Source organism: Leifsonia shinshuensis (assembly GCF_031456835.1).
Taxonomy (GTDB): domain Bacteria; phylum Actinomycetota; class Actinomycetes; order Actinomycetales; family Microbacteriaceae; genus Leifsonia; species Leifsonia shinshuensis_C.
This window is the reverse complement of the sequence record NZ_JAVDVK010000001.1, coordinates 1912203-2023347: the sequence shown is the minus strand read 5'-3', so window position 1 is coordinate 2023347 and position 111145 is coordinate 1912203. Positions and strand designations below refer to the sequence as shown.

Sequence of the window (111145 nt, the reverse complement as noted above, 5' to 3'; positions counted from 1 at the left end):
CGCGCTCCCACCGCCGAGGCGGGCGGTTACGCCTGGTTCCCGAGCTCGGGGAACCCGATCGGGAACCCGCGCGCGGAGGTCGCCAATGCGGCAGTGGACTCCGTGCTCGCCTGGTACGACGCCCTTCCACGCTTTCGCTCCGTCGGCGTGATGGGGTTCTCCCAAGGCGGGGCCATGGCCCTCCAGCTCATGCGGAGGCGCCCCGCCGAGTTCGGCTTCGGTGTCCAGCTCGGCGGATTCGTCGTCGCCGACGCCCAGCCCGGCGATCGGCAGCTTGCCCTCACTCGCCCTCCGGTGTTCTGGGGACGCGGCGCGCACGACTCGGTCATCCCGCGGTCGGCGATCCTGCGCACGGCGGAGTTCAGCGCGACGCATCTCTCGGTCGACGAGAGGGTCTACGGCGACCTCGGGCACGACGTGGCGGGGGAGGAGGTGCGGGACCTCAGCGCATTCGTGGCGGACATGGTCCTTCGCGCCGGTGCCACCCGGAACGGCTAGCGCGCTGGGCGCTGCGGCACCCGCGGCCGGATGCCGTCCAGCACGATGCGCACGGCTCCGTGAAGCTGCGCGTCGTCCCGGTAGAGCCCCCCGGTGACGGCGAAGATCACCCGCATCACATCGTCGGCATCGACATCGAGGCGCACCTCACCCGCGTGGCGGGCTCGCTCGACCAGCGGGTCGGCGATCCCGTAGATGGCATCCCGAGTCGGTACGTAGACGACCGAACTCTCGGTCAGAACGGTGACGATGGGGTGCTTGGTCCGCATGAAGTCGACGAACTTCAGCAACCACATCTCCAGCGCCCTCCAGGGGTCCGGTTCCTCGATCGACTCCCCGAATCGCACGAGTTCGTCGACGGCCGCCAGGTAGACCGCCTCCATCAGGGCGATCCGGGTGGGGAAGTTCCGATAGAGCGTCGCCACGCCGACGCCTGCGCGGCGGGCGATCTCCTCCATGCCGACGCCGGCACCCAGCTCGGCGTAGGCGAGGACGGCGGCGTCCAGCACCGCGTCGAAGTTGCGTCTGGCGTCAGCGCGCTGGGGGCGCCTCTCCTCGAGCAGCGCGGACAGGCTCACGCGACTCCTCTCCCGAAAATGTGATAGACAATCTATCGGATAACTGAGAGGCTAACTCTCAGTATGACGCCCATAGTACCGGGCAGACGGGAGCATCATGACATCCTCGACCGCAACCACCGTGAGCATCGGAGGCGATCTCAGTGTCGGCCGCGTCGGCTTCGGCGCGATGCAGCTGACCGGCGCACAGGTGTGGGGCGATTACCCCGACCGCGAGCAAGGCATCGCCCTCCTTCGCGCGGTCGTCGACGCAGGGGTCACCTTCATCGATACGGCGGACGTGTACGGCCCGCACTCCAACGAGCTCCTCATCCGGGAGGCGCTCCACCCGTACCCGGAGGGGCTGGTCATCGCCACCAAGGGCGGATTCGTCCGCGGAGGCTACGACTACTCCACGCTCGACGCGGTGGGCAACCCGAACTACCTCCGGCAGTCCGCCCACATGAGCGCCCGACGGCTCGGCGTCGACAGCATCGACCTCTACTACCTGCACAGCGGTCAGGCCACGGATGCACCGTTCGAGGAGCAGGTCGCCACGCTCGCCGCGCTCAAAGAGGAGGGTCTCATCCGGCACATCGGTCTCTCGAACGTCACGGCCGCCCAGTTCGAACTCGCCCGGAGCATCACCCCGATCGACGCAGTGACCGCGCTCTACAACGTCGGCAATCGCCGTGGGGTCGACCTGCTGCGGGCGGCGGAGGCGGCCGGCGCGGTGTTCTCGCCGTGGCACCCCGTGTCCATCCAGGACGGTGGCGACCCCGAGCGCATCGCCGCCGGTCTCGCGCCGATCGCGCACAATCATGACGCGTCGGTGCACCAGACCGCCCTGGCCTGGCTTCTCCACCGCGCCGACAACATGCTGCCGATTCCCGGCACCACCAGCGTCGACCACCTCGCGAGCAACCTCGGGGCCGCTGCGATCCGCCTCACCGACGACGAGGTGACCGCGATCACTGCACTCGTGCCGGAAGCGGCGTGAGCGAGGCAGCCCTCGTGCAGAGTTCCCGGCGGAGGTATTCGTTTCCGGCGTTGATCCGGACGCGCTAGTCGGCTGCGAGCAGGAGCGCCGACGGCCTGGGCGAGAAGGTGGTGTCCAGCACGAGGGTCGCCGCTCCGACCGCCGCGACGTCGACCGCGATATCGGACTGCACCAGCCGCACGGGATGCGGCGGGACGAGTGCGGGATCCGACCAGACGGCCTCCGGCAGCTCGGCGAGCAGGGAGGTGGCGATCGGGTTCCAGAACGGACCGCCGAAGATGACCTCGTCGATGTCGAGCAGGTTGACGACGACGACGATCGCCCGCGCCAGGGACCTCGCGGTGTCGACCATGATCGCCCGGGCGCGCGGGTCGCCGGCCGCGTCCAGCGCGGCCAGCCGGTGGAACGCGGCGCTGACGTCGCCCATGTCGTCGGGGTCGCCCGCTTCGTCGGCCGTCAGCAGCCCGTCGAGAACCGCGCGCTCCACGAGCGCCCGGGGGACGGTGATGTAGCCGACGCACCCCCGCCGACCGCAGGTGCACACCGCACCGTGGGGGTCGACGGTGATGTGCCCGGCGTCCCCCGCGTTCGATCCGATCCCGCGCACCACCTCGCCCGACACGGCGATGCCCGTGCCCAGGCCGGTGCCGTAGTACATGAACGCGAAGTCCCGGCTGCTCCCCGGCTCTGCGAACCAGAGTTCGGCGACGACAGCCGCCGTGGTGTCCTTCTCGAGCAGGACGGGGAGCCCGGTGGCCTCTCCCAGCGCCCGGCGGAGCGGCACCAAGTGCCAGTTGGGCATCATGGGCGGGTTGAGCACGATGCCGTTCTCGACGTCCACGGGGCCTGGCGACGCGATGCCGATGCCGAGGATGCGCGACCGGTCGACCAGCGACCGCTCGATCAGTCCCTCGATGGCCTCGGCCATCTCGGAGATGACCGCAGCGGGCTCGCCGGCGGTGGGGGTCCCTGTGCGGGAGTGGTCGCGGACCGACCCGGAGAGGTCGACGAGGACGTACGTGATCGCCGCCGGGTCGATGTGCACCCCGACCGCGAACCCGCCGGACGGGTTGAGCCGGAGCACCGCGGCGGGCTTGCCCGGGCCGCCCACCCGCGTCCCGTGCTCCTCGACGAGTCCCGCGTCGAGCAATCGCCGGCAGACGTTGGTGACGGTCATGCCGCTGAGCGCGGTCAGGCCGGCCAGCTCGGAGCGGGTGATGCCTTCGGGGCGGCGGCGGATGGCGTCGAGCACGACCGCCTGGTTGTACTCGCCCACCGCTGGCAGGTTGGTTCCGGTCGGATCCACGCTCCCCCTTCCCGTCGGCAACGCAGCTACAGCCTAGCCATCGCCGTCCGGGCCACGAGAGGCGTTGCCAGAGGGCGCGGACGCGCCGCCTTTGCGCAGCGCGTGCGCGGCGGATGTGCTTGCGCCCTATTAGGAAATATGATTTGCTAATCCAACCCGCCGCCGGCACACCCCCGCCGCGCGGTCGTGTTCTCTCCATTCCACAGAAGGCAGCACCGACTGTGCCTTCCCGTCAAAGTCGACCGCCTCGCACCGAAGCGAGGCATTCGGAAGGAAAACATGAGCAACAGAAGCACACGCATCCGCCTGGCGACCGTCGCGGCGGCTGCGACGATCACCGTCGCCGCCCTGGCGGGGTGCTCGTCCACCCCGGCCTCCGGCAACGGTTCCGGCTCGGCCTCCTGCGAGCCGTCCAAGGGCAAGGTGACACTGCAGTACTGGAACACCGTGAACGGGATGGACCAGGTGGTGGACGTCTGGAACAAGTCCCACCCGAACATCCAGGTCCAGGTCAAGAACATCTCGAACGACCAGTACGGCACGCTGGGCAACGCCCTCAAGGCGGGCAAGGCGCCCGAGCTGTCCCAGGTCGGCTACGACGAGCTGCCCGACCTGCGCACCCAGGACGCTTTCGTCGACGCCTCCGCCTGCAAGGCGGCCGTCGCGGCGAAGTCGAAGTTCGTGCCGTGGACGTGGTCGCAGACCAGCTTCGGCGGGACCGGCGTGTTCGCCTACCCGCAGGACACCGGCCCCATGGCGATGTACGTGCGCACGGACATCTTCGCCAAGTACGGCCTGGACATCCCGAAGACGTGGGACGAGTACGCGGCCGACGCGCAAAAACTGCACGCCGCCGACCCGAACCTGACCATCACCTACTTCGACCCGAACAACGCCGAGTGGTTCAACGGGCTGCTGTGGCAGAACGGCGCCGACATGTACTCCTACTCCGGCGGCAAATGGCACGTCACCGTCGACAACGACAAGGGCAAGCAGGTCGCCGACTACTGGCAGAAGCTCATCAGCCAGAAGCTCGTCCGCACCGACCTCGCCAGCGGATCCACTCCGGCCAACGCGGCCTTCGAGCAGGGCCAGCTCGCGACCTACCTCGGCGCGGCGTGGGGTTACAGCGGATTCCGTGACAACAACCCCGACCTGGCGGGCAAGTGGAGCATCGTGCAGTTGCCGACCTGGGGCTCCAACCCGGCCTCCGGCGACTGGGGCGGCTCGTCCGTCGCGTTCATGAAGGGCAACAAGCACCTCTACGAGTCGGTCGAGTTCAACACCTGGCTGAACACGGACCCCGAGGCGCTGGCTCTGGAGAACAAGCTCGGCGGACTCTACCCGGCGGCGCTCGCCGGGTCGAAGCTCCCCGCGCTGTCGCAGGGCGTGCCGTACTACAACAACGAGAAGATCTTCGACGTGTTCGCCGAGTCGTCGAAGAACATCGACACCAGCTTCACGTGGGGGCCCACCCAGAAGACCGTGAACCTGGCGCTGCAGGATGCGATGGCCAAGGCGACCGCGGGCAACGGCACCCTCTCCGATGCCCTCGGAGCCGCCCAGGCGACGGCCCTGAAGTCGATGAAGGATCTGGACATCAGCGCTGTGGCGGGCAAGTAGATCCCGTCATGACAGAAATCGCAACCCGCGCCCCACGCGTGGTCGCAACTGCCGAGGGTCGTCGCCGTCGTAACGGCGGCGGCCCTCGCGGCGGCGTCATCTTCGCGTTCATCGTGCCGTTCCTCCTGCCGTTCCTGCTCTTCTACGTCGTGCCGGTCTGCTACGCGATCTGGCAGAGCTTTCTCGTCGTTCGCCGCTCGGCGGGGCAGTACGGAGTGCCGTACACCGCCTTCGGCGGCTTCACGCAGTACGTCCAGGTGTTCCAGAACGCCGACTTCTGGACCAGCGTCGGGCGCGTGGCGCTCTTCGGCATCGTCCAGGTGCCTGTCATGCTCTTCGTGGCCCTCGTCATGGCGCTGCTGCTCGACACACCTCTGCTGAAGCTCAAGGCGTTCTTCCGCATCACGGCCTTCATGCCCTACGCCGTGCCCGGAGTCATCGCGGCCATCATGTGGTCGTTCCTGTACTCGCCCCAGTTCTCGCCGATCGTCGACGCCCTGAAGGCGATCGGGCTGCAGCCCGACTTCCTCGGGCCGTCCGGGGTGCTGTGGTCCACCGCCAACATCTCCACCTGGCTCTGGACCGGCTACAACATGCTGATCCTGTTCTCGGCGCTCCAAGCGATCCCGCAGGAGCTGTACGAGGCGGCGAAGCTGGACGGCGCGTCCAACTGGGTCATCGCCTGGCAGATCAAGCTGCCGATGATCACGCCGTCGATCATCCTCACCACCGTGTTCTCGATCATCGGGACCCTGCAGCTCTACGCCGAGCCGGCGGTGCTGCGCCAGATCTCGTCGAACATCTCCAGCACCTACACGCCGAACATGCTCGCCTACGCGGTCGCGTCCGGCAACAACTACCAGCAGGCGGCCGCCATCTCGGTCGTGATCGCCGTCATCACCTTCGTGCTGAGCTTCGCGTTCATGCGACTGACGTCGAGGAAGGCCGGCCTATGAGCACCAGCGCACCCATCCGCGAGAGCCGCGTCAGCCGCACGGCGGCGATGGCCCTCATGTTCATCCTGGCCATCTACTTCATCCTGCCGATCTACGTCCTGATCGTCGCAGCGACGAAACCGCAGGGCGACCTGGCGTCGACCTTCGGTCTCGCCTTCTCGCACTTCGACCTGTTCCAGAACCTTGGAGCGCTGTTCGGGCGCAACGGCGGCATCTACGGCCAGTGGGCGATCAATAGCGTCATCTATTCGGTGTTCGGCGCCGTGGTCGGAACCCTCATCTCCGCCCTCTGCGGGTACGCGCTGGCGAAGTTCCGGTTCCGCGGCCGCGAGGTGCTCTTCTCGGTCATCCTCGGCGGCGTGCTGGTCCCCAGCACGGCCCTCGCGCTGCCGCTCTTCCTTCTGTTCTCGGCGACCGGGTTGGTGAACACCTACCTCGCCGTCTTCCTGCCGAGCATCGTCAGCCCGTTCGGGGTCTACCTCGCCCGGGTGTTCACCGCGGCGGCGGTGCCGGAGGAGCTGCTCGAGTCGGCCCGGCTGGACGGCGCGGGGGAGTTCCGCACCTTTTTCTCCGTCGCGTTCCGGCTGATGGTCCCGTCGCTCGTGACGATCTTCCTGTTCCAGTTCGTGGGTATCTGGAACAACTTCTTCCTCCCGATGGTCATGCTGCAGAAGGAGTCGCTGTTCCCGATCACCCTCGGGCTCTACGAATGGAACGGCCAGACCGCGAAGGTCTCGCTGCTGCAGGGATCCGTCATCTCCGGATCGCTGGTGTCCATCATCCCGGTGATCATCCTGTTCCTGGTGCTGCAGCGCTACTGGCGCAGCGGGATCGCCGCCGGCGCCCTCAAATGACCGGCTGAACCCTCCTGCATCCCATCACGCCCGCGACCCCCGACCATAGAAGGTATTCCCCCTCCATGCCCTCCTCCGCTGTCTTCGTTCCGCACTTCCATTGGGACCGCGAGTGGTACGAGCCCTTCCAGGTGTTCCGGCACCGACTGGTGGGGGCGTTCGACCTCATCCTCGACGTGCTGGAGTCGGATCCAGGTTTCCGGTTCACCGTCGACGGGCAGATGGCCGCGGTGGAGGACTACCTGCAGATGCGGCCGGAGAATCGGGATCGGGTTGCCGCGCTGGTCGCCTCCGGGCAGCTCGCGGTGGGGCCATGGCTCATCCTGCTGGACGAATTCCTCTGCTCCGGTGAGACGATCGTCCGGAACCTGCAGTCCGGATGGGCCTCGGCGCGCGAGTTGGGTGGGAGCATGCCGGTGGGCTATCTGCCGGACATGTTCGGGCATGTCGCCCAGATGCCGCAGATCCTCGTCCGTGCGGGGATCGAGGACGCCGCTCTGTGGCGCGGGGTGCCCGGCTCCGTCGAAGGCCACGCCTTCTGGTGGGAGGCGCCGGACGGCTCGCGGGTGCGCACAGAGTACCTGTTCGACGGCTACGACAACGGACTCGACGTGCTCCTGGTCCCCGATCAGATCGGACGAGCGCTCGACGACTACACCCGCCAGACGCTGACGCGTTGGGGCGACGATCCGGTGCTCGCGATGGCCGGCACCGACCACAACGCGCCGCACCCCGACCTCGGACGGTGGCTGCAGGCGGCGTCGACCGACGAGCGGCCTATCCGCATCGCGACGTTGCAGGAATATCTGAGGGCTCACATCCAGGACGAGGTCTCGGCCGTGGTGCGCGGTGAGCTGCGCAGCCACGCCCGCGGCAACATCCTGCCCGGCGTGCTCTCGGTTCGGCTGGGACTCAAGCAGCGGATGGCGACCGCCGAGCGCACTGTGAGAGAGGCCGAGCGGGCGCTCGCCCTCTTCGCTCCGGACCGGGACGAGTCGCCGTTCCTCGCCCTCGCCTGGCGCAAGATCATCGAGTCGACCGCGCACGACTCCGTCGTCGGCTCCGGCACCGACGAGACGGTGGAGCAGGTGGATGCTCGGCTCGCGGAGGCGCAGCACGCCGCCCGTGCCGTCCGGGACGGGGCTCTGGCCGCCGGTGCAGCCGTCGTGCCGTCGGACGCCCATCTGGTGGTCAACACCCTCGCCGTGCCGCGGACTGCCTTGATCGAGGTCGACGCGGCCGCGCCCGTCGACGGGTCCGCCCTCGTGGCCGTGACCGCGGACCGGCGCGTTCGGCCGGTGCAGATGACCTCTGAGGCGCCGACAGTGCTCAGCGATGAGGTCGTGGAGGCGCCGCAGCTCGAGCGGGTGCTGCGGCGGATCCACCGCCGCGAGCTGTTCGGCCGACTCATCGACCGCTACGAACTCACGCCGGGCTCCCTCGTCTTCCACCTCGCGGAGGTTCCGGCGACGGCCGAGTTCGATCTGCTCCGGCTCCGCACGGAGGTCGCACAGGCGGCTGTCGAGCACCCGGGCGTCTGGCGGGTCCTGACGCTGGAGGAGGCGCGGGTGACCGCGGTCGTCCCCGTCGATGTCGCCGCCTCGGGTGCGACCGCGTTCCGACTCGTTCCCGGCGATGCCGTCGCGGAGCCCCACGTCGAGTCGGTCACTGCGACCCCGCGCCGTCTCACCAACGGCCTCGTCGCGGTCGAGGTCGCCGGCGACGGACTGCTGACCGTGACGGGCGCGGACGGCACCGTGCTGCGCGGTGTCGGCCGGCTCGTCGATGGGGGAGACCGCGGCGACAGCTACAACTACGCCCCGCCTGCGTCGGGCGTCGTCATCTCCGAACCGAGCAGCGTTGCGATCGAGCTCGTCGAGTCGGGGCCGTTGCGGGCGCGGCTGCTCATCACCCGCGTGTACGACTGGCCCGTCTCACTGTCCGGGGATCGGGATGTGCGGTCGGAGGAGACGGTACCGACCCCGGTCGAGACCGTCGTCGAGCTGCGCCAGGCCGAGCCGTTCGTCCGTGTCTCGGTGTCCTTCCTGAACCGGTCGGCCGACCACCGCCTCCGGCTGCACGTCCCGCTCCCGGAACCGGTGGCCGTGTCCGCGTCCTCCGGCCAGTTCGCCGTGACCGAGCGTGGGCTCGAGGCCGAGGGGGGTTGGGGCGAGTTCCCGCTTCCCACGTTCCCGGCGAGCGAGTTCGTCTCGGCCGGCGCGGCCACCGTGCTCGTGGATCACGCCACCGAGTACGAGGTCGTCGAGGGCGGCTCCGAGCTCGCGATCACCCTGCTGCGGGCGATCGGGTCGATCAGTGTGAACATCCACCCGCTGCGTGACGAGCCGGCGGCGACGGAGATCGCCGCGCCCGGCGCGCAGGACCTGGGGGTCCGGGTCGAGAACCGCCTTGCGATCGTGCCGTCGGCCGCCGGGTGGCGGGGCGCGAACGCCGTCGCTCTGGCGGAGGAGTTCCGCAACGACGTCCTGGTCGCCCGGGGAACCGCTCCGGTCGGCGGCGCGCTTCCGGAGGCGATGAGCGGCCTCGCCGTCCACGGCCGCGACACGCTGGTGTCGAGCGTCCGCCGCGTGACGCTCGACGGCCGGCCGGGGGTCGAGGTCCGGCTCGTCGCGATGTCGGACGACGGTGCGACCCCGACCCTGACCGGCGAGTTCACGGAGGCCGCCCAGGTCGACCTGCTCGGCCGGACGATCGCGGTCGAACAGGCCGACGGCGCCTGCGACCTGACGCTCGGTCCCTGGGAGATCCGCACCCTCGTGCTGCGCTGACCCGCACGGCATCCTTCCGGGGTGAGCAGTCGCGCGGTCAGTGGGCAGGGGAGTCGAAGCGGAGCCGGATGGTTCGCGCCTCGGGCCGGAGGGCGAAGTCGGGCCACACGTCCGGCCCGCACGCGCGCGAGCCGAGCCCGTGCTGTGCGGCGTCGATGAACAGGTACGAGGTCCGGGATGCCGGCAGTTCGTGGGGATGAGCGGCGTCGGCGACCTGCTGCGGGGTGTGCCGCGTGATCGTGAATCCCGGGCGGCGGCCACGGAGATCAGGCAGCGCGGTCAACCTGACCGGACCGAACAAGAGTTCCCGGAGGTCGGAGCGATGGCCGGACTCCTGCGGCCGGGCGTAATCGACCGTCAGGTCTTCGAGACTGGAGGTGAACCGGCCGACACGCGCGGCGCGACGGCTGTCCGGGTACGACTCCAGCGGGCCCGTCCCGAACCACTCGACCTCCGGGAGGCTTCCCCCGTCGTCCGGCAGGTCGAACCGCACGCCGATCCTCGGCCACACGCTCGGCCAGCCGGGGGAGGGCTCGACCTCCACCCGCAACTCCAGCCGGCCGTCGTCGAGGAGCGTCCAGACGGATTCGACCAGGACGGAGTGCAGGCTTGCCGCCGGCGCGACCCGCGTCAACGTCCGCAGCGCGCCGGGCGCCTCCTGGACGCTCACGAGTCGGTGCGTGAGTCGGTCGAGTCCGAGCCCGTGCCATTCCGCGGCGTTCGAGAGCCCCGGCGCGCTGTCCTGATGCTCCGGCTCGTTGACGGTGCTCTCCCCGCGGTCGTTGTCGGTCGGTGCGCGGAAAAGCTCCAGCCGTGGACCGGCGACGGCACGACCGGCGAGCCGGACGAGCCGGCCGCCTTCGAACTCGCCGATTCCCAGAGCGACCGTGCCGCCCGCGTCATGCCAGTCGGCCGGGCGGGGCCGACTGGCCTCCGGTCGCGCAGCGGTCAGGTCGTGCTGTGCGCGGGCGAGCACGTGGCCGGCCGGCGCCCAGGCGGTGTCACGCGCGAGCGCCGCCTGCACTGACAGCCACGTCTCGCCCTCGGCGGCGATGTGCTCTCCGGGCAGCGGCATCGTCGTCGTGCCGCCGGCGGGGATGGCATCGAGCGCGAACACGCCGCCCGCGACTCGCGTGCCATCGTGCTCGATCTGCCAGCTGAACTCCAGGTCGGCCGTGTCGGCGAACCGCCTCCGGTTCTCCATTGCGACGGTCCCGCCGTCGAACCGGAACCGGATCGGTTGGACCACCGCGGCGAACTCGTGAAGCCCAGGCGTGGGCCGGCCGTCGGAGAGCACCATGCCGTCCATGACGAAGTTGCCGTCGTGGATCACCTCACCGAAATCGCCGCCATACCCGTAGAACGGCACCCCTTCGGCCGTCCGGGTCAGGATGCCGTGATCGCGCCATTCCCAGACGAAGCCGCCGTGCAACCGGGGAAGCCGGTCGACCACGGCCTCGTACTGATCGAGGGCGCCGGGGCCGTTGCCCATCGCGTGCGCGTACTCGCACAGAAGGAACGGCTTGGTGCGCTGCCGGGCGCCCTGCGCGGGCGTGCACTCCAGCAGCGGAGCAGACGAACCGTCTGTTCCGATCGCCTCCGTTTCGGGGACCGAGGCGTACATGCGGGAGTACACATCGGTGTACTCCCCGGTGTGATCGCCTTCGTAGTGCACCGGGCGGTGCGGGTCGCGGGCGTGGACCGAGGCGGACATCGCCGCGAGGTTCGCACCGGTCCCGGCCTCGTTGCCGAGCGACCACATCACGATGCTCGGATGGTTCTTGTCCCGTTCGACGGTGCGCTCGATCCGGTCGAGGTAGGCATCACGCCAGGCGGGGTCGTCGCTCGGATTGCGCGCCCAGCCGCCGGCTTCGAACCCGTGCGTCTCCAGATCGCACTCCAGCACCACCCAGAATCCCAGCTCGTCGGCGATGTCGAGCAGCCGGGGGTGCGGCGGGTAGTGGCTGGTGCGGATGGCGTTCACATTGAACCGCTTCATCATGGCGAGGTCGGCGCGGGCATGGTCCTCATCGAACACGCGGCCGCGCTCCGGGTGGGTCTCGTGCCGGTTCATCCCGTGGAACACGATGCGCCGTCCGTTGACCAGGAAGCGGTCGCCGACGATCTCGACCGTCCGGAACCCGGTCCGAACAGTCACGGTCTCGCCGGCGGCGTGCACCGTCACGGTGTACAGCCGCGGCGTCTCCGCCGTCCACGGCTCGGCGTCGCCCACCGGGAACCGGCCGACGTCCGCCGGTGACCGCCAGGTGCGCTCGACGTTCAGTTCGGGGATGCGCAGGGTGACGGGATAGGCGTCCGAGGATGCGGTGATCTCCGGATCGATCCAGCCGGCTCCGTTCTCCCATCCGGTGCGCAGCCAGACGTCGTCCACGCCGTCGTCCGGCCGGGCGAGCAGGGTGACGTCGCGGAAGATGCCGGGCAGCCACCACTGGTCCTGGTCCTCGAGGTAGCTTCCGGGGGACCACTGGTGCACGCGGACCACGATCAGGTTCCCCCCGGGGCGCACCAGCGCGGTCACGTCGAACTCCTGCACGAGCCGGCTCCCTGTCGCGACGCCGACCTCGTCGCCGTTCAGCCAGACCCGGTACATCGACTCGACGCCATCGAACCGGAGGAGCGTCCGGCCCTCCCGCGGCCACGCCTCCGGCACGGTGAACGTGCGCCGGTAGTCGCCGGTGGGGTTCTCATCCGGGACGTGAGGTGGATCGACGGGGAACGGGTACCGGATGTTCGTGTAGGCGGGTGAGCCGAAGCGACCGTTCTTTCCGAGCACCCAGTGCGAGGGGACGGGCATCGGTGCCCAGGAGGTGTCGTCGAACCCGGGGGACGCCATGTCGTCGGTGACATTGGCCGTCGGGGACAACCGGAACCGCCATATCCCGTTGAGCGAGAGCTCCGGTGCGTCGGTGGTGACCCGCGATCGTGCGGGCACCCGGGCGCCGTGACCGGACGCGGTCTCCGACAGGTAACGCGGGACGGGCATGCGCGGTCCTCCTCTGGCATTCGGCATCTCCGGCGTCTAAACTAATACACCTGAACCATTTTGGGGAGCGATCGTGGACGAGAGCGGATCTGCGGCCCGGAAACGGGGGCCGTACTCGAAGAGCGCCGCCCGGCGGCGGCAGATCGTGCTGGAGGCGTTCCGGCAGTTCTCGGTGCACGGCTATCGCACCAGCTCTCTGCGCGATATCGCTGCTGCCGCGGGTGTGAGTCTCAGCTCGATCCAGCACCATTTCGCCGACAAGGAGGGCCTGCTCCTCGCGGTGCTCGACTACCGCGACGAGCTCGGGGCCGATCCGGTCGGCGGTGTTGAGCGGTTCGACGAGCGGGTCGTCGCGCGGGCGCGGGAGAACCTCAAGACTCCCGGGATCATCGCCTTGTTCACGGTCCTCTCGGCCGAAGCCGTCGCCGAGGATCACCCAGCCCACGGCTACTTCGCGGAGCGCCAGGAGCGCCTCCGCAGGGAGTTCACCGGGGAGTTCGAGCAGCTCTCCGCAGCGGGCCGCCTGCGAGACGGTGTCCACCCGGCCGACGCGGCACGTCTGCTTCTGTCGCTCTGGGAGGGCGTTCAGCTGCAATGGCTCTACGCGCCTGACCGCGTCGACCCGGCATCCGACCTCACCGCGTTCTTCGAGACGGTTCTTCGCACTGATTTGTCAGTTTGATAGAACAAAGTATAGATTCGAGACGGCGCCAGAACCCCCGGACGAAGGAGTCAGCCTGCATGACCGAGCTCGAAAGGCACGACCTGATCACGATCGGTCGTATCGGCGTGGACCTCTACCCGCTGCAAGACGGTGTGGGACTCGAAGACGTCGAGACCTTCGGCAAGTACCTCGGGGGGAGTGCGACCAACGTCGCCATCGCCGCGGCACGTCACGGCCTGCGTTCTGCGGTCATCACGGCGACCGGCGACGACCCCTTCGGGCGCTACGCCCGGCGTGAGCTGCGACGGCTGGGAGTCGACGACCGCTTTGTCGGCACGGACCCCACGCTTAAGACGCCGATCACCTTCTGCGAGATCTTCCCTCCCGACCACTTCCCGCTCTACTTCTACCGGGATCCGATCGCCCCCGACCTCGCGATCACGGCCGAGCAGCTCGACCTCGACGCCATCGCACGGGCGCGCATCTTCTGGGCGACCGTCACCGGTCTCTCGCGCGAGCCGAGCCGCACAGCTCACCTCGCCGCCTGGGAGGCGCGGGGACGGGCGCCGCTCACCGTTCTCGACCTGGATTACCGGCCGATGTTCTGGGATTCGGCCGAGGCGGCGTCGACGCAGGTCAGGCGGGCACTCGAGCATGTCACGGTGGCCGTCGGAAACCGCGAGGAATGCGAGGTCGCGGTCGGCGAGGCGGACCCCGTGCGCGCGGCCGACGCACTCCTGGAGCGCGGCGTCGAGCTGGCAGTCGTGAAGCAGGGCCCGCGAGGGGTGCTCGCCAAGACCCGCACCGAGACGGTCGAGGTCCCTCCCTACGCCGTCCAGGTCGTCAACGGCCTGGGCGCGGGCGACGGCTTCGGCGGCGCGCTCTGCTACGGGCTCCTGCAGGACTGGTCGCTGGAGCGCGTCATCCGCTTCGCCAACATCGCCGGCGCCATCGTCGCGACCCGGCGGGAATGCTCGACCGCGATGCCCACGACCACGGAGGTCGAAGATGTGCTGAAGGGACTCGAGCATGTCGACGGCTGAAGCCTTCGCCCGCCTCCGCGAGCTCCGGCTCAGCGACCCGGGCGCCATCCGGACCGCTCTGGACGCGCGGGCACGGAGACCGCTGGTCCGGGGGGACGGGAGGCTGTTCATCGTCGCGGCCGACCACCCCGCCCGCGGAGCACTCGGCGTCCGGAACGACGGCATGGCGATGGCCGACCGGTACGACCTGCTGGAGCGCCTCACCCTGGCACTTTCGCGTCCGGGGGTGGACGGCGTGCTCGGAACCCCGGACATCGTCGAGGACCTCGCACTGCTCGGTGCGCTCGACGGCAAGGTCGTGGTCGGGTCGATGAACCGCGGCGGGCTGCGCGGCTCTGTCTTCGAGATGGATGATCGCTACACCGGCTACGACGTGCCCTCCGCGGTGCGTGACGGCCTCGATGCGACCAAGCTGCTGCTGCGGGTGAACCTGGAGGACCAGGCGACGGTCCGCACCCTGGAGAGGACGGCGGACGCCGTGACGGCCGCGTCCAGCGCTCGCCTGCCGATCATGCTGGAGCCGTTCATCAGCCGGTGGCAAGACGGCCGCATCGTCAACGACTTGACGGCGGACGCCGTGATCACCTCGATCGCCATCGCTTCCGGGCTGGGGGCGTCGTCGGCGTATACCTGGCTCAAGCTCCCGGTCGTCCCGGAGATGGAGCGGGTCATGAAGTCGACGACCCTGCCGACGCTTCTGCTCGGAGGCGACACCGACGCCGCGCCGGAACAGACGTTCGAGGCCTGGGGCGCAGCACTCGAGCTCCCGGGCGTGCACGGACTCGTCGTCGGCCGTACCCTCCTCTATCCTCCGGACGGCGACGTCGCCGCGGCGGTCGACATCGCCGCCGGGCTCGTCCACGGACACTGACACCGCAATGACCATCGAAGGAACGCCATGACCTCCAACACCCTGCCCGTCGTGCCGCACTGGATCGGCGGCGCCGCGTACCCGTCTGCCAGCGGCCGCACCGCCCCGGTGTTCGATCCCGCACTCGGCGTCGAGACCAAGCGTGTTGCGCTGGCAGACGCCAGCGAGATCGAGGCCGCGATCGCTTCCGCGAAGGCCGCGTTCCCGGCATGGTCGGGGATGTCTCTCGCGAAGCGGCAGACGATCCTGTTCCGGTTCCGGGAGCTGCTGGACGCGCGCAAGGGCGAGCTGGCCGAGATCATCACCAGCGAGCACGGCAAGGTCCTGTCCGACGCGCTGGGCGAGATAAGCCGCGGCCAGGAGGTGGTCGAGTTCGCGACGGGCCTCGCCCACCATCTCAAGGGCGAGTTCTCGGAGGAGGTGTCCACCGGGGTCGATGTGTACTCCACCCGCCAGCCGCTCGGCGTCGTAGGGATCATCTCGCCGTTCAACTTCCCGGCGATGGTTCCGGCCTGGTTCTTCCCCATCGCGATCGCCGCGGGCAACACTGTCGTGCTGAAGCCGTCGGAGAAGGACCCGTCGGCCGCGATCTGGCTGGCGGAGCTGTGGAAGGAGGCCGGCCTGCCCGACGGCGTCTTCACCGTTCTCAACGGCGACAAGGAAGCGGTGGACGGTCTCCTCACCCATCCCGATGTCGCAGCGATCTCCTTCGTCGGCTCGACACCGATCGCCCGCTACGTCTACGAGACCGGCACCCGGCACGGCAAGCGCGTGCAGGCGCTCGGCGGGGCCAAGAACCACATGCTGGTGCTGCCGGACGCCGACCTCGACCTGACGGCCGACTCCGCCATCAACGCCGGGTTCGGATCGGCGGGCGAGCGGTGCATGGCGATCTCCGTCGTGGTCGCCGTCGAGCCGGTCGCGGACGCACTCATCGCGAAGATCGCCGAGCGGATGGCGGCCCTGCGCATCGGCGACGGCCGTCGCGGCTGCGACATGGGTCCGCTGGTCACGAAGCAGCACCGCGACAAGGTCGCCGGCTACATCGACATCGCCGAAGCCGACGGGGCCACGGTCGTGGTCGACGGCCGCACGGTGAACCCGGACGGCGACCCGAACGGCTTCTGGCTCGGCCCGACCCTCCTGGACCGCGTGCCGACCTCGTCCCGGGCGTACACCGAAGAGATCTTCGGCCCGGTGCTCGCGGTCGTCCGCGTCCCCTCTTTCGAGGCGGGCGTCGACCTGATCAACGCCGGCACGTTCGGAAACGGCACCGCCATCTTCACCAACGACGGCGGCGCCGCCCGGCGGTTCCAGAAGGAGGTCCGGGTCGGGATGATCGGCATCAACGTGCCCATCCCGGTCCCTGTCGCGACGTTCTCTTTCGGCGGATGGAAGGACTCGCTGTTCGGCGACACCAAGGCGCACGGCAGCGAAGGCGTGAAGTTCTTCACGCAGCTCAAGGCGATCACCAGCCGCTGGCTCGACCCGTCGCACGGCGGGATCAACCTCGGCTTCCCGAAGAACGACTGAGGCGGGAGCGGCACGACGATGGCGCTGAGCAACGAGTGGTTCTTCCCGCGGGAGAGCCTGGCGGACGGCCCGTGGGAGTCGGTGGTCGACTCCACCCTCCCCGGCTGGCAGCACACCGGCCTGCGCGTGGCGGAGCTCGCGGGGGGCTCGGTGGCGCTCGCGGCGGGCGACGTCGAACGCATCGTGGTGCCGCTCGCCGGGTCGTTCTCGGTGGATCACGAGGGCCGCAGCACACAGCTGGCCGGGAGGTCGAACGTGTTCGACGGCCCGACGGACGTGCTCTACGTCGGCGCGGGGAACGGCCTCTCCATCAGCGGCACCGGCCGCGTCGCGGTCGCCGAAGCGCCGACCGGAATCCGCAAGCCGTCCGTCCACATCCCGCGCGATGCGGTGCCCGTCGAACTGCGCGGCGCGGGGGCGGCCACCCGGCAGGTCCACAACTTCGGCACGCCGGCGGCTCTCGACGCCGCGTCGCTCATCGTGTGCGAGGTGATCACCCCCGCGGGCAACTGGTCGTCGCATCCCGCCCACAAGCACGACGAGCACGTGGACGGTCGTGAGTCGCAGCTCGAGGAGATCTACTACTTCGAGGCGGCGCCCGCCCGAGGTCTGAGCGCCCCGGCCGGCCACGACGCATTCGGCACCTTCGCGACCTACGGTTCCCCTGCGGGCGCCATCGAGACGAACGCCCTGGTGCGCACCGGCGACATCGCGCTCGTGCCGTTCGGATACCACGGGCCGGCCGTCGCGCCGCCCGAGTACGACCTCTACTATCTCAACGTCATGGCGGGCCCGGGTGAGGAGCGCGTCTGGTTGGTCAGCGACGACCCGCGCCAGGCCTGGCTGCGCGACACCTGGGCGACGAAGCAGCAGGACGGACGCCTCCCGTACCTGCCCGCCGCCCCGAACCACGGAGGAGACACGCGATGACCACCCTCAGGATGACCGTCGGCCAGGCGCTCGTCGAGTTCCTGGCGAACCAGTGGACGGTCGACGGCGATGTGCGCGAGCGGACGGTGCCCGGAATGCTCGGTATCTTCGGGCACGGCAACGTCGCCGGCCTCGGCCAGGCGCTGGCGCAGGCGAACGCTGTGGACCCGCGGCTGATGCCCTACTACCAGGCGCGCAACGAGCAGGCCATGGTGCACCAGGCCGTCGGTTACGCGCGCATCCACCGTCGGCGAGCGACGCTTGCGTCGACGGCGTCGGTCGGCCCTGGCGCGGCGAACATGCTCACGGGCGCGGCGCTCGCGACGGCCAACCGTCTCCCGGCCCTGCTGCTGCCGTCCGACACCTTCGCCACCCGTGTCGCCGACCCGGTGCTGCAGCAGCTGGAGCACCCGCACGACCCCGGGATGCAGGTCACCGACGCGTTCCGCCCGGTGTCCCGGTTCTTCGATCGGGTGCAGCGGCCGGAGCAGTTGTTCTCCATCGCGCTCGCCGCGATGCGGGTGCTGACCGACCCGGCCGAGACCGGCGCGGTCACCATCGCGCTTCCGGAGGATGTGCAGGCCGAGGCCCTGGACGTGCCGGCGGAGTTCCTGCAGCCCCGAGAGTGGCGCATCCGGCGTCCGCTGCCGGAGCGCTGGGCCCTCGAGGCGGCGGCGGGCGCGATCCGCGAGGCGAAGCGTCCGTTCATCGTCGCGGGCGGCGGCGTGCTCTACGCCGGCGCCGAGGGCGCACTCCGCGCGTTCGTCGAGGAGACCGGCATCCCGGTGGGAACCACCCAGGCCGGCGGCGGATCCCTCGACTGGGACCACCCGCAGTACCTCGGCGGCGTCGGCGCGACCGGCACGTCGGCCGCCAACCGCCTCGCCGCCGAGGCCGACCTCGTCATCGGCATCGGAACCCGGTACAGCGACTTCACGACAGCCAGCCGCACGGCGTTCCAGGATGCGGACGTCGCCTTCGTGAACATCAACGTCGCCGGCGTCGACGCCTTCAAGCATGGCACGCAGGTCCCCGTGATCGCCGACGCGCGGGAGGCCCTCGACGCTCTGCGCGCAGCGCTCGCCGGAACCGTGGTCGACTCCGGATACCGCGACCGCGTCGTGGACGAGAAGCGGGAGTGGGATGCTGTCGCGGACCGCGCGCTCGCCCCCACGGGGGCCGAGCTGCCCGGCCAGCCGGAGATCATCGGCGCGGTCCAGCGCGCGACGGACCCGCGCGACGTGGTCGTGCAGGCGGCGGGTTCGCTCCCGGGCGACCTCCACAAGCTGTGGCGCGTGCGCGACCCGCTGGGCTACCACGTCGAGTACGCCTTCTCGACGATGGGGTACGAGATCGCCGGCGGCCTCGGCGTGAAGCGCGGGCTGGAGGCTGCCGGCGACGACCGCGACGTGATCGTGATGGTCGGTGACGGCTCCTACCTCATGCTGCACTCCGAGCTGGCCACGGCGATCGCGGAAGGCCTCAAGATCGTGGTGGTCTTGGTCCAGAACCAGGGCTTCGCGTCGATCGGGCATCTCTCCGAGACCGTCGGGTCGCAACGCTACGGAACGCGCTACCGCTATCGCGACGCGGGCGCCGCGAACTTCGAGACCGGAGCCTTCGTACCGGTCGACCTGGCCGCAAACGCCCGCAGCTACGGCGTCGACGTGATCGAGATCGCGCCGGGCGAGGATGCGATCGCCCGACTGTCCGACGCCGTCGCGTCCGCCAAGGCGTCCGACCGGACGACACTGATCCACATCGAGTCGGATCCCTTCGTGTACGCCCCCGACGGCGGAGGGTGGTGGGACGTGCCGGTCGCCGAGGTCTCACGGCTGGAGAGCACGCAGGCGGCCCGCGCCGAATACGAGCGCCTTGCGCGGTCGAGGCGGCCGCTGCTGGGCCGGGAGGACAACCGATGAACGTGACCGTTGCCGGAGCCCCGGTGAGCTTCGGCGTCTTCGAGATGACCCCGGACGGGGCGGCGACGCTCTCGGCTGATGACATCCTGGACATCCTGGCCGAGACCGGATACGCCGGCGTCGACCTCGGCCCCCTCGGATTCCTCGGTCGTGGTCGCGTGCTCCGCGACCGCCTCGCGAGCCGAGGCCTCGAACTGGCCGGCGGCTGGGTCGAGCTCCCCTTCACGGACGACGAGGCCTTCCGGGCGTCGCTCCTCGACCTCGACGCGGCGCTCGCCGTCTTCTCCGAGGCCGCGGAGGCGGCACCGCGTCGGCTGCCGAAGCCCACCCTCGCCGACAGCGGGTCGCCGGAGCGCCGGCGTGCTCCGGGCTCCGGCATCGGCGCACTGGACCCGTCCGGGTGGGAGCGGCTCGCGGCCAATGCGGCCATCGCCGCCGACCGGGTAAGGGCGGCCGGGTTCGAGCCGACCTTCCACCACCACGCGGGCACCTTCGTCGAATCGCCGGAGGAGATCGGCGTCTTCCTCGAGCGCGTCGATGTGGGGCTCACGCTGGACACCGGACACCTCCTCATCGGCGGAGGCGACCCCGTCGCTGCGCTGACGGCCTGGGCCGGCCGGATCAACCACCTCCATCTGAAGGACGTCGACCGGTCCGAGCTGCACGCCGTCCTGTCCGCGGGCGGCGGGATGCGCGAAGTCTGGTCGTCCGGGGCGTTCGTCGCCTTCGGAAGCGGGGACATCGACCTGGCCGCTGTGCTCGCCGCCGTCGAGGCGATCGGGTTCGACGGCTGGATCGTCGTCGAGCAGGATGTCCTGCCGGCGCCGGACGTCTCGCTGCCCGACTTCAGGCGTTCGCGCGCAGCCGACCAGAAGATCAATCGCGACGCACTGCGCCCGTGGTGCTGAGAGAAGGAGCCCCCGTGAACGATTCGCCGATCCGGTTCGGACTGATCGGCACCGGCCGCATCGGTCAGGTGCACGCCCGCAGCATCGCCGAGAACCCACGCACCGCGCTCTCCCGGGTCGCGGATCCCTTCGTGGAGGGAGCCCGCTCGGTCGCCGCCCGCTTCGGCGGCACGCCGACCGACAGCGCCGACGAGCTGCTGGCGGCGGGGGACCTCGACGCGGTCCTGATCGCCTCGCCCACGCCGACGCACGTCCCGCTGATCTCCGCTGCACTCGACGCGGGCCTGCCCGTGCTCTGCGAGAAGCCGATCGACCTCGACCTGGCCGCGGTGGATGCTCTGAGGGGCAGAGTCGCCGCCTCGCCGGTGCCGGTGGCGATCGGCTTCAACCGGCGGTTCGACCCCGCGTTCGCCGACGTCCGTGCGCGCGTCCGGGCCGGCGAGATCGGTGAGCTGGAGCAACTCACGATCACCAGTCGCGACCCGGCCGCGCCGCCCGCGGACTATGTGGGCGTCTCCGGCGGCATCTTCCGGGACATGACCATCCACGACTTCGATATGGCGCGGTTCTTCCTGCCCGACATCGTCGAGGTGCAGGCGTCCGGTTCGACGCTCTTCGACGAGGGGGCTCGACAGCACGGCGACTTCGACACGGCCGTGGTCGTCCTCCGCTCCCGGAGTGGCGCCCTGGTCACCATCGTCAACTCCCGGCACAGTGCCGTGGGGTACGACCAGCGCATGGAGGCGTTCGGTTCGCGGGGGGTGCTGAACGTGGCCAATGCGCCGACCTCGCTCGTCAGCGTGTCCACGGCTGCGGCCGTCGAGGCCCGGCCGCCCTATCAGGACTTCTTCCTCGACCGCTATCGGGAAGCCTACGCCGCCGAGTTGGAGGCGTTCGTCTCGACCGTGCGCGGGGAGCCATCGGAAAGTCCGACCTTCGAGGACGGCCGCGCGGCGCTCGTCCTGGCAGAGGCGGCGCAGCGGTCCGCTGAGACCGGCCGGTCGGTGCCTGTCGACCTCGACTGAGGGGAGCCGGGAGCCGAGTTCAGCGGTCGACGAGGGTGATCTCGAACGAGTACAAATCCGGACGGTAGCAGTGCCGGCCGAACTCGACGACACGGCCGGTGGTGTCGATGGCGGTGCGCGACATGGTCAGCACCGCAGCATCCTTGCCGATGCCGAGCAGCTCGCTCTCGTACGGGGTCGCTTCGCGTGCGCTGATCCGCTGCCGCGCGATGCGCATGTTCACGCCGCGGTGGCGCAGGAGGTCGTAGAGGCCGTGCTCTTCGAGATCCTCCCGGCTGATGTCGGTGGAGTCGGTGGGGAGGGTGTTGTCGAGGACGGCAAGCGGTACGTGACGGGCCAGGCGGAGCCGCACCAGGTGGAGCACAGGCGCGCCGGGCTCGAGAGCGAGCTGTTCCGCCTCCTCCGCCGTCGCGGGCCGCACCTCGTGGTGCAGCACCCGGGTCTCGGGGGACTGGCCGAGCAGTGAGAGGTCTTCGTACAGGCTCGTCAGGCCGAGATCACGGGTCACGCCGCTCTGCACCACCTGCGTTCCGACGCCGCGGCGCCGGATGAGCAGGCCCTTGTCGACGAGTTCCTGGATGGCGCGGCGCACGGTCGGTCTCGACAGTCCGAGGCGCTGGCCCAGCGCGATCTCGTTCTCGAGACGGGCTCCCGGCGGCAGCGACTCGTCGCGGATCGCCTGCTCGAGCGCTGTGGCCAGCTGATGGTACAGCGGGACGGGACTGTTCTTGTTCAGTGCCGTGAGAAGCTCGGCAGGGATGGTGCCCTCGTCCCGGCTCCCCGCCATGCCCGCACCTCCGAGTTTGTACGGACAATGTTACACGGCCCGGAATCCGTGAGCCGCGACCCGGCGGCTTCGTCGGCGATCAGCAGGACGTGCGGATGCGCCTGGAGCACCGACGCAGGGCAGTCGACCGAGATCGGTCCCTCCACTGCTGCCGTGATCGCGTCCGCCTTCCGCTCGCCGATTGCCACGAGGACGATGCGCCGGGCGCGCATGATCGTCCCAAGCCCCTGGGTGAGCGCGTGGGTCGGCACGTCTGCGAGCGACGGGAAGAACCGGGCGTTGTCGAGCCGGGTGCGCTCGCTGAGCTCGACGACGCGCGTGCGCGTGCCGAACGCCGAACCGGGCTCGTTGAACCCGATGTGTCCGTTCGAGCCGATTCCGAGCACCTGGATGTCGACGCCGGACTCCTCGAGTGCCCGCTCGTACTCGTCGGCGGCCGCAGCGAGGTCCGCGGCCGCACCGTCGGGAACGCGCACAACGGCCCGGCGCATGCGCAGCGGGGTCGTGACCGTCCGGTCGATGACGGAGCGGTAGCTCTGGGGGTCGGCGGGGTCGAGGCCGACGTACTCGTCCAGGGCGAAACCCCGCGCGCGCGACAGGTCGAGCTCTCCGCGCTGCACCCGGTCGGCGAGTGTCGAGTAGGCGCCGAGCGGCGAGTCCCCGGTGGCGAGTCCGAGCACGGCGTCCGGCCGCTCGGCGACGACCGCGGCGATCTCGTCCGCGGCGGCCTCGCCGACGTCGGCGGGAGTCGGCAGGACGAGCGTCCGGATCACCGGGCCGCCGCAGCGAGCCCGGGGGTCGCCGGCGTCCGGCCGAAGAGCTCAGTGAGCTGCGGGTGCGCCTCCGTGTAGCCCTGAAGCAGCCGGCGGGCCGTCGGGACGCTCTCCACGAGCGGGTGCAGGGCGAACGCGAGGAGCGCCTCCGACGGGGACCCGGTGAGCGCCGCGGCGATCGCGTGACGCTCGACCTCCTTCACCTGCGCCATCAGACCGAGCTGGTGGAGGCTCGGCGCCGGCACCGACAGCGGATGGGCGCCGTTCGCGTCGACGAGGGTGGGCACCTCGATGACGGCGTCGGCGGGGAGGCCGGCGATCGTGTTGCCGTTGCGGACGTTGAGGATCATCGTCGCCTGCTCGTTCCGGGCGATGGCGTTCATCACGCCGAGTGCGACGCCCGCATAGCCCTGGTCGGCGGGGTCGGAGTCCGCCTCGTGATGGTGCGCCGGCTCGTCCTGGGTGCCACCGGTGGCCTCGGCCATGTACGACGCACTGCGGCGGTCGACGGTGCGCCGCCACAGCCCGGCCTTGTCGTCGGTGTCGCGGGACAGCGTCCAGAACTCGGACTGCGTGCGGGCGAGGAAATCGCCGCGCGTCGTGCCCGCGTCGATGATGGCTCGGACGGCGTCGCGGTTGAAGTAGTAGTAGTAGAGGTACTCGTTGGGGATGACGCCGAGATCGCGGATCCACTCGGTGCCGAAGACCTGGCCCTCCTCGAGCTCGCCGAGCAGCCGGTCGTCCGCGATGAACTCGGGGAGGATGTCGCGGCCGTCGAAGTAGACACCGCGCATCCAGCCGAGGTGGTTGAGCCCGACGTAGTCCATGTGGATGCGGCTCTGGTCCACGTCGAGCGCCGCCGCCACCCGCCGTCCGAGCCCGGACGGGGTGTCGCAGATGCCGACCACGCGGTCGCCGAGGACGCCCTGCATCGCCTCGGTGATGATGCCGGCCGGGTTCGTGAAGTTCATGACGAAGGCGTTCGGCGCCAGCCGCGCGATGGTCTCCGCGACCGAGACCATGACCGGCACCGTCCGGAGCGCGTAGGCGATGCCGCCAGGCCCGGTCGTCTCCTGGCCGAGGACACCGAGGTCGAGCGCGACGTGCTCATCGCAGCGACGCCCCTCCAGGCCACCGACGCGGATCGCGGAGAAGACGAAGTCGCAGCCGGCGATCGATTCCTCGAGCGACGTGGTCGTGGTCAGCCGCGGCGCATCGGGAGTGCCGGCGGCGAGCTGCCGCAGGAGCGCCGCCATCGTCGTGAGCTTCTCGGCGTCCACGTCGTAGAGGCTCACCTCGTCGACACGGGGGCTGCCCATGTCGCGCAGCAGGGCCTGCCAGACGTACGGCGTGCGGAACCCACCACCGCCGAGGATGCTCAACTTCATGCGATCACGACCTCTCCGCCGCTCGCGCGGCACATTTCGATTGCTTCTGCCGGGGCGCCGTCGGTCGTGACGAGCACGTCGACGTCGGAGAGCTCGCACACGCGGAGCGCGCCCGTGCCCGGGAACTTGGCTTCGCTGGCGAGCAGGACGACCTTGTCGCTCGACGCGATCATCGCCTGCTTGAGCGGAGTCTCCACCGCCATGTCGTCCACGATCGCTCCGCCTGCGCGCACACCCGTGCAACTGAGGAACATCACGTCCGCGCTGATCTGCTGCAGCGACGCCGCGGTGATGGATCCGACGAGGGTGCGCATATTGCGGCGGAGCACGCCGCCGAGAAGGACGACGCGCACACTGCTGTCATTGCGGAGCTCGTCGAAGACGGCGAGGTTCGACGTGACGACCGTGATGTCGCGGCCGCGCAGCATCCGGGCGAGGAACGGAGTGGTCGTCCCGATGTCGAGCAGCACCACGCTGCCGTCCTGCACGTAGGGGAGAGCGGCCTTCGCCACGCGGACCTTCAGGTCGATGTCGGCGCTGTCGTCGTACGGCGTCTCGGGCGACTCGGGGCCTTCTTGGACCGTCATGCCCGAGCGCAGCACCGCGCCACCATAGCTGCGCGTGAGCTCGCCGTTTCGATCGAGGATCTCGAGATCCCTCCGGATCGTCGATGCGCTGACGCCGAGCGTCTCGGCCAATTCGGGGACGCTGGCGGCCCCGCTGGCGCGCAACTCGTTGAGGATGCGCTGGCGGCGTTCATTCACGATCATGGTGGACACGATAGCGAAATCTGCTCGAAATACGCAAAGGTGCGCAAAGTTGATCAAACCTGCGCAACGGTGTTACGGTGTCCCGCAACCGTCCGGAGAAGTACGAAGGAGTGAACCGTGCATCACCGTTTGTCCCCACCCGGGGTCCTGCTCTTCACCGGGGACGTGTTCTGCGATCTGATCTTCGCGGGTGCGGACGTGCCGGTCCTCGGTCAGGAGACGTACGCGGATCGCTTCGGCATCGTCGCCGGCGGCGCCGCGATCCGGGCGGTGGCTGCAGCGCGACTCGGTGCGGACTCCCGGCTGGTGTCCACGATGGGCGACGACGTCATCGGATCGCACATCCGCACGACGCTCCGGTCGGAGGCGAACCTCGACCTGGACGAGCTGGTGACCATCTCGGGGTACCAGACCCCGATCAGCGTCGCGATCTCCGGACCCCACGACCGAGGCTTCATCACCTATGTGGAGGAGCACCCCGCCGCGATCCCGCAGCGACGCGACGACGTCGCCGCGGTGCACCTCGACGTCGCGGACGCCGCCCAGCCGTGGGCGACTGAGCTTCGCTCCCGCGGAGCCGTGATGGTCGGAGGCGTCGGCTGGGACGCGAGCGGCGAATGGTCCACCGACCTGCTGGCCGAGCTGGACAAGGTCGACGTTTTCGTCCCGAACCACGACGAGGCGATGGCATACACCCGCACCTCCGACCCGGTGGCAGCGGCCCGGGCGCTTGCAGAGCACGTGGGTCTCGCGGTCGTCACGCGCGGGGCGGGCGGCGTCCTCGCCGTCGACTCCGCGAACGGCGACGAGGCCGAGGTCCCGGGGATCCCGGTCGCGGCCGTCGACCCGACGGGCGCCGGTGACGTGTTCACCGCCGCCCTGATGACCTCCTTCGGCGAGGACTGGACTCTCTCCGAACGGCTCCGGTTCGCCACGGCCGCAGCTGCCTACTCCGTAACGGGGCTGGGCGGCAGCGCGAGCGCCCCGACCGCCCACGAGCTCGTCGGTTTCGTCGAGCGACGAGCCGCGGACTCCGATTGGGGCTTCCTCCACGACTGGACCCGGCGCGCGCCGCTCCAGCAGACCACGGCAACAGAAAGGTAATCCATGAAGAAGCAGTTCACCGCCCTAGCGGTCGGCGCGCTCGCCGCGGCGACCGCGGTCCTCCTCGCGGGATGCGCGCCGGGGTCGTCGCCGGGCGGGTCCGGCGAGTCCAAGACCGCGGCGTCCAAGAGCGTCGAGTCCGGGAAGTACACGCTGACCGTCTGGGATCAGAACAACACCGGTGACATCGACACCGCTCAGAAGAAGCTCAACGCGGCGTTCGAGAAGAAGTACCCGAACATCACGATCAAGCGCAACAGCCAGTCGTTCTCGGACCTGAAGACGACGCTGAAGCTGGCCCTCTCTGGCAACAACCCGCCGGACGTGGTGCAGGCCAACCAGGGCTACCCCGACATGGGCGCGTTCGTCTCCGGCGGCATGCTCACCCCGCTCGACGACTACTCGACGCTGTACGGCTGGAAAGACTACTTCCCGTCGAATCTGCTGGCCCTCAACACATTCAGCTCCGACGGCAAGCACTGGCAGACCGGCAACCTCTACGGGGTCTCGAACACCGGTGAGTTCGTCGGGGTCTACTACAACAAGAAGATCCTGAGCAGCCTGGGCGTCGACGCGCCGAAGACGCTCGACGACCTCACCGCCGACATGGCCAAGGCGAAGGCCGCGGGCATCCAGCCGATGGCATACGGCGACCTCGAGAAGGTGCGCGGCATCCAGCTCTACGGTGTGGTGCAGGCCGCCACGGCCGGCGCGACGGCCGTGCAGGACCTCGTCTCGGCCAAGTCGGGCGCGTGGACGGACAAAGCCAACGTCGATGCCGCCGCCACCATCCAGGACTGGTCGAAGAAGGGCTACCTGCCCGCCGACGCCAACGGCATCTCGCAGGACGCGGCCGTCGCCGACTTCGGCAAGGGCAAGGCCGCGTTCATCATCGACGGGACGTGGGACATGTCGACGATCGGACAGGCTCTCGGCCAGACGAACGCCGGGATGGCGGCGCTCACCCCGGCGGGCGCCTCCGCGCCGGTGACCCAGGGCGGCGAGGGGCTCGCCTGGGCGATCACGTCGAAGTCCGCGCACCCCAACGCAGCAGCGGCCTACATCGACTTCATCTCGGGCAAGTCCAGCGCTCAGACGATGATCGACGCGAACAGCCTGCCGACCGTCCTGCCCGCGGACCACAAGGCGCAGGATGGCTCGCTGCAGGCCAGCGTCTACGACCAGTACACCTCGCTCACCGCGGGCAAGAGCATCGTGCCGTACCTCGACTACACCACGCCGACGTTCTACAACACGCTGACGGCGGCGATGCAGGACCTCACCGCCCAGAAGAGCACTCCGCAGCAGTTCACCCAGACGCTGCAGACCGACTACTCGGGCTTCGTGTCCGGAAACAAGTGATGGCTCAGACCCTCACCGCGACTGCCACCGACGCCACGCGCACCCGCGCGCGGCGCCGGTGGCAGCCCGCCGCCTACCTGTACATCGCACCGGCCGTGCTGGTGCTGGCCGCGTTCATCGTCGTGCCGCTCGTCCAGACGTTCCAGTACTCGTTCTACGACTGGAACGGTATCGGCGCCTCGACGTGGGCGGGGCTGAAGAACTACGCCGCCGTCTTCACCGACGTGCAGCTGCGCGACTCCTTCCTGCACGTGTCCGTCCTCCTCCTCTTCTATGCGGCGCTGCCGGCCGTCCTCGGACTCGGCCTGACGATCGTGCTCTCGCACGCCAACCGGCTGCGCGGGATGGGCTTCTTCCGCACCGTGCTGTTCCTTCCCCAGGTGATCGCTTCGGTCGTCGTCGGCACGATCTGGGTGTCGATATACGCACCTCACGGGCTGCTGAACCAGGTGCTCGGGATGGTCGGCCTGGGCGATCTGGCGCGCGCGTGGCTCGGCGACTACACCTTCGCCCTCGCGGCGATCGGCTTCATCGGCACCTGGGTGAACACCGGGCTCTGCCTCGTCCTCTTCCTCGGCGGCGTGCAGAACATCGAGCCGTCCGTCTTCGAGGCTGCGCGCATCGACGGCGCAGGACCGCTGCGCGAGTTCTTCGGCGTGACGCTCCCGGCCCTGCGAGGGCAGATCGCCATCGCTCTCACGCTGACCGTCACCGCGACTCTGAAGACTTTCGACATCGTGTACATCACCACCCAGGGCGGCCCCGGCACGAGCACCAGCGTTCCGGCGTTCGAGGCCTTCAACCGTGCGTTCAACACCGGGCAGGTGGGCTCTGCCGCGGCCGTCGCGATAGCCCTGACTGTCCTGATCATGGTGATCTCGTGGCTGATCACCCGTTTGCAGCCGAAGGAGACCGCATGAGAATCGGCAGGGTCGAGAAGACGATCGATTACGTGATCCTCAGCGTCTTCGCGGTGTTCGCGCTGCTTCCTCTGGTCGGTGTGCTGTTCTCGTCGGTGATCCCGCCGGCCGAAAACACCGGTGGTTTCCAGCTCCCGCACGCTCTGCGCCTGCAGAACTACACCGACGCGTGGACAGAGGGCCATTTCTCGTCGTACATGCTCTCGAGCATTCTGGTCGCCGTCGCGGTCGTCGTGATCACCTTCGTGCTGGCGACTCTCGCGGGCTACGCGTTCGCGCGCATGACCTTCCCCGGCTCGGGCATCTTGTTCTTCGTCCTGCTCGTGGGGCTCATGCTCCCGGAGGAGGCGTTCATCATCCCGCTGTACTTCAACCTCCGCTCGGCGGGCCTCACCGACACCTATTGGGCCCTGATCCTGCCGCAGACGGCGCAATCGCTCGGCTTCGCAGCGTTCTGGATGCGCAACCATTTCCGGTCGTTCCCCGGCGAGATCATCGAGGCGGCCCGGCTGGACGGCGCAAGCGACCGGCGGCTGCTGTGGCGTGTGCTCGTGCCGGCATCATGGCCGTCGATCGGGACGATGGCCGTCCTGGTCGGCATGTGGACCTGGAACGAGTTCCTGATCCCGCTCGTCATGATCACGCAGGATCAGCTGCGCACCGCACCGTTGGGCCTCGCCTTCTTCCAGGGCCAGCACATGACGAACTACTCGCTGCTCTCAGCGGCCGGCATCCTGATCGCGCTGCCGATCGTCATCCTCTACCTCGTCCTGCAACGACGGCTGATCAGCGGTATCGCCGGCGGCGTCGGCACCCGCTGAGCGCCCGGCTGACGAGCAGCGCCTGATCGCCTCGCTGTGCCACTGCGGCACGAGCCATTCCGGGCTCACAGCGTGAGCTGGAAGTATGCGCTGTTCGGATCGTCCGTGTAGTCGGCGAAGGGGCCGCGGCGGCGGAATCCGTGCTTGGCGTAGAGCGCACGAGCGGGGGCGAAGTACTCCTGGGTGCCCGTCTCGAGATTGAGCTCGCGGATGCCCCGGGTGCGGCACTCTCCGAGGATGGCCGCCAGCAGTGCGCTCGCCACACCCCGGCTTCGCGCTGCGCCGCTCGTGCGCATGGACTTCACCTCGCCCATCGTCGCATCGTGCTGCTTCAGGGCGCCGACGCCGAGCAATCGGCCCGTCTCGCCATCACGGGCGGACCAGAAGGTGATACTCGGGTGCGTGAGCGCCTCGGGATCCAGCGCATGCACACTCTCCGCCGGCGAGGTCGCGAACATGTCGCGCAGATGCTCCTCGAGCAGCGCGAGCACGTCAGCCGCCTTCGGGTCGTCGACCGCGATAATCACGCCTTCGACACTAGTGCCGACGGGGCGCCAGCTGATCGATCATCCTCCCCGACGACTCTTGCGCCGCTCCACGATGTCGACAACCCGGTAGCCTCTTCGGATGACCTTCGATGCGTACGACACGGGCGCCGGCGGCGACGGGATCCGCGGCGATGGTGTCGCGTGAGCGTGCACCTCATCGGCGGCGGCGCGACCACGGCTGCGGACGCCTCGCTCTACGCACCGTTCGTTGCCGAAGCGGCACGGCGAGCCCGCCATACGGGCCGTTCGCGGCCGCGCGTCGCCGTGATCTCGTTGCATCCGGAGGCTGAGGAGAAGGCGGAAGCGCTCGGCGAACTCCTGCGCGAGGCCGGAACGGGATCTGCGCTCGAGGCGCACCTGACCGCGGGATTGCCTGGCGAGGCGATCGGGCCCGGCGCGATCGCCGACGTCGACGGCATCGCGGTGGGGGGTGGCGTCGTCGAGGATGTGCGTGCCGGGCTCGAGCCGGTGTTCGGTGAGCTGCGCCGGCTGGTCGCAGCCGGTGTCCCCTACCTCGGGGTCTCGGCCGGCGCGATGATCGCGGCGGGGAGTTCGCTCGGAGGCGGCTCGCGCATCGGCGGAGTGGCCGTCTCACCGGAGGATCCCGGTGATCCGGGCTATGAGCTGGAGATCGCGGCCGGCATCGGCCTCGTCGATGCAGCCATCGAGGTGCATGTCGCCCAGCGCGGCATGCTCTCCCGACTGGTCGCCGCCGTCGAATCCGGGCTGGTCGCGGGCGGGTTCGGCATCGACGAGCGCACGGCCCTGATCGTGGGGGATGGCACGCTCCGGGTGGAGGGCGAAGGCCGCGTCTGGCGGGCGCAGCGCGCCGAGGGCGGCGTGCAGGTCGGCACGATCGGCACGATCGGCACGTGAGGTGTCAGCGTCCGCGCCCCGTTCGATCTAGCTGAGCCTCGACAACGGTCACGTCCTGTCCGAGGCTTTGCTAGTGGAGTTGCAGCTGAGCATGGGCATGCTGGAAGTGCGCGACGTGGAGGCGTCCGTTCGCTTCCACCGCGCGCTGGGCCTGGTCATCGCCGACCCGCCGGCCGGGCGGCCGGTGGTCGTGCACCGCATGCCCAGTGGCGTGAGCCTTCTGCTCACCACACGGTTCGCATCCGTGTATGACCCGGCGTGGTCCCGCCCCAGCGCTGGCTACCAGCAGATGCTCGAGTTCTACGTGGGGGATGACCTGGCGGTGGAGGCCAAGTGGCGGGGACTCACCGCGGCTGGATATCCCGGTCGAGGTCGTCTGGGGTCTGCGAGCAGCGACCTACCCCGGTGAGCTCGTCCCTGGCTGCTGATCGCGGGGCCGCATACAGCCGCTTGCGGAGCTCATGCGCTGGGGCACATCGCTGCGGGGCGATAGCCGGATGCGGTCGGAGCGGTTAACGTTTGGGGCACGCCGCTTACCGCGCTCCGCGTACAGCGGTCCATCGAAAGGCTCCTCGGTGTACATCCCCGAAGCGGTCATTCCCGCGGTGCTCCGCGCCGCCCGGGTGAACCGCCCGTACCTCACCTCCGAAGGGGCGGCGCAGGAGGTTCGGAAGCAGGTCCTCAGTCCTGCTTCGCACCGTCCGCCCAAGCGGCTGCGCCCGGACGTTACCGTCTCCGTGCGTCGCGAGGGCCGAACGCCGATGTACACCGTCACTCCGACCGGATCTACGCCCGAGGGACAGGTCATCTACGTGCACGGAGGCGGGTGGGTGCACGAGATCAGTCCCTTTCATTGGACCCTGATCGCGCAGATCGCCGCCGAGGCGAACACGACGGTGACCGTCCCGATCTACGAACTGCTTCCACACGGCGACGCCACCTCGACGAACGAATTCATGGTCAGGCTGTTCGAGGAGGTGAACAACAGGGAGAACGGGGTGCGCCTGGCCGGAGACTCCGCCGGCGGCCAGATCGCCCTCGCCGCGGCGCTCACCCTCCGCGACCGCGGACACGCGCACATCCGCACCGTGCTGATCTCCCCGGTACTCGACCTGACCATGTCGAACCCGGACATCCCCCACGTGCAGCCGAACGACCCGTGGCTCGGTGTCGACGGCATCCGCGCTGTCGCGGAACAGTGGGCCGGCGACCTCCCGGTCACGGATCCGAGGGTCAGCCCGATCATGGGCGACCTCCACGGGCTGGGACCGATGCTGCTGCTCACCGGCAGCCACGACATCCTGAACCCGGACGCCCGTCTGCTGGCCTCGAAGGCGCGCGCCGCCGGCGTCGACGTGACCCTGTTGGAGCGCCGCGGCGCGGTCCACGTCTTCCCGCTCCTGCCCAGTCGCGCCGGCTCCGCAGCGCGGGACCGTATCGTCAGTGCGCTGCGCGCCTGACGGAGGCCGTGCGCCCTAGAGCGCGTCGTCGCGACGGTCGTCGTGCGACTTGTCGGCGCTGTCCTTGAGGTGCGCCTTCACGTCGGCGACCGTGTCCTTGACACTGCCCTCGGCTTGCTCCGCCTTGCCTTTCACTACGCGCGACTCGTCGTCGGTGACCTTGCCGATGACCTCGTCGACCTTGCCCTTCAGCTTGTCGCCCTTCGCGTCCACCTTGTCATCGATGCCCATGATGTCCTCCTTGTGCATCCGTGCTGCTTGGTGATTGCCGGTCACCGTACGCGGATTCGGACGAGTGGGTACCCGATGGGATCTCCAGAATTCTGGCGATCGGGTTCCAGCCGGTGAACGGCCGCGCTCTTTGCGCGCCTGACCTAGCGCCGCCCGCGGTGCGGCAGCAAAGCCCACAGCGCCGCCGCCGTGCCGAGACCGTACGCGAGGTGCGCGGTCAGGTCCTTGCCGAGCGTCTTGGCGTCGTACTCCGTAATGGGCTTGTACAGGTGCATCGGGGGCAGGATGACGTAGCTGAAGGCCCACATCCCGGCCCCGAAAAGCAGCCCGTAGCCGACGCAAGGCCTGCGGAGGGATGCCGCGAGCAGCCCGTAGCCGACGGCCGCCGAGACCGAGTAGCCCCAGTGCATGATGTTGTTCGTCTGGCGAGCGGCCGAGTCGGGGAGTTCGCGCTCGAAAAGGCCGTCCACGACGCGGCGGCCGACCTGTGCCGGTGCTGGCGCGTTGTCCCAGCCCCTGACGTCGGCCGAGAACTCCCACTCGCCGAAGGCCTCGGTGCCCTGATCCCGCCGGTAGCGCCGGTACATCACGAGGTCCATGGCAAGGGTCCCGATCACACCGGCCGCAGCGCCCCGGAACACGGCGCCCAGCGGGGTGAGCTGTCGTCGCGGCGCCGTCCGCACGCGCGTGGATGCGGCCCGCCGGCGATCGATGCCCGCCTGCTTCATGACAGGACCCCTTCCCTCGCCCGATGACGGTCGCAGCCTACGCCGGTCGCCGCCCGCGCGGAACGTCGAACGTGCCGAAGGCCGGGTCGGCGGGCGGTTCTTCCTCGGCCCACGGCCGCATGCCAGGATGGTGCTTCCGGGGGATGGGGGGACGCCGATGGTGGCGGAATCGAAGGATGCGCGGACGCGCGACGCGGAAGCGGCCGAATGGGAGACGGCACCGGTTTCCGTGCGCCTGCTCGGACGGGCGCGCACGCTCGTGCTGTGGGCGTTGGGAGCCGCGATCCTCTACTCATCGCTCCGCGCGTCCAAGGGGAGCTGCCCGGGCGGCTTCGACAGCGACGGCGGCTTCGTCGACGCGAGCGGTCAACCGACGTCGGTCGCGCCGCAGTGCGTGCAACTGGAGCTCCAGCCCGCACCGGTCGTCTACCTGGCGATCGGGCTGGCCGTGATCATCGCGCTGACCCGCGCCGCCCGCGCGGCGGACATCGACGCGGCGCTGCGCATCATGAAGCGCGCCGCCGTCGTCATAGTGGCGATCGCGGTGGTGTCGATGCTGATCGCGATCCTGTGGTTCCAGGGCATGCCGATGCCGACCACCACCAGCACGGTGGTCTACCCGTTCCCGTTCGGCGGCGGCACGATGACCGTCACGCCCATGGAGCCCGGGCCCACCTCCGGCTGAGCAAGCGTTTCGTCGAGCACCTCAGGCGTACTGCGGCCGCCCGCCGACCCGGTAGGTGAGGGACACGATGCCGGTCGGGAACACGCGGGTGTCGGTGAGCTCGAGGGCGAAGTCGAGGCCGTGCTGGGGCAGCCAGCGCTCGCCGTCGCCGACGATCACCGGGAACTGGACCAGGTTCAGCTCGTCGACCAGCTCGTTCTCGAGGAGCCATCGCGCGAGCGCCGCGCTCCCCACCACCAGCAGTTCGCCGCCGGCCTGGGCCTTCAGCTCGCGGACGCGGACCGCGACATCCCCCGAGAGGACGGTCGTGCCCTGCCAGGTCGGCCCGTCCAGCGTGTTGGAGACCACGTACTTCTGCCGCGAGCTGATCGCCTCGCCGAAACCGCCGTCGTCGCTGCGGGCGCCCCAGTAGGTCTCGAAGAGACCGTAGGTCTTGCGTCCGAGCAGGAAGGCGTCCGGGCGCCGCCACGTGTCGAGGATGTACTGGACCGCTTCGCCGTCGTTGAGCGGAAGGGCCCAGCCGCCACGCGTGAACCCGGGGTCCATCTCCTCGTTGTTGCCGCCGTTCGCCTGGGCGACGCCGTCGAGGGTGACCTGGAGACTGATGGTGAGCTTCATGATGTGTTCCTCTCTCTCACCCCCTTCTACGAACGGCTCACGTCGATTTCGACAGCACCGACGCACGGAATAAATGAGTATTCGTCAGATAACACTTCTCGGGCGGCCCCCGCAGTCCTAGCCTGCTCGTAGGGCGGCATACCGCCGCCGACGGAGGTGCGAGATGTCGAACGACGGTGGCAAGCAGAGTCGCGACGCGGCGGCCGGTTTCGGCGACGCGACCGAAAGGGGCTTCGGCGCGATCGGGGACGCCCTCGACGCCCTGAACGGGAAGAAGGGCGCCGCCGACCCGCGCGACGACGACGATGGCGGCGGCGATGTCAACATCACGGTCAACCGGTGAGCGCGCGACCGCGGTCGTCGCGGTAGGGGTGGCGATCGCACTCCTCGTGACCGGGTGCGGTGGCGGCTCGAGGCTGAGCCTCCTGGCGAGGGGCGCTTCGGAAGCGTCGAGCGAGCTGCGGCCGCTCAGCGAGGACCTCCTGCACGCGGCGCAGAAGGGCGCCGTGAAGACGCCGAGTGCGCTCGAGGATGCGGCCGCCGGCATCCCCGCCTCCGGCCTCTCCGACGCCGAGCGCGCCGCAGCGGCACGGGTGGAGCGGTGGCTGAAGGTCATCGCGTTCTGGAACGGCGCGGTGAAGTGGTCCACGGGCTGGGAGACCGGGCTGGGCGACGAAGCCACCGGGCTGGTCGGCGCCGCCCTGATCGCCGACGCGAAACCGGCGTTCCGGCAGCAGGTGGACGATCTGACGGAGCGACTCCTCCGCAACCTCACGTGCCAGACAGCGAGGAAGTACATCGACGCTGCGGCGCAGGAGGCGGAGGGGGAGTCCGGACTGCTCTACGACCCGGCCGTCCCCTCGGACCGGCCGGCCATCGAGGACTTCGCCCGCGGCGTGCTCTACGCCGACTGGGACGATCAGGGCGTGGAGGCGGCCATCGACCTGGCAGCCCTGACCGTCTCCATCGTCGGCACGGTCCAGACATGGGAGAAGACCCTGCGCAGCATCATCGACTCGCCCGACGGCACCATCCGGCAGGCGAACATCTTCTACCTGCGCAGCTGTGTGGCGAAAGTGTGACCGGCGGGCGGCTCACCCCTCCGCCCGCGACTCCGATCGCACCGCCGCGAACCCGTCCCGGATCGCGGCGACCAGTTGGCGCACGGCCGCTGAGGGGCGGCGGGATGCGTCGTCCGCGGGCGTCGCCACGAGGATGGAGCGGACGAACGACGGGTCGTTGATCGGCCGCAGGACGATCCCGGGATGCGCGGCCGTGGTGGCGAGGCTCGGGATGAGGCCGACGACCATCCGCGCGGCGGTCATGCCGAGGAGCACCTGGAACTCGTCCGTCCGGATGGCGACGTCGAGGGCGTGACCTTCCGCCGCGAACGCGTCGACGACGATGCGGTCCATCGGGTCGTCCGCGGTCGTCGCGAAGACCCAGCGCTCGTCGCGCAGCGACAGGAGCGCCGGCAGGTCGACGGGCGCCGGTGACGCGAGCCGGTGGCCCACCGGCAGGGCGAGCATCAGCGGATCGCGGTGCACCTCGGTCGTCACCACGTTCGGGCGGAACGGCAGCTCGTAGCCGGGCACGGTGTAGACGAGCGCGGCGTCCAGCGCCCCGCGGTTGATCTGGTCGACGAGCGCCGGGACCTCCTCGAGGAGCGCGTCGATCTCGATGCCCAGGTCGGCGATGCGGGAGGCGACGAACGGGAGGATGCTCGCCGCCGCGGTCGCGAACGTCCCGAACCGGAGCCGCACCCGGCCCAGCTGGCTGAACTCGCGCGCATCCCGGATCGCCCGCTCGCTCAGGGTGAGGATCTCCTGCGCCCGTTCGAGGAGGAGCACGCCGACGGGTGTGAGCCTGCTGCCCCGGGGGGAGCGCGCGAGCACGGGCGAGCCGACCAGCCGCTCCAGGTTCTTCAGGTGATAGTCCACCGTGGGCTGGCCCCACCCGAGCCGGCGCGCGGCGGCGGTCACGGAACCTTCCGCGTGGACGGCCCTGAGTGCCTCGAACTGCCGCAGATCGGCCATGGCTGCCCCGTCCCTATGTCGGCGATGCACCCGACGGATGCTGAGTCACATACAGTGTATGTGGGCCGGGCGAAGTTCCGGGTATTCCGGCCGGGCATCCCGACCCTCACCATGGAGAAATGGCCCCCACTCGCTCCACCGCGGTCGACGGCGCACGTCCGCTCCCTGCTGCAGACCTCCGGCAATGGGAGACGCCGTACGCCGACGCTCTCGACCGTCACGCCGCACGCGAGCCGCTCGCACTGATGGTGCCGGGGCACGGAGGCGACGAGCTGGGGCTCAGCGCGCGGCTCGCCGAATACTTCGGGACGCGTCCGTTGCAGCTCGACGTGCCGATGCTGATCGACGACATCGACCTCGGCGAGGACTCGCCGCTCAGCCGATCCCTCGACCTCGCGGCGGAGGCGTGGGGCGCGCGGCGCACGTGGTTCCTCACCGGCGGCGCGTCCCAGGCCAACCGGGTCGCCGCTCTGGCGGTGCGGGGACTCGGCGAGAACATCCTGACGCAGCGCAGCGCGCACTCCAGCTTCAGCGACGGCATCCTCTCCGCGGGGCTGGTGCCCTCCTTCGTCCTCCCCTCCATCGACACCGTCCACGGCGTGGCGCACGGCGTCTCGCCCGCCGCCCTCGACGACGCGCTCGCCGCGGCGGCGGCCGGCGGACGCCCGGCCGACGCCGTCTACATCGTCTCGCCGAGCTACTTCGGCGCCGTCGCCGACGTCGCGGGCCTCGCGCGCGTCGCCCACGCCCACGGCGCGCCGCTGATCGTCGACGGCGCGTGGGGACCGCACCTCGGATTCCACCCCGACCTCCCGGAGTCGCCGGCCCGGCTCGGCGCGGACCTCGTGGTCTCCAGCACCCACAAGCTGGGAGGCTCGCTCACCCAGTCGGCCATGCTGCATCTCGGCCATGGCGCGTTCGCGGACGCCCTGGAACCGCTCATCGAACGCGCCGTCTCGATCACCGCCTCCACCTCGACGTCCTCGCTGCTGCAGGCATCGCTGGACATCGCCCGGCACTCCCTCGCGACCGGCGGCGAGCTGATCGGCCGGTCGATCGCCGTGGCCGACGCGTTCCGGGATGCGCTGCGCGACGACCCGCGGTTCGGCGTGCTCAGCGACGGGTTCGGCGCGTTCGACGACATCGTCGCGGTCGATCCGCTGCGTGTCGCGATCGACGTGTCGGGCACCGGGGTCAGCGGCCACTGGCTGCGTCAGCGCCTTCTCGACGCCGACGGGATCTTCTTCGAGATGTCGACCGCGACCTCCCTCGTCGCGCTCATCGGCGCGGGCAAGACGCCGGACCTCGTCCGGGCGCACCGGGCGCTCGTGGCGGCCGTCGACTCCGAGGAGGCGCGGGCCGAGCGGTCGCAGGCGGCCGTCCACGGGTTCCCCGCCCTGCCCGAAGCCGGCACGCTGCGGATGTCGCCCCGCGACGCCTTCTTCGCCGAGACCGAGCTCGTGCCCGCGGCCGAGGCCGTCGGCCGCGTGTCGGCCGACACCCTCGCGGCCTATCCGCCGGGCATCCCGAACCTCATCCCCGGCGAGGAGATCACGGCGCAGACCGTCGCCTTCCTCCAGGCGGTCGCCGCCTCCCCGTCCGGGTACGTGCGCGGGGCGGCCGACAATGGAGTGGAGCGGTTCCGGGTGACACGCCAGGACTGACCCGCCAGGACTGACCCGCCGGCCGACAGCGACCCCGACCCCCGAAACCAATCAAAGGAGACTGGTATGCCCACCATCGCCCAGCAGTTGCTGCGCAGGAAGCCGACGACGCCCCCGGGCGTCGGCGACGTGCACCTGAAGCGCAGCATCGGCCTGTTCTCGCTCACCATGATCGGCGTGGGAGGGACGCTCGGCACCGGGATCTTCTTCATCCTGTCCCAGGCCGTCCCCGTCGCGGGACCGGCGGTGATCTGGTCGTTCGTCATCGGCGGCATCGTCGCCGGGCTCACCGCGCTCTGCTACGCCGAGATGGCGGGGGCCGTCCCGGCGTCGGGTTCCACCTACTCGTACGCCTACGCGACGCTCGGCGAGGGTACGGCGATGGCGGTCGGCGCCTGCCTGCTGCTGGAGTACGGCGTCTCGACGGCGGCGGTCGCGGTCGGATGGTCGCAGTACGTGAACCAGCTGCTCCAGAACCTTTTCGGCTGGCAGCTCCCGGTGCAGCTCTCGCAGGCGCCCGAGCAGGGCGGCATCGTCAACATCCCCGCGGTGGTCGTCATCGTGCTGTGCTCGCTGCTGCTCCTGCGCGGGGCGCGCGAGTCGACCACGGTCAACAGCATCATGGTCGTCATCAAGGTCGCCGTCGTGCTGTTCTTCTGCGCCGTCGCTTTCACCGGATGGAACGCCGACCACTTCCACAACTTCGCTCCGGCCGGGTTCGCGGGCATCGTCGGCGGCGCCGGGATCATCTTCTTCTCGTTCGTCGGACTCGACGCCGTGTCGACAGCCGGGGAGGAGGCCAAGAACGCCAAGCGGAACCTGCCGCTCGCGATCATCTTCGCCCTCGTGATCATCGTCGTGCTCTACGTGCTCACCTGCCTCGCGGCGCTGGGCGCGCAGGCTCCGGAGAAGTTCGAGAACCAGGATGCGGGCCTCGCCGCCATCCTGCAGAACATCATCGGCTCGGCGTGGCCGGGGACCATCGTGGCGATCGGCGCGATCATCTCGATCTTCTCGGTGACGCTGGTCGTGCTGTACGGGCAGACGCGCATCCTCTTCGCCATGTCGCGCGACGGGATGATCCCGCCGGTGTTCGCCAAGGTGAACCCGCGCTCCATGACGCCGGTGCAGAACACGGTCATCGTCATGATCGCCACGAGCATCCTCGCCGCCGTCATCCCGATCGACTTCCTCGCCGAGATGACGAGCATCGGGACGCTGGTGGCCTTCCTCGTCGTGTCGCTCGGCGTCATCATCCTCCGCGTTCGCGAGCCGGAGCTGGAGCGCGGCTTCCGCCTTCCGCTCGGCTGGACCATCCCCATCCTGTCGATCGCGGGCTGCATCGCGATCATCACGCAGCTGAGGCTCATCACGATCATCGTGTTCCTGATCTGGACGGCGGCGTTCCTGGCCTTCTACTGGTTCTACGGGCGCACCCACTCCAAGCTCCAGGTCGGGCAGCCGGCGGTGGATGCGGAGGTGCCGTACACGAGCAACTTCGCGCAGCCGAGCAAGAGCGAGATCCGCGAGGCCGCCGCACGCCGCCGGGCGGGACGGAAATGAGCATCGTCGTCGGGGTGGACCCCGCGCACCGTTCGGCCTCGGCGCTGCACCTGGCCGCCCTGCTCGCCCGATCCTCCGGCACCGAACTGGTCGTCGCCGCGATCGTCCCGCCCGGGTGGCCGACGACGGCGGGGAGCGCAGACGCGGAGTGGCGCAGCTACACCACAGACACGGCGGAGGGCGCGCTCGACCACGCGGCAGCCGTGCTCGGCAGTTCCGTCGCCGCGGAGTACCTCCGGTACGAGGCGCCCTCGGCCCGGCGCGGCCTGATCGGGCTCGCGGAGGAGCGGGATGCGGCGCTGATCGTCGTCGGCTCGGCGGCGGAGGCGCAGCCGGGACGCATCGCCCTCGGCGCGGAGAGCGACACGCTCCTCCACGCCTCGCCGGTGCCCGTGGCGATCGCGCCGCGGGGATACCGCACGGAGGAGGGCTCGCGCGTCAGCCGCGTGACCGCCGCCTACCGGGGCACCGGGGCGTCGGCCGGTCTCGTGCTCGGCGCGGCCGAGGTGTCGGCGACGCTGGGCGCCGAGCTGCGCATCGCATCCTTCGCCGTCGTGCCGCCCGATTCCGGGACCTCCGGCGCCGGGCTCGACGCCGAGGAAGCCATCGCGGACACCTGGGCCGCCGACATCGAGAAGCACGCCGCGTCGCTGGTGCGTCGCGTGGCGCAGCTGGAGGACGCCCCCACCATCTCGGGCGTCGCCATCGGCCGCGGCGAGACCTGGGAGTCGGCTCTGGCGGCCGTCGAGTGGAGACCGGACGAGGTGCTCGTCGTCGGTTCGAGCACTCTCGGCCCAATCGCGCGCGTGTTCCTCGGCTCGCACGCCACCAAGATCGTCCGCCACTCGCCCGTGCCGGTCGTCGTCGTCCCGCACGGCGTCACCGTCCGCGAGCGGTAATGCCCGATCGCGGCACCGGCGCACCAGAACCAGGCATCGCCTGACCCGACACGAACAGAAGGACCCCGCATGGCGCATCCCATCCTCGACCTCTTCCCGGCTGGGGCGGCCGTCGACCCCGACGGCACCCTGGTGGTCGCCGGCTGCCGTGTCGACGACCTCGCGCGAGACTTCGGGACGCCGGCGATCGTCGTCGACGAGGGCTCCCTCCGGGCGCGGGCGCGGGAGTACCGCACCGCTCTCACCGATCGCTGGCCGAACGCACGCGTGGTGTTCGCGTCGAAGGCGTTCCCGGCGACCGCCGTGCAGCGGGTGATGGTGGAGGAGGGGCTCGGGCTGGATGTCGCGGGCGGCGGCGAGCTGCTCAGCGCGCTGCGCGCGGGCGTCGACCCGGCGCTCGTGGTGATGCACGGCAATGCCAAGACGACCGAGGAGCTGCGGATCGCGGTGGAGGCGGGGATCGGCCTCGTCGTCGTGGACAACGCGGACGACGTCGACCGGTTGGAGCAGCTGGTCCCGGCCGGGAGCAGGCAGGGCGTACTCGTCCGCGTCATCCCGGGGGTGGCGTCGTCCACGCACCCGCACGTGCAGACCGGGCAGGTGGGGTCGAAGTTCGGGCTGACCGCCGCCGCTGCGCGCATCCTGATCACCCGGATCGAGGCCAGCCCGGTTCTCGACATGCGCGGCGTGCACGCGCACGTCGGGTCGCAGATCATGGACCCGGCAGAGCTCGCCGCGGCCGTCGCACCGCTCGCGGCGCTCGGCACGTTCCCGGTCTACGACCTGGGCGGCGGCCTCGGCGCCCGGTACACATACGACGACCGGCCCGCGTCCGTGGACGAGTACGTGGATGCCCTGCTCGCGGCGGCGCGGGAGCACCTGCCCGCCGAGGCCGAGCTCATCATCGAGCCCGGCCGGAGCATGGTGAACGGCTCCGCGTTCACCCTCTACACGGTCACGACCGTGAAGCGGGACGCCCGCAACTTCGTCGCCGTCGACGGCGGCATGGGCGACAACCTCGAGGCGGCGATGTACGACCAGCGCTATGAGGCCGTGCTCGCCGGCCGGATGCACGACGAGGATTCCGAGGACGTCGTGGTGGTCGGGCGGCACTGCGAGTCGGGCGACGTTCTCGTCGATCCGCTGCGCCTGCCCGCGGCGCGCGTCGGGGACCTGCTCGCCGTTCCCGCGACCGGTGCGTACACGCACACCATGGCGAACAACTACAACGGCTACCGGCGCCCACCCGTCGTGTTCGTGCGTGACGGCGAGGCGAGGGCCGTCATCCGGCGCGAGACCTGGGGCGACCTCTTCGCCCGCGACCTGTGAGCCGGGTCGGGGCGTCGGTCAGAGCTCGTCGGCCGGACCGCTGAGCGCGGGAGGCGCCTCCCGGAAGAACCGCGTGCGCCACAAAAGGTAGCCGGCGCCGATCGCCACCCAGACCGCGCCGACGATCATCGCACTCGGCTCCAGGCTGAACCACAGCGCGACGTTGATCGCGACGCCGAGCGCGGGCAGCACGACGAAGCCGATCGTCTTCCGCCAGCCGCGCGCCTCGACGAACCGCACGTAGGTGAAGATCACCGAGAGGTTCACGAAGATGAACGCGACGAAGGCGCCGAAGTTGATCAGGGATGCGGCGCGGCTGAGGTCGAGGAACAGCGCCGAGCAGCCCAGCGCGGCGATCAGCAGCACGTTGCCCGCCGGTACGCCGGCGCGGTTCAGCCGGCCGAAGAAGCGCTGCGGAAGTGCTCCGTCGCGCCCCATCGCGTAGAGGAGGCGCGCCGCGCTGAGCTGCTGCGTGATGCCGCAGCCGAGCACCGCGACCATGTAGCCGCCGATGAACAGGGCCTGGAAGGCGGCCCCGCCGATGTACTTCGCGATCTCCGGTGAGGCGCCGACGATGTTGCCGACGGCCGAGACGTCCGGGAAGAGGACCTGCATGACGTAGGTGACGCTGACGAAGAACAGCCCGGCGACGCCGACGATGATGAGGATCGCGCGCGGGATGTCGCGGCGCGGGTGCTCCGCCTCCTCGGCGAGCGTGCTGACGGCGTCGAAGCCGAGAAACGACAGCGCGAGGATGGCCGCACCCGACGCGATGGCGCCCGCGTCGATCCCGGGCGCGAAGAACGGCGCGACCGAGAAGGCGGACCCGTTGGCGCCCTCCGCGATGTTCTTGATCGTGAGCGCCACGAACGCGACCGCGACGACCACCTGGATGACGACCAGGATGACGTTCACCTTGGCCGCGATGCGGACGCCGGTGAGGTTGAGCGCCGTGCAGACGACGATGGTGGACAGGATCCACACCCACGACGGCACGTCCGGGAAGGCTGCCGTCATGTAGATCGCCGACAGCAGGGCGTTGATCATCGGCAGCAGGAGGTAGTCGAGCGTGGCCGCCCATCCCACGAGGAAGCCGAGGTGCGGGTTGATCGCCTCCCGCGTGTACGTGTACGCCGAGCCGGCGCGCGGGTAGAACCGCACCATCTTGGCGTAACTGAGCGCCGTGATGAGCACGGCCACGAGCACGAGGAGATACGACAGCGGAACATGGCCGTTGGTGATGTCGGCGACGATGCCGAAGGTGTCGAACACCGCGAGCGGCGCCATGTAGGCGAGCCCCAGGAAGACGATGTGGCGCAGCGTGAGACTGCGGCGGAGGCCGGTGGCCTGCAGGTCTTCGGGCGTCTCGGCGGAGCGGGCGGGGGCGATGGAGGGGTCGAGCTCGGACATGCGGGTGGGTCCTTTCGCGACGGTGGGAGAGGGAGGCGCGGCCGGTCAGTGGGCTGCAGCGGCGGAGTGGGCGAGTGCGCCGTGCTGTTCGGGCAGGGGCGCGTCGCGTTCGGCGTCGTGGACGATCGCACCGCCGACGACGGTGAGCTCGGCGCGCTGCTCGAGCAGCGCCGCCGGGTCGGATTCGTGCTCGTAGAGGTCGGCCGACCACGCGACCAGGTCGGCCCGCGCGCCGACACGGAGGACGCCGAGGTCGTCCTCCGCGTGCCACGCCCAGGCGCCCTCGCGCGTGTAGCCGCGCAGGGCGTCGTCGAGCCCGATGCGCTCGTCGGGGGTCCAGGCGTCGCTGCCGTCGAGGCCGGCGCGCGTGAGCGCCGAGTACAGGCCGACGAGCGGATCCATCTCGCCGACCTGCCAGTCACTGGACAGCGCGACGTGGGCGCCGGAGGCCATGAGCGACCGGATGCGCCAGGCGCGGTCCCAGCGCTGCTCGCCGATGTTGTCCATCCACGTGCCGGCGACGAGGTCGGGGGAGCAGTGCCGCGGCTGCATCGCGGCCGTGACGCCGAGGGAGCCGAATCGCGGCAGATCGGCCGGGTCGAGGCACTCGACGTGCACGATCCCGTGCCGCCGGTCGCGGGTGCCGTTGGTGCGCGCCGCCGCCTCGATCGCGTCGAGGGCGAGGCGGATGCCGCCGTCTCCCGTCGCGTGCGTGTGGGTCTGGAAGCCGAGCCGGTCGAGCTCCGTGACGATGCGGGTCAGCTCGCCGACCGGCGCGGACGGATGCCCGCGGTGGCCGGGCCGGTTGGCGTAGTCGTCGAGCATCCACGCGGTGTGCGGCTCGATCACGTCGTCCGCGTACAGCTTCACCGGGCCGAAGCGCAGCAGGTCGCTGGTGGTGGCGCCGTCGACGGCGTCCCGGAGGTCGCGGCGGAAGGCGCCGTCCGCGTCGATCGGGTGGAAGAGCGCCGCGATGACCCGCGACGACAGCAGGCCCGCATCCCTCGCACGGTCGAGCAGGCCGATCTCGGCGAGCGGCACCTGAGGCTCGACGACCGTGGTGATTCCGCTGGCGGTCGCGAGCGCCAGGCTCCCGAGCAGCTTCCGGTAGCGGCGCTCGGGCGAGTACATCGGGATGTCGCGCTGCAGGCCGGCGAGTCCGGCCCGGGTCATCGCGCTGGTGTAGAAGTCGGTGACCCAGCCGGTCGGCTCGCCGCGCTCGTCCCGCTCGGGGCGGCCCCAGGGGATGTCGCCACCGGCCGCGATCCCGAGCGCGCGGAGCGCGGCGTCATTGAGCCAGACGGAGTGCTGGTCGTAGGTGGTCACGAAGATGGGGCGGTCGCTGAGGCCCGCGAGGTCGGCCGCGTTGGGACGGCGGCCGGGCACGATCGAGTACACCGCGTTCTCGGCGCAGATCCAGTCGAGGTCGGGGCGGCGCTCGGCGAGGTCGTGGATGCGGCGCCGCACCTCGTCCAGCGTCTCTGCGCCTTCCAGGCTGACCGCGTCGGGGTCGAAGCCGAGCAGCAGGTGGTTGTGGCTGTCGATGATCCCAGGGGTGACGAGCGCCCCGGTGAGGTCGCGTGTCTCGCGTGCAGCGGGCGCGTCGGCCGCGGATCCGACGTAGGTGATGCGGCCGTCCGTCACACCGACCGCCTCGGCCCACGGCCGCGCGTCGTCGAACGTGCGGACGCGGGCTCCGGTGAGGAGGAGATCGGTGGTCTGCGGTGCGGTCACGGTGGTTCCCATCGACGGTGATGAATTCTTTGACACAAGCGTCAAAGAATTCCTGAAGTGTGGCACGGGCCGTCGAGGGGTGTCAAGCGTGCGGCGCTGCGGACGCCGGTAGGGTCGAGGCATGGCCCGACCCCGCAAGCAGGAGGAGCGGCGCGCCGACCTCATCGAGGCCGCCCTCAGCGCTGTGGGCGAGCGCGGGCTCCGGTCCCTCTCGCTCGCCGATGTCGCCGCGAAGGCCGGCCTGACGCGCGGCGCGATCCTGTACTACTACGACGACCTCGACCAGCTGCTGGTGGAGGCGCACCGCGCCGGTCTCGAGCGCTTCTGCGACCACCGGGACGCTGTTGTCGCCGCGATCCCGGAGCCGCAGCTCCAGCTGGCCGCCGCCATCCGCGAGGGCCTCCCGAGCGGACCCGACGACGCGCTCATGCGCCTGCTGTACGAGTTCGACGTGCTGGCGGGCACCTCGACGCTGCACGACGAGCTGGTCGAGCAGATGTACCGGCGCCAGCTCGCCACCTACACGGGCATCCTCGAACGCGGGATGGCGGCGGGGGTCTTCGCGCCCGTTCTCCCGGTCGAGACGCTGGCCATGAACCTGGTCGCTCTGGAGGACGCCTACGGCCTCCACATCGTCGCGGGCAACTCGCTCATCACCGTGGCGAGCGCGGAGACCGCGATGCGCGCCGCGGCCGACGGGCTCGGCGCCTCGACGGCGCTCTGAGTCGGTCCGGTCAGCCGAGCGTGCGGTCCGCCGAGGCGAGGAGCACGCCGACGAGCTCGATCAGTTCCTCCCGGGCCGTCTCCGGCGGCTCGTCCGGCAGGCTGCCCCGGCGGGGCGGATCGCCCGACTCGAGGCCGGCGATCACGTCCACGGCGAGCTTCCAGCGCAGGGCGATCGCCGCATCCACCCCTCGCCGGATCTCAGCGGGGGAGACGGCGGGGACCTGCTCGCGGAAGCCGTCGACGTAGGCCTGGATCGCTTCGTCGAGCACGGACGTGATCACGTGAACCGATGCGTCGCCCCGGCGCGGAGAGAACAGCAGCGAGGCGAGATCGGCGCCCACCGTGCCCGGCCCGACGGACTCCCAGTCGATGAGCACGGTCGCGGAGGCGGTGCGGAACACGTTCGCGCCGACGGCGTCGTGGTGGCACAGGGTGTGCGGAAGGGACTCGAGCACCGCGCGCACCCGCGACTGCGCGAGGATCAGCCGCTCGATGTCGGAGAGCCGGTCCCCGAACCGGGCGACGGCTTCGGGATGCGCGCGCCGCACGGTGGCGAGTCCGCGCTCGACCGCCTCCGGTTGGCCGTGCCGGTCGATCCATCCCCGGAACAACCAGGGCTCGTCGGCCGGGTGACCGTGCCAGTGGCCGTTCATGCTGCCGAGGTCACGTGCGGCGGTGAGGACCGCCTCCGCATCCAACGGTCGGGGGCCTTCGTGCCGCACATCCTCGATCCAGAGTGTGATCGCGCCGTCGGCCTCGAGCAGTGTGCCGGAGGCGCTGGGGGCGTGGATGTGATCGGGCATGTCGTCGAAGAGGCCCGAGCGATAGGCGTCCAGCTCGCGGACACCGTTGCCGTACAGGTACGGCGCGGCGAGGTGCGGACCCTCGGTGCGCTTCTCGATCAGCGACCATGTCCGGCGCTCGCCGTCGACGACCGCTTCGCCGTCGAGGCGGCTCAGCTCGCGGTGCGCGAAGAAGGCGTCGTAGTCGAGCGGGGTCTCCCGGATCGGGCCCAGCGCGACCACGTCGCCCCCGAGCATCGCGACAACGGCGGCCTCCCGGCTGTCTGGCTGTGCGCGACCCATCCCTCCATCCTGCCGCAGCGGTTCGGTTGTCAGCGCCAGCGGACGACCGCGCGATCGCGTGACAGCCTCCCGACCTCGGCGAAGCCGAGCGCCATGAAGGCCGGCAGCACGCCCGAGAAACGGTTCGTCGTCGCGCCCGTGGCGGTGGGATCGATCGGGTAGGCCTCGAGGGATGCGTCGACCCGCCTCGCCTCGGCCATCGCGCCTTCGATCAAGGCCGTCATGACGCCCGCACTGCGCGCGCGCCGCGCGATGTAGAAGCAGGGGAGGGACAGCGGCTCGTCTTCCGAGAACTCGTAGGTGGTGAATCTGCCGGTGAGGTAGGCCAGCCCCGATCTCGGCGTGAGCCGCGCCCAGCCCACCGGTTCGTCGCCGCTCAGCGCCACGAGCCCGGCGGAGGCCGCATCCACCTGAGCGTGCAGAGCCGCGCGGTTGGTGTCGCGGTCGCGGCGGTGGTACTCGGATCCGATCAGCCAGTACTGGCACCAGCACCCGTTGGAAGCGCCCGCGCGCCCGAACAGCGTGCGGACCTCCGACCACCGCCCGGCGGCCGGGACGACCTCGACGGTGGTGCCCACGGCGACCATTGTCTGCCCGCGTCCGGTCGAAGGCGAGCAGGGCGTCGAGGGGCGCTCGCCCTTGCCGCGTCGGCGCTGGGCCGCGTAGGGTGCCGCGTGTTCGGCTCGGGCCCGGGCCGGGGAAGGCAGGCACTCATGTCCACCAAAGCCGAAGCGACCTCGCTCGAGAGTCTCGACGACGCGCTCAAACGGGTGATCTCCGAGAACCCTCCGCCCAGCTCGGCGCCGCGGGACTACGCGATCACGCGATCGTGGGTCGAAGTGGGCGGCGTCGTCGGTGCCCCGCAGTATCGCGTCGAGGTCGACATCTCGGATCGCTGACGCCCGGCGCGGTCACGCCCGGGGCCGGTAGCGGAGCAGCACGACGCCGCTGGATCCGATCCGGCACTCGTCGATCAGCTCGAGGTCGATGCGCGCACCGGTGGGGAGCCCGGGCTTGCCGCCGCCGACCGAAACCGGATGCACGTACAGCTGGACCTCATCCACCAGCCCGGCGGCCAACGCCTGGGCGGCGAGGTCGGCGCCCCCGATGATCAGGTCCCGGTCGGTGGCGGCCTTGAGCTCCCTCACCTGGGCGGGGTCGAAGTCGCGCTCGATCCGGGTGTCTGCGGTCGGCGCCCCCGTGAGGGTCCGCGAGTAGACGACCTTGGCCGGCGCCCGCCACGCGGCGGCGAAACCGGCGAACTCCGGCGAGTGCTCCGCGAGCGCCGGGTCGGTCTCCCACACGGACATGGCCTCGTACAGGCGCCGGCCGTACAGGAGGGTGCCGGCGGACCGCATCAGCTCGGTGTGCGTCGCGAACACGTCGTCGTGCACGGGCATCCAGTCGAACGCGCCGCTCGCGTCCTCGATGTAGCCGTCCACGCTGACGTTGGTCGGATAGATGAGTGCGCCCATGCGATTCCCCCCGGATACCGTCAGGCCGCCGGCGTCCGTCGCCGGGCAACGACGAGTGCGGCGATGAGGACGAGCGCGCCGACCGCGGCGACCACGAGTCCGATCCAGAGGCCGGTGTAGTCCGGCACGAAGGCGCGCTGGGTGTACTGCTTGTACACGCCCACCGGGAGCGTGACCAGCGTGCTCGAGACGTTCGTCTGCTCGGCGGCTGTCTTCATGACGAGGCCGAAGACCACCCCGAGGAGCGTCGTCGTTGTGCCGATCGCGAGCAGTGCGACCACGAGGTTACGGCGGTCGTCACGTCCGGGCTGCGTCACAGTCATGAGGCGACTGTAGCGACAGACGGCCCCCGCTCTCTATGCGCGCACCCCCGGCACGCGATAAGACGGGCGCATGCCCAGGACGCGGAAGGCAGGTCCGGGGCGGGTGCCCATCGTCGGCCAGCTCCGCTCCTACAACCGTGCGTGGCTGCGGGGCGACCTGATCGCCGGCGTCACGGTCGCGGCGCTCATCGTGCCGAAGAACCTCGGGTACGCGGGCATCGCCGGCGTCCCGCTGCAGAACGGCCTGTACGCGGCGGCGGCCGGCGCGATCGTCTACGCGATCTTCGGGACCAGCAGGCAGATCTCGATGGGGCCGAGTTCGGGGCTGGCGGCGGTCGCCGCGAGTGCCGTGCTGGCGGCATCCATCAGCGGGGTGCAGGAGGTCGCGTCGTTCGTCGCCGGGATCACGCTCGCCTCCGGCATCCTGTTCCTCCTGCTCGCGATCTTCCGGCTGGGGTGGATCGCCCAGTTCCTCTCGCGCGCGGTGGTCACCGGTTTCCTCTTCGGCGCCGCCATCGACGTCGTCATCGGCGAGCTGCCCCGCCTGACCGGCACCGAGGCGGAGGGTGCGAACCCGATCCAGGAGTTCTGGTCGTGGCTGGGGACGCTGGGGGATGCGCACCGCACCACGGTCCTCGTCGCCATCGTGTCGCTGGTGGTCGTCTTCGGTCTGCGCGCCATCGCGCCGCGGGTGCCCGGGGCGCTGGTGCTCGTCGTGGGCGGCCTCGTCGCGGCCGCGGTCTTCGACCTCGGGGCGAAGGGCGTCGCCCTCGTCGGCGACGTGCCGCGGGGGCTGCCCGTGCCGAAGGTCCCTGACCTCGCGCAGCTGTGGGACCACGCGGGGACCGTCGCGGTCGCCGCGGTCGCGCTGGTGCTGATCGGCTTCTCGCAGACGGCGGGCGACGCCCGCACGTTCGCCGCGAAGCATCGCTACCAGATCGACATCAACCAGGAGTCGGTGGCCCAGTCCCTGGCGAACATCACGGCGGGGTTCTTCCAGGGGATGCCGGTCTCGACCAGCCTCTCGGCGAGCTCGCTCAACGACCGGTCCGGAGCGCGCAGCGGCCTCGCCTCCCTGACGTCCGGCGTCACCGTCCTGCTGACGCTGCTGTTCCTCGCGCCGCTCTTCTCGAACCTGCCGAAGGCCGTGCTCGGGGCGCTGATCATCGAGGCCGTGGTCATGGGCATGATGGACTTCCCCGAGATGCGGCGGCTCTTCCGGGTGAAGAAGACCGACTTCTGGATCGCGATCATCGCACTCCTCGGCACGCTCGTGTTCGGGGTGCTCGCAGGCGTCGTCATCGGCATCGGGCTCTCGCTGCTGTGGCTGGTGGCCGTCGCCACCCACCCGGACATGCCCATCCTCGGACGGGAGCGCGGCACGCAGGTGTTCCGCGAGGCGGACGAGCATCCCGACGACGAGGTGGTGCCGGATGTGGCGGTGCTCCGGTTCGACGGCGGCCTGTTCTTCGCGACGGCGGACGCGCTCGAGGACCGCCTCCGCGACATCATCCAGTCCAACCCCGACCTCACCGGCATCGTGCTGGACTGCGAAGGCATCGACTTCATCGACTCCCAGGGCGCATCCGCGCTCGACGACATCGTCACCCTGGTTCAGGATGCGGGAGTCGAGCTCCGGCTGACCCGCGTGAAGCCCGGGCCGCGGGCGGTGCTCGAACGGGACGGGGTGCTCGCCCGGATCGGCGCCGACCACATCCACGGCAACATCCACCGCGCGGTGGTGGCCGAGCAGGAGGATGCACGCCGACGAGACGGGAGAGGCTGACCGTCGCGGCTCCCGCCTGCGTGGCGACTGACTGAGATTGACATTCCGGTCAGCCGTCTCCCATCCCCACCCTCTACGGTCAGACCCATCGATGACGTGGAGGAGACCGTGGGCGACGATCGCAGCCTTGGCCTGGTGCTCAGCGGCGGAGGGGCCTTCGGCGCCGCGCATGTGGGCGTGCTGCAGGTGCTCGCGGAGCGGGGACTGCATCCGGGGATCGTGACCGGGACGAGCTCCGGCGCGCTGGTCGGCGCCGCCTACGCCGCCGGGTTCGAGCCCGAGGCGATCGAGGCCGGAGCGCTGGCGTTCCGCTGGAACGCGATCGCGCGCTGGTCGCTGACGCCGCGCTGGGGGATGCTCGACACGCACGCCGTCTCGCACAGTGTGCGCCGCGTCCTCGGAGCCGACCCGTTGATCGAGACCCTGCCGCGCACCTCCGGCGCGGTCGCCACCGACCTCCGCACGCGCCGCGCGGTCACGATCGACCGGGGGCCGCTGAGCGTCGCCCTCCGCTCGACGATCGCCATCCCGGGGCTTTTGCCGCCCGTGGTCCACGGCGGCATGCGGCTCGCCGACGGCGGGATGATCGACAACGTCCCCGTCAACGCCGCCCGTGCACTCGGCGCGTCGCGCGTTATCGTGGTCCGGCTCCACGCCAAGTGGGAGAACGTGCGGATGATGCGGACCGTGAACCGGACGGCCGACCTGCTCGCCGACCCGTCCGTGGTCCTCGTCCAGCCGGAGATGCAGGGCATGGCCCAGTGGATGATGACCGACATCAGTCGCCTCATCGCGGAGGGCCGCCGCGTGGCCGAACTCGCGCTGGACGCGGCCGCCTCCCGCAGCGCGGCGCTGGACCACCAATCGTCGTAGCGATCCCGCCCGCCCCGGCGCCGGTCACGGCTGACGCGGGAGGTCGATCCGTCCCAACTGGAGCATGATCGCGAAGCGGTCCGGCACGCCCCAGTGCTCCACGATGCGCCCATCCCTGATGCGGGCGACGTCGATGACCGTGAAGTGGACGGTCCGTCCGGTCGGCGGTCCGAAGAACGGCCCGGTGTTGGTGCCCGTCCCTTCGGCGCGCACCCACACGATGTCGTCGCGCTCGGCCCAGTCGCCGATCGTGAACCGCAGGTCGGGGAAGGCCGCGTGCACCTCCGTCATCCCCTTTTTCACCTTGGCGATGGCTTCCGCTCCCTGGCCGGCCAGCCCGAGCTGGTGCTCGACGATGTCGGGCGAGCAGAGCTCGTCGACGACCTCCGTGCGCCCGAGAGCGAAGCCCTCGTGGAGCATCCGCTCGAGGACGTGCAGCGACGTGTGGTCCTGATCGGTGGAAAGCATGATGCGACCCCTTCGTGCACTGCTACTGCGGTGACTGCAGTGTTACTGCAGTGAGTGCATGACTAGTATCGATCTCGTGCACGCCGACGTCAAGACCGCATCCTCGTATCGCCAGGAGCTCGCGCTCCAGACGCGCGTGCGGATCGCGGCGGCCGCTCAGGGCCTGTTCGCGCGCGACGGCTACTCGGTGACGAGCATGGAGGCCATCGCCAAGGAGGCCGGGGTCGGGACGCGCACCGTCTACGCCTCGTTCGGCGCCAAGCGCGAGATCCTCAACGCGATCTGCGAGCGCTGGCTGGAGCGCGCGCGTGCGCGTGAGCTCGCCGAGGAGATCCTCGAGTTGCCGGATGCGGGGCAGCGCGTCGCCGGGGCGGCCCGCTGGTTGACGGTCCTCTACTCCACCGACTTCGATGTGGTGCGCATCCTGGACGCAGCCATGGACGAGGATGCGGAGACGCAGACCCTGCTGCGCTCGAAGCTCCGCGGCCGCAACCGGGTGATGGACCGCCTGATCGCGTCGGTCGAGGATGAGCTGGTCATCCCGCTCGCCGAGGCGCAGGCGATCTACCGGGCGTTCGCCGCCACCGGCGTCTACCTGGAGCTGGTGGTCACTGCCGGTTGGACGCCGGAGCGGTTCGAGAGCTGGCTCGCGGACACCCTCCTCGGCCAGCTGCTCCGCCCCTGACCTCTTGCCGGCGCCCACTGGGGTGTGGTCGTCTGGCGTGAGGCACTCCGAAGGCGGTGGATCCCATGGGACGCGTGATCTGCGACATGTCCGTCTCACTCGACGGCTACGTGACGGGCCCGAACGACAGCCGGGAGAATCCTTTCGGCGACGGCGCGGAGGATCTGCACGCCTAGCTGCGTCCGGAGGCGGACGACGACGACCGGGCGGTGCTGCAGTCCGCCATCGAGAAGGCCGGGGCGGTGGTCATGGGCCGGCGGTCGTTCGAGAAGAACGAGGGCGACGGCGGATGGGGCGACGGCGGTCCGCTGGGCGACATCCCGTGCTTCGTGGTCACGCATGAGCCGCCGACGCGGTCGTACCCTCCCGTCTTCACGTCCGTCGCGGACGGCGTGGCCGCCGCGATCGACCTTGCGCAGCAGGAGGCCGGTGACAAGGACGTGCACCTGTTCGGTGCGACCGTCATGCAGCAGGCGCTGCCGCTCGGGCTGGTCGACGAGCTGCACCTCCACGTGATGCCGCTCCTCATCGGCGGCGGCACCCGCCTCTTCGGCGCCCTCCCGTCGGCGATCGCGCTCGAGCGCACCGGCGCGACGATCACGCCGCTCGCCACGCACCTGGACTACCGCGTGCTGAACGCGGCGCGCTGAGTCCGGCGGGCGAATCGCACCGCGCGGGGCGTGAACTCACGCGCGGTCGTGCAGTGTGACGTGGTAGCCGTCGGGATCGGCGAACGTGAAGGTCCTGCCGAAGGGGCCGTCGATGGGAGCCGCGACGATCGTGTGCCCGTCCGCCGCGAGCGCGTCGTGGATCGCCTGGACGTCGGTGGCGTGGAGCCAGATCGCGGCGCCGAGGCCGGGCTGGGCGACAGCGTCGAGGTCGGTCCCGGGTACGAGGTCGCGCAGCGCGAACGCGATCGGGGTCGTATCGAAGACGACGGCGTGCGGCGGACCCGCCGGCGAACGGACGAGGCCGAGATGGCGCTCGTAGAACGCCTGGGACCTCTCGAGGTCGCGGGTCTGAAGGGAGAGGAAATCGGGGCCGGTGGCAGGCATGGAATGCTCCTTCGATGTGTGTCAGTTATCTGACACGGCTCAACCTATGTCAGAATACTGACATGAGTCAAGACCGCGCCGGCATCGACCTCGAGACCTCCCTCGGATACCTCCTCAAGGTCGCGTCCAGCGAGCTGCGGACGGCGATGGAGGCGGCGTTGCGCCCGCTCGGCATGACGATCACGCATTACTCCTGCCTCGAGCTGCTGGCCCAGCGTCCCGGCCTGTCGAATTCGGAACTCGCGCGGGGGGCCTTCGTGACCCGGCAGTCGATGAACGTGCTGCTCCAGGCCCTGGAGCGCGACGGCTCCGTGATGCGCGCCACCGAGGCGCCGGTCGGCAAGGCGCTGCCGACGCGGCTCACCCCGCGCGGCCGGCGCGCGCTTGCGAAGGCGACGGCCGCGGTGCGGGAGGTGGAGGTGCGGATGCTCAGCGGACTGAGCGACGCGGAGCAGGCGGCGGCATCCACCCTCCTGCGCCGGATGATCGCGTCGCTGCGGTCCGAGGGAGAGGACGCTGCGGAAGCCTGACGCGGCCGGCGGCCTCCCTGGCAGGATGCAGGTATGGAAGACGCCACGTTCGAGGAGCTCGTCGCGATCGGCGAGCAGGCCGACGTCACGGGCTGGGACTTCTCCTGGCTCGACGGGCGGGCCACCGAGGAGCGACCAGCCTGGGGATACGCGGGGCAGCTGGCCGGACGCCTGCGTCACGCCCGGTCCTGGCTCGACGTGCAGACCGGTGGGGGCGAGGTCGTCGGCCGTGCGGAGGTCTTCCCGCCCACGGCGGTGGTCACCGAGTCGTGGCCGCCCAACGTCGTCAAGGCGACCCGTCTGCTGCACCCGCGCGGCGTGGTCGTGGTGCACGACCCGGACGAGCCGCCGCTGCCGTTCGCGGACGGGGCGTTCGACCTCGTCACCAGCCGGCATCCCGCGACGATCTGGTGGGACGAGCTGGCCCGTGTGCTGGCGCCGGGTGGCACCTACTTCGCGCAGCATGTCGGCCCGGCCAGCGCGTTCGAGCTGATCGAGTTCTTCATGGGGCCGCTGCCGGAGGCGCGCCGCGGACGCCACCACGACGACGAGGCCGACGCCGCCCGGCGGGCCGGTCTCGACGTGGTCGACCTCCGCACGGCACGCACCCGGATCGAGATCTACGACATCGCCGCCGTGGTCTACCTGCTGCGCAAGGTGATCTGGTGGGTGCCGGGATTCACGGTCGACGCGTATCGGGACCGGCTGCGCGACCTGGATGCGGTCATCCGGCGGGAGGGGAAGTTCGTCACCTACTCGTCGCGCCACCTGATCGAGGCGCGCAAGCCGTCATCCCCGGAGGAGGCCGAGCCGCACGGCCGTCCGGACGGCGTCGATGCGTGAGGTGGCGCCGAGCTTGGCGTAGATGTTGGTGGTGTGCCGCTTGACGGTGCCCTCGGCGATGTGGAGGCGGGCGCTGATCTCCCGGTTGGTGTAGGCCTGCGCGATCATCGTGATGACCTGCAGCTCGCGATCCGTGAGGATCCCGGTGGACTCCGTCCCGGCCGTGAGGGCCCCGCCGGCGGTCTCCGGCGACGGCACGTGCAGCCTGCGCCAGATGCCGAGGTGCTCCTCGGCGTCCGCGACCGCGATCCGCTCGAGGAGCACATCCACGTAGCCCAGTGCCGCAGGGACCACCTCGTCCATGATGGATGCGTTCAGCGCGCGAGCGACTTCCACCGCGTCGCCGTCGTGCTGGAGCTCGGTGAGGGCGATGTCGAACAGCAGCGTGGCCGCGGTCAGGCTGTCGACGGGGTGGATGTTCTGCCCGGCACGCGCGCGCCCCACGCGCTCGCCACCCGCCGGACGTGCCGCATCCACGGCGGTCCCGCTCAGACGGTCGCGGGTGCGCTGCAGGATCACCCCGACCTGCGCCCGCAGCTGCTCGACGAGCACCGGATCCGCGGCCAGGGCATTGCCCTGCGCCCGGAGCCGCCGCACGAGTTCGTCCGCGATCGCCGACTCCGCGTCCGGCCGGCCGTTCGACGGTTCGGGGGAGTGCGCGCTGGGGACCACGCCTCCCATCATGGCTGCCGCGACGCTTCCGCGCCGACCCCGGCAATGTGACTTTCGCTACATTCCGGTCGGTTCCGGCCGCCGCTAGGCTCACCCTGTGCGCCGAACGGGGGACCCGCGGCGCCCGGGTGGCAGGTATCCGGGGGGAGCCTGCCGCCCACGTCCTTCCTCCAGTGCACTCAGGACGGTTTCGTCGCGATCCCGTCGAGCCACAGCGTCTCCGACTCGTCGCGGTGGACGCCGTCCGTGCCCACGTGCTTGGTGCTGATCGTCGGGCCCTTCTGGATGACGTGCACCAGCGCCATGCCGTGACCGCGACCGAGGTCGTAGTCGTCCTTCAGCCACGCGAGGATGTCGCCGGCCTTGACGCCCGGGGCGTCGAGGCCTTTCTCGTGGGCGATGTCCACGAGCTGCCGGGGCGTGAGCCCGGTCTTCTTCTCGATGGTGTCCAGGTACGCCTGGAATGACATTCGATCCCCTCCCTCCGGCGCCCACGGTAGCGTGGCCCAGCAGATGCCCGCCAGCATCAGGCGGGGATGAACGGCGACGCCCCCGAGGGCAACTGACTGCTGCCTAGCCGCATCCGACCCGGCCGTCGTACCGTCAGGCCACGCGGGGCGAACAACCGTTCCGTGGAGCGATCGGAGCCGTCATGACTTTCTGGGATTTCCTCGTCTGGTCCTTCTGGTTCTACCTGGTGGTCGTGTGCATCTCGATCTTCATCCGGGTGATCATCGACATCTTCCGGGATCCCGAGCTGAACGGCTGGGCGAAGGCACTGTGGGTGCTGTTCATCGTGATCGTGCCGTTCCTGGGCGCGTTCGTCTACCTGATCGCGCGCGGCGGGCGCATGGCCCAGCGCAGCGCGGCCGGGGCGATGGAGGCGCAGGTCGAGTCGGCGAACTACATCCGGAACGTGGCGGGCAGCAGCTCGCCGGCCTCCGAGATCGAGTCCGCCAAACGGCTGCTGGACAGCGGCGCGATCACCGCCGCCGAGTTCGACACCCTGAAGACGAAGGCGCTCGCCGGGACCGCGTGAGCGGGCGCGCATCCTGAGAGCCTCCGCAGGCGTCATTCACCCGGATGACGCCTGCGGTTCATCCGTGCGTCTCCGGGCGCCCGGAACCTGCTGTGGCACGCGGCCGTCGACGACCGCCACTCCAGGAGGATCCCATGCGCACCCGCACCCGCAAGACGTCCCTCATCGCGGCCGGGGTCATCGCCGCGACCCTGTTCGGCACCGCCGCGGCGGTCGCCGTCCCCGTCCTCCAGGGGGACTGGCCGTACGCCGGTCAGAGCCACGGTGAGGATGCGAAGACCTACACCCTCGCGGCCGTCGGCGACATCGCCTGCGAGCCGGACGACGACGACAACGCGGCCACCCCGGCCGCCCTCAAGTGCGGCAGCCCGAGTCTCGGCGGCTACGACGCCGAGTTCGCGACCGCCAAGCAGACGGACGCGATGAAGCCGGATGCGGTGGCGCTGCTCGGTGACGAGCAGTACGAGGTCGGCAAGCTGAGCGACTTCGAGGGATCGTTCGAGCAGGCGTGGGGAGGGCTCAAGTTCCTGGAGCGTCCGGCGCCCGGCAACCACGAGTACTACGCCTACACGAAGAAGGGCGACAACGAGGCCGGCCAGAACGGCGACGGCTACTTCGCCTACTTCAACGGGCACGACCAGTCCGGCACGCCGAACACGGCGGGTCAGGCGGGCGACGACAGCAGCACCAACCAGGGCTGGTACTCCTACGACCTCGGCAACTGGCACATCGTCTCCCTCAACGTCGAGTGCAACTCGCCGGCGTTCGGCAACGACTGCTCCACGACCGACGGCGGTCTGCTCGCCCAGGAGACCCGCTGGCTCGCCGACGATCTCGCGCACAACCAGAAGCAGTGCACCATCGCCTACTGGCACCAGCCGACGATCTCGGCGACCACCGCATCCACCCCGACCGTCCCTGCCTCCGCGCCCGGAGCCGGCGGACAGGAGGGCCAGGTCGCGGACGCCTGGTGGAAGCTGCTCTACGCGAACCACGCCACTCTCATCCTGAACGGCCACGAGCACGCGTACGCGCGGTTCCAGCCGCTGAACCCGGCCGGCCAGGTCGACACGAAGCACGGCATCCCCGAGTTCATCGTCGGGACCGGCGGCGAGGCGCTGGACACGCTGGCGAAGAACCTGGACGGAAGCTTCGCCAACCCGAACGTGGTCACGGGCTACGACCAGGGCTACGGCACGATTAAGCTGACGCTCGGACAGCACGGCTACTCGTTCTCGTACGCGCCGGCCCTGCAGGGTGCCGGACTGCCCGCTTCGGCGCTCGACTACTCCGACTCGGGCTCGGGCTCCTGCAACCGCTGAGGCGCGCGGCCGGCCGTGTCGGCCGCGCGGGCGATACTGGACGGGTGACCTCCACGTTCGTCATCCGCCCCGCATCCCCCGACGAGTTCCCCGCGATCGGCGAACTCACCCACTCGGCTTACACGCACGACTACGACGACCTGCCCGCGAACTATCGCGAGGAGCTCAAGCACCCGGAGGCGCTGGCCGACGAGTACGAGTTCTTCGTGGCCGAGGATGCGCGCACCGGCGCGCTGCTCGGCACGATCGCCCTGCTCAGGCAGGGGATCGACGACGGCGGCCGGATCGGCCCGGACGAGCTGTACTTCCGCCTGCTCGCCACCCACCCGGAGGCGCGCGGCCGGGGGATCGGGATCGCGCTCACCGAGTTCGCGATGGAGCAGGCGGCCGCTCGCGGCCAGCATGCGGTCGTCATGAACAGCGGGCCGGACATGCTCGGCGCCCACGCCCTGTACCGCAAGCTGGGCTTCAGCCGCCGCTCCGAGCGCGAGGGCACGATTGCGCTTCCGGACGGCCGGACGCTGCAACTGCTGACGTTCGTTCGCGAACTCGCGGGCTGAACGGGGCCGTGGACCACCGGCCGGAGCGCCGCTCCGCGACCCTCGAAACCGGCCGATTTCATTTAGCTCGCGTTTCTCTATAACCTGCACTCGTGCCGGAAACCTGGTCGTTCTACCACGGGTTCGCCGAGAGCACGAGTGCCGACGGCTGAACCCGGGGGGAATGTGCAGACTATCTACGAAAGCGCCCGCATCATCGGGCGCGAGAACATCCACTTCGGCGACCCCGTGCTGATCGACGACTTCGTGCTCGTCGTGGCCCGGGAGCCGATCACGCTCGGCAATTACGTGCACCTGGCGTGCTTCTCGTCCATCACGGGAGGCCAGGAGGTGCGGCTCGGCGACTTCGTCGCGCTGTCCCAGGGTGCGCGCATCCTGACCGGCACCGACGACTTCACCGGCCCCGGCTTCGGCAACTCGACGCTCGACGAGGCGTACCGCAACACCACGCGCGCACCCGTCACCGTCGGGCGCTTCTGCGTCATCGGGGCGAACGCCGTCGTCCTCCCGGGCGTCACCATCGGCGAGGGCGCGACCGTCGGCGCCAACACCGTCGTGACGCGCGACCTGGAGCCGTGGGGCGTCTACCTCGGCAACCGGAGGCTGCGCGACCGCGACCGCGAGGGCGTCCTGGCCGGCCACCGCGCCTTCGAGGAGGGACGGAAGCCGTGAACACGCCCCTCCCGTTCGAGCGTCCCGTCTACGTGAGCCGGCCCGCGCTCCCGCCGCTCACCGACTACATCCGCCGGCTCGAGAGCATCTGGGCCTCGAACATCCTCACCAACATGGGCCCGATGCACGAGATGCTCGAGCTCGCGGTGGGGGAGCGGATCGGGTCCGGCCGCGTCTCGCTCTGGAACAACGGCATGAGCGCGCTCATCGCCGCCGTCAGCTCGCTCCAGCTGGAGCGCCGCAAGATCGCGGTGACGCCGTTCACCTTCCCCGCGACGGTGCACGCGATCTCGCTGCTCGGCCTGGAGCCGGTCTTCGTCGACATCGACGACACGCTCACCCTCGACCCGGTGAAGCTCGAAGAGGCGGTCGACTCCGAGGTGGGCGCCGTGATGGGCACCCACGTCTACGGACGGTTCTGCGACACCGCCGCGATCGACGCGATCGCCCGCCGCAACGACCTCCGGGTCATCTACGACGGCGCGCACATCTTCGGCCGCTCGGCGCCCGTGATCGGCGGCGAGCCGCACCGCCTCGGCGACATCACGATGCTCAGCTTCCACGCCACCAAGCTGTTCCACTCGGTGGAGGGCGGCGCCCTGATCACGGCGGACCAGGATGTCGACCGCAGGCTCCGGCTCATCCGCAACTTCGGCATCGTCAACGAGAACGACGTCAAGGGCCTGGGCCTCAACGGCAAGATGTCCGAGGTGCACGCCGCGATGGGCCTCTCCATGCTCGACCTGATCGACGCGGAGATCGACCAGCGGCTCGCCGTCGCGAACCGGTACCTGGAGGCGCTCGAAGGAATCCCGGGCATCCGCGTCGTCTCCGGAGCGGACGGCATCGTCCAGTACTTCGTGCTGCGGGTCGACGCCGAGGAGTTCGGCAGCACGCGCGACGACCTGCACACCACGCTCCGGTCGCTCAACGTGATCAGCCGCAAGTACTTCTCGCCGCTGTGCAGCGACTTCGAGCCGTACAACGAGCTCCCGAGCGCGAAGCACCTGCCGGTCGCGCGGAAGGCGGCGCAGGAGGTCATCGCCCTCCCGCTGTACGGCGGCCTGAGCCTGGAGGACGCGGACCGGATCGCGGACATCGTCCGCTGGCATCAGAAAGGCGGAGTGCTGTGACGGCTCCCGTGGCGACCGTTCTGCTGGTCACCCACAACCACCTGCAGTTCATCGACCGGGCCATCGCCTCGATCGAGTCCCAGGACTGCCCGCACCCGTTCGAGGTCGTCGTCGCCGACGACGACTCCAGCGACGGCACGCGGGAGCGGCTGCTCGCCTGGGCGGAGAGCAGCGACCTCGACATCACGGTGCTGGACGAGGCGCCGCGTCTCGGCATCACGCTGAACTACGCGCGCGGCTTCTCGTCCGCGCGCGGCGAGTTCATCGCGGTGCTGGAGGGCGACGACGAGTGGATCTCCGTCGACAAGCTGCGCCTCCAGATCGACCACCTGCTCGAGCACCCGGAGCACTCGATGGTCGCCTGCCGCGTGCTGCTGCACGACGAGTCGACCGGCGCCGCCAGCATCGCCCCCGCCATCGGTTTCTCGCGGATGTCCACCTCGGTGAATGCGCGCCGGCTCGCGGAGGTCAACTGGTTCGCGACCTTCTCGGCGTGCATGTACCGCGCCGATGCGCTCGAGCGGCTCTCGCCGGAGGTGTTCGAGATCACCTCGTACGACTGGATGGTGAACCTGTCCGTTCTCGCCTTCGGGGACGCCGGGTTCATCCCCCAGGTGCTCACCCTCTACCGCCAGCACTCGGGCGGGGAGTGGTCGAAGGCCTCGCGGCGGGAGCGCGACGAGCGCATCCGCCGCCTGCTGCCGCGCTACATCGAGCTGTCGACGCCGGAGGTGCAGGTCGAGCTCACGCGGCTGCTGCACGACCTGGAGGCCCGTGCCGTGCAGCTCGCGGACGTGCTCGACGGCCCGGCCGGGCCGCTGCCCTCCGAGGTGGCGCTGCCCATCCCGCGGATGATCGGCCCGGCGCCGCGCGTCTCGGTGGTGATGACCTCCTACAACCACGAGCGGTGGATCGAGGAGGCCATCTCGAGCGTGCTCGACCAGACGGTCACCGACCTGGAGCTGATCGTCGTCGACGACGCGTCCAAGGACGGCTCGATGGAGGTCGTCGCGCGCTTCGCCGACCCGCGGATGCGCGTCTACCGCTTCGACACCAACCAGGGCGCCGCGTCCGCGCTGAACTTCGCGATCCAGCAGGCCCGCGCCGAGTTCGTCGCCGTGATCAACTCCGACGACGCGTGGGAGCTGCACAAGCTGCAGCGGCAGCTGGACGCCTTCGAGGCCAACCCCGACGTAGGTGCCGTGTTCACGAGCGCCCGCTTCGTCGGCGAGGACGGCGAGCTGCTGGCGCCCGAGCGCATCCCGCACTGGCACAACGTCTTCCGGCAGCGCAACCGGTCGCAGGCGCAGTGGCTGCGCTACTTCTTCGAGAACGGGAACGCGCTCTGCCACCCCAGCGTGCTCATCCGGCGGCAGTTCTACATCGAGCACGGGCTCTACGACAACCGGATGCGCCAGCTGCCGGACTTCGACCGCTGGATCACCCTGGTCAAGCACTGGCCCATCCACGTGCTCGGCGACGAGGACCTGGTGCGCTTCCGGCTGCTCGAGGCGGAGCAGAACGCGAGCGCGAACAGCCGGGCGAACGTCATCCGCGGCTTCAACGAGCACATCGCGGTGGACGAGCGCTTCTTCGACGGCTGCAGCGACCAGCTGCTCATCGAGGCGTTCGGCGACGTGATGGTGAACCCGCACTTCACCTTCCCGGACGAGCGGGCCTGCGAGATCGCGCTGCTCTGGTGCAACCTGCCCTGCGCCATGTCCGAGCCGAACCGGGTGCACGGGCTGCGCTGCCTGCGGATGCTGCTGGGCGACGAGAACACCGAGTTGCTGATGCGCTCCCGCTACGGGTTCACCGAGCTGAGCCTCCACGCGCTGGCGGGCACCGAGGTCCACGAGATGTCCGATGCGACGCGTCAGTGGCTCTCGCAGCTGGAGCACGGCGAGACGTGGCGCGGTGCGGTCATGACCACCCCGAGCGGCGAGCTGGCACGCCACGTGTGGGCGCGGATGCGCGAGGTCCCGGTGCGCTCGTGGCCCCAGCGCGCGGTGCGGCAGCTGCGGCAGGTGGTGGGCCGGTGACGTCGCCGACGGGCGTCGTCGTCCTCGACGACATCTTCCCCGACCTGGCCACCGGGTTCCGCGTCGCGGAGTTCAACTGGCTGATGCGGCGGAACGCCGTTTCGCGCGTGCTGACGACCCAGCCGCTGCTGCACCAGCTCCCGCCCTACGCGGCGCGGTATCCGGAGTTCGTGGACCGGATCGGGCACTACTCGAAGGAGGAGCTCGCGGGCGCCTCCCTCGCCTGGATGACGTTCCTCAACAACGCCGCCTACTACCTCGACGACCTGGAGGAGACGGGGACGCCGTTCGTCGTCACGCTCTACCCGGGCGGCGGGCTGTACCTCGGCGACCCGGAAGCGGAGCGCAAGCTGGATCGGGTGCTCGGCTCCCCGCTGCTGCGGCACGTCATCACGACGCAGCCGCTGGTGACCGAGCACGTGCGGGAGCGGGCTCCGGAGGTGCCGGTCACGGAGATCCTGGGCGTCGTCGTCAGCCCGCTCTACCTCGGCCCCGGGGCGGGCTTCCGCACCGACTACTACGCGCCCGGATCCCCGGACGGCACGCCGGCCCTGCGCCTGGCGTTCGCCGCGCACAAGTACACCGAGGGCGGCAGGGACAAGGGGTACGACCTCTTCCTCGACACGGTCCGCGGTCTGCGCGACGCCGGAGTCCCGCTGGACGCCCACGTGATCGGCGGCTTCTCGGAGGGCGACCTCGACGTGTCGGATCTCGCGGACGTCCTCACCTTCCACGGCGTCCTCGAGACTGCGGAGCTGCGCAGCGCGTACAGCACGATGGACCTCATCGTCTCGCCGAACCGGCCCGGCGTGCTGGCGTCGCACGCCTTCGACGGGTTCCCCCTCGGCTCGGTGGTGGAGGCAGCGCTCTGCGGGGCCGGCATCGTCGCGACGGACGCGCTCGACCAGAACCGGATGTTCATGGACGGGCGCAACATCCTCATCGTCCAGCCGGACGCCGACGACATCGTGCACCGCATCCTGGAGCTGATGGAGGCGCCGGGCGGCATCGCACGGCTCGCCCAGGCCGGTCTCTCGGTGGCACGCCGCCACTACGGCGTCGACAGCCAGCTGTGGGGCCGCCTCCGGGTGATGGAGGCCGCGCTCGCAGCCGAGGCGGCGGCCGAGCCGGCAGCCGAGCCGGTCGCCTGACCGGCGTCAGCCCTCGAGGGAGTGCGGCCCGAGGTACGCCTCGACGGTCGACTCGGCGTCGCCGACCGCGAGCAGCTCGCCGTGGTTCAGCCACGCGACGGAGTCGCACATGTCCTGCACCTGGTCCATCGAGTGGCTGACCAGGATCACGGTCTTGCCGACTGCCTTGAACTCGGCGAACTTCTGCCGGCACTTCTCCTGGAACTCGGCGTCGCCGACGGCGAGCACCTCGTCCACCACCAGGATGTCCGGGTCGACGTTGATCGCGATGGCGAAGCCGAGCCGCACGTACATGCCGGTCGAGTAGTTCTTCACCGGCTGGTCGATGAACTCGGAGACGCCGGAGAACTCGACGATCTCGTCGAACTTCCGGGTGATCTCCTTCCTCGACATGCCGAGGATCGACCCGTTCAGGAAGACGTTCTCGCGGCCGGACAGCTCCTGGTGGAAGCCGCTGCCCACCTCCAGCAGCGCGGCCATCCGTCCGTTCATGGTGATGCGGCCCTGCTCGGGGTAGTAGATCTTGGCAAGGCACTTGAGCAGGGTCGACTTGCCCGATCCGTTGCTCCCGATCAGGCCGAACGTGGAGCCGGCGGGCACGTCGAACGAGACGTCCTTGAGCGCCTGGAAGTCCTCGTGCAGCGAGATGCGACCGCGCATGATGGCCGACTTGATGGACTGATTCCGCTCGTGGTACAGCCGGAACTTCTTGCTCACGTGCTCGACGGAGACGGCGATCTCGCTCATACGGCCTCGGCCAGCCCCTTCTCGTTGCGGCGGAACACCCAGAGCCCGACGGCGAAGGCGATCGCCGCCGAGATCACGCAGTACCAGACGTCGTCGGCCCGCGGCCACCGGTTGTCGTAGAGGAGGTTGCGGAACACCTCGACGAAGCGCTCCAGGGGGTTCAGGCGGTAGATGTCCAGGATGGTGATGCTCGTGCCGAACAGCCCGCCCACCTCCTTCGACTGGGCGACGATGAGCGAGACGGGGTAGATGATCGGCGTCAGGTACATCCACAGCTGCAGGATGATCCCCATGAAGTACTGGGTGTCGCGGAAGTAGACGTTCGCCACCGAGAGCATCAGCGCGAGCCCGGTCGCGAAGACGGCGAGGACGAGCATGATCACCAGCACGAACGGCAGCCAGGGCAGCACCCAGGCGCCGCAGATCATCAGCACGACGACCAGGACGCCCATCTCGAACAACCAGTTGAACCCGACCGAGCCGACGGTCGACAGGGGCAGGACGATCCGCGAGAAGTACACCTTCTGGATGAGCCCCGCGTTGGCGATCAGCGACCCCATGCCGCCCTGCACCACGGCGGCGAAGAACGTGAACGGCAGCAGGCCGCAGAGCAGCCACACCGGGAAGACGTCGAGACCCGACGGGTCGCCCGGCGCCGGCGTGACCCGCAGGATGAACGCGAAGACGATCGTGTAGACGAGCATCGTCGCGAGCGGGTTCACCAGCGACCACAGCTGACCAATGAAGGTGCGCTTGTACTGGCCGCGGACCTCGCGCAGGGTCAGGTTGTAGAGCAGTTCGCGCGACGAGACGACCTCGTGCAGATAAGACATCGATCCCCAACGGTTCATCGGTGCGAGACGGGCACGCACCCAGCCGACCCCAACCGGTTCAATTTACACGGTCAACCCTGCATCCAGTGCGCAGTGACGGCCTGCACGTGCGAGCCGTCGAGGTCGGAGAGCTTGATCCCGGCGAAGCGGACCGCGTTCTCGGAGGTCTGGATGCGCGCCGGCGGCTGCTCCGCGTCGAGCACGCCGAGGATGACCCCGGCGACGCCCTCGGGCGCCTGCGCGACCGAGGGATCGAAGGCCCCGGCCGTGCGGGCGAGGTAGGCGCTGAACGCGGGCTCGTACGGGGTGCCGTAGGCGGGGTGGTTCGCGTCGAGTCCGACGTTCGCGACGAACTCGGTACTCACGGCTCCCGGCTCGACGACGGTCACGCGGACGCCGACGGTGGCGGCGACGGGCGTCAGCGACTCCATGAAGCCCTCGACGGCGAACTTCGCCGCGCAGTACGCCTCGTTGAACGGCTGGCCCACGACGCCGCCGACGCTCGAGACGGTGACGACGCGCCCACGGCTCTCGCGCAGCAGCGGAAGGGCGGCACGGGTGAGGGAGACGACGCCGAAGAAGTTCACCTCCATCACCGAGCGCACGTCGTCGATGGTCTCCAGCTCGATGGTCCCGACGTGGCCGGCGCCCGCGTTGTTGAGCAGGGCATCCAGCCGCCCGTAGGCCTCCCGGATGTAGCCGATGCAGTCGGCGACGGAGCGCTCGTCCGTGACGTCCAAGCGCTGGAGGTCGAGGTCGACGCCCGCCTCCCCGGCCGCGGCGCGGAGCGGCTCGGCCTTGTCGAGGTCGCGCATGGTGGCGACCACGCGGAAGCCGTGACGGGCGGCGGCGACGGCCGACTCCAGACCGATGCCGGACGAGGTGCCGGTGATGAGCAGGACGGGGGAGGTCATGCGCTCAGTCTGTCACCGGCCCTCGCCGCGTGCGCGCTTTTCGGGGGACGCGGCCCGCGCTAGCGTGAGGCTCCGACGAAAGGACTGCCGTGAGCACCACCGCAGGCGACACCGCGGGGACGCCCGCCCGACGGCGTTCGGCTCAGCGCATCCCGCTCAACACCCTGGCCATCGCGTTCGGCCTGGCCGGTCTGGCGGGGGTCTGGACCACGGCAGGCCGGCTCCTCGGCGTGCCGGAGCTGATCGGACAGCTGCTCTGGGTGGTCGTCCTCGTCGCGTGGCTGTGGCTCATCGTCGCGCACCTGCGGCGCGGCGCCCGGAGCGCCGAGACGCTGGCCGCGCAGTTGCGGCACCCCGCGCAGGGCCCGATCGCGGCGCTGGTGCCGGTCGTCGGGATGCTGCTGGGCGCCGACCTGTACCGTTTCGTCCCCGTCGCGGGCCTCGTCGTCGTGGTCGTCTCGCTCGTGGTGGCCGCCGGGTTCGCCGGCTGGATCCTGGCGTACTGGCACACGGGCAGCCTCCCGCCGGAGGCGTTCCACGGCGGCTACCTGCTCCCGACGGTCGCCGCGGGCCTGATCGGGGCGACGACCTCGTTCAAGGTCGGGCTGCCGGGAGTCGCGATGGCGGCCTTCGCGGTCGGAATCTTCTTCTGGGTCGTGATCTCGACCGTCCTGCTCGCGCGGCTGGCGTTCTTCCCGCCGCTGCCGGCGGCGCTCACGCCGACCTGCGCCATCCTGCTCGCTCCGCCCGCCGTCGCCGGCACCGCGTGGTTCACGATGAACGGTGAGCACGCGGACGCGGTCTCGACGGCACTGCTCGGCCTCCTCGTGCTGATGGCCCTGCAGCAGCTCGCGCTGATCACGCGCTACCGGGTGCTCCCGTTCTCTCTGGGATTCTGGTCGTTCACGTTCCCGGTGGCGGCCGCGGCGGGGTACGGCGTCGAGTGGCTGTCGATCGCGGGCTTCGCCGGGTGGCAGCTCGTCGCGTGGCTGGTGGTCGCGCTGCCCACCGCGGTGGTGCTCGCGGTCGCCGTCCGGTCGCTCGTGCTGGTCACCAGCGTCCGCCGCGGCGCCCGTCGCGCCGAGAGCGTGCTACGGCGGGCGGACGCCGCGGTCGAGCGGCGCTGAGGTCGGCTATCCCGGCGGGTCGACGAAGCTCGCCAGCGGTGCGTCCGGATCCACCAGGTACGTGGACAGCATCCGGCCGGTGCCCGGCCCCACATCCTTGGCGTTGTGCGGCGTCCCGGGCGGGATCAGGAACCCGGAGCCCGCTTCGAGGTGCAGGGTGTCCGCTCCGCTGATCCGCATCTCGACGGAGCCGGCGACGATGTAGCCGACCTCCTCGCCGGGATGCGTGTGCCAGCCGGACTCGACGCCGTCCGGGATCTCGGTGAGCACCTGCACGATGATGCGGCCGGGGATGGACGACGTCCGCCGCTGCACCTCGGTGCGCTTGAGGCGGCCGGCCAGCGCGTCGTGCGCGTCGTCCGTCATCGGCTCACCGATTGGATGGCCCCGAGGATCACGTCGGCCACGGCGCGCGGCTGGGAGATCATGATCAGGTGCGAGCCCTCCAGCGTGGTGAGCTGGGCCCCGGCCTGCTTCGCCATCCCGAGCAGCACATCCGACCCCGCGGCCTTGTCCCCGGTCGCGACGACGGCCCACGACGGCAGGTTCTTCCAGGCGGGTGCGCCGTTCTTCTCGTCGAAGGCCGCGGCGGCGACGGGACGCTGTGCGGAGCCGAGGACCGCGCCCTGCTCAGGAGACAGGTCGCCCGCGAAGACGCGCGGGAAGTCGGCCTCGTTCACGTACAGCTCGACCGCCGTAGCGTCGCCGTCGCCCGTCGGATAGGTGCGCTGCACGAGCGCGGGAGCCAGGGCGCTGTCGCGCGACGTGCCCTCCACCTCGCCGAGCGTCTGGCCCTCTTCGGGGGCGAAGCCGGAGACGAAGACGAGACCTTTCACAGCGTCCACCCCTGTCGCCGCATTGGTGATCACCGCCCCGCCATACGAGTGGCCCACCAGCAGGAACGTCCCGTCCAGCTGGGTGAGCATGTGCCGCAGGTAGGCGGCGTCGGAGAGGAGCCCCCGCAGGGGCACGGCCGGGGCGAGCACGTGCACGCCTTCCGCTTGGAGGAGCTGCGTCACCGCGGCCCAGCTGCCGGCGTCGGCGAATGCGCCGTGCACCAGGACCACCGTCATGCCGGTGGATTGTTCGTCTGTCATCGTCGCCCTTTTCGCGCGTGTTTTCAGCGGAGGATGCTCGCTGACGGGTCGCCGCTGAACGCCCGCCGGTGCCGGGTACCCGGACGATGGCGTCAGTGTAGGGGCGCGTTTCCTCGCTTGGCTAGGGGACCGGTGTGATCGGGTTCGTCCGCACCGCGGCCGCCACGCGCTCGACGGCCTCCAGGTAGCCCCGGCGATCGAAGTCCTCGAAGAGGACGCTCTGGACGACGTAACCCTGCACCAGCCCGACATACAGCGGCGCGTCCGCCTCCGCCGCCGGCTCCGCCTCTTCGGGCGGCAGCCCCACGACGCGCGTGTAGTACTCGGTCAGGTAGCCGGCGAACATGCCGCGGATGCGGCCGCCGATCGTGCCGGCCAGGTTCCGCAGCTTGGCGTTGATGGGCACCTGCCCCCACACCTGGAGCAGCAGCTGCAGGTCGCCGATCTGCGCCGTCAGCCCTTCGACGAGCATGCGCACGAGCTCGGCGGGGGAGACCAGCGGGTCGCGCCGGCGGGCCTGGGCGAGATCGAGGAAACGGGCGTCGAGGATCTCGGAGACGGCGAGCTCCATGAGTTCCTCCTTGCTCTTGTAGTGCCCGTAGATGGCCCCGGCGGAGAGCCCGGACTCGGCGATGATGTCGGCCATCGAGGTCTGCTGGAAGCCGGAACGGGCGAAGCAGCGGAGCGCAGCGGTGACGATCTGGTGGCGGCGTGCCGCCCGGTGCTCGTCGGTGACCTTCGGCATGGCGCTCGGCTCCTCTCCGGGACGACAAAAAGAATGATCGTTCTTGACAATACCGTGCAACCGCACCACCATAAAGAACGAGTATTCGTTTTTTTGGGAGGTCGCCATGCTCACCGCCACACCCGCCGTGTCCGAATCGGACCGGCCCGCCGTCCCGTCCGGCGGAGCGCCCGCTCCGCACACCCCCTGGCTGCGCGCGGTGCTCCTCGCCGTCGGCGCCGCCGCGATCGTCGTCGTCGTGCTCCTGGCCTTCCTCTGGCCGACGGTCACGTCGACGGTCAAAGACCTGCCGATCGCCGTCGCCGGCCGGCCGGCCGCCGTGGCGCAGGTGGAGAAGCAGCTCGACGCCGCCGCGGAGGGCGCATTCGACGTGACCGCCGTCGCGGACCGCAGCGACGCGGTCGACCTCATCAAGACACGCGACGTCTACGGCGCGATCGTCATCGGGCAGAAGCCGGAGGTGCTCACGGCGTCCGCGAACGGCGCGGCCGTGACCCAGATCCTCACGCAGGTCGCCGGCAAGCTCCAGGCGGCCGCGCAGAAGCAGGCGGATGCCGCCGTGGCCGCCGCCGTCGCCGCCGGCCGCGCACCGGCCGGCACGCGCGCCCCCACCGTGACGGTCCCCGTCACCGACATCGTGCCGCTCGCGTCGACGGACGCGCGGGGCCTCGGCCTCGCTGCGGCCGCATTCCCGCTGGTGCTCGGCGGGATGCTCGGCGGCATCCTGATCTCGCTGCTGGTCGTCGGAAGCTGGCGACGGCTCACAGCGGTGGTGCTCTACGCCGTGATCGGCGGGCTCGGCGTGACGGCGATCCTGCAGGGCTGGTTCGGCATCCTGCAGGGCGGCTTCTGGCTCAACTCGCTCGCTGTGGGCCTCTCGATGCTCGCGACCGCCGCCTTCATCGTCGGGATGAACGCCTTGCTCGGCCGGCCCGGCATCGCCGTCGGCGCGGTGCTGACCGTGCTGGTCGGCAACCCGCTGTCCGCGGCCGCTCAGCCGCTCCAGTTCCTCGTCGGACCGTGGGGCGCCGTGGGTCAGTGGTTCGTGCCGGGTGCGTCGGTGACGCTGCTGCGCGACCTGTCGTACTTCCCGGACGCGAGCACCGCCTTCCCGTGGCTGGTGCTCACCGGTTGGGCGGTCGTCGGACTCGTCGCGATGCTGTTCGGGCACTTCCGCAACCAGGAGGTCACGCAGGCGGCCGCCTGACCGCTGGGCCGGCCGGGCCGTCCGTCGCCGCTACGGGCAGTGGATGCGCGTCGACGTGCGTGAGTCCGCGAAGCGCTCGATCCGGTGCTGGTCCAGCGGCTTGCCGCACAGCGGGCAGGCGGCGTCGGCCCGCCGGACATCCGGCTCCTCCGGGTGTCCGGCTCCGAGCTGGGCGGGACCGGTGAACGTGCGGACGACATCGTTGGCCTTCTCGTAGAAGCGCCAGAAGCGGCCGGCCATCGTGTCCCCGTCCATCCATTAGTTAGTACACGAACGATTATCGCACATCCACGGTCACTCGGGGCGACCGAGCCCCGGATCGCTCGGATGCGGGGTCAGCGCCGTCACCGTGTCACGCCGCCAGGCGCGCAGCGGCATCGACGCGAGGAGGCGTTCCAGCTCGTCCGCGTCCGGTGCGGAGAAGATCGCCCAGCTCCGCCACTCGCCCGGACCGAGCGGCGGCCGCCAGAGCCGGCGCAGGAAGCCGTCCCGCGCCAGCTCGGCGGCCCGGGCCGCCTCCCGCTTCCTCATCTCGGCGACGGCCTCCGGGGTGGTCCCCTCGGGGATGGTCGTCGCCATGTCGACGAAGAACTCCATGAGGGTGCCTTTCTCGGCTCCGCGACGCTACGCGTCGATCTTCGACACGTGGTAGTGCCGGATCAGCCACTCGTCGCCGTCGCGCACGAACACGATGGTGAGGTGAGTGGGGATGACCTCGCCGCCGGGACGCGCGAAGTCCACGTCGACGAAGGTGAGGAACGCGTCCTCCCCGAGTTCGACGACCTCGCGCACCCGGTAGTCGGGGCTCAGCCCGACCGGCTGCTTCGCGTAGTAGGCCGCGACCGCGGCGCGACCGACGCTGTGGCTGCGGTCGAAGCCCTGGAACACGGCGTCCGTGGTGAACTGTGCGGCCACCCTCTCGACGTCGTGCGCGCGGATGCCGTCCGCCCACGCGGACAGCGCGGGCTCGATGATGCGGCTCGTGTCGGTCATGATCAGTTCCCCGCGCTCTGTCCGCCGTCGACGTGCAGGATCTCGCCGGTCACGAACGGAGCCTGCTCGAGGTAGAGCACGCCGCGCACGACGTCGTCGATGCTGCCCATGTGCTGCATCGGGTGGAGCGCGTCGAAGAACCCGTACGTCTCCTCCGCGTGCATCGGGGTGCGGATGATTCCGGGGGAGACGGCGTTCACCCGGATGCCGCGCGACGCGTACTCGATCGCGAGCGACGCGACCGCCGCGGAGAGGCCGCCCTTGGTGAGCGATGCGAGCACCGAGGGCACGTTCGAGTTGGCGTTCTCGACCAGCGTGGTGGTCACGTTGACGACGTGGCCCGCGTTACGGGTCAGCATGTCGGCGACGGCCTTCTGCGTGATGTGGAAGAAGCCGCCGAGGTTGATGGCGACGGCCGTCCCGAAATCCTCCGGCGTGTAGTCGGTGAACGGCTTCGCGATGAAGATGCCCGCGTTGTTGACCAGTGCGTCCACCCGCCCGAAGCGGTCGAGCGCGGTGGCGATGATCCGGTCCGCGACCTCCGGGTCGGAGATGTCTCCGGCGACGGTGACGAGGTTCTCCTCGTCGCGCGGCTCGATGTTGCGCGAGTTCGCGACGACCGCGTACCCGAGGCCGAGGTAGCCCTCGACGAGTCCGGCGCCGATTCCCTGCGATGCGCCGGTGATGACGGCGACCTTCTGTGTTCCCATGGTTCCAATCCTTACTAGACGGTCGGTCTACTATTGACCATATGCAGTTATAGACGACTGGTCGTATAATTGCAACCATGGGACGGACATCCGACGCGCGGGAGCGCATCCTCACCGCGGGCGCAGACCTTTTCGGCCGCCGCTCATACGCCAGCATCGGGGTCGCGGAGATCTGCGCGGCCGCCGGGGTGCCGAAAGGCAGCTTCTACTACTTCTTCCCCTCCAAGCAGGCGCTCGCCCTCGAGGTGGTCGACCGGCACTGGGAGTGGCAGCGAGGCGAATGGATGCGCATCCTCACCTCCGTGGCTCCCGTCGTCGACCGGCTGCGCGACCTCTTCGTGGCCACCGCGCAGATGCAGAGCGACGCGCTGAAGGGCACGGGCGCGGTGGTCGGCTGCCTGTTCGGCAACCTCGCCCTCGAGCTGAGCACGCAGGACGACCCGGTGCGGGCACGGCTGCAGGAGATCTTCGAGGAGCAGATCGACATCGTGGAGGCGACGCTCCGGGAGGCGGAGGCCGCCGGCGACCTGCACGTCGCCGACGCCCGCGAGTCGGCCAAGGCGATCGTCGCCCAGATCGAGGGCTTGGTGCTGTTCGCCAAGCTCTACAACGATCCCGCGCAGCTCGAGAGCCTGTGGCGGAGCTCGATGATGCTGCTGGGACTGCAGGACGAGGCGGTCGCGTGATGCCGGACCTGCGAGAGCTGCTCGGCATCGAGACACCCGTCGTGCTCGGCCCGTTCGGCGGTCTGTCCTCGGTCGAGCTGACCGCGACGGTGAGCAGCGCGGGCGGCCTCGGGTCGTTCGGCCTGTACGGGCTCGGCCCGGAGCGGATCGCCGCCGTGGCGGCGGAGATCCGGGAACGCACCGACCGGCCGTTCGCGCTCAACCTGTGGCTGCCCTACCAGGGTCCTGGCGAGCGGGCTCCCGGCGACGGCTTCGACCGCGCCGAGTTCGACCGTGCCGTCGCCGACCTCGGCCGGCTGTTCGCCGAGGCCGGCGTCGAGCCCCCGGCGTGGCCCGTCCCCGGCCTCCCGCCGTTCGAAGAGCAGCTGGAGGCCGTGCTCGCCGCCCGCCCGGCCGCCGTCAGCTTCGTGTTCGGCGTGCCGTCGGCCGACGTGGTCGAGCGCGCACACCGTAACGGAGTCCGCGTGATCGGGGCGGCGACCACCGTGCCGGAGGCGCAGGCTCTCGAAGCGGGCGGCGTGGATGCGATCGTCGCGTCGGGTCTGGAGGCCGCGGGGCACCGGCCGTCGTTCCTGGCGGCTCCCGAGGCGAGCCTCGTCGGAAGCATGGCGCTCATCCCGCAGGTCGTCGACGCGGTCTCGGTGCCGGTCATCGCCGCAGGAGGCATCGCCGACCGGCGCGGGGTCGCGGCGGCGTTCGCGCTGGGCGCCGCGGGAGTGCAGGTCGGATCGGCGTTCCTCGCGACCCAGCAGTCGGTCGCACCGCCCGTGCACCGGGAGCGGATGCGCGGCGCGCTCGCCCACGAGACCGTGCTCACGCGCTCGATGAGCGGCCGGCCCGCTCGCGGCCTCCCGAACCGCGCCGTGCGCACGATCGAGGAGAGCGGGACCCGTGCGTCCTTCCCGCTGCAGAACATCCTCACCGGCGTCTTCCGCCGCCGGGCCGCCGAGCTGGGCGACCCCGAACTGCTCTCGCTCTGGATGGGCCAGGCCGCCGGCCTGTCCCGGCACGACGACGCGGTCGACGTCTTCGCCGAGCTCGCGGCGGGAGTGCCGGCCCGGCCGTAGCGTCGCGGCCGCCGCCGCATCCGTCAGGACGGGAGGGTGCAGGTGGCGGAGCGGGTCGGGCGGAACGTGAACCGGTGACCACTGTCGGGGTCGTCGACGCCTCGTGCAGATCGTCCCGAGCGACCGCCTCTCAGGCGCTCCCGCCGGAAGATTGTCCGCGATCTCCGCCAAGTACGTTGTCCGGCTGGCTTATAGGAGACGTGAAGACCGTCCCGCTAGAGGATCCGTCATCGGGCGGCATTCATCGCTGCTGTCGCCTCGGGCCATAGCATTTTGAGGCGCGCGTTCCACGGCAGAGCCATGAGCCGCGCACTGATCCGTCGCTCTACTTCCGTATACGACACCCAGTCGGCTGCCATGACCTCGCTTACTTGAAGGCGCAGCTGGTGATGCGGGGGCGCCGCTGCCACGTAGAAGTCGAGCAACGCGGACTCCTCAATGAAGCGACCAACCAAGGTTAGGTCCGACGGCGGGACCGCGATGCCGGTCTCTTCCTCGAGTTCTCTGCCGGCCGCGAAACGACTAGTCTCACCCGCCAATGCGCTGCCGCCGGGGAACTCCCATCCGCGCTCGAACTCCTTGCCGGGTGCGCGCTGGGTCTGCAGGACCTTTCCGTCGTCCCGAAACACGCAGGTCGCGACGATCAGGTGGTACCTCCCGCCTGGCCAGCCTGGAGCACCCCGTAGAAACACCTCACCCGTCTGAACCCCGGCGGCATCCCGTAGGTCCCACCACTCGCTGTTGTCCACGCAACTATTCTTCTCCCGAGGGTCGCGCACAGAGCACCCTGCACAGGAGAATCCGCCTTCCGGCGTTTCGCGTGCCATAGGGTCGGCTCATGAGGAGCTACGCCGTTGTCGCACTGTTCCATCCGCTCGAAATCGGCGCGACTATCAGTCGCCGAGCATGGCCAGCGCACATCACCCTCGCCTCGAACTTCACCACTGCCTCGACCCCTGACCAGATCATCGAGGTTGTCACCGAAGCCGCCCCAGCGGCTGTACCGCTGAACGTTCGCTTCGGTGAAGAGGCGCTGTTCGGACCGAACCACGATGTGCGAGTCCGGCTCGTGGAGTCTGGACAGGCGGTCAGCGTCCACATGCGACTTACGGATCAGCTCGAATCGCTCCCGGGTTTCGTTCCGGAAGAACCGGCGTACTGGCGAGACGGATACCGCCCGCACCTGACCCTTGGCCCATCAGTGACTGCGACGGAGGGCAACCGCGAAACTGCCAACTCCGTCGCGGTCATTGAAATCCTCGACAGCGATGCCAAGGTCCTCGCCCTTCTGCACCCGCGAGGCGCACGCTGACCGATCCTCCAGCGCTACCTGCGCAGATGGTCGCGGCCCGTAGGACTCCACCACGGAAATGTGCTGCAAAAGCTAGGGTCGAACCATGCCGATGTCGCCCTACGTTCGATCCCTACGCGAACGTGTCGGACATGATCTGTTACTCCTGCCCGGCGTGACGGCCGTGATCCGCGACAGTGATCGTTTCCTCCTAGCACGACAGCGGGACACCGAGCGATGGAGTCTCATCGGCGGCGGTATCGAGCCTGGGGAGACGCCGCACGAGGCCGTCGCTCGGGAAGTCCTCGAAGAACTCGGCGTAACGCCAGGACTCGGCACGATTATCGGTGCTTACGGCGGGCCGCTTCTGGAGACGGTGCATCCCAATGGGGATCGCGTCGCCTATGTCACAACCGCTTTCGAATGTCGCTTACCAAGCTGCGCTCTCACGCTGGAGACCGAGGAGCTGCTTGAGACTGGCTGGTTCACACGCAGCGACGTCGACGGTCTCGTCCGACACGAGTGGATTGACACCGTGCTGAAAGACGCCCACTGAACGATCGGCTATCGGACGCGGCGCAGTCCGAATGTCTTAAGGTAAGGGGATGTTGCCCCCCTTGCGGAGATTCCGGCTAGGAGAACGGATCGCAATTCGCGAGGTCCTGCGTGGACGTGTCTGGACGTCTCGCCCGGTCGTCGTCATCGAAGACACGGCGGCCCAGTTCGTTTCGTACCTCGAACCCGGCACGATCATCGACTACCCCGTCGGCACACAGCACGGGCGCGGTACATTCTCGATGTGGTTGTCGGGTGAATGGGAACTTGGCCCCAAAGAGTTCCACGCGCCGGGAATGCTTCGAATCGCTCCCACCGGGCAACCATTCGAGGTGTTCGCACCCGTCACCGCCGAACTCGGTGTGATGTCGTGGTACGTCAACTTCCAGCAGCCGTTGATCCGTACCCAGCACGGATTCGACACCATGGATGAGACTCTCGACCTACTTGTCTCACCCGACTTCCGCTCGTGGGAGCGAAAGGACCACGACGAGTTGGAGCTGGCTCTCGAGATGGGCGTCTACGAGCAACACGACGCGCAGCGCATCCTCGATTCGTGTGTAGCTGTCGAGAGTGCCCTGGAACACGGCGAAGTGCCATGGGATCGCAAGTGGCGCGATTGGCGTCCTCGGGCCGACTGACCTCTCGACGGCCCATTGCCAAGCGATGGCGGACCGACTGCACGCTGAGGGATCGGCAATTGTCACTCCCGATGCGTGTAACGGATTGACCCTCAACTGGTGAACGCGCGGTTCGACTAATCGGTTCGCAGGCGCAACCGTCTCTGCTCTTCCAGGGACGGCGATGGCGACAGCGTTGCGCTGGACGACGTCGAACATTCGGTTGAAGATGGAGGCGTCGGAGCAAGCCGTCCGGTTGCGGGCCGACGGAAGGAGACGACATGGGCATCATCGCAGCAGACCTCTTCCTCACTCTCGATGGGGTGTATCAGGCACCCGGAGGCCCCGACGAGGACCGCACCGACGGCTTCGCATTCGGCGGCTGGCAGGCACCGTATACGGATGCCGCGACCGGCGCCTCCATCCTGGCGAGCATCGAACGTACCGACGCGCTCCTACTCGGCCGTCGCACCTACGACATCTTCGCCGCATACTGGCCGTTCCAGTCGACCGATGATCCGGTGGCGGCCAAGTTCGCCGCCATTCCGAAGTACGTGGTCTCGCGAACCGTCGAGGATCCGAGTTGGGCGGATACCACTGTGCTGCTGGATGCGGCGGCCGTCGGGCGACTGCGCGACGAGTTCGAAGAGGTGCACCTGTGGGGTAGTGGTGAGCTGCTGCGAAGCCTGCTCGCCGTGGAGCTCGTGGATCGCCTGAACCTGTGGGTGTATCCCATCGCCCTCGGCACGGGCAAGCGCCTGTTCGACACCGGCATGGTGCCGATGTCGTTCCGGCCGGCGCAGCCCGCGCACGTGTCAGATTCGGGGATCATGGCTCTGGTCCTCGAGCCTGCAGGCGAGGTAGAGACGGGCGAAGTAGCGGCCGCGGGGGTGTAGGACTCTTGAGTTGCGAGTCGCCGTCTCGTGATGGAATCCACCGCCCGTCGTCGCCCGCTCACCGATCGTCTTACGGGCCGCGTACAGACTTATGCGGGTCCGGTGAGATCAACATTCACCGCCGCCGCCTGTAGCTGAACGACGCCAAAATCTCCTTCGAGCGTGAACGCCGTTCCCGCCCATTCGAACGAATCGATGTGTCCCCAGTCGCTCTGGCCCGAGCCATCGGTTGCGGCTCGCTGGCCCATTTCTTGCCAAGTTACCGATGTGACACCAATAAATCGGATCGAGCCTCGCGGAAATATGCCCATTCGCCAGCGCGCGGAGGACGCAACTCCGGATGATCTGCTGCATAGCAGAGGTCCACATCAAGTGTCACTACAGCCGGCTGCACTGTGACGGCAAGAACCCAGCTCTCCTCAAGAACATAGGAACTTAGAGCGGGGAGCGTCACATAGGTTTCCACGGTGCGAGGGTACAAGCACGAATTGCTGGTAAGACGATCAAGTTCCCGCCCGGAAGCGGATCCTTGTCTGACCGGTCCTCTAAGCGCCGAGGTTGTCGAACTCTCGCCGCAGATACTTCGGAGCCTGCACCCGCCACGCCTCCGTCACGAGTTCCACAAGATGGTCTTCCTCGATGCCGGCCATTCGGAAGGCGACCTTCGGCTGACCCCAGGGGGTTGTGGTGCGCAGGAACACGTCGGGCGCCATTTCGATAAGAGCCAGCGCGTCCATTCGGTCGGCCACTTTCACCCCGACGACGAGCTCGGCCGCGACTATCTCGCGCATGTCAGCGGGGACGCTCGGCCACGGATGGCACTCCCACGCATACGGCTTGCCGCGAACGAACCACGCAGCACCGCCCGTCGTCGCTCGCTCCTCGCTACCGGGCAACACAGCGGCGGTCCGGCGCAGGTCATTGAGAGTTGCCACGGCTTTGACCGTAATTCGCACCACCGACACAAAGGCACGAGGCAGCAGTTGGCGATCGGCTTGCGAGCGCTCCGCGGGATTTTCGAAGCGGACATATCGGCGGCCGCCGGCCGCGCCATACTGTCCTTGTGGGCGAACGAGGCGAGAAGTTCCTGGATTGGGCGGTCAAGCCACTAGGCCCGAATGGTGGTAAGGATCTGCGGGTTTTCTGGAACACCGTCCCGAACTCGGATGCCCCAGAGGACAACGATTGGTCGCAGAGCGAGCCTGATCCGAAAGCCCCGTAGCCGTCTCTTTCCGCTCGTGGTCTAGTCTCTAGACGCAGGTGCGCAAGCCGATCCTCTTTCGCTCTCTGCGTATCGATCTCAGGGTCGTGCGATGCTCCTCCCATGCATCCAGCACGCGTCGTTGCATTCTGCTTGGTCGGCCTCTCATTCGCCGCGATCATCGCCGGACTGGTTTATGGAGCGATCAGGCCGAGCCCTCAGGATGAAGCTGGCGGGTGGACGATCGGCATCATCGCAGGGATAAGCTCTGTCGGCGCCGCCATTTCCAGTCTCATCTGGTGGCGGTCGCGATAGTCGCCACCTAGTTAGCACGCCGCTAGGGGATCGTTTAGCGGGCGTTGCGTATCCGATGTTGCCGTAGCGCCGTATTCCCAACGGCATGGTCGCAACTTGCCCACGCGCGTCGCCGATAGTATATCTTATGTCAGATTATGGACTGATTCGGGTTGAGGGGATCTCAATTCGAGCGCTTGAGAGACGCCACAATCGCGCGCACTGGCAAGACATCCTCCACCCGTTTATGCTTCCGCGCCCACTCTTCGATCACAGTAAGAGCGCTCAAAGCCTCCAACGTCATGGCGTCATAGGGGTGTTCCGGAACGGATTCCGAAAGTGGGATCTGAATCTCGATTTGTTGCTTTTTTCTCCTGAAGGCCGTGATCTTGGGCTCGGTGAAGTCCGCTGAAAGGATTTCGCCAGGCACGAGGAATACAAAGGACACTGAAAGCGGGCCGCTCATGTCCTCGGAGGCGACTTCTAACGCTTTGGCCCAAGCTCTATACGTTTCAGACCACCTGCGAGCTGAGGGTCGCTGGCCGCCAACGATCGCACCGGCACTCAAGTATTGGTGCTCGCCAGATTCGCTCAGGTCGGTCAAAACGCTCTCCTCCGCCATGAGGACCACGGCTCGCGATTCAGTGGACCGCCGTTGACTTCGACGATCGCTCGCTCCTTCGCTAGCATATCGGCGCGTGAACCCTGGTCGAGAATTGTCAGCTGGCGCCCCTGCATTTCCTTCTGCGTATAGCGCTTGAACGGGTTTTGGGAAATTCCCGTTTTCAGATACTGCCCCTGGCTTGTCTCCAGACGATAAAGATAGGCAGTCTTGGTACTAGCTTTCGAATTGCCGTGCACCGCCGCCTTAGCCGCCGCGGCAGCCATCGATTCGCCCTCCGCCTTCATCGTTCTGGAGAGGGCGGAGAGTTCCGCGGCAGCCGGGTCGTCTGGGAGCGACCCGATCATGCCGACGACTTCAGCGCCGTTGACCGCTACAGTCGCGAGCGCCTCGTCTTGTATGGCTGCTCCGTTTGGTACGCAGGCGGAGCCGCAGCCGAAAGGTGTGATGCTGCGCTGGCCGGTGAGGTCGGAGTGGTTGACCGGGTCGTCGGGAAAGTTGTAGTCGTTGGCGTTTCCGCCGGCCTGGGGGTCGATAGAGAGGAATCGCCCGAGCAGGGGAGCGTATTGTCTTGCTCCCATTTCGATGGTATCGATGCCGTCAAGAGTGAGGAACTGCTTGCCGTACTTTCCGTCGTAGCCGACGGACGTGTTCGGGGTGGTGCTGTTTTGTGGTGCTGCTTGATCGGCGTGTGTGCTTCCGATCACTCCGGTAGCGGGGTCGATGGGGTCCCCAAAGGGGTCATAGAGGGCGACCTTACCCTGTCGAGTTCCGGTTTGGTCAGCGGTGACGATGTCGTGGCCGGAAAGGTCGGGGTAAGACCAGGTCTGCGCGCTCGCGGTGCGGGAGACGGTTGCTCCGCCGAGTAACTCGATCGTCTGCTCTTGCGTTACCCCCGCCTTGGTCAAGGTAAACGCAGGGGTGTCGCTATTTCCCGTGTAGACGTAGTGGAGTTCGGTTGCCGTTGCACCGGCAGGCGTTTGTACTTCTTGAATGATGCGGTTGGCGAAGTCTCGCTGATAGCTGACGGTCGTTCCGTCAGCAAGTGTCGTTTGCGTATGGCGGTTGGAGTCGTCGTAGGTAAGCGCTTCACTGCCGAGTTGCGTTATGTTGCCGTGGCTGTCATAGGCGAGGTTTGCGCTGGTCAACGCTGTCCCGGCGACGATGTCCGGGCTAGTCGGGGCTCCACTGATGGTGTCGCTGGTGAGCCGATCGGCGTTGTCGTAGCAGTAGGTGGTCCCGAATGTGCTAGTAGCGCTTGATGCGCCGGGCGGCGTCAGAATGTCGCCCAAGGATGTCCGGTTGCCGTCCTGTCCGGCGGCGGTGTTCACGCCGCACCCACCTGTCGCGGCGAAACTGTAGCTGAGCTGGTTGTAGGGTACGTTCGCGCTCGTGAGGCGTCCGGCAGCGTCGTAGCCGTATGTGGACGTGTACGCGGTTGATCCGTCGGTGAGGATGTCTTGCACGATGCGGCCCTGTTGGGACAGCACATGGCTGTCTTGGATCGGGTCCCCCGTCGGGAAGGCCCATTGTGCGCTGATACCGGCCCCCGTGGGGTCGTAACCGAACGTGCCGGCGCTGCCGTTCCCGGAACCACCGTTGGCCGACGGGTAGCTGACGCCTGTCAGCGTCCCCGTGGTGTAGGTGGCTTGGGCGATCGGGGCGCCGTCTTCGGAAACGGTCAACGGCGCTCCGTCGTCGCTGTACGTGTAGCCCTCGGTATGGCTGGTGCCGTCAGGGAGAGAGGTTGTCGATGAGGTGGATTGCAGCGCCTGGTTGTAAGCGGTTGTTGTGACGGCGCCCCACGAGTCGACATATCGGATTGTCGGTCCGCTCAGGGCCGTTGTGGTGTAGATCGTGCCGTTTGTGGGCGCTGATGACACGCTCGAGTCTCGCACCCACCCTGTAAGAGGGTCTCCGTTTGTGGTTCCGTTGGTGCCGTCTCCGGTGTAGCCGTAGGTGACTGTTCGGGCGGCCTCGGTTCCGTAAGCGGGGAAAGTCTCGGAGGTAACTCGCCCTCGGGCGTCGTAGGTTGTGCAGGACCAGGTCGTGTCTCCCGGTGCCAGTGTTGCTGCGACTCTTCCCATTGAGTCGTAGATGAACTTAGTTACGGCGGCCACCCCGACCGCAGGAGCGGGTTCTGACACAGATGCAGTCATCCCGTCTTGCGGGGTACCCACCGGCACACCACAGACGGCGGTTGTGATGTTGAGGGCGGCGCCGTACGAGATACTCGGGTTTGTCGCACCGCCGTAGTAGGCGGTAGTGGTCGAGCTTCCGGCTGGCTTCGTGGCAGTTGTCGGACGCAAATAGCCACTACCAGGGTTCTCAGATGTCGACACCGACGCCAGCTTTAGACCGGTTGGGTCAACCGTGTCGGTTGTGTTGGTGCCGAACCACGGAAACGCGTAGCTGGTGGCGGTGCTCTCGGAGGGGACGTTGGGGCTGCTGATCCCGCTTGGCGCAGACTCATCAATACGCGAAGCAGTTTTCAGGCCATACGCGGGCGCGAGGGAGCTGTCGGGGATGTAAACGCTTCCTGCGCCGGGTGCGACCCATGCCAAGCGAAGGGTGGCTGTGGAGGCGGTCGCGTGAGCGTAGACGACTCTGAGACGGGCGATCTGACCGGGGACCGCGCAGTATGTGGTGGAGTAGGTGCCGGTGGAGGGGGCGTTCAGGATCAGAACGTCGTTGAGGTAGATCTGGACGATGTTGTCGGTGTAGGCGCTGATGGTCCAGTTCTGGCACGCACTGCCTGACCCGCCGGTGAAGGTGAGCAGGCCGCTGGCTTGGGCGGACCAGTTGGTGGTTCCCATGCCGGCAACAGGGGCGCCGGACCAGATTTGCTGCGTGTTACCGCCTGCGGTGTTGTAAATCTGTCCGTATCCGGCTGGGGTCCCGGCGAGATTCACGTTGTTGTAGTAGGTGACGGCGAGTCCGGAGAGATTGGTGTCATATCCGGTGGAGGTGTGCGCGATCGCGGTGCCGTTCATGGCTGCGCATGCGCTGATCGAGGCGGGTTGGGGTCCATCAGCCGGGTCGAGTGACCCGTTGGTATCGAGTGAGGTTGGCCCGAACGGTTGGCTCGAGGTGGCGCCGAAGCAGGTGGCGGGTGCGGGACCGTAGTTGTCGGTGGGTCGGTCTTGTGTGTCGTAGACGGTCGAGGTTTCGTGCCCTTGCGGGTCGAGGGTTGCCAGCACGTTGTCGTGGTTGTTCCACAGTGTTCGGGTGGTGAGCCCGGACGCAGTGGTGGCGGAGGTTTTGCGGAGCGCGGCGTCGAAGGTGACTGCGGCTTGGTGTCCCATGCCGCCGGCAGGTGGAGTAAGACCGGCTACGTCGATATAGGAGGTGCCGTCTTGCCCTGGTGTGGCCATGGAGGCGTACGTGTAGGTTTTGCCTGGCGCGGTGACCCCGTCTAGGTGTGGGAGGGTGACGCTGGTGGCGCGGCCTTGATCGTCGTATCCGATGAGTGTTTGCGGGGTTCCGCCGGTGGTGTTGAGGGCGGCCCAGTCGGATCCGGTGGACGTTTGGACCGACGTGAGCAACCCACTAGTGCTGTCATAGCCAAAGAGGGTGAGGGCTCCGCCAGGGTTGAGGACACCGCGGAGGTACCCGTCGGTGCCGTACTCGAGTTGGGTGGTGGTGCCGTCCGGGTAGAGGATCGCGCACATCATCCCGGGGGGCGGGCTCCCCCACCCAGCGCTAGGGGCGGTGCAGACGTTGCCGGTGGTGGTAATTCCTGCTGCGGTTGGGATGTTGAGGTTGGCGTAGGTGTCGCCGTTGTAGGCAAAGTACACGGCCCGCGCGTAGGAGGGCGCGCCGGAGGTGGCGGTGTTGGAGAGCGGGTCCGAAAGGGAGCGCAGCGCATTGTTCAGCGTGGCAGAGTCCACGTAGGCGGGCACAGGGGTGGCGGGTTTGGAGCCGACGTCGACGGCGGGTGTGGCGGAGGAGAGGTGTCCGGCGGCGGTGAACCGGTAGACGGTGTCGTCCTCCCCGGTGAGGGTGAGTGCCCCGGTGCGGTCGGTGGTCAGGGTTGTCTTCTCCCCCGGCGGTGGCGTGTAGCCGCCGGTAGAGGTTTTGGTGAACACGTGGGTCCCGCCGTCGGCGTCGGTGATGGTGACCGAGCCGCCGTTGTTCTTCGCAGCGACGTAGGTGCCGGCGTCACCGGCGATGGGTGCGGATGCCGACCAGCCGGGCGGCAGGGCGTCCGCGGTTTTGGTGAACCAGTTCGCGGGAACGGTCTGACTGGAACCCGCCACGGACGTCTGCTCGACGTAGAGGTTCATCATGGCGGCGCCGTTGTGCTGGTAGTAGTTCACCGTGATGGGCAGCGGCAACGGCACTGGGTTCGCGCCCAGCTTCGCCGTCAGGTTGCTACCCGACCCGGACACCACGAGAGTTTGCGACGCGGCGGTCTCGTACCCGACGGCGGTGTCGCGGTGGTCGGTCCACTTGTCGGTGATGATCGGGGTGTTGTTCAGGCTCAGTTCCGCCCCGTCATCGGAGAGGAAACCGAAATTGTAGGTCCCAGCCGGTGGGGTGATGAAACCGGTCCACTGCGCCTGGAAGTTGGTCGCCGTCACAGCGGTAGAGGGCAGTTCGGAGGCCCAGTTGAATTGCACCGCCGTATCGGTGCGCACCAGCACCGGGTTCGACGGCAGCGATGTGTAAGAGAAGGTGGCAGGGCTGCTCGTGATGTTCCAGTAGGTGCCCTTCAGCCCAGCGTTCGAAGACAGCTGCGAGTCGTAGGAGAGCGAGTACCCCATCGCCCCACCGACCGTGTTCACCGTTGGTGTTGCCACAGTGGTTGACACGTTCCCGTTGGCCAGGTTCACGGTGACGGGTCCGGCAGTGTCGGTCGGTGCCGGCCCAGGAGAGGTGACGCGCCGGTTGATCGTGATTCGCTGGGCCGAGTTGATCCAGTCGTCGTAGCCGTCGTTGACCACGAGCGCCCACGTGTAGGAGCTGTTGTCCTGCAGAATCTGCGCGGGCACTGCCCAGGTCACCACCCCGCTTACCGGAGTGATGATCCCGGAGAGGACAACCTGCCCGGACACCCCGTCACTGCCGGTCGCGACCCGGAACTGATACGCCAGCGCGTGCCCGTTCGTAGCCGTGGCCGTCACCGCTGTCAGTGTGGGTGTGGTCGAGGCAACAATCGATGAATCCGCGGGAGATAACGTCGAACCAGCGGCGATGGTTGGATTTGGTGAGGTCTTCCACGAATAGATGGGCGACACCGCGGTGGCGCCATATTCGTCCTCCACCTCGACTTGCCAGTAGTACACCACCCCCGGGTTCAACACTTTCGGCGGCACCATGATGGTCGCCGAAGATGTCCACCCTGACTGGTACAAAGGCGAGGTCATGTTCGAGTTCGTCGACACCGAATACCAGCGGTTCACCGCCGCCCCACCATTACCGGAGTCCTCGGTGAACGAGGTCGTCAGCGTCGGGGTGGAAGATCCCAGCACGGTGGCCCCGCCTTGCGGGGACGAGGTGGTTGCGGCGAACCCGTTCGGGTCCTGCACGCTCACCTGGGTGGCCGCGATCGTCGGTTTGGATTCGTAAGAGATGAACATCTCCAAACCCAACGACTTATAAGTGTACTGGCCGGCGTACTCCTGCCCGCCCAGCATCAGATAGTTCCCCGAAGAGCGAGCATCGACCCACGCCGAAAGCTGGTTCGCCAAGCCGGCATCCTGCGCGACTCCGGACCCTGAGGAGCCGGCGGAAATCGAAATACCGGACAAATAGCTGCCGACGCCGTTGTACGAAAAAGCGGTCGCATAATCTACGGCGCCGATGGTCGCATTAGTGGTTCCGTCGCCGCCGTACCACTCATCCAACGCGGCACCGATGACGTGGTAGCCGAACAGTTGTTCGTAGTTGAAGTGGGTCACCGTCCGCCAGATCGTGTCCCCACCGGCACGGGAGTTGCCCACGTAGGCGACACCGGTCAAGGAGGTGCCAGTGTTCTCGTACGAGTGCGCGTCGTTCGCGTAACTGGACGCGGTGGAGGGGTCCAGGAACACTGGGTACACCCGGGACGGGTCGTTCAACCAAGCCTGATCGGGGGTCAGGGTGAGTGTCCAGTCGTCACCTCCGGCCGAAGCGACCGTCACGGGGACGTTGACGACCGCGGCTTCGGACTGTCCGGGAATACCGGAGGAGTCCTCCATCGCCGGAATCGGCATCACGAACACCACATGGCCGAGCGCATCCACATAGGTGATGTCGCCGAACTGGTCCTTGCCCAGGGTGAGGCCCGGAGCGTGAACTGTCCACACCCAATCCGTCTGGTCCGTTGGCGGGGACTTAAGGACGACAGTTTCTTTCACCGCGCCCGGCTCGACCTGATACGCCAAATCCTGATTAGGGGCGACACCGTTGTACGCCACCGACGACGACGCCGAGCCGCCAGAGACCGTGCGCTGCTCAGTGGTGGCCTGGGTCGCTTTCACGTCGTTGGCGCCCTGCAACGCGAACGAGATCGTATACCCGGCAGAGGACACCGAGTACTCGCCATCACTCCCACCCGAAGTGCCCGCGAACTGTGGGTCCAACGGGTTATCTGGAACCGTCAAATCCCCCGAGCTCGTTGTGGTCACCGTCGTTTTCACCGGCACCCAGGATCCGTCATCCCGCTGCACGTTCAACGGCTGCGTCGAAAACCGCGCCGTCTTCGTGTTATCCGCATTCCGATAATTCGTCTCGAACTCCGACCGGCTGATCACCGTCGAGGTCGAAGGGTCGTAGTTCCCTGTCCCGGTGTCCGCTGAAGCCGTCGACTGCGTATACGGGGCGGGTGCTGCTGGCGGGGCTGCCTGGTCCGCCTGCACGCCACCGGCAGCGGTGATCGCCGAGCCCGGATGCAGCGTAGGGTTCACGGGCTGGCCCAGCGGCGGCAACGAGGAAGCCGGCTGGGCCGTCTCCGCTGCCGCTGGAGCGGCAAACGACACCGGCACCAATACCGAGGCGGCTAAGGCGACCGCTGCGATCACACTCGTCACGCGCAAAGAAGACCGCAAATCACCCATGCCAGAACGAAGCACGCCCGTACCCCTCGAGACCAAACCAGCACTCCCCACGGCGGCGAGCGTGACCACAAACTAGCCGCTGAGAAAACCCATCCCCTACTGAAAAACCCCTCAGAGAGACGCCCTAGCCGGCGCGAGGACGGGGCCGTCCAACCGGGCCCGTGGACGGCGCCGTTCACCTAAAAGCAGGCGATTACAGCGAATGCCGACTCGTGCAGCGCCGAAAGGCGAGATCCTCTATCGGCACGATGGCCCCACAACTGGGGTGGCCTCTGTGCGTCGAAAGCAGCTGCGCAAACCCTAAGTGGTCCCCCTCCGCTGGTGTCGGCTATCGCCCCCAGTGTGGGGCGAAGGAGGTTCGACTCGTCACCCATGAGGACGCTTCCGCTGTCCTGTCGCTGCTCGGCCAACTCGCGTATTCGAGTACGGAGGTCGCCATCCGGGGAAAGACTCGGACGACCGCGCGAGCTGTTGGGTAGCCGGCGACTACAACCGCATCCTCGGTGTGATCACGGGTCACCTCAGTTGGCACATCGAACTGGACGTCGCTGCGGCGCGACTTACTGCCCTTGCCGTCGATAATCAGTCACGCGGTCGTGGTGTCGCGCGGCTGCATATGCAAACCTTCGAGTATTGGGCAATGGCGCAAGGCGCGGACAAGGCCTCGCTGTCTTCGGGCACGGCGCGCGATGGGGCGCATGCCATGTGTGAGCGTCTAGCGGGCCGCCGGCATCCGGTTCTACCAGGACCTCGGATAACCTCTCGGGCCCCTCCAGGACAAAATAGAAAAGCGATCGCGTATGCCGATCCCCAAGCGGGCGCTCGGGGCGCGTGTTGAAACCCTCAGCGAAGCCCGACTATGGGGCGCCCGGACCCTCTGAACCGTCCCAACCGATGTCGCGAAGCCCTTCGAGGACGGTCGTGCGTTCCCTACGCTCTTGCGCTTGGGCCAATCGACCATGCGCAAGCATCGTCCAACCCGAGGAGCTCATAGAGGCCCTCCAGTTCCCGCGGGGCGAGGTCAGCCAGAACCAATGGGAACTTCCGGTCGGGACTCGCATAGCTCTGCTGAGCCAGCAGCAGGAGCAAGTCAGCCTCGGTCTCTCGCTGTTCCATCAACAGCACGCCCGTTCTCGACATCGAGGAACCGACAAGCAACGAAGCCCGGACCACGGGGTCGGGGTCGGTCGCGAGCGCGATCTCGATCGCCAGCGGAAGACTCTCCTCTCCCGCAAGGTGCCAGCGCTGAGACTGATCGCCCTGAATCGCGGTGAGCATGTCGGGATGAACTCCGAGCCGGGCCTCGCCGCGAGCAGGTGGCAGGACAGACGCTGTCGGAGCGGATTCGTCCGTCCGAGCAGTAGGGAAACCGACTCCCGCGTACGCCATATGCGCGATCGGGAGGAACTGCAGCGCCTCGTGGAGGGCAGTGGCGGTCTCCTGCACCGCCGGCGCCGTCACGTCTGCTGCCGCGGCTTGGAGAGCATCGGAGTAGCGGCTGAGCGCGGTCCGTTGTTGCTCGATGGCCGCGACGAACATCGCGTGGCCCTTCTCGCCGCCGACCACTGCCGGGTCGACGTGCACGGTTACGGCAGCGGGATCCTGTAGCTCACCTCGCCGCGTGCCGTCACCGGACATGGTGACGTAGAAGCTTTGCTCATCGTCGGTCATGGTGCGACATTACCGGCACGCCACAGCGACGGCGCCACGTCATCGATCGCTGCGCCGACTGTCAGGTGTAGAAGGCGCACCACCAGAACCGGTGGAACGCGGCACAGCACACGTCGATCGCCAGGGCGAGCGGGATGGACGCGAGCAGCCAGTACCCGTGGCGCGGCCGCGTGGCGGCGCTGCCTGCGCGCACCTGTCCTCCCGTCTCCTCGCTGTCAGGAGTCTAGATGCGGACGGGTTCGCGGCGGCGGAGCTCGCGGCGGGAGTGCCCGCCCGGCGGTAGCGTCGCGTCCGTCGCCGCCGACGGCCACAATGGACGCGTGCAGCAGCGCCTCTCCCGGGTCACGACGGCCGACGGCTCCGCGATCGCCGTGGCCACCGTCGGCGAGGGGTGGCCGGTGGTCTACGTCTCCGGCTGGCTCAGTCACCTGGAGCGCGGGTGGGAGCTGCCGGAGGAGCGCGCGTTCCTGGAGGGCCTCGCCGCGGGATGCCGCCTGGTCCGGTACGACCGGGCCGGATGCGGTCTCTCGGACCCGACCTCGCGTCCGCCGTCGCTGGAGTACGAGCTCGAGCAGCTCGCCGCGGTCGTGGCGGAGCTGGGCGACGAACCGTTCGACCTGATCGGCGCCTCCCTCGGCGCGCCGGTGGCCGTGGCGTGGGCGGCCGCGCATCCCGGGACGGTCCGGCGGCTGGTGCTGTACGGCGGGTGGGCCTCGGGGCCGCTCATCTCGCCCGCGAGCGCGCGGGAGCACATCCTGGGCCTCGTCGCGTCCCACTGGGGACTCGGGTCCGACGTGCTCACCGACATCTTCGCGCCCGACGCGCCCGCATCCGCCCGCGCGGCGTTCGGGCGGTACCAGCGGGAGTCGTCCAGCGCCGCGACCGCCCGTGCGCTGCTGGAGCTGAGCTACGCGCTCGATGTCAGCCCGCTCCTGCCCGAGGTCGCGGTGCCGACCCTCGTCGTGCACCGGGCCGACGATCGGGCGGCGCCCCTCGCGCAGGCGGAGGCGCTCCGCGACGGGATCCCGGACGCCCGGCTCGCCGTCCTGCCCGGGCGGTCGCACCTCCCGTGGGCCGGCGACGGGCCCGCACTGGTCGCGACCATCCGCCGCTTCCTCGGCCTCCGCGTCGCGCGGACGCCGGCCGGGACGCTCACACCGCGGCAGCAGGAGGTCGCCGCGCTGGTGGGGGAGGGACGCACGAACCGCGAGATCGCCGAACGCCTCGGCATCGACGAGCGGTCGGCCGAGGGGCACGTCGAGCGCATCCGCCTGCGGCTCGGCTTCCGCTCGCGGGCGCAGATCGCGGCCTGGTACGCGGAACGGCGCTGACTGGGGTAGTTCCCCGCCTGCCCGCGGGCCCCGCGGCGAGCAGGCTGGCGTCATCGATCCGCGACGACAGGAGCAACCGATGACCGAGACGCCGACACGCCCCGAGACGCCGACACGCACCGAGGCGACGCAGGAGTTCCCGCAGCACCGCCTCCGCGGGCCCTTCAACTCCGCGTTCTTCCACGCGATGGGCCCGTACCTGGACTCCGCACTCCACCCGCACAAGGAGCGGGTGTTCGCGGACCTGCCGGGCGACGTGGTCGAGATCGGGTCCGGGGTCGGCGCGAACCTGCCCTACCTCCCGGCGGGCGCGACGCTCATCGCCCTCGAGCCCAACCGCGCCATGCACGACCGCTTGAGGGCGGCGGCGGCCGGGCACGGCATCCGCCTCGACCTTCGCGAGCGGATGGCGGAGCGGACCGGCCTGCCGGACGGGGGCGCGGACACCGTCATCTCCTCGCTCGTGCTGTGCTCCGTGGCCGACCCGGATGCGGCGCTCGCCGAGGTCCGCCGCATCCTCCGCCCGGGCGGCACGTTCCGCTTCGTGGAGCACGTGGTTGCGCCGCAGGGCACGCCGACGCGAGCGGCCCAGCGGGCGTTCCGGCGCCCGTGGGGGTGGACCTTCGAGGGATGCTCGTGCGAGCGCGACCTTGAGGGCGCCGTGCGCCGGGCCGGCTTCGCGGACGTGCAGGTCGAGCACTACCGGCTGCACACCCCGTTCCTGCCGTTCAACACGCAGATCGCGGGGATCGCCCGCGCCTGACGGGGCGGGTGAGCGGCTCAGTAGTCCTCGCGCCGGTCCTGCTCGGCGGCGACGACGGGCTCGGCCTCGGCGAGCTCCTGGAGGGTGGTGCGCAGCTGGTGCGTCAGCCACTCCTTCGAGACCTCTTCGTCGCCTCCCGAGATCTCGTCGAGCTGGGCGAGCCGTTCGGCGGCGGAACCGTGCAGGTGGTCCATGGTGACCTCCGGGTGAGTGGATGGTGTGGAGCGGACGGCCGCAGCCTACGGCGCGCGGGTCCCCTCCGGGCGCGATTTGCGGAGATATTCGCGGGAGCGGGCGACCTGCTGCTCGAGCGCATCCACCGTCCTCGCCATGTTCTTCACGGCGCCGTCGCGGTAGGTCTCGATGCTGTCCATCGTGGCGAAGACGTTGTCGAACGCCCGCTGGAGCACCTCGACGTCGACGGCCGTGGACGTCTGCTCCTTCTGGATCTGCTCGGTCTGGCGGCGCAGGACGTCACCGGTCCGGTCGATCAGGGAGTTCGTGCTGTCGTGCAGCGCGCCGAGCTGGTCGATGACCATGCGCTGGTTCTCCAGCGCCTGTGCGACCACGACCGCCGTCCGCAAGGCGGATACCGTCGTCGTCTTGGCGCGCTCGACACCCTTCACCAGCTCGACGTTGTTCTTCTTGATGACGTCGAGGGCCAGGTACGCCTGCACCGAGACCGCGATCTGGGCGGTCAGGTCCTGGCGGCGCTGGCGGATGGGGAACAGCGCCTCCTTCTCGAGCCGCGTGGCGCGGTCGGGGTCTGTGACCCGGAGCTCGGAGGCCTTGTCGACGGTCGCCCGGTCGAGCGCACCGGCGAGCACGACGTACTCGTTCAGCCGCTCGGTGGTCTTCCAGAGGGCGGCGCGCTCCTCCTCGATCTCGACGTTGTCGCGGCGCAGCCACTCCTGGCCGTGGTCCAGGGAGGCGACGATCCCGTCGAGCTGCTTCTGGGCGGACTCGAACCGCTGCACGTACTGGCGGAGGCGCCGGCCGCCCGGAACCCGGGACAGCATCCGGTAGCGTCCGGTCAGGTACTCCGGGTCGAAGTCGCTCACCGTCGCGCGCAACTCCTGCAGGGTGCGCAGCACGCCGTATTGCGGATCGGTGCGGACCGCCTTGCCGCGCGCTGCGGCGAGGGAGGCGGCCGGGCGGCTCAGCATCCGGCGGGAGGCGTCCCCCGACTCGCGCATCTCGGCGACGCCCAGGCTCGAGAACCCGGTGATCTTGCGGCGGAACGCGTCGCTGTCGGGGTCGGCGGCGGCGAGCTCGTCGATCCACTCCTTCGCGCGCGACCGGAGTTCGGCCTCGCGCTCGGACGACAGGTGGACCATGGTCACGGCCTGCTCCTCCGGGATCTCGGGTACGGCGTCCGGCGGGCGGAGGCCCTCGTCGGACGCGCTGGTGGCAGCGCTGCTCATGCCGGGATTGTGCTCCCTCGGGCTGGGATTTGTAAGGGAGAACTTCACCTCGGCGACGGGATGCTCCCAGATGGTGTGTTGCCGGGCCGTCACCCCCGGGTGCATCATGCGGGCGACAGCGCTGCACCGAGGGGGTTGGGGGAACGATGGCCGAGCCGACGTTCCTCGCGCTCTTCCTCTTCCCCGAGGAGGATCGTGATCCGTTCAGCATCCGGCTGCCGGTGATCTCCGACCGGCCGGCGGAGATGCTGCGCGCCTCCACCACGTTCGAGGGCGTACGCGCGGTCGACGTCTTCCGCCTGGCGGACGCGAGCTCCTGGCCGGAGGCGGCCGCCTACCTCTACCAGGAGACGGTTCCCGGGACCGTGCGCGACGACGCGTCGGTCGAGCAGGTGCTCACGCCGGACGACTGACGGGCTGCCCCCGCAGGATCGACGACATCTTCTTGCCGCCCGCCACCTCGTCGACGAGCTTGTCGAGGTAGCGGATCCTCTGCATCCGCGGGTCCTCGATGTCCTCCACCCGCACGCCGCAGATGACGCCGGTGATGAGGGAGGCGTCGGGGTTCATGCGCGGGGCCTCGGCGAAGAACGTCTGCAGGTCGACCCCGCGTTCGATGGCGGCGTCGAGGCCGGCGCGATCGTACCCGGTCAGCCAGGTGATGACCGTGTCGAGGTCCTCGGTGCTGCGGCCCTTGCGCTCCACCTTCGCCACGTACAGCGGGTAGATGCGGGCGAAGCTCATGCCGAAGAGACGCTCCTGTGCCATGTCCCCACGGTAGCCGCCGGACGGCTTCGGCGCACCCGGTACTGCCTTTCGCGCGCGGGCGGCGGGGCGTAGCGTCCGGCGCCATGGAGAGCACACGGAGAGCGGGAGCGGCGGCCATCGTGGTCGCGCTGCTGATGCTGACGGGATGCACGCCGCAGCCGAGCAGCGACGTCCCGGGCAAGTGGGGGAGCACCGATCCCGGTGAGCCCAACCTGATCATCGACTCCGACGGCTCCTACACCGGGTCGGACGGCTGCAACACGATGTCGGGCAAGGGCACGATCTCGGGCACGACGATCGAGCTGGGCACGGTCGCGACGACCCAGAAGGCGTGCGCCGACGTCGACACGTGGATGTCGACGGCCGAGAGCGGCAAGGCCGACGGGAACACGATGATCGTCTACGACTCGTCGGGGAAGAAGATCGGGACGCTCCAGCGGAACGACTGATCCGCGCACCGGTGCCGGAATGCCGGGTGGGCGCGTAGCGTTCCCACCAGCGAACGGCCGGAAGGAGCACCATGACCGACACCCAGCCCGGGACCGCCCAGCGGGAGTTCTTCGCGGAGGTGGCGGCGGAGTTCCTGCAGCACTACCGGCGAGGCCCGCGGTTCCTCGCGGTGACCGGAGTGCCCGAGAGCGACCCCGGCCGGGTGGCCGACGCGCTCGCCGCGGCGCTGCGCGACGCCGGCCAGGAGGCCGAGCGCGCCGATGTGACCGAGGGGACGACCGCCGACGCTTTCCGAGCGGATGTCGTCGCCCCCTTCCGTGAGCGCGACGCTGTGCTCGTCGTGGCGGGGCGGGGACTGCTCGGCCCCGACTTCCGCGGCTTCTGGAACTTCTCGCTCTGGGTCGAGCACGACCCGGAGCGCAGCCCCGACTGGTCGTTCGTCACGACCGGCCAGAAGGACCCGCTCGGCGCCCCGCGTGAAGTGGCGTCCGTGCTGCTCGACGACACCGACCCCGAGCGGCCGCGCCGGCTCTGGGCCGACTCCTGCTGACGCTCGGCCACCGCTGACGCGAGGCCGTCGCCGACGCGCGACCGTCGCCGATCACTCGGCGAGCGAGTCGAGCTCCTCGTGCACGAAGCGCGCGAACTGCTCGGCGGCGGCCGACTGCGAGCGGCTGCGGTTGCGGGCGAGGCCGATGATGCGGCGCGCCTCGTCGCGCAGCGGCACGGCGACGATGCCGGGCTCCACCGGGGTGTCCGGGATGAGCGCCACGCCCACCGCATCCCGCACCAGGCCGCGCAGCGTCGACAGCTCGGTGACCTCGATCACCGGGTTCATGACCACGCCGTGCGCCGAGAAGTAGGCGTCCGCGATGTGCCGAAGGCCGGAGCCGGTCCGCAGCGCCACGAGGTCGTACGGTTCGAGGTCGGGCACGCTCACGGCGTCCCGCCCCGCGAGCGGATGGCCCTCCGGCACCCCGAGCACGAGGCGCTCGGCGGTGAGCGGCTTCCACTCGATCTCCGGGTCGCGCGGGTCGGGGCTGAGGAAGGCGAGGTCCGCCGCACCGTCGCGGAGCGCATCCAGCACCGTGTCCGCCGTGCCGCCGCGCAGCACGAAGCGGATGTCCGGGAACAGCCCGCGGTACTCGCTGATGACCCGGGGGATGAGCCACCCGCCGAACGAGGACACGTAGGCGAGGGAGACGGTTCCGCCGGACGGGTCGCGGAGCGCCTCGATGCGGGCGCGCGCGTTCTCGAGCTCGGACTCGGCGCGGACCGCGTGCGCGAGCAGGATCTCGCCGTACTGGTTGAGCTCCAGGTGGCCGCGGCGGCGGTCGAACAGCTCGACGCCCATCTCCTGCTCCAGCCGGGCGAGGGACCGCGTCAACGTGGACTGCGAGACGCCGAGGGTCTCGGCGGCGAGGGCGGGATGCCCCTCCGCGGCCAAGGCCCGGAAGTGGGCGATCTCGTCGATCCGCATGCCTCTCATCATGGCGCATCCGCCGTCGCCCCCGTGCGGTGCTCAAATGAGCGGTCTACCCCTCAATGAGTTTTCTGTACGTTCACACACGAGAAACAGTCCCGTTCGACGGCTTCTCTACGTTGGCCGCGGACTCATCCCACGCACCTCACCGACCGAGGAGAACAATGTCAACCAGATTCGGCAGGCTGGCGCGCGCCACCGCCGCCGCGATCGCGGGAGCCGGCCTCGCCGCCGGTGCGCTCGTCGCCACCCCCGCCTTCGCCAGCTCCGACGGCACGGGTGTCGTCATCAACGAGGCCTACCTGTCCGGCGGCAGTGCCGGCGCGGCCTACACGAACAAGTTCGTCGAGCTCTACAACCCGGGCGCCAGCGCGGTCAGCCTGTCGGGCTGGAGCCTGCAGTACCGCCCGGCCACCGGCACGAGCGCGTCGACCGGCGTCGTGCCGCTCACCGGTTCCATCGCCGCCAAGGGCTACTACCTGGTCGGGGGCGGCTCCAACGGTGCCAACGGCCAGGCGCTGCCGACGCCCGACGCCGCCGGCAACGCCCTCAACCCGAGCGGCACCACCGGCACGCTCATCCTCGCCAAGTCGGCCTCCGCTTTGACGCTGCCGACCGGCTCGGTGACCTCCGACCCCAACGTCGCCGACCTCCTCGGCTACGGCACCTCGAACACGTTCGAGAAGGCGAAGGCGACCGCCCCGTCGGGCAACACCGACGTGAAGTCGCTCGTGCGCACGAATGCCGCCGACACTGACGACAACAGCGCCGACTTCACGCTGAGCGCGACCATCACGCCGCAGAACGCGGCCTCCGCTCCCGGCGACCCGGGCACCGGCGACCCCGGGACGGGAGACCCGGGAACCCCGGCCGACACGGTCGCCATCGCCGACATCCAGGGCACCGGGGACACCAGCCCGAAGGCCGGCACGACGGTCACCACCACCGGTGTCGTGACCGCGCAGTACGCGACCGGCGGGTTCAACGGCTTCTACATCCAGACCCCGGGCACCGGCGGCGCCGTCGACCTGGCGACCCACACGGCGTCCGACGCCGTCTTCGTGTACGGCTCGTCCGCCGCGGCCGGTGTCGAGCAGGGCGACTACGTGAAGGTCACCGGCGCGGTCAGCGAGTTCAACGGCCTCACGGAGATCACCGCGGGCACCGTCACCAAGCTCGACGCCTCCACGGTCACGGCCCCCGCGCCCGCGACGGTCGGCCTCCCGGCGACGGCCGCTCAGCGCGAGAGCCTCGAGGGCATGCTGCTCGCCCCGCAGAGCGCCTTCACGGTCACCGACGTCTACTCGGCGAACCAGTACGGCGAGATCGGGCTGGCCGCCGGCTCCACGACCCTCGTGCAGCCGACCGAGGCCGCCCGCCCCGGCACGGCCGAGTACGACGCCGTCGTGGCCGACAACGCCGCCCGCGCGGTGACGCTGGACGACGGCGCGTCGACCAACTTCCTCAGCGCGGCCAACAAGTCGAAGCCGCTGCCGTACCTGTCGCTCAGCAACCCGGTCCGTGTCGGCGAGCCCGTCACGTTCACCAAGCCGGTCGTGCTCGACTACCGCAACAACGCCTGGAAGTTCCAGCCGACCTCCGAGCTCACGCCCGCGAACGCGGCGACCGTGCAGCCGGTGACCTTCGCGAACACCCGCACCGCGGCCCCGGAGAACGTCGGCGGCGACCTGCGCCTGGCGACCTTCAACGTGCTCAACTACTTCACCACTACCGGTGACCAGCTGAGCGGCTGCACGTTCTACACCGACCGCGACGGCAGCCCGATCACGGTCAACAGCGGATGCGACGCCCGCGGCGCCGCGGACGCCCCCAACCTGAAGCGCCAGCAGGACAAGATCGTCGCGGCGATCAACGGCCTCGGCGCCGACGTGGTGTCCCTGGAGGAGATCGAGAACTCGGCCCGCTTCGGCGAGGACCGCGACTCCGCTCTCGCCACCCTCGTGGGTGCGCTGAACGCGGCCGCCGGCTCGGAGGTGTGGGCGTACGTGAAGTCGCCGTCGCAGCTCCCGGCGACCGAGGACGTGATCCGCACCGCGTTCATCTACAAGAAGGCGAACGCCGTCCCCGTCGGCGCGTCGAAGATCCTCGACGACCCGGCGTTCTCGAACGCCCGGCAGCCGCTCGCGCAGGCCTTCAAGAAGGTCGGCACGAAGGACTCGTCGGCGTTCCTCGCGATCGTGAACCACTTCAAGTCGAAGGGTTCCGGCACGGGCGCCGACGCCGACCAGGGCGACGGCCAGGGCGCGTCGAACGCGTCGCGCGTGAAGCAGGCGAACGCGCTGGTCGCCTTCGCCGACGAGCGCAAGGCGGCGCTGAAGACCGACAAGGTGCTCCTCATCGGCGACTTCAACGCCTACCTGAAGGAGGACCCGATCAAGGTCCTCACCGACGCGGGCTACGTCGACCAGGTCAGCACCCGCACCTCGAAGGCGACCTACTCCTTCGGCGGGACGACCGGCTCCCTCGACCACGTCCTCGCGTCGCCTGCGGCCAACACGGCCATCACCGGCGCGGACGTCTGGAACATCAACTCGGGCGAGTCCGTGGCGCTGGAGTACAGCCGCTACAACTACAACGTCACGAACTTCTACGCCGCCGACCCGTACCGGTCGAGCGACCACGACCCGATCGTGGTGGGCCTCGGTCTCGCCGCGAAGCCCGTGACGCTGAACCTGCTGAACATCAACGACTTCCACGGCCGGATCGACGCCAACACCGTGAAGTTCGCCGGCACGATCGAGAAGCTGAAGGCGGAGGGCGGCGAGGCGAACTCGCTCTTCCTCTCCAGCGGCGACAACATCGGCGCCTCCCTGTTCGCCTCCGCCTCGGCGGGCGACATCCCCACGCTCGACGTCCTGAACACCCTGGGGCTCAAGACCAGCGCTGTCGGCAACCACGAGTTCGACAAGGGCTACGCGGACCTCACCGGACGTGTGAAGGATGCGGCGGACTTCTCCTACCTCGGAGCGAACGTCTACGAGAAGGGCACGAAGACCCCCGCCCTCCCCGAGTACGCCACCTTCGACGTCGACGGCCTGACGGTCGGCGTGATCGGCGCCGTGACGCAGGAGACCCCGACGCTCGTGTCGCCGGGCGGCGTCTCGTCGCTCGACTTCGGCGACCCGGTCGAGGCGGTCAACCGCGTCGCCGGTGAGCTGACCGACGGCGACCCCGCCAACGGCGAGGCCGACGTGCTGGTCGCGGAGTACCACGAGGGCGCCGGCTTCGGCACGCCCGACGGTGCAACGCTCGAGCAGGAGGTCGCGGCCGGCGGAGCGTTCGCCGACATCGTCACCAAGACGAGCGCCAAGGTCGCGGCGATCTTCACCGGCCACACGCACAAGCAGTACGCGTGGGATGCTCCGATCCCCGGAGTGGACGGCAAGACCCGCCCGATCCTCCAGACCGGCAGCTACGGCGAGAACATCGGCCAGGTCACCCTGACCGTCGACCCGGAGACGGATGCGGTCACCGCCTACACCGCGCGCAACGTCGCACGGACGACGGACGCCGACGCCGCCCTGGTCGCCGCCTACCCGCGGGTCGCCGCGGTGAAGACGATCGTCGACAAGGCGCTCGCCGACGCGGCCGTCATCGGCAACCAGAAGGTCGGCTCGGTGACGAAGGACATCACCACCGCCTACCTGAACGGCGCCCGCGACGACCGCATGAGCGAGTCCACGCTCGGCAACCTGGTCGCCGACTCGCTGCTGTCCACCCTCTCCTCGCAGGAGCTCGGCGGCGCCGAGATCGGCGTGGTGAACCCGGGCGGCCTGCGGGCGGAGCTGCTGTACGGCACCGACGGGAGCATCACGTACGCCCAGGCCAACGCGGTGCTGCCGTTCGTCAACAACCTGTGGACCACGTCCCTCACCGGGGCGCAGTTCAAGCAGGCGCTGGAGCAGCAGTGGCAGCGCAACGCCGACGGCACCGTGCCGAGCCGGCCGTTCCTCAACCTGGGACTGTCGAAGAACGTCAGCTACACCTACGACGCGACGCGTCCGGAGGGCGACCGGATCACGAGCATCCTCGTGAACGGGAAGCCCATCGACCCGGCGAAGTCGTACCGGATCGGCTCGTTCTCCTTCCTGATCCAGGGCGGTGACAACTTCCGTGCCTTCGCGGCCGGGTCGAACACGAAGGACTCCGGACTGATCGACCGCGACGCGTGGATCAGCTACATCCAGAAGAACAGCCCGCTGTCGCCCAGCTTCGAGAAGCGCGGCGTCGGCGTGAGCGGCGTGCCCACCGGGACGCTGCAGCGCGGTCAGCAGGTCACCCTCCAGGTGTCCAAGCTGAACCTGACCTCGCTCGGCAGCCCGGCCAACACGAAGCTCGACCTGTCGTGGAACGGCTCCGCAGCCCTCGGCAGCGTGCCGGTGGATGCGGCGGGCAGCGCGACGGTCGCCTTCACGGTCCCGGCGGACGCCGCGGGCGCCAGCACCCTGGTGCTGACGGCTCCCGACTCGGGCACCACCGTCCGCGTCCCGCTGACCGTGGCGGACGCCCCGACCAACCCCAAGCCGGGGACCGACCCGAAGGCGGCCAAGGAGTCGGCGCTCACCAAGGCGCTGAAGGACGCGGTCACCGTCGACAAGGACACCTACCGCCCGGGTGAGGCCGTGCAGGTCACGGTCGGCGCGAAGCACGCCGGCGAGTGGGTCTCGGTCTGGCTGTACTCGAAGCCGCAGAACATCAGCGGCGGCTGGGTGCAGGTGCCGGCGAGCGGTGTGGTCGCCCTGACCATCCCGAAGGACGCGGGCAACGGCGAGCACAAGCTGTCGGTGCAGAACGCCTCCAACGGAGTGATCGGCTGGACGACGCTCAAGGTCAAGGCGGACAAGCCGTCCACCGGGATCCCGGTGATCGACTGGCTGCTCGACCTGCTGGACCGCATCTTCGGCTGGTTCTAGCCCTCACCGAGTGGTGAGTGGATGCGTCAATCCTCACCGATTGGCGACATCTGCTCACCACTCGCGTGGTCTGGGGGTCACGGCTCGAAGTACAGGTGGGTGTGGAGCCGGCAGCCGGGGTTGAAGGGCGCCGCGCAGTGCGGGCAGGCGTCGACGCGGAGGTACTCGGCGATCGTCAGCTCGCTGCCGCAGACGCCGCAGAGCACGGCCTCCCTGTCCCGGCTCTCCCGGGGCCACTGCTCGGCGGGATGCCCGGCCGCCTCGGCGTGGCACAGGTGGCACGGGTAGTACTCGCCGCAGCAGGCGAACCGGATCGCGATCACGTCGAGCGGCGACCGGTAGTGGATGCAGCGCGTCTCGTCGTCGACGACCGGCCCGAGGACGCGGGGACGGTCCGTCATCGCACCCCCCGCGCGGAGAGCGCCTCGCCGAGCTGGTCGGCGTGCTTGAGGGAGAGGATGAGGAACGGCACCGCGAAGAAGCGTACGCCGGGCCGGGCGCCCCGCGCACGCTGCGCCTCCCGCACCTCGCCCGCGAGCCGCGCGAGCACGGGGACGGTCGTGAGCGTCACGGTCAGCAGCACCGCCGCGCGCCCCGAGTCGACGTGCAGCCGCTCGAGCGGGCGGAGGCCGCGCTCGACGGCGTCGAGGAGGGCGGAGACGCGGGTCGTCAGGGCCAGCAGGCCGGCGAGCAGCACGGCGCAGGTGACGCGCGCGGTGTTCGCGACGGCGGGCTCCGGCCCCAGGAAGATCAGCTGGGCGCCGAGCGTGACGACGATCAGCCAGCGGAGCGCGATCGTCTGCCGGGCCAGCTCGCGCATCCCGAGCATCCCGTCGTCGAGACCCGCGAGGGCGTAGGCGGCCACGGTCGTCGTCGCCGCCGCACCGGCCGCCCACCACAGCGAGGGCAGGAGCGAGACGGCCAAGACGAGCACCAGCAGGAGCAGCAGCTTCGGCCCCGCCGGCATCCGGTGCAGGATGCCGTTGCCGGGCCGGTAGAGGCTCAGCACGTGAGCGCCGCCTCGTACTCGGCGATGACGTCCTCGGGATGCCCGACCGCCTCCACCCGGCCCGCGGCGAACAGGACCGCCGCGTCGCAGCGCGCCGCGAGCGTCAGGTCGTGAGTCACCAGCACCAGGCGGTGGCCCGCGTCCTCCAGCAGGTGGGAGGCGACGAGGCGGGCGTTGCGCGCATCCAGGTAGGTGGTCGGCTCGTCTGCGACGACCAGGCGCGGGCGCCGGACGAACGCCCCCGCGAGGGCGAGCAGCTGCTTCTGGCCGCCGGAGAGCTCGTGCGACGAGCGGTCGCGCAGCGCGGACAGCCCGAAGCGGTCGAGCGCCTCGTCCACGCGCCGCGCGGTCTCGTCGCGCCCCAGGCGCTCGGGCCGGAGAGAGAACGCGACGTCCTCCGCGACCGTCGGCATGACGATCTGCGCGTCGGGGTTGCTGAAGACGACGGCGACCTCACGGCGCAGCTCGGCGGCCTGCCGCACCGGATCGTGGCCGAGGATGCGCACGCCGCCGTCGGTGGCCGTCACCAGCCCGGCGAGCAGGCGCGCGAACGTCGACTTGCCGGACCCGTTCTCACCGACGACCGCGACCGTCCGGGCGTCGAGCGCGAGGCTGACGTCCCGGAGGGCGTCGACGTCGCCGAGCCGGACGCCGACGTGGTCGAGGAGGATCGCGGCGGAGTCGGTCACGGCACCCGCGGCTCGGCCGGCTGCGTCGGCTCCGCGGGCTTTGCGGCCCCGGCCGCGGTCTCCGCGGTCACGGGCGCGGTCTCCGCCGGACGGACCGCGCTGCGCGGCGCGACCCAGGTGCGGCGGAACGCCCGCGGGTAAGCGCGCACCAGCGTCATCACGATGGCCGTCGCGATCACCGCCTTCACGAGGTCGCCGGGCACGAACACCAGGCTCAGCGCCGCCGTCGTGTCGAGCGGGAGGCGGGTCACCAGGCTCTGCACCGGCACGCCGAACGCGTAGACGACGAGGATGCCGCCCACGATCATCCCGAGCAGCGTGCGCCACCACACCGGGCGGCGGCCGCCCGCGTGCACGATCAGGCCGATCACGAGCGCGCCGGCGATCCAGCCGAACAGGTAGCCCGCGCTCGGGCCGACGAACACGCCGATGCCGCCGCTGCCGCCGGAGAGCAGCGGCAGCCCGACCGCCACGAGGGCCAGCAGCACCGCCATTGACAGCGCGCCGAGCCACGGGCCCAGGATGGCGCCCGCCAGCATCACGCCGAGGGTCTGCGCCGTGATCGGCACCGAGCCGAAGACGCTGAGGCCGCCGGGGAGGCCGAGCACGGCCACGATCGCGGCGAAGACCGCCACGCGGGCGAGGTCGGTCGCGTCGAGCCGGCGGCGGGAGAACGTCGGGGGAGTGGAGGTTGTCACGGGCGCATCCTTACCTGAACGGTGTTCACCTGAACGGTGTTCACTATACTGACGAGGTGGCAGGGAACGAAACCGGACGGCGGCACTCACGCGACGACGTGGCCGAGGCGGCGCTCCGCATCCTCGACGACCTGGGACTGGCCGACCTCACGATGCGCCGCCTGGCGGGCGCGCTCGACGTGCAGCCCAGCGCCCTGTACTGGCACTTCCCGAACAAGCAGACGCTCCTCGCCGAGCTCGCCGACCGCATCGTCGCCGCGCGCACGGCTGAGCCGCTCGCTGAGGTCGCCGCGTGGCAGGATGCGGTGCGCGCCGAGGCGGACGCGCTCCGGGATGCGCTGCTCGCCTACCGCGACGGTGCCGAGGTCGTCTCCAGCACGCTCGCTCTCGGCCTCGGCTCGCCGGGGACCGTCGACCGGCTGGCCCTGGCGGTCGCCCGCGGCGGTTTCGACGTCGAGACCTCACGCCGCTCGGCGACGGCGCTGCTCCACTTCGTGCTCGGCCATGTCTCGCACGAGCAGCAGCGCATCCAGTACGACTCGCTCGGCGTGCTGGTCGATCACCCGGAGTCGCCGCTCGACGAGGACGACCCGGCGGCCGCCTTCGCCTTCGGCGTCGGGCTGTTCGTCGGGGGACTCGAGCTCAGTCGCTCCCGAACGTGACCTTCCAGCCGCCCACCACGTGCACGGCGAGGTTGAACAGGGCGGCGAAGATCGCGCCGAGCGCGGAGACCACGATCACCTCGAGGAGCGCGACGACCAGCGTGAACGTCATCACGTTCGGGAACGTCAGGCCGGCGACGAGGTTCGCGCCCTGCGCGCCGGCGATGTCCTCCAGGAAGTTGCTCGCGGCGCCCACCACGCCGAACCGGTCCAGCGCGTACCAGAGCAGCAGACCGACCACCACGGTGATCGCCGCGACGATGATGCTGACCAAAAACGACATCTTCAGAGCCGACCAGAAGTCGACGTAGACCAGTCGCATCGTCGCCCGGCGCTTCTGCGCCTTGCCGCGTGACGGCATGCACTTCCTCCCCAACGAACCACGCGCACCGTCGCCGGCGCTCCCCCGTCGGGCAAGTCTACGGGACGCCTTCGCGCATGCCGGGAGGGACGGAGCGGCGGTGTTCGCCGAGTCCATACCGATCGTCCGGTTATGGCATAGAATGCATTGTGCACCTCGGCGCGGCCGCAGCGGATTGGGGGCGCTGCGGCCGGGTCGACGTCCCGGCTCAGCGGATCAGCTCGGGAAGCGCCGTCAGCGCGCTCGCCCGGTCGGCCGCCACGATGCCCGGGAGCAGCACGGTCCACAGCTCGCGCACCCGCTGCAGCAGGTCGGCGCGGCCCGAGAAGGTCTCCGACACGAGCTGCACGCCGGTGTAGGAGGCGACGACCACGCTCGCGAGCATCGCCGGATCGAGGCCCGGCCGCAGATCGCCCTCCTCGACGCCCCGGCCGAACAGCGTCTCCGCCAGCCGCTGCCAGTCGCGATACGGATCGGTGGCCGGCGTCTCGAAGAACGCGATGTCGGTGGTCAGCCGGATGCCCGCCTGCACGACCGGGTCGGTGAGCAGCTGGTGCGCGAGCACGCCGCTCAGCAGCACCATCGTCTCCAGCCCCGGCCGCTCCTCCTCCAGCACCTCGGCGGCCGCGGCCATCGTGCGCCGGTGCTGCTCGGCGATGACCGCGCGCGCCAGCTCGTCCTTCGAGGGGAAGTGGAAGTACAGCGCGCCCTTCGTGACACCCGAGGCGGTGGCGATGTCGGCGATCGACGTGAGGCCGTACCCCCGACGACCGAACACCGAGGCGGCGCCCTCGACGATCGTGTCGCGGGTCACCTGGGCCCTCGCCTGTTTCACCATGATGCGCTCACGTTAACCCACTCTTCCTTTCCGCAGGATGAACGATTTCCGTCAGGGGCGTAGGTTTGCCCTGCCGGGAGTGCGACGCGGCCCGACCGGCGCATCCGATGCACCGATCGAGGGAGGAACGCCATGCCCACCGTCGCCGATACGACCGTCGAGATCCTGCAGGACGCGGGGGTGACCCGGGTGTACGGCATCCCCGGCGACTCCCTGAACGGCTTCACGGACGCGATCCGCCGCAACGACGCGATCACCTGGGAGCACGTGCGGCACGAGGAGGCGGCGGCGTTCGCCGCGTCGGCCGAGGCGGCCCTGACCGGCGAGCTGGCGGTGTGCGCGGGCAGCTGCGGGCCGGGCAACACCCACCTGATCAACGGGCTGTACGACGCCAACCGCAGCCGCGTGCCGGTGCTCGCCATCGCCGCGCAGATCCCCGGCGCCGAGATCGGGAGCGGATACTTCCAGGAGACGCACCCGCAGGAGCTGTTCCGCGAGGCGAGCGTCTACACGGAGCTGGTCAGCCAGGCCGACCAGATGCCGCGCATCCTCGAGATCGCGATGCGCACCGCGATCGAACGGCGCGGGGTCGCGGTCGTCGTGGTGCCCGGCGAGATCTTCCTCGCGGACAGCGCCGGGCGCCGCAAGTCGGCCCCGATCACGTTCTCGCCGCGGGTGACACGACCGACCGATCCCGAGCTGCAGGCGGCCGCGGACATCCTGAACGGCGCCAGGAAGGTGACCATCCTCTCGGGAGCGGGCGCCGAGGGTGCGCACGCGCAGCTCGTCGCCGTCGCGGAGGCGCTGAAGGCGCCGATCGTGCACGCCATGCGGGGCAAGGAGTTCATCGAGTACGACAACCCGTACGACGTCGGGATGACCGGCCTCCTCGGCTTCTCCTCCGGCTACCGGGCGATGGAGTCGTGCGACGCGCTGCTGATGCTCGGCACGGACTTCCCGTACCAGCAGTTCTTCCCGTCGAGGGCGAAGATCGTCCAGGTCGACATCCGCGGCGAGAACCTCGGGCGGCGCGTCCCCCTCGACCTCGGGCTCGTCGGGAGCGTGAAGGACACGGTGGAGGCGCTGCTCCCGCTGCTCAGCGAACGGAAGGACCGCAAGCACCTCGACTCCTCGCTCGCGCACTACGCCAAGGCCCGCAAGAGCCTCGACGACCTGGCGGTGAACGACCGCAACCGCACGCCCATCCACCCGCAGTACGTCGCGCGGCTTGTCAGCGAGCTGGCCTCGGAGGACGCTGTCTTCATCCCGGACGTCGGCTCGCCGGTGGTGTGGGCCGCCCGCTACCTGCGGATGAACGGACGGCGCCGCCTGATCGGATCGTTCACCCACGGCAGCATGGCCAACGCGCTGCCGCAGGCGATCGGCGCGCAGACGGCGTTCCCCGGGCGCCAGGTGGTCGCGCTCGCCGGCGACGGCGGACTCGCGATGCTGCTCGGCGAGCTGCTCACCCTGCGCCAGAACAAGCTCCCGGTGAAGGTCGTCGTCTTCAACAACTCGTCGCTGAACTTCGTCGAGGTGGAGATGAAGGCCGCGGGCTTCGTGAACTTCGGCACCGGCCTGGAGAACCCGGACTTCGCCCAGCTCGCGCAGGCCGCCGGGCTGCACGGTCAGCGCGTCGAGAAGCCGGACGAGCTGGAGAGCGCGCTGCGCACCGCGTTCGCGCACGACGGACCGGCGCTGGTGGATGTGGTCACCGCGCGGCAGGAGCTCAGCATCCCGCCGGCGATCACCACGAAGCAGGTCGCCGGCTTCACGCTCTACGCGCTGCGCACGATCATGAACGGCCGCGGCGACGAGCTCATCGACCTGGCCGACACGAACGTCTTCCGCCGCCTGTTCGACTGAGGCCGCCGCTGCGCGCAGTCCGCGTCAGTTGATGCAGACCTTGTCGCTGTAGTTGGTGGCCGGGCCGGAGGGGGTGGGGGCCGGTGCGGGCGCCGCGGGCGCGCCTCCCGGGGCGGGCGCGGCAGGCGCGGCCGGCATGATGCCGTCGTCGCCGAGCACCACGGTCACCGTGCTGACGGTGTCCGTCTGCTGCACCGCGGCGCCCGGAAGGTAGGCGGCGACGGCCTTCGCCTGCGCCTCCTGGCCGGACTTGTACTGGATGACCGTGGTCGCGCGCGTGTCCGCATCCCCCGGGGTGCCGGTCTTGAAGCCGGCCGCAGCCAGGGTCTGGGTCGCGGTGGTTGCCGCGCCGTTCGCGCTGCCTCCGTTGAGCACCGTCACCGTCGTGTCCGCGGGCTTCGCGGCGGTCGCGTTGTCGTACGCCGAGGGGGTGCCCATCAGGCTCTGGATGAACGCCGGCATCGCCGCGGTGTCCACCTCCACGATGGAGATGTCGTCGCCGTCGACCGTGATGGTCGGGGTGCCCGAGATCGGGATGGTCGCCGACTGGATCTTCCCCCCGGTCAGCCCCTGCAGCTGGGTCGCCAGCTGGAGGAAGTTGAGGCCCGGGTCCGTCTCGAGCGAGCCGCTCACCGCATCCAGCACCTTCGTCAGTTTCGCCGGGTTGAGGAGCGTCCCGGCGGAGAGGAATTTGTGCGCCTCGACCGACAGGAAGTACTGCTGACGGACGACGCGGTCGAGGTCGCCGCGCGGCAGGCCGTGCCGCTGGCGCACGAACGAGAGGGCCTGCTTCGCATCAAGCGTCGACACCCCGGCCGGGAAGTTCGCGCCCGAGTACGGGTCGTCGACGGCGTTGTTCAGGCACACCTGCACCGGCCCGAGGGCCTGCGCGATCGTGTAGAAGCCGAGGAGGGACACGCGGACGTAGTGGTCGATGCTCAGCCCGGTCAGGTTCTGCACCGTCTGGATGAGCAGCTTGGCCCCGCTCGTCGGGTCGGTTCCGCCGCCGCCGAGCGAGAAGGCGGCGTTGAGCTTGTTCATGCCGTGACCCGGCACATCCACCCAGGAGTCGCGGGGCAGGGAGATCAGGGTGGCCGACTTCCCGTTGGCCGGGATGTGCAGGACCATCATCGTGTCGGTGTTCGTGCCACCGCCGTCGTCCGTCGTGCTGAGCTGGTCGAGCTCGGCCTGCGTCGCCCCGGTGGGGCGGTGGTCGTCGCCGACGAGCAGGATGTTCTGGTCCTCGCCGTCGACGTCGCTGGCGGGCTTCGAGATGACGTCCACGTGCTTGACGCCGCCGACGAAACGGAAGTAGCTGTACGCGGCGTACCCGCCGACCACCACGAGGATCACGGCCAGCGCGGCCGCCGTCCACGCGACGATGCGCTTGGCGCGGCGGCGGTTGCGCGGCGGCTTGCCGGGGCCGGCCGGGGTTCCGCCGGTGCCGTCGCCGCCGTCGCCGTCGCCGCCGTTTCCGCCGCGGCCGTTGCCGTTGCCGCCGCGTCCGCCGCCGCTGCCGTCACGCCCGGCGCCCGTCCCGCCGAGCCCCGGGGCGTCGCCGCCGAGCCCGAACGGATCGAAGGGCTTCGCACCCCCGCCGGTGGGCACCCCGGACGCGGGCCGGGTCGCGCGCACCGGGCGGCGCGGGTCGGCGGAGGGCACGCGGCTGAAGACCTCGGTCGCCGGAGGCTGCTGGTCGCTGCCGTCGGCGCCGGGTCCTGTCGCGGGGAAGTTCGGGCGTCGCACACGGAAACGCTAGGGGGCGACGCCTTGGAACCGCCTGGTTTCCGCCGGTGTTCCCGACGAATGGCCAGCAATTCCGCGACGCCCTCCCAGCGGACACGCCGCCGGAGCGGCCGGCGGTCTGCGAGAACGCTCAGTCGTCGCAGTCGTCCGGAGGGGCGCAGTCCTCGGCCGCGATCGCGGCGGTCATGGCGTGCGCGATGCCGAGCAGCTCCTCCTGCTGCTCTGCCGACAGGGCGTCGAACAGGATGCGACGGATCGTCGCCGAGTGCTTCGGGAGAGCGCGCACTACGACGCGACGGCCCTCTCCGGTGAGGTGGATCCAGCTGGCGCGGCGGTCCTCCGCGCACTCCTGGCGCTCGACGAACCCGCGCGCGGCCATGCGGGTCACCTGGTGCGAGACCCGGCTCTTCTCCCAGCCGGTGACCTCCACGAGGTCGCGGACGCGCAGCCGGCGACCCGGCGAGCGGGTCAGCGCCATGAGCACCTCGAGCTCGGAGATCGAGATGCCGTCGTCGTGCTGCAGCTGCGCGTCGAGGGTGCGGTCGAAGCCGCGACGCATCGTGTGGAACGCCTGGAACAGCTCCAGCTCGTCGTCCGTCAGCTTGCGCGGATCGGGACGCGTGCGCACGGTGGCCATACGCCATCCTGACACGGCGGCGAGGCCGTTGCACGGCGCCGCCGCGTGCGCTCAGTGGACGAGCGCCTCCAGGAAGACGACCAGCACGCCGAGCGCCACGATCGCCAGCAGCACCGCGAGCTGGCGCCAGCCCGACAGGCCCGTGCGCGACACCGCGATCCGCGCGATCACCGCCAGGGAGATGATGAGCGCGACGATGGCGATCGTCATGCCGGTGCGGTCCTCGATGACGTCGAAGACCGCCAGCCCGACGGAGATGAGGGGAACCACCAGCACGCCGAGAGCGCGTGAGGACACGGCCACCATGTGGCGGAACTCCAGCGCGGTCGGCAGGTTGCTGTGCACGATCATGTGCGACACGAGATCCGACGCGAGGCCGGCGAGCAGCACGCCGACGACCGAGATGACCAGGGTCCACAGCACGGTGGGGGAGTCGAGCTCGCCGCCGTGCGCGTTCATCGCCATCAGGATCGCGAGCGCGGTGAACGTGACGTAGATGCGCTCGCGCAACCGGTCGCCCGCCTGACGCCGCTGCTCCTCGGTGGCGTCGGCCGGGAGGTGGATGTCGTCGCTGCGGTCGGTGCGCTCGTCGGACATGCGGTGAGCCTACCGGGAATGCGAGACGGCGAGCCGGGGTTCACATCGATGACACGTCATCAAAAGGAAGGCTGACATGACGAAGATCGCCATCATCATCGGAAGCACGCGCCCGGGGCGCAACGGCGAGGCCGTGGCCCGCTGGGTGCACGAGAACGCCGCGAAGCGCACCGGCGTCGAGTACGAGCTCGTGGACCTGAAGGACTGGGACCTGCCGCACCTCGACGAGGCCATGCCCGCCGCGATGGGCCAGTACGCGGGTGAGCACACCAAGGCGTGGGCGGCCAAGATCGCCGAGTTCGACGGCTACGTGTTCGTCACTCCCGAGTACAACCACAGCACGTCGGGCGCGCTCAAGAACGCGATCGACTACGTCGGGGCCGAGTGGTACAACAAGGCGGCCGGCTTCGTGAGCTACGGCGTCTTCGGCGGTGCGCGCGCCGTCGAGCACCTGCGGCTGGTGCTCTCGCAGCTCCAGATCGCCACGGTCAGCGCCCACGTCGGACTGAGCCTCGCGCACGACTTCGAGAACTGGCAGCTCAAGCCGACCGACCAGCAGACGGCCGCGCTGACCCCGCTGTTCGACCAGCTCGAGTCGTGGTCTGCAGCGCTCGCGACGGTTCGCGCCGACGCCGAGCAGGAGGAGGACGAGGCCGCGGCCTAGTCCCCCTGGTTCGTGCTTCTGCCCGGTCCGCCTACGTCTGGCAGACCGGGCAGAAGTATGTCACGCGCTCTTCGAGCTCGGTGCGCCCGAGCGATCCCGACCGGATGGGCGTCCCGCAGCGCCGGCACGGCTGGCCGCGCCGCCCGTAGACCCAGGTGTTGCGTCCGCGGCGTGTGTCGCCGGTGGTCACCCGCAGCGGCCGGTCCCGGTTCACGGTGATCAGGCGGTGGCCGAGGTCGATCGCGGCGGCCAGGTCGGTCTCGCCCGCGGGACGCGTGGGCAGCATCCCGCGCAGGAAGCACAGCTCGTTGGCGTAGACGTTCCCGAGCCCCGCGAGATTGCGCTGGTCCAGCAGCGCGACCGCGACCGGCGTCTCCGGATGCGCGGAGAGCCGGCGCAGCGCCTCCTGCGCGTCCCAGTCCGGCCCGAGCAGGTCGGGTCCCAGGTGGCCGACCACGTCGTCCTCCCGGTCGCGCGGGACCACCTCGAGGATGCCCAGCTGGAACCCCACCGCCTGCGCCTCCTCGTTTCGCAGCACGGCCCGGGCCTGGTAACCGGGATGCCGCCAGCGCCCGTCCGGCGGGTACACCTCCCACGAGCCCTCCATCTTGAGGTGGCTGTGGATGGTCTGGTCGCCCACGCGCATCAGCAGGTGCTTGCCGCGGCTCAGCACGGCATCCATCCGTCTGCCGGAGAGGTCGACCGTGGCGTAGACCGGCACGCGGAAGTCGGTCTCGGTCAGGATGCGGCCGGTGAGCGCGCGGTCGAGGCGCTTCGCCGCCTGGTAGACGGTGTCGCCCTCAGGCACGGCGGTGCACCGTCATCCGTGCAGCCGCCGTCATCCGCGCAGGCTCGGTCATCCGCGGAGCCTCAGGCCGCGCGGGGTGGCGAGGAAGCCGGCCTCCGAGAGCGCGTCGCCGAGCGGCGAGCCCAGGATGAAGCCGCCGTTGACCGTCTCGACCGCAAGCTTGTCGACGCGCCGCATCGTGACGAGCGCGGCGAGGGCGCGGGCGGCGGCGCGGAGGACCAGTGCAGGGTCTCCGGCGCTCACAGAGCGTTCGGCGCCCTGGCCGGCGTCAGCTCCTGGGACGGCATCCGACCCGGCCACGAAGCACAGCAGGCTCTTGCCGCCACGCTCGACGTACAGCGTCAGCTCGCCGTCGACGAGCACGACCAGCGCGCCCGCCTTCCGTCCCGGACGGTGACCGGTGCCCGACTCGCCCGGAACCGCCGGCCACGGGAGCGCGGCGCCGTACGGGTTCGCCGGGTCGGTCGCCGCGAGCGCGACCGCCTCGTACGGCCGCTCCTGGGTGTGGTCGCGCGAGAACGACCGCAGCCGGTCGACCGTGGCTCCGCTGGCGAACTGCGCGGCGCCGAGGGTCTCGATGAAGTAGCCGCGGCGCGCGCGTCCCGTCTCCTCGAACCCGCTGAGCACCTTGTAGGCCAGCGCGAAGCCGCCCGGCGTCCCCTCGTTCATGACCGAGCCGCGGGTCACCACGCCGTACCGGTCGAGCAGCGTCTCCGCCTGCCCGTGCGCGCGGACCGTGGAGTCGAGGTCGCGCTCCGGCAGCAGCGACCAGCGCCCGGCGACCGTCGGGGGACCCATCCGAGTGACCATGGCGGAGCGGGTGGGCACGCGGCCGCGGTACATGCGCGCGCGGGTCGGCTGGCGGGGGCGCTTGTGCGCGCCCGAGCCGCCCGCTGTCAGCGTGCGCAGGGGCGCGAGGGTGTCGTTGGTGATGCGGCCCGCCCAGACCAGGTCCCAGAGCGCCGTGACCAGCTCCGAGTCGTCGATGGCGGATCCGCGCTCGGTGCCCAGCGCGTCCGAGAGCTGACGGAAGAAGTACCCGCCGCCGCGCCCGAGCGCCTCCAGGATGCCGCGCTGCAACTCGTCGGGCTCGTGGTCCGAGGGCGGCGCGAGCGTGAGCGGGGCCGAATCGGCCAGGTGCAGGCTGATCCACCCGTCGTCGCCGGGAAGGCTGCCGTCTCCCGACCAGATGACCTCGCCTGTCGCCGTGAGCTCGTCGAGCATGGCCGGGCTGTAGTCGGAGACGCGGCTCGGCAGCACCAGAGACTCCCACGCGGAGGCCGGGATGCGCGCCCCGGCCAGCTGCTCGATCACCGAGGCCACCGCATCCACCCCGCGCAGGGTGGAGCCGACGTGCTGCCACTCCGGCAGGAAGCGGCCGAAAGTCGGGGTGTCGACCGGCTCGACCTCGTGCCGGAGCGCCGCGAGCGACATGCGCCGCAGCCGGCGCAGCACCTCCGCGTCGCTCCACT

General features: G+C 69.7%; 113 protein-coding genes and 1 pseudogene (2 of these 114 only partly in view). 61 read left to right on the top strand and 53 right to left on the bottom strand.

Features of this window, described 5'->3' with window-relative positions; translation table 11 throughout:
• Positions 1–498, top strand: partial view of an alpha/beta hydrolase gene (locus tag J2W45_RS09905; RefSeq protein ID WP_310131306.1) — the 3' portion only. Its footprint begins 162 nt before the window's first position; 498 of the gene's 660 nt are visible here — the last part of the coding sequence; the start codon falls outside the window, past its left edge; its stop codon occupies positions 496–498.
• Here the strand turns inward: J2W45_RS09905 and J2W45_RS09900 are convergent.
• Entirely contained in the window at positions 495–1076 is a 582-nt protein-coding gene (locus J2W45_RS09900) for a TetR/AcrR family transcriptional regulator (protein ID WP_310131304.1), read from the bottom strand. The genes J2W45_RS09905 and J2W45_RS09900 overlap by 4 nt on opposite strands.
• A 97-nt stretch (positions 1077–1173) precedes the next feature.
• Between J2W45_RS09900 and J2W45_RS09895 the strand changes: the two genes are divergently transcribed.
• The gene (locus J2W45_RS09895) at positions 1174–2055 is read left to right on the top strand and encodes an aldo/keto reductase (RefSeq protein ID WP_310131303.1); all 882 of its coding nucleotides are present in this window, start codon (positions 1174–1176) and stop codon (positions 2053–2055) included.
• Positions 2056–2119: 64 nt separating this feature from the next.
• Here the strand turns inward: J2W45_RS09895 and J2W45_RS09890 are convergent, their stop codons facing one another.
• On the bottom strand, positions 2120–3361 hold the full coding sequence (locus J2W45_RS09890) for an ROK family transcriptional regulator (protein WP_310131301.1): 1242 nt from the start codon (positions 3359–3361) through the stop codon (positions 2120–2122).
• 279 nt (positions 3362–3640) lie between these two features.
• Here J2W45_RS09890 and J2W45_RS09885 point away from each other — a divergent pair, with 279 nt between their 5' ends.
• From J2W45_RS09885 to J2W45_RS09870, 4 genes are all read left to right on the top strand, one after another.
• Positions 3641–4984 carry an ABC transporter substrate-binding protein gene (locus J2W45_RS09885; protein ID WP_310131300.1) on the top strand — a complete coding sequence of 448 codons (1344 nt, stop codon included), beginning with the start codon at positions 3641–3643 and terminating at the stop codon, positions 4982–4984.
• Positions 4985–4992: 8 nt separating this feature from the next.
• Positions 4993–5940, top strand: coding sequence for a carbohydrate ABC transporter permease (locus tag J2W45_RS09880; RefSeq protein WP_310131298.1), 948 nt, complete (start codon positions 4993–4995; stop codon positions 5938–5940).
• Positions 5937–6794, top strand: coding sequence for a carbohydrate ABC transporter permease (locus J2W45_RS09875; protein ID WP_310131297.1), 858 nt, complete (start codon positions 5937–5939; stop codon positions 6792–6794). The genes J2W45_RS09880 and J2W45_RS09875 overlap by 4 nt, the downstream gene beginning before the upstream one ends.
• A 65-nt stretch (positions 6795–6859) precedes the next feature.
• Positions 6860–9583: a glycoside hydrolase family 38 N-terminal domain-containing protein gene (locus J2W45_RS09870; RefSeq protein ID WP_310131296.1), complete on the top strand. Its 2724-nt coding sequence runs from the start codon at positions 6860–6862 to the stop codon at positions 9581–9583.
• A 37-nt stretch (positions 9584–9620) separates the two neighbouring features.
• Here the strand turns inward: J2W45_RS09870 and J2W45_RS09865 are convergent, their stop codons facing one another.
• Positions 9621–12587, bottom strand: a complete 2967-nt coding sequence (locus J2W45_RS09865; RefSeq protein ID WP_310131293.1) for a glycoside hydrolase family 2 TIM barrel-domain containing protein — start codon at positions 12585–12587, stop codon at positions 9621–9623.
• Positions 12588–12732: 145 nt separating this feature from the next.
• Between J2W45_RS09865 and J2W45_RS09860 the strand changes: the two genes are divergently transcribed.
• The 8 genes from J2W45_RS09860 to iolG are packed head-to-tail and all read left to right on the top strand — an operon-like array spanning position 12733 to position 21483.
• Positions 12733–13269: a TetR/AcrR family transcriptional regulator gene (locus tag J2W45_RS09860; protein ID WP_310131290.1), complete on the top strand. Its 537-nt coding sequence runs from the start codon at positions 12733–12735 to the stop codon at positions 13267–13269.
• 59 nt (positions 13270–13328) lie between these two features.
• Positions 13329–14294: a 5-dehydro-2-deoxygluconokinase gene (iolC, locus tag J2W45_RS09855; protein WP_310131289.1), complete on the top strand. Its 966-nt coding sequence runs from the start codon at positions 13329–13331 to the stop codon at positions 14292–14294.
• Positions 14281–15165: a class I fructose-bisphosphate aldolase gene (locus tag J2W45_RS09850; RefSeq protein ID WP_310131288.1), complete on the top strand. Its 885-nt coding sequence runs from the start codon at positions 14281–14283 to the stop codon at positions 15163–15165. The genes iolC and J2W45_RS09850 overlap by 14 nt, the downstream gene beginning before the upstream one ends.
• A gap of 27 nt (positions 15166–15192) precedes the next feature.
• The gene (locus tag J2W45_RS09845) at positions 15193–16698 is read left to right on the top strand and encodes a CoA-acylating methylmalonate-semialdehyde dehydrogenase (RefSeq protein WP_310131287.1); all 1506 of its coding nucleotides are present in this window, start codon (positions 15193–15195) and stop codon (positions 16696–16698) included.
• Between the two features lie 18 nt (positions 16699–16716).
• Positions 16717–17628 (top strand): 5-deoxy-glucuronate isomerase, encoded by a 912-nt coding sequence (gene iolB, locus J2W45_RS09840; protein ID WP_310131284.1) that lies wholly within the window; start codon positions 16717–16719, stop codon positions 17626–17628.
• The gene (gene iolD, locus J2W45_RS09835; RefSeq protein ID WP_310131282.1) at positions 17625–19550 is read left to right on the top strand and encodes a 3D-(3,5/4)-trihydroxycyclohexane-1,2-dione acylhydrolase (decyclizing); all 1926 of its coding nucleotides are present in this window, start codon (positions 17625–17627) and stop codon (positions 19548–19550) included. Before iolB ends, iolD begins: the two co-directional genes overlap by 4 nt.
• Positions 19547–20458, top strand: a complete 912-nt coding sequence (locus tag J2W45_RS09830) for a sugar phosphate isomerase/epimerase family protein (protein ID WP_310131279.1) — start codon at positions 19547–19549, stop codon at positions 20456–20458. Before iolD ends, J2W45_RS09830 begins: the two co-directional genes overlap by 4 nt.
• A 14-nt stretch (positions 20459–20472) precedes the next feature.
• Positions 20473–21483: an inositol 2-dehydrogenase gene (gene iolG / locus J2W45_RS09825; protein ID WP_310131276.1), complete on the top strand. Its 1011-nt coding sequence runs from the start codon at positions 20473–20475 to the stop codon at positions 21481–21483.
• A 19-nt stretch (positions 21484–21502) separates the two neighbouring features.
• Here the strand turns inward: iolG and J2W45_RS09820 are convergent, their stop codons facing one another.
• Genes J2W45_RS09820 through J2W45_RS09805 form a run of 4 tightly spaced genes read right to left on the bottom strand, consistent with a single transcriptional unit; the run spans position 21503 to position 25201 of the window.
• On the bottom strand, positions 21503–22270 hold the full coding sequence (locus J2W45_RS09820) for a GntR family transcriptional regulator (protein ID WP_310131273.1): 768 nt from the start codon (positions 22268–22270) through the stop codon (positions 21503–21505).
• A complete protein-coding gene (locus J2W45_RS09815) occupies positions 22216–23040 on the bottom strand; it encodes a glucosamine-6-phosphate deaminase (RefSeq protein WP_310134999.1) in 825 nt (274 codons plus the stop codon). The genes J2W45_RS09820 and J2W45_RS09815 overlap by 55 nt, the downstream gene beginning before the upstream one ends.
• On the bottom strand, positions 23040–24431 hold the full coding sequence (locus J2W45_RS09810; RefSeq protein ID WP_310131271.1) for a 6-phospho-beta-glucosidase: 1392 nt from the start codon (positions 24429–24431) through the stop codon (positions 23040–23042). The genes J2W45_RS09815 and J2W45_RS09810 overlap by 1 nt, the downstream gene beginning before the upstream one ends.
• A complete protein-coding gene (locus J2W45_RS09805) occupies positions 24428–25201 on the bottom strand; it encodes a DeoR/GlpR family DNA-binding transcription regulator (RefSeq protein WP_310131269.1) in 774 nt (257 codons plus the stop codon). Before J2W45_RS09805 ends, J2W45_RS09810 begins: the two co-directional genes overlap by 4 nt.
• Positions 25202–25318: 117 nt before the next feature.
• Here J2W45_RS09805 and J2W45_RS09800 point away from each other — a divergent pair, with 117 nt between their 5' ends.
• Genes J2W45_RS09800 through J2W45_RS09785 form a run of 4 tightly spaced genes read left to right on the top strand, consistent with a single transcriptional unit; the run spans position 25319 to position 29408 of the window.
• Positions 25319–26305, top strand: a complete 987-nt coding sequence (locus J2W45_RS09800) for a carbohydrate kinase family protein (RefSeq protein WP_310131267.1) — start codon at positions 25319–25321, stop codon at positions 26303–26305.
• 3 nt (positions 26306–26308) lie between these two features.
• Positions 26309–27667 (top strand): extracellular solute-binding protein, encoded by a 1359-nt coding sequence (locus J2W45_RS09795; protein ID WP_310131266.1) that lies wholly within the window; start codon positions 26309–26311, stop codon positions 27665–27667.
• Complete coding sequence (locus J2W45_RS09790) at positions 27667–28587, top strand: carbohydrate ABC transporter permease (RefSeq protein ID WP_310131263.1); 921 nt, start codon at positions 27667–27669, stop codon at positions 28585–28587. Before J2W45_RS09795 ends, J2W45_RS09790 begins: the two co-directional genes overlap by 1 nt.
• Positions 28584–29408 (top strand): carbohydrate ABC transporter permease, encoded by an 825-nt coding sequence (locus tag J2W45_RS09785; protein ID WP_310131261.1) that lies wholly within the window; start codon positions 28584–28586, stop codon positions 29406–29408. Before J2W45_RS09790 ends, J2W45_RS09785 begins: the two co-directional genes overlap by 4 nt.
• Before the next feature lie 65 nt (positions 29409–29473).
• Here J2W45_RS09785 and J2W45_RS09780 read toward each other — a convergent pair whose 3' ends face one another.
• Positions 29474–29899: a GNAT family N-acetyltransferase gene (locus tag J2W45_RS09780; protein WP_310131259.1), complete on the bottom strand. Its 426-nt coding sequence runs from the start codon at positions 29897–29899 to the stop codon at positions 29474–29476.
• A gap of 198 nt (positions 29900–30097) precedes the next feature.
• Here J2W45_RS09780 and J2W45_RS09775 point away from each other — a divergent pair, with 198 nt between their 5' ends.
• From J2W45_RS09775 to J2W45_RS09765, 3 genes are all read left to right on the top strand, one after another.
• A complete protein-coding gene (locus J2W45_RS09775; protein ID WP_310131257.1) occupies positions 30098–30832 on the top strand; it encodes a Type 1 glutamine amidotransferase-like domain-containing protein in 735 nt (244 codons plus the stop codon).
• A gap of 73 nt (positions 30833–30905) precedes the next feature.
• Complete coding sequence (locus tag J2W45_RS09770) at positions 30906–31241, top strand: VOC family protein (RefSeq protein WP_310131255.1); 336 nt, start codon at positions 30906–30908, stop codon at positions 31239–31241.
• A gap of 166 nt (positions 31242–31407) precedes the next feature.
• The gene (locus J2W45_RS09765) at positions 31408–32292 is read left to right on the top strand and encodes an alpha/beta hydrolase fold domain-containing protein (protein ID WP_310131254.1); all 885 of its coding nucleotides are present in this window, start codon (positions 31408–31410) and stop codon (positions 32290–32292) included.
• Between the two features lie 15 nt (positions 32293–32307).
• On the opposite strand, the gene J2W45_RS09760 is transcribed toward J2W45_RS09765, so the two are convergent.
• On the bottom strand, positions 32308–32523 hold the full coding sequence (locus J2W45_RS09760; RefSeq protein ID WP_310131253.1) for a CsbD family protein: 216 nt from the start codon (positions 32521–32523) through the stop codon (positions 32308–32310).
• 143 nt (positions 32524–32666) lie between these two features.
• Positions 32667–33251, bottom strand: a complete 585-nt coding sequence (locus tag J2W45_RS09755; RefSeq protein ID WP_310131250.1) for a hypothetical protein — start codon at positions 33249–33251, stop codon at positions 32667–32669.
• 157 nt (positions 33252–33408) lie between these two features.
• Here J2W45_RS09755 and J2W45_RS09750 point away from each other — a divergent pair, with 157 nt between their 5' ends.
• On the top strand, positions 33409–33936 hold the full coding sequence (locus tag J2W45_RS09750; protein WP_310131248.1) for a hypothetical protein: 528 nt from the start codon (positions 33409–33411) through the stop codon (positions 33934–33936).
• Between the two features lie 21 nt (positions 33937–33957).
• Here the strand turns inward: J2W45_RS09750 and J2W45_RS09745 are convergent, their stop codons facing one another.
• Entirely contained in the window at positions 33958–34554 is a 597-nt protein-coding gene (locus tag J2W45_RS09745; protein ID WP_310131246.1) for a dihydrofolate reductase family protein, read from the bottom strand.
• A gap of 163 nt (positions 34555–34717) precedes the next feature.
• On the opposite strand from J2W45_RS09745, the gene J2W45_RS09740 reads away from it, so the two are divergent.
• Both J2W45_RS09740 and J2W45_RS09735 read left to right on the top strand, forming a co-directional pair.
• Positions 34718–34897, top strand: coding sequence for a hypothetical protein (locus J2W45_RS09740; RefSeq protein ID WP_310131244.1), 180 nt, complete (start codon positions 34718–34720; stop codon positions 34895–34897).
• On the top strand, positions 34872–35636 hold the full coding sequence (locus J2W45_RS09735) for a hypothetical protein (RefSeq protein WP_310131241.1): 765 nt from the start codon (positions 34872–34874) through the stop codon (positions 35634–35636). The genes J2W45_RS09740 and J2W45_RS09735 overlap by 26 nt, the downstream gene beginning before the upstream one ends.
• Positions 35637–35648: 12 nt before the next feature.
• Here the strand turns inward: J2W45_RS09735 and J2W45_RS09730 are convergent, their stop codons facing one another.
• A complete protein-coding gene (locus tag J2W45_RS09730) occupies positions 35649–36590 on the bottom strand; it encodes a LysR family transcriptional regulator (protein ID WP_310131238.1) in 942 nt (313 codons plus the stop codon).
• A gap of 119 nt (positions 36591–36709) precedes the next feature.
• Here J2W45_RS09730 and J2W45_RS09725 point away from each other — a divergent pair, with 119 nt between their 5' ends.
• The 4 genes from J2W45_RS09725 (at position 36710) to lysA (ending at position 42045) form a co-directional block, all read left to right on the top strand.
• A complete protein-coding gene (locus J2W45_RS09725; RefSeq protein WP_310131236.1) occupies positions 36710–38254 on the top strand; it encodes an aminotransferase class I/II-fold pyridoxal phosphate-dependent enzyme in 1545 nt (514 codons plus the stop codon).
• Positions 38255–38320: 66 nt separating this feature from the next.
• Positions 38321–39817 (top strand): amino acid permease, encoded by a 1497-nt coding sequence (locus tag J2W45_RS09720; RefSeq protein WP_310131233.1) that lies wholly within the window; start codon positions 38321–38323, stop codon positions 39815–39817.
• Positions 39814–40716 (top strand): universal stress protein, encoded by a 903-nt coding sequence (locus tag J2W45_RS09715; protein ID WP_310131230.1) that lies wholly within the window; start codon positions 39814–39816, stop codon positions 40714–40716. Before J2W45_RS09720 ends, J2W45_RS09715 begins: the two co-directional genes overlap by 4 nt.
• 69 nt (positions 40717–40785) lie before the next feature.
• Entirely contained in the window at positions 40786–42045 is a 1260-nt protein-coding gene (gene lysA, locus J2W45_RS09710) for a diaminopimelate decarboxylase (RefSeq protein ID WP_310131227.1), read from the top strand.
• An 18-nt stretch (positions 42046–42063) separates the two neighbouring features.
• Here the strand turns inward: lysA and J2W45_RS09705 are convergent, their stop codons facing one another.
• Together J2W45_RS09705 and J2W45_RS09700 are read right to left on the bottom strand one after the other, a co-directional pair.
• On the bottom strand, positions 42064–43455 hold the full coding sequence (locus J2W45_RS09705) for an APC family permease (protein WP_310131225.1): 1392 nt from the start codon (positions 43453–43455) through the stop codon (positions 42064–42066).
• Between the two features lie 45 nt (positions 43456–43500).
• On the bottom strand, positions 43501–45201 hold the full coding sequence (locus J2W45_RS09700) for an amidohydrolase (protein WP_310131223.1): 1701 nt from the start codon (positions 45199–45201) through the stop codon (positions 43501–43503).
• A gap of 109 nt (positions 45202–45310) precedes the next feature.
• Between J2W45_RS09700 and J2W45_RS09695 the strand changes: the two genes are divergently transcribed.
• Complete coding sequence (locus tag J2W45_RS09695) at positions 45311–45913, top strand: TetR/AcrR family transcriptional regulator (RefSeq protein WP_310131221.1); 603 nt, start codon at positions 45311–45313, stop codon at positions 45911–45913.
• A 10-nt stretch (positions 45914–45923) separates the two neighbouring features.
• Here J2W45_RS09695 and J2W45_RS09690 read toward each other — a convergent pair whose 3' ends face one another.
• Positions 45924–47000, bottom strand: a complete 1077-nt coding sequence (locus J2W45_RS09690; protein WP_310131217.1) for a phosphotransferase — start codon at positions 46998–47000, stop codon at positions 45924–45926.
• 29 nt (positions 47001–47029) lie between these two features.
• Positions 47030–47578 (bottom strand): GNAT family N-acetyltransferase, encoded by a 549-nt coding sequence (locus tag J2W45_RS09685; protein ID WP_310131215.1) that lies wholly within the window; start codon positions 47576–47578, stop codon positions 47030–47032.
• 135 nt (positions 47579–47713) lie between these two features.
• Between J2W45_RS09685 and J2W45_RS09680 the strand changes: the two genes are divergently transcribed.
• A complete protein-coding gene (locus tag J2W45_RS09680; protein ID WP_310131213.1) occupies positions 47714–47899 on the top strand; it encodes a hypothetical protein in 186 nt (61 codons plus the stop codon).
• A gap of 12 nt (positions 47900–47911) precedes the next feature.
• Here the strand turns inward: J2W45_RS09680 and J2W45_RS09675 are convergent, their stop codons facing one another.
• Positions 47912–48475 (bottom strand): dihydrofolate reductase family protein, encoded by a 564-nt coding sequence (locus J2W45_RS09675; RefSeq protein ID WP_310131211.1) that lies wholly within the window; start codon positions 48473–48475, stop codon positions 47912–47914.
• Between the two features lie 20 nt (positions 48476–48495).
• The gene (locus tag J2W45_RS09670; protein ID WP_310131209.1) at positions 48496–48798 is read right to left on the bottom strand and encodes a hypothetical protein; all 303 of its coding nucleotides are present in this window, start codon (positions 48796–48798) and stop codon (positions 48496–48498) included.
• A gap of 70 nt (positions 48799–48868) precedes the next feature.
• On the opposite strand from J2W45_RS09670, the gene J2W45_RS09665 reads away from it, so the two are divergent.
• Complete coding sequence (locus J2W45_RS09665) at positions 48869–50584, top strand: SulP family inorganic anion transporter (RefSeq protein ID WP_310131207.1); 1716 nt, start codon at positions 48869–48871, stop codon at positions 50582–50584.
• 108 nt (positions 50585–50692) lie between these two features.
• Positions 50693–51457 (top strand): patatin-like phospholipase family protein, encoded by a 765-nt coding sequence (locus J2W45_RS09660; protein WP_310131204.1) that lies wholly within the window; start codon positions 50693–50695, stop codon positions 51455–51457.
• A 24-nt stretch (positions 51458–51481) separates the two neighbouring features.
• Here the strand turns inward: J2W45_RS09660 and J2W45_RS09655 are convergent, their stop codons facing one another.
• The gene (locus tag J2W45_RS09655) at positions 51482–51925 is read right to left on the bottom strand and encodes an ester cyclase (protein ID WP_310131202.1); all 444 of its coding nucleotides are present in this window, start codon (positions 51923–51925) and stop codon (positions 51482–51484) included.
• Positions 51926–51983: 58 nt separating this feature from the next.
• Here J2W45_RS09655 and J2W45_RS09650 point away from each other — a divergent pair, with 58 nt between their 5' ends.
• Both J2W45_RS09650 and J2W45_RS09645 read left to right on the top strand, forming a co-directional pair.
• Positions 51984–52610 (top strand): TetR/AcrR family transcriptional regulator, encoded by a 627-nt coding sequence (locus tag J2W45_RS09650; RefSeq protein WP_310131199.1) that lies wholly within the window; start codon positions 51984–51986, stop codon positions 52608–52610.
• A 209-nt stretch (positions 52611–52819) separates the two neighbouring features.
• Positions 52820–53260: a dihydrofolate reductase family protein gene (locus tag J2W45_RS09645; RefSeq protein WP_310131197.1), complete on the top strand. Its 441-nt coding sequence runs from the start codon at positions 52820–52822 to the stop codon at positions 53258–53260.
• Between the two features lie 36 nt (positions 53261–53296).
• Here the strand turns inward: J2W45_RS09645 and J2W45_RS09640 are convergent, their stop codons facing one another.
• Positions 53297–53665 (bottom strand): VOC family protein, encoded by a 369-nt coding sequence (locus J2W45_RS09640; protein ID WP_310131195.1) that lies wholly within the window; start codon positions 53663–53665, stop codon positions 53297–53299.
• Between the two features lie 62 nt (positions 53666–53727).
• On the opposite strand from J2W45_RS09640, the gene J2W45_RS09635 reads away from it, so the two are divergent.
• Both J2W45_RS09635 and J2W45_RS09630 read left to right on the top strand, forming a co-directional pair.
• Positions 53728–54195: a MarR family winged helix-turn-helix transcriptional regulator gene (locus J2W45_RS09635; RefSeq protein WP_310131193.1), complete on the top strand. Its 468-nt coding sequence runs from the start codon at positions 53728–53730 to the stop codon at positions 54193–54195.
• A 33-nt stretch (positions 54196–54228) separates the two neighbouring features.
• Positions 54229–55038, top strand: coding sequence for a methyltransferase domain-containing protein (locus tag J2W45_RS09630; protein WP_310131190.1), 810 nt, complete (start codon positions 54229–54231; stop codon positions 55036–55038).
• Here the strand turns inward: J2W45_RS09630 and J2W45_RS09625 are convergent.
• Together J2W45_RS09625 and J2W45_RS09620 are read right to left on the bottom strand one after the other, a co-directional pair.
• Positions 54985–55710, bottom strand: a complete 726-nt coding sequence (locus tag J2W45_RS09625; RefSeq protein WP_310131187.1) for a helix-turn-helix transcriptional regulator — start codon at positions 55708–55710, stop codon at positions 54985–54987. The two genes, J2W45_RS09630 and J2W45_RS09625, sit on opposite strands and share 54 nt — an antisense overlap.
• 179 nt (positions 55711–55889) lie before the next feature.
• Positions 55890–56180, bottom strand: a complete 291-nt coding sequence (locus J2W45_RS09620) for a DUF4287 domain-containing protein (RefSeq protein WP_310131185.1) — start codon at positions 56178–56180, stop codon at positions 55890–55892.
• 182 nt (positions 56181–56362) lie between these two features.
• On the opposite strand from J2W45_RS09620, the gene J2W45_RS09615 reads away from it, so the two are divergent.
• The 7 genes from J2W45_RS09615 (at position 56363) to J2W45_RS09585 (ending at position 63629) form a co-directional block, all read left to right on the top strand.
• The gene (locus tag J2W45_RS09615; protein WP_310131183.1) at positions 56363–56749 is read left to right on the top strand and encodes a PLDc N-terminal domain-containing protein; all 387 of its coding nucleotides are present in this window, start codon (positions 56363–56365) and stop codon (positions 56747–56749) included.
• A gap of 134 nt (positions 56750–56883) precedes the next feature.
• On the top strand, positions 56884–58071 hold the full coding sequence (locus tag J2W45_RS09610; RefSeq protein WP_310131180.1) for a metallophosphoesterase family protein: 1188 nt from the start codon (positions 56884–56886) through the stop codon (positions 58069–58071).
• Between the two features lie 44 nt (positions 58072–58115).
• The gene (locus J2W45_RS09605; RefSeq protein WP_310131177.1) at positions 58116–58631 is read left to right on the top strand and encodes a GNAT family N-acetyltransferase; all 516 of its coding nucleotides are present in this window, start codon (positions 58116–58118) and stop codon (positions 58629–58631) included.
• Positions 58632–58796: 165 nt separating this feature from the next.
• Positions 58797–59303 (top strand): acyltransferase, encoded by a 507-nt coding sequence (locus tag J2W45_RS09600; RefSeq protein WP_310131174.1) that lies wholly within the window; start codon positions 58797–58799, stop codon positions 59301–59303.
• Positions 59300–60436, top strand: coding sequence for a DegT/DnrJ/EryC1/StrS family aminotransferase (locus tag J2W45_RS09595; protein ID WP_310131171.1), 1137 nt, complete (start codon positions 59300–59302; stop codon positions 60434–60436). The genes J2W45_RS09600 and J2W45_RS09595 overlap by 4 nt, the downstream gene beginning before the upstream one ends.
• Positions 60433–62478 (top strand): glycosyltransferase family 2 protein, encoded by a 2046-nt coding sequence (locus J2W45_RS09590; protein WP_310131169.1) that lies wholly within the window; start codon positions 60433–60435, stop codon positions 62476–62478. The genes J2W45_RS09595 and J2W45_RS09590 overlap by 4 nt, the downstream gene beginning before the upstream one ends.
• Positions 62475–63629 (top strand): glycosyltransferase, encoded by a 1155-nt coding sequence (locus tag J2W45_RS09585; protein ID WP_310131167.1) that lies wholly within the window; start codon positions 62475–62477, stop codon positions 63627–63629. Before J2W45_RS09590 ends, J2W45_RS09585 begins: the two co-directional genes overlap by 4 nt.
• Before the next feature lie 6 nt (positions 63630–63635).
• Here the strand turns inward: J2W45_RS09585 and J2W45_RS09580 are convergent, their stop codons facing one another.
• The 3 genes from J2W45_RS09580 to J2W45_RS09570 form a co-directional block, all read right to left on the bottom strand.
• Entirely contained in the window at positions 63636–64376 is a 741-nt protein-coding gene (locus J2W45_RS09580; protein WP_310131165.1) for an ABC transporter ATP-binding protein, read from the bottom strand.
• Positions 64373–65209: an ABC transporter permease gene (locus J2W45_RS09575; protein WP_310131163.1), complete on the bottom strand. Its 837-nt coding sequence runs from the start codon at positions 65207–65209 to the stop codon at positions 64373–64375. The genes J2W45_RS09580 and J2W45_RS09575 overlap by 4 nt, the downstream gene beginning before the upstream one ends.
• Positions 65210–65280: 71 nt before the next feature.
• The gene (locus tag J2W45_RS09570) at positions 65281–66123 is read right to left on the bottom strand and encodes an SDR family NAD(P)-dependent oxidoreductase (RefSeq protein WP_310131162.1); all 843 of its coding nucleotides are present in this window, start codon (positions 66121–66123) and stop codon (positions 65281–65283) included.
• Positions 66124–66212: 89 nt separating this feature from the next.
• Here J2W45_RS09570 and J2W45_RS09565 point away from each other — a divergent pair, with 89 nt between their 5' ends.
• Positions 66213–67250, top strand: a complete 1038-nt coding sequence (locus J2W45_RS09565; protein ID WP_310131160.1) for an SLAC1 family transporter — start codon at positions 66213–66215, stop codon at positions 67248–67250.
• 6 nt (positions 67251–67256) lie between these two features.
• On the opposite strand, the gene J2W45_RS09560 is transcribed toward J2W45_RS09565, so the two are convergent.
• The 3 genes from J2W45_RS09560 to J2W45_RS09550 all read right to left on the bottom strand — a co-directional run bounded on the left by J2W45_RS09560 (position 67257) and on the right by J2W45_RS09550 (position 69092).
• Entirely contained in the window at positions 67257–67616 is a 360-nt protein-coding gene (locus J2W45_RS09560) for a cupin domain-containing protein (RefSeq protein ID WP_310131158.1), read from the bottom strand.
• On the bottom strand, positions 67613–68347 hold the full coding sequence (locus tag J2W45_RS09555; protein WP_310131156.1) for an alpha/beta hydrolase: 735 nt from the start codon (positions 68345–68347) through the stop codon (positions 67613–67615). Before J2W45_RS09555 ends, J2W45_RS09560 begins: the two co-directional genes overlap by 4 nt.
• Before the next feature lie 121 nt (positions 68348–68468).
• Positions 68469–69092 (bottom strand): TetR/AcrR family transcriptional regulator, encoded by a 624-nt coding sequence (locus J2W45_RS09550; RefSeq protein WP_310131155.1) that lies wholly within the window; start codon positions 69090–69092, stop codon positions 68469–68471.
• A 106-nt stretch (positions 69093–69198) separates the two neighbouring features.
• On the opposite strand from J2W45_RS09550, the gene J2W45_RS09545 reads away from it, so the two are divergent.
• Positions 69199–70299 carry an ABC transporter permease gene (locus tag J2W45_RS09545; RefSeq protein ID WP_310131153.1) on the top strand — a complete coding sequence of 367 codons (1101 nt, stop codon included), beginning with the start codon at positions 69199–69201 and terminating at the stop codon, positions 70297–70299.
• A gap of 30 nt (positions 70300–70329) precedes the next feature.
• On the opposite strand, the gene J2W45_RS09540 is transcribed toward J2W45_RS09545, so the two are convergent.
• Genes J2W45_RS09540 through J2W45_RS09525 form a run of 4 tightly spaced genes read right to left on the bottom strand, consistent with a single transcriptional unit; the run spans position 70330 to position 72002 of the window.
• Positions 70330–70554 (bottom strand): hypothetical protein, encoded by a 225-nt coding sequence (locus tag J2W45_RS09540; protein WP_310131152.1) that lies wholly within the window; start codon positions 70552–70554, stop codon positions 70330–70332.
• A gap of 39 nt (positions 70555–70593) precedes the next feature.
• Entirely contained in the window at positions 70594–70896 is a 303-nt protein-coding gene (locus J2W45_RS09535; RefSeq protein ID WP_310131150.1) for a muconolactone Delta-isomerase family protein, read from the bottom strand.
• 27 nt (positions 70897–70923) lie between these two features.
• Positions 70924–71292, bottom strand: coding sequence for a YybH family protein (locus tag J2W45_RS09530; RefSeq protein ID WP_310131148.1), 369 nt, complete (start codon positions 71290–71292; stop codon positions 70924–70926).
• A 2-nt stretch (positions 71293–71294) separates the two neighbouring features.
• Complete coding sequence (locus J2W45_RS09525; protein WP_310131146.1) at positions 71295–72002, bottom strand: SDR family NAD(P)-dependent oxidoreductase; 708 nt, start codon at positions 72000–72002, stop codon at positions 71295–71297.
• 77 nt (positions 72003–72079) lie between these two features.
• Between J2W45_RS09525 and J2W45_RS09520 the strand changes: the two genes are divergently transcribed.
• Positions 72080–72688 (top strand): TetR/AcrR family transcriptional regulator, encoded by a 609-nt coding sequence (locus J2W45_RS09520; RefSeq protein ID WP_310131145.1) that lies wholly within the window; start codon positions 72080–72082, stop codon positions 72686–72688.
• The gene (locus J2W45_RS09515) at positions 72688–73755 is read left to right on the top strand and encodes an NAD(P)H-dependent flavin oxidoreductase (RefSeq protein WP_310131142.1); all 1068 of its coding nucleotides are present in this window, start codon (positions 72688–72690) and stop codon (positions 73753–73755) included. The genes J2W45_RS09520 and J2W45_RS09515 overlap by 1 nt, the downstream gene beginning before the upstream one ends.
• A gap of 227 nt (positions 73756–73982) precedes the next feature.
• Here the strand turns inward: J2W45_RS09515 and J2W45_RS09510 are convergent, their stop codons facing one another.
• The gene (locus J2W45_RS09510) at positions 73983–74504 is read right to left on the bottom strand and encodes an NUDIX hydrolase (protein ID WP_310131139.1); all 522 of its coding nucleotides are present in this window, start codon (positions 74502–74504) and stop codon (positions 73983–73985) included.
• Positions 74505–74593: 89 nt separating this feature from the next.
• Between J2W45_RS09510 and J2W45_RS09505 the strand changes: the two genes are divergently transcribed.
• The 4 genes from J2W45_RS09505 (at position 74594) to J2W45_RS09490 (ending at position 77117) form a co-directional block, all read left to right on the top strand.
• A complete protein-coding gene (locus J2W45_RS09505) occupies positions 74594–75067 on the top strand; it encodes a 2'-5' RNA ligase family protein (RefSeq protein WP_310131135.1) in 474 nt (157 codons plus the stop codon).
• 85 nt (positions 75068–75152) lie between these two features.
• Entirely contained in the window at positions 75153–75602 is a 450-nt protein-coding gene (locus J2W45_RS09500) for an NUDIX domain-containing protein (RefSeq protein WP_310131134.1), read from the top strand.
• Positions 75603–75651: 49 nt separating this feature from the next.
• Positions 75652–76242: a DUF402 domain-containing protein gene (locus J2W45_RS09495; RefSeq protein WP_310131132.1), complete on the top strand. Its 591-nt coding sequence runs from the start codon at positions 75652–75654 to the stop codon at positions 76240–76242.
• A gap of 260 nt (positions 76243–76502) precedes the next feature.
• Positions 76503–77117 carry a dihydrofolate reductase family protein gene (locus J2W45_RS09490; protein ID WP_310131130.1) on the top strand — a complete coding sequence of 205 codons (615 nt, stop codon included), beginning with the start codon at positions 76503–76505 and terminating at the stop codon, positions 77115–77117.
• A gap of 545 nt (positions 77118–77662) precedes the next feature.
• Here the strand turns inward: J2W45_RS09490 and J2W45_RS09485 are convergent.
• From J2W45_RS09485 to J2W45_RS09475, 3 genes are all read right to left on the bottom strand, one after another.
• Entirely contained in the window at positions 77663–78052 is a 390-nt protein-coding gene (locus J2W45_RS09485) for an MmcQ/YjbR family DNA-binding protein (RefSeq protein ID WP_310131129.1), read from the bottom strand.
• A gap of 744 nt (positions 78053–78796) precedes the next feature.
• Positions 78797–79216 carry a hypothetical protein gene (locus J2W45_RS09480; RefSeq protein ID WP_310131126.1) on the bottom strand — a complete coding sequence of 140 codons (420 nt, stop codon included), beginning with the start codon at positions 79214–79216 and terminating at the stop codon, positions 78797–78799.
• Positions 79213–86247: a PA14 domain-containing protein gene (locus J2W45_RS09475; RefSeq protein ID WP_310131122.1), complete on the bottom strand. Its 7035-nt coding sequence runs from the start codon at positions 86245–86247 to the stop codon at positions 79213–79215. Before J2W45_RS09475 ends, J2W45_RS09480 begins: the two co-directional genes overlap by 4 nt.
• 487 nt (positions 86248–86734) lie before the next feature.
• Here J2W45_RS09475 and J2W45_RS18425 point away from each other — a divergent pair.
• A pseudogene (locus tag J2W45_RS18425) lies at positions 86735–87112 on the top strand (GNAT family N-acetyltransferase); the annotation flags it as partial.
• A 92-nt stretch (positions 87113–87204) separates the two neighbouring features.
• Here J2W45_RS18425 and J2W45_RS09470 read toward each other — a convergent pair.
• Positions 87205–87945 (bottom strand): hypothetical protein, encoded by a 741-nt coding sequence (locus J2W45_RS09470; RefSeq protein WP_310131119.1) that lies wholly within the window; start codon positions 87943–87945, stop codon positions 87205–87207.
• Positions 87946–88006: 61 nt separating this feature from the next.
• The gene (locus tag J2W45_RS09465) at positions 88007–88138 is read right to left on the bottom strand and encodes a hypothetical protein (RefSeq protein WP_310131117.1); all 132 of its coding nucleotides are present in this window, start codon (positions 88136–88138) and stop codon (positions 88007–88009) included.
• A gap of 127 nt (positions 88139–88265) precedes the next feature.
• On the opposite strand from J2W45_RS09465, the gene J2W45_RS09460 reads away from it, so the two are divergent.
• Together J2W45_RS09460 and J2W45_RS09455 are read left to right on the top strand one after the other, a co-directional pair.
• Positions 88266–89276, top strand: coding sequence for an alpha/beta fold hydrolase (locus J2W45_RS09460; protein WP_310131115.1), 1011 nt, complete (start codon positions 88266–88268; stop codon positions 89274–89276).
• 79 nt (positions 89277–89355) lie between these two features.
• Positions 89356–90039: a class I SAM-dependent methyltransferase gene (locus tag J2W45_RS09455; RefSeq protein ID WP_310131112.1), complete on the top strand. Its 684-nt coding sequence runs from the start codon at positions 89356–89358 to the stop codon at positions 90037–90039.
• A 17-nt stretch (positions 90040–90056) separates the two neighbouring features.
• Here the strand turns inward: J2W45_RS09455 and J2W45_RS09450 are convergent, their stop codons facing one another.
• Together J2W45_RS09450 and J2W45_RS09445 are read right to left on the bottom strand one after the other, a co-directional pair.
• Positions 90057–90233: a hypothetical protein gene (locus tag J2W45_RS09450; RefSeq protein WP_310131110.1), complete on the bottom strand. Its 177-nt coding sequence runs from the start codon at positions 90231–90233 to the stop codon at positions 90057–90059.
• Positions 90234–90278: 45 nt separating this feature from the next.
• Complete coding sequence (locus J2W45_RS09445; RefSeq protein WP_310131107.1) at positions 90279–91463, bottom strand: toxic anion resistance protein; 1185 nt, start codon at positions 91461–91463, stop codon at positions 90279–90281.
• A gap of 146 nt (positions 91464–91609) precedes the next feature.
• On the opposite strand from J2W45_RS09445, the gene J2W45_RS09440 reads away from it, so the two are divergent.
• Positions 91610–91876 (top strand): hypothetical protein, encoded by a 267-nt coding sequence (locus tag J2W45_RS09440; RefSeq protein ID WP_310131104.1) that lies wholly within the window; start codon positions 91610–91612, stop codon positions 91874–91876.
• On the opposite strand, the gene J2W45_RS09435 is transcribed toward J2W45_RS09440, so the two are convergent.
• A complete protein-coding gene (locus J2W45_RS09435) occupies positions 91860–92231 on the bottom strand; it encodes a DUF2200 domain-containing protein (RefSeq protein ID WP_310131102.1) in 372 nt (123 codons plus the stop codon). The two genes, J2W45_RS09440 and J2W45_RS09435, sit on opposite strands and share 17 nt — an antisense overlap.
• An 83-nt stretch (positions 92232–92314) precedes the next feature.
• Here J2W45_RS09435 and J2W45_RS09430 point away from each other — a divergent pair, with 83 nt between their 5' ends.
• Both J2W45_RS09430 and J2W45_RS09425 read left to right on the top strand, forming a co-directional pair.
• Entirely contained in the window at positions 92315–92680 is a 366-nt protein-coding gene (locus J2W45_RS09430) for an META domain-containing protein (protein WP_310131100.1), read from the top strand.
• A 71-nt stretch (positions 92681–92751) separates the two neighbouring features.
• Positions 92752–93231, top strand: coding sequence for a nucleoside/nucleotide kinase family protein (locus J2W45_RS09425; protein WP_310131097.1), 480 nt, complete (start codon positions 92752–92754; stop codon positions 93229–93231).
• A gap of 51 nt (positions 93232–93282) precedes the next feature.
• Here the strand turns inward: J2W45_RS09425 and J2W45_RS09420 are convergent, their stop codons facing one another.
• Positions 93283–94161: a LysR family transcriptional regulator gene (locus J2W45_RS09420; RefSeq protein WP_310131094.1), complete on the bottom strand. Its 879-nt coding sequence runs from the start codon at positions 94159–94161 to the stop codon at positions 93283–93285.
• A gap of 167 nt (positions 94162–94328) precedes the next feature.
• Between J2W45_RS09420 and J2W45_RS09415 the strand changes: the two genes are divergently transcribed.
• Complete coding sequence (locus tag J2W45_RS09415) at positions 94329–99098, top strand: ExeM/NucH family extracellular endonuclease (protein WP_310131091.1); 4770 nt, start codon at positions 94329–94331, stop codon at positions 99096–99098.
• A 77-nt stretch (positions 99099–99175) separates the two neighbouring features.
• Here J2W45_RS09415 and J2W45_RS09410 read toward each other — a convergent pair whose 3' ends face one another.
• From J2W45_RS09410 to J2W45_RS09395, 4 genes are read right to left on the bottom strand one after another with little or no spacing between them, the layout of a single operon-like run.
• A complete protein-coding gene (locus J2W45_RS09410) occupies positions 99176–99499 on the bottom strand; it encodes a CHY zinc finger protein (RefSeq protein WP_310131090.1) in 324 nt (107 codons plus the stop codon).
• Entirely contained in the window at positions 99496–100107 is a 612-nt protein-coding gene (locus tag J2W45_RS09405) for a CbiQ family ECF transporter T component (RefSeq protein WP_310131088.1), read from the bottom strand. The genes J2W45_RS09410 and J2W45_RS09405 overlap by 4 nt, the downstream gene beginning before the upstream one ends.
• A complete protein-coding gene (locus J2W45_RS09400; protein WP_310131085.1) occupies positions 100101–100796 on the bottom strand; it encodes an energy-coupling factor ABC transporter ATP-binding protein in 696 nt (231 codons plus the stop codon). Before J2W45_RS09400 ends, J2W45_RS09405 begins: the two co-directional genes overlap by 7 nt.
• Positions 100793–101494: a biotin transporter BioY gene (locus J2W45_RS09395; protein ID WP_310131083.1), complete on the bottom strand. Its 702-nt coding sequence runs from the start codon at positions 101492–101494 to the stop codon at positions 100793–100795. Before J2W45_RS09395 ends, J2W45_RS09400 begins: the two co-directional genes overlap by 4 nt.
• Before the next feature lie 152 nt (positions 101495–101646).
• Here J2W45_RS09395 and J2W45_RS09390 point away from each other — a divergent pair, with 152 nt between their 5' ends.
• Entirely contained in the window at positions 101647–102156 is a 510-nt protein-coding gene (locus tag J2W45_RS09390; RefSeq protein WP_396427115.1) for a TetR/AcrR family transcriptional regulator C-terminal domain-containing protein, read from the top strand.
• On the opposite strand, the gene J2W45_RS09385 is transcribed toward J2W45_RS09390, so the two are convergent.
• A complete protein-coding gene (locus J2W45_RS09385; RefSeq protein WP_310131078.1) occupies positions 102137–102517 on the bottom strand; it encodes a DUF3566 domain-containing protein in 381 nt (126 codons plus the stop codon). The two genes, J2W45_RS09390 and J2W45_RS09385, sit on opposite strands and share 20 nt — an antisense overlap.
• Positions 102518–102725: 208 nt before the next feature.
• Positions 102726–103355, bottom strand: coding sequence for a ScbR family autoregulator-binding transcription factor (locus tag J2W45_RS09380; protein ID WP_310131076.1), 630 nt, complete (start codon positions 103353–103355; stop codon positions 102726–102728).
• 132 nt (positions 103356–103487) lie between these two features.
• On the opposite strand from J2W45_RS09380, the gene poxB reads away from it, so the two are divergent.
• On the top strand, positions 103488–105221 hold the full coding sequence (gene poxB / locus J2W45_RS09375; RefSeq protein WP_310131073.1) for a ubiquinone-dependent pyruvate dehydrogenase: 1734 nt from the start codon (positions 103488–103490) through the stop codon (positions 105219–105221).
• A 24-nt stretch (positions 105222–105245) separates the two neighbouring features.
• Here poxB and J2W45_RS09370 read toward each other — a convergent pair whose 3' ends face one another.
• The 3 genes from J2W45_RS09370 to J2W45_RS09360 all read right to left on the bottom strand — a co-directional run bounded on the left by J2W45_RS09370 (position 105246) and on the right by J2W45_RS09360 (position 108201).
• Entirely contained in the window at positions 105246–106967 is a 1722-nt protein-coding gene (locus J2W45_RS09370; RefSeq protein WP_310131072.1) for an LCP family protein, read from the bottom strand.
• 130 nt (positions 106968–107097) lie between these two features.
• The gene (locus J2W45_RS09365) at positions 107098–107604 is read right to left on the bottom strand and encodes a MarR family winged helix-turn-helix transcriptional regulator (RefSeq protein ID WP_310131071.1); all 507 of its coding nucleotides are present in this window, start codon (positions 107602–107604) and stop codon (positions 107098–107100) included.
• A 51-nt stretch (positions 107605–107655) separates the two neighbouring features.
• Entirely contained in the window at positions 107656–108201 is a 546-nt protein-coding gene (locus tag J2W45_RS09360; protein WP_310131069.1) for a hypothetical protein, read from the bottom strand.
• Between the two features lie 76 nt (positions 108202–108277).
• Between J2W45_RS09360 and J2W45_RS09355 the strand changes: the two genes are divergently transcribed.
• Positions 108278–108865 (top strand): NADPH-dependent FMN reductase, encoded by a 588-nt coding sequence (locus tag J2W45_RS09355; RefSeq protein ID WP_310131066.1) that lies wholly within the window; start codon positions 108278–108280, stop codon positions 108863–108865.
• A gap of 31 nt (positions 108866–108896) precedes the next feature.
• On the opposite strand, the gene J2W45_RS09350 is transcribed toward J2W45_RS09355, so the two are convergent.
• Both J2W45_RS09350 and J2W45_RS09345 read right to left on the bottom strand, forming a co-directional pair.
• Positions 108897–109673 carry a DNA-formamidopyrimidine glycosylase family protein gene (locus J2W45_RS09350; protein ID WP_310131064.1) on the bottom strand — a complete coding sequence of 259 codons (777 nt, stop codon included), beginning with the start codon at positions 109671–109673 and terminating at the stop codon, positions 108897–108899.
• Positions 109674–109721: 48 nt separating this feature from the next.
• Positions 109722–111145, bottom strand: partial view of an Lhr family ATP-dependent helicase gene (locus tag J2W45_RS09345; RefSeq protein WP_310131062.1) — the 3' end only. Its footprint extends 3358 nt past the window's final position; only the last 1424 of its 4782 coding nucleotides appear in the window; its start codon lies beyond the right edge, outside the window; it ends in the stop codon at positions 109722–109724.

Bases quoted from the DNA above. Each gene is read 5' to 3' on its own strand.
- J2W45_RS09895 (WP_310131303.1), top strand. From the start codon at position 1,174: ATGACATCCTCGACCGCAACCACCGTGAGCATCGGAGGCGATCTCAGT.
- J2W45_RS09885 (WP_310131300.1), top strand. From the start codon at position 3,641: ATGAGCAACAGAAGCACACGCATCCGCCTGGCGACCGTCGCGGCGGCT.
- J2W45_RS09880 (WP_310131298.1), top strand. From the start codon at position 4,993: ATGACAGAAATCGCAACCCGCGCCCCACGCGTGGTCGCAACTGCCGAG.
- J2W45_RS09875 (WP_310131297.1), top strand. From the start codon at position 5,937: ATGAGCACCAGCGCACCCATCCGCGAGAGCCGCGTCAGCCGCACGGCG.
- J2W45_RS09870 (WP_310131296.1), top strand. From the start codon at position 6,860: ATGCCCTCCTCCGCTGTCTTCGTTCCGCACTTCCATTGGGACCGCGAG.
- J2W45_RS09865 (WP_310131293.1), bottom strand. From the start codon at position 12,587: ATGCCCGTCCCGCGTTACCTGTCGGAGACCGCGTCCGGTCACGGCGCC.
- iolC (WP_310131289.1), top strand. From the start codon at position 13,329: ATGACCGAGCTCGAAAGGCACGACCTGATCACGATCGGTCGTATCGGC.
- J2W45_RS09850 (WP_310131288.1), top strand. From the start codon at position 14,281: ATGTCGACGGCTGAAGCCTTCGCCCGCCTCCGCGAGCTCCGGCTCAGC.
- J2W45_RS09845 (WP_310131287.1), top strand. From the start codon at position 15,193: ATGACCTCCAACACCCTGCCCGTCGTGCCGCACTGGATCGGCGGCGCC.
- iolB (WP_310131284.1), top strand. From the start codon at position 16,717: ATGGCGCTGAGCAACGAGTGGTTCTTCCCGCGGGAGAGCCTGGCGGAC.
- iolD (WP_310131282.1), top strand. From the start codon at position 17,625: ATGACCACCCTCAGGATGACCGTCGGCCAGGCGCTCGTCGAGTTCCTG.
- J2W45_RS09830 (WP_310131279.1), top strand. From the start codon at position 19,547: ATGAACGTGACCGTTGCCGGAGCCCCGGTGAGCTTCGGCGTCTTCGAG.
- J2W45_RS09820 (WP_310131273.1), bottom strand. From the start codon at position 22,270: ATGGCGGGGAGCCGGGACGAGGGCACCATCCCTGCCGAGCTTCTCACG.
- J2W45_RS09810 (WP_310131271.1), bottom strand. From the start codon at position 24,431: ATGAAGTTGAGCATCCTCGGCGGTGGTGGGTTCCGCACGCCGTACGTC.
- J2W45_RS09805 (WP_310131269.1), bottom strand. From the start codon at position 25,201: ATGATCGTGAATGAACGCCGCCAGCGCATCCTCAACGAGTTGCGCGCC.
- J2W45_RS09795 (WP_310131266.1), top strand. From the start codon at position 26,309: ATGAAGAAGCAGTTCACCGCCCTAGCGGTCGGCGCGCTCGCCGCGGCG.
- J2W45_RS09790 (WP_310131263.1), top strand. From the start codon at position 27,667: ATGGCTCAGACCCTCACCGCGACTGCCACCGACGCCACGCGCACCCGC.
- J2W45_RS09785 (WP_310131261.1), top strand. From the start codon at position 28,584: ATGAGAATCGGCAGGGTCGAGAAGACGATCGATTACGTGATCCTCAGC.
- J2W45_RS09760 (WP_310131253.1), bottom strand. From the start codon at position 32,523: ATGGGCATCGATGACAAGGTGGACGCGAAGGGCGACAAGCTGAAGGGC.
- J2W45_RS09755 (WP_310131250.1), bottom strand. From the start codon at position 33,251: ATGAAGCAGGCGGGCATCGATCGCCGGCGGGCCGCATCCACGCGCGTG.
- J2W45_RS09750 (WP_310131248.1), top strand. From the start codon at position 33,409: ATGGTGGCGGAATCGAAGGATGCGCGGACGCGCGACGCGGAAGCGGCC.
- J2W45_RS09745 (WP_310131246.1), bottom strand. From the start codon at position 34,554: ATGAAGCTCACCATCAGTCTCCAGGTCACCCTCGACGGCGTCGCCCAG.
- J2W45_RS09740 (WP_310131244.1), top strand. From the start codon at position 34,718: ATGTCGAACGACGGTGGCAAGCAGAGTCGCGACGCGGCGGCCGGTTTC.
- J2W45_RS09735 (WP_310131241.1), top strand. From the start codon at position 34,872: ATGTCAACATCACGGTCAACCGGTGAGCGCGCGACCGCGGTCGTCGCG.
- J2W45_RS09730 (WP_310131238.1), bottom strand. From the start codon at position 36,590: ATGGCCGATCTGCGGCAGTTCGAGGCACTCAGGGCCGTCCACGCGGAA.
- J2W45_RS09725 (WP_310131236.1), top strand. From the start codon at position 36,710: ATGGCCCCCACTCGCTCCACCGCGGTCGACGGCGCACGTCCGCTCCCT.
- J2W45_RS09720 (WP_310131233.1), top strand. From the start codon at position 38,321: ATGCCCACCATCGCCCAGCAGTTGCTGCGCAGGAAGCCGACGACGCCC.
- J2W45_RS09715 (WP_310131230.1), top strand. From the start codon at position 39,814: ATGAGCATCGTCGTCGGGGTGGACCCCGCGCACCGTTCGGCCTCGGCG.
- lysA (WP_310131227.1), top strand. From the start codon at position 40,786: ATGGCGCATCCCATCCTCGACCTCTTCCCGGCTGGGGCGGCCGTCGAC.
- J2W45_RS09705 (WP_310131225.1), bottom strand. From the start codon at position 43,455: ATGTCCGAGCTCGACCCCTCCATCGCCCCCGCCCGCTCCGCCGAGACG.
- J2W45_RS09700 (WP_310131223.1), bottom strand. From the start codon at position 45,201: ATGGGAACCACCGTGACCGCACCGCAGACCACCGATCTCCTCCTCACC.
- J2W45_RS09695 (WP_310131221.1), top strand. From the start codon at position 45,311: ATGGCCCGACCCCGCAAGCAGGAGGAGCGGCGCGCCGACCTCATCGAG.
- J2W45_RS09690 (WP_310131217.1), bottom strand. From the start codon at position 47,000: ATGGGTCGCGCACAGCCAGACAGCCGGGAGGCCGCCGTTGTCGCGATG.
- J2W45_RS09680 (WP_310131213.1), top strand. From the start codon at position 47,714: ATGTCCACCAAAGCCGAAGCGACCTCGCTCGAGAGTCTCGACGACGCG.
- J2W45_RS09675 (WP_310131211.1), bottom strand. From the start codon at position 48,475: ATGGGCGCACTCATCTATCCGACCAACGTCAGCGTGGACGGCTACATC.
- J2W45_RS09670 (WP_310131209.1), bottom strand. From the start codon at position 48,798: ATGACTGTGACGCAGCCCGGACGTGACGACCGCCGTAACCTCGTGGTC.
- J2W45_RS09665 (WP_310131207.1), top strand. From the start codon at position 48,869: ATGCCCAGGACGCGGAAGGCAGGTCCGGGGCGGGTGCCCATCGTCGGC.
- J2W45_RS09655 (WP_310131202.1), bottom strand. From the start codon at position 51,925: ATGCTTTCCACCGATCAGGACCACACGTCGCTGCACGTCCTCGAGCGG.
- J2W45_RS09650 (WP_310131199.1), top strand. From the start codon at position 51,984: ATGACTAGTATCGATCTCGTGCACGCCGACGTCAAGACCGCATCCTCG.
- J2W45_RS09640 (WP_310131195.1), bottom strand. From the start codon at position 53,665: ATGCCTGCCACCGGCCCCGATTTCCTCTCCCTTCAGACCCGCGACCTC.
- J2W45_RS09635 (WP_310131193.1), top strand. From the start codon at position 53,728: ATGAGTCAAGACCGCGCCGGCATCGACCTCGAGACCTCCCTCGGATAC.
- J2W45_RS09630 (WP_310131190.1), top strand. From the start codon at position 54,229: ATGGAAGACGCCACGTTCGAGGAGCTCGTCGCGATCGGCGAGCAGGCC.
- J2W45_RS09620 (WP_310131185.1), bottom strand. From the start codon at position 56,180: ATGTCATTCCAGGCGTACCTGGACACCATCGAGAAGAAGACCGGGCTC.
- J2W45_RS09615 (WP_310131183.1), top strand. From the start codon at position 56,363: ATGACTTTCTGGGATTTCCTCGTCTGGTCCTTCTGGTTCTACCTGGTG.
- J2W45_RS09610 (WP_310131180.1), top strand. From the start codon at position 56,884: ATGCGCACCCGCACCCGCAAGACGTCCCTCATCGCGGCCGGGGTCATC.
- J2W45_RS09580 (WP_310131165.1), bottom strand. From the start codon at position 64,376: ATGAGCGAGATCGCCGTCTCCGTCGAGCACGTGAGCAAGAAGTTCCGG.
- J2W45_RS09575 (WP_310131163.1), bottom strand. From the start codon at position 65,209: ATGTCTTATCTGCACGAGGTCGTCTCGTCGCGCGAACTGCTCTACAAC.
- J2W45_RS09570 (WP_310131162.1), bottom strand. From the start codon at position 66,123: ATGACCTCCCCCGTCCTGCTCATCACCGGCACCTCGTCCGGCATCGGT.
- J2W45_RS09560 (WP_310131158.1), bottom strand. From the start codon at position 67,616: ATGACGGACGACGCGCACGACGCGCTGGCCGGCCGCCTCAAGCGCACC.
- J2W45_RS09555 (WP_310131156.1), bottom strand. From the start codon at position 68,347: ATGACAGACGAACAATCCACCGGCATGACGGTGGTCCTGGTGCACGGC.
- J2W45_RS09550 (WP_310131155.1), bottom strand. From the start codon at position 69,092: ATGCCGAAGGTCACCGACGAGCACCGGGCGGCACGCCGCCACCAGATC.
- J2W45_RS09545 (WP_310131153.1), top strand. From the start codon at position 69,199: ATGCTCACCGCCACACCCGCCGTGTCCGAATCGGACCGGCCCGCCGTC.
- J2W45_RS09540 (WP_310131152.1), bottom strand. From the start codon at position 70,554: ATGGACGGGGACACGATGGCCGGCCGCTTCTGGCGCTTCTACGAGAAG.
- J2W45_RS09535 (WP_310131150.1), bottom strand. From the start codon at position 70,896: ATGGAGTTCTTCGTCGACATGGCGACGACCATCCCCGAGGGGACCACC.
- J2W45_RS09530 (WP_310131148.1), bottom strand. From the start codon at position 71,292: ATGACCGACACGAGCCGCATCATCGAGCCCGCGCTGTCCGCGTGGGCG.
- J2W45_RS09525 (WP_310131146.1), bottom strand. From the start codon at position 72,002: ATGGGAACACAGAAGGTCGCCGTCATCACCGGCGCATCGCAGGGAATC.
- J2W45_RS09520 (WP_310131145.1), top strand. From the start codon at position 72,080: ATGGGACGGACATCCGACGCGCGGGAGCGCATCCTCACCGCGGGCGCA.
- J2W45_RS09515 (WP_310131142.1), top strand. From the start codon at position 72,688: ATGCCGGACCTGCGAGAGCTGCTCGGCATCGAGACACCCGTCGTGCTC.
- J2W45_RS09505 (WP_310131135.1), top strand. From the start codon at position 74,594: ATGAGGAGCTACGCCGTTGTCGCACTGTTCCATCCGCTCGAAATCGGC.
- J2W45_RS09500 (WP_310131134.1), top strand. From the start codon at position 75,153: ATGCCGATGTCGCCCTACGTTCGATCCCTACGCGAACGTGTCGGACAT.
- J2W45_RS09495 (WP_310131132.1), top strand. From the start codon at position 75,652: ATGTTGCCCCCCTTGCGGAGATTCCGGCTAGGAGAACGGATCGCAATT.
- J2W45_RS09490 (WP_310131130.1), top strand. From the start codon at position 76,503: ATGGGCATCATCGCAGCAGACCTCTTCCTCACTCTCGATGGGGTGTAT.
- J2W45_RS09470 (WP_310131119.1), bottom strand. From the start codon at position 87,945: ATGACCGACGATGAGCAAAGCTTCTACGTCACCATGTCCGGTGACGGC.
- J2W45_RS09455 (WP_310131112.1), top strand. From the start codon at position 89,356: ATGACCGAGACGCCGACACGCCCCGAGACGCCGACACGCACCGAGGCG.
- J2W45_RS09450 (WP_310131110.1), bottom strand. From the start codon at position 90,233: ATGGACCACCTGCACGGTTCCGCCGCCGAACGGCTCGCCCAGCTCGAC.
- J2W45_RS09445 (WP_310131107.1), bottom strand. From the start codon at position 91,463: ATGAGCAGCGCTGCCACCAGCGCGTCCGACGAGGGCCTCCGCCCGCCG.
- J2W45_RS09440 (WP_310131104.1), top strand. From the start codon at position 91,610: ATGGCCGAGCCGACGTTCCTCGCGCTCTTCCTCTTCCCCGAGGAGGAT.
- J2W45_RS09435 (WP_310131102.1), bottom strand. From the start codon at position 92,231: ATGGCACAGGAGCGTCTCTTCGGCATGAGCTTCGCCCGCATCTACCCG.
- J2W45_RS09430 (WP_310131100.1), top strand. From the start codon at position 92,315: ATGGAGAGCACACGGAGAGCGGGAGCGGCGGCCATCGTGGTCGCGCTG.
- J2W45_RS09425 (WP_310131097.1), top strand. From the start codon at position 92,752: ATGACCGACACCCAGCCCGGGACCGCCCAGCGGGAGTTCTTCGCGGAG.
- J2W45_RS09420 (WP_310131094.1), bottom strand. From the start codon at position 94,161: ATGCGGATCGACGAGATCGCCCACTTCCGGGCCTTGGCCGCGGAGGGG.
- J2W45_RS09415 (WP_310131091.1), top strand. From the start codon at position 94,329: ATGTCAACCAGATTCGGCAGGCTGGCGCGCGCCACCGCCGCCGCGATC.
- J2W45_RS09410 (WP_310131090.1), bottom strand. From the start codon at position 99,499: ATGACGGACCGTCCCCGCGTCCTCGGGCCGGTCGTCGACGACGAGACG.
- J2W45_RS09390 (WP_396427115.1), top strand. From the start codon at position 101,647: ATGCGCCGCCTGGCGGGCGCGCTCGACGTGCAGCCCAGCGCCCTGTAC.
- J2W45_RS09385 (WP_310131078.1), bottom strand. From the start codon at position 102,517: ATGCCGTCACGCGGCAAGGCGCAGAAGCGCCGGGCGACGATGCGACTG.
- J2W45_RS09380 (WP_310131076.1), bottom strand. From the start codon at position 103,355: ATGGTGAAACAGGCGAGGGCCCAGGTGACCCGCGACACGATCGTCGAG.
- poxB (WP_310131073.1), top strand. From the start codon at position 103,488: ATGCCCACCGTCGCCGATACGACCGTCGAGATCCTGCAGGACGCGGGG.
- J2W45_RS09365 (WP_310131071.1), bottom strand. From the start codon at position 107,604: ATGGCCACCGTGCGCACGCGTCCCGATCCGCGCAAGCTGACGGACGAC.
- J2W45_RS09360 (WP_310131069.1), bottom strand. From the start codon at position 108,201: ATGTCCGACGAGCGCACCGACCGCAGCGACGACATCCACCTCCCGGCC.
- J2W45_RS09355 (WP_310131066.1), top strand. From the start codon at position 108,278: ATGACGAAGATCGCCATCATCATCGGAAGCACGCGCCCGGGGCGCAAC.